The sequence below is a fragment of the Hymenobacter guriensis genome (assembly GCF_015773195.1).
GTDB lineage: Bacteria > Bacteroidota > Bacteroidia > Cytophagales > Hymenobacteraceae > Hymenobacter > Hymenobacter guriensis.
In genome coordinates this window covers 57158-157958 of record NZ_JADWYK010000012.1, presented here as the reverse complement: position 1 = coordinate 157958, position 100801 = coordinate 57158, and the positions used below count along the sequence as shown (strand labels likewise).

Sequence of the window (100801 nt, the reverse complement as noted above, 5' to 3'; positions counted from 1 at the left end):
ACGCTGGGCCTGTTCTTCACCTTGTTCCTGCTGTTTGCCAAGTTCTTCCCCGTCATCAACATGGCCGAGGTGAAGTCGGTACTCAAGTACACCGTGGACAATGGCCCCACATACACCGGCCATGACCCGCACCACGCAGTTCATCAACCTGCCACCCACGGGGTTCCGGCTTCGGCTCCTGTAAACTACGATAAGCATGACTAAGCGCTTCGCCCTCGGCATCTTCGACGACGAAGACGTGCTGCTGCACGCCGTTGAAAACGTCCGCGGAGCGGGCGTGAAAATCTACGAGGTATTTACCCCGTTCCCCATTCACGGCATCGACGATGTCCTCGGCATCGAACGTTCCCGCCTGCCTATTGCGGCCTTCTTCTATGGCCTCACGGGTTTGTGCTTTGCCCTATGGCTGCAGATCTACACGCTGGGCTTCGACTGGCCGATGATTATCGGTGGTAAACCGCACATTGCGCTACCAGCCTTTATCCCGGTTTCCTTCGAATTGACGGTATTCTTCTGCTGCCACGGCATGGTCATTACCTTCTATGCCATCAGCAAGCTGTATCCGCGCTGGAAAACTCCGGTGCTCGATGTGCGCTCTACCGATGACAAGTTTGTAGTTGCTATTGAGCTGAAGGAAGGCGTGGATCTGGGCAAAGTAACCCAACTGCTGCGCGCCAATGGTGCTTCGGAGGTGAATGAAAAAGAAATGTCCAAGTTCTAATGACGCATTCGCTGAAACTAAGTCTGCAAGCGTCGGCCGTTCTGCTGGCATCGGTGTTCACCACTGCCTGCAACCGCCCCGACGACCCCGGCATTGAGTATGCTCCGGAGATGTACGAATCCATTCCGTATGACCCGCTGCGCCAAGTGAATGCCAACGGGGTGAACCCCATGGGTATCAATGAGCGCACTCCGGTGGTGGGCACGGTACCCCGTGGCAAAGCCAACTACTACAACCATATTGGTAAGGAAGATGTAGCTACCGCCGAAAAGGTGCTGCGTAATCCGTTTGCTTATTCCAAAGAGAACCTGGAAGAAGGCAAAGCGCTGTATCTGCGCAACTGCCAGCACTGCCACGGTGAGCAGGGCGACGGCCAGGGTGAAGTAGGCAAGAAGTTCAAGGGGGTACCCAACTACTCGGCGGGTGCTTATAAAACCATGAACGATGGCCACATCTACCACGTGATTCAGTGGGGCAAAGGCCGCATGATGCCGCACGGCTCGCAGGTAAACCCCGAGGAGCGCTGGAAGATTGCCATGTATGTGCGGGCACTGCAGCTGGGCAAAGGCCCGGATGGAGTAACGGATTTGCTGGCTTCTCGCGGCGCTTCAACGGCTGGCGTAGCCGTAGCTGACTCGTCGCAAACCCGCGACCAGCAGCAGGCTCCGGTACAGGAGGCACAGGCGAACAAGGCTTCGGAAACTCCGGGCCAGGGTGGAGACAAAGCACGTAACGGCACGGCAAACTAATCTATGGCAACTCTGACGCATCACGACGCCGTGACGGCCGAATACCTGGAGGTTTCGTCGGGCACGCGCAAAACGTTTATTTGGATCATCATTGCCGGGGTGCTGGTACTGGCAGCCGGCCTGCTGATTGCCGCCTTCAACATCGGTGGGCACCATGAAGCAGCTGGCGCCGCGCACGGTGCGGCTGCGGCCCACGGTGGTGCTGCCGAACACCACGGCAGCCCCATCTGGCTGAAGCGCCTCATCATGAGCCTGTGGCACAGCAACGTGTTCTTCCTCGGCGTATCGGTGGTCGGCACTGTGTTCTTGGCAATCCAGTCGGTAGCCTATGCAGGCTGGTCGGTGCTGCTGCGCCGGATTATGGAAGCCCTGGGCGCCTTTGTATTGCCCGGCGGTATTCTGCTGTTTTTGATCTTTGGTCTGGGTCTGATCAACCACGACATCTTCCATTGGACGATGCCGGGCATCATGGACCCCAAGTCGGCTAACTTCGATGAAATCATCTACGGTAAATCAGGCTTCCTGAACATTCCGTTCTACCTGATTCGCACGGCTGTATACGTAGGTATCTGGGCCTTCTTTACCCATAAGCTGCGCCAGCTTTCGCTGGAAGAAGATCTGAACGGAGGCACGGAATACTTCCACCGCCACATCAACATTTCGGCGCTGTTCCTAGTGCTGTTTGCCGTAACCTCGTCAATGTCGGCTTGGGACTGGATTATGTCAGTCGACGTGCACTGGTTCTCCACGATGTTCGGCTGGTACGTATTCGCCTCGTGGTGGGTATCAGGCATTGCGGCCATCACGCTTTGCACTATCCTGCTGAAGCAGGCCGGCTACCTGCGCTGGGTGCAGGCCAGCCACCTCCACGACCTGGGCAAGTTCATGTTCGGCTTCAGCATTTTCTGGACCTACGTATGGTTCTCGCAGTTCATGCTGATCTGGTATGCTAACCTACCTGAAGAATCCATCTACTTCAATCAGCGTCTTGGCGGCTTCGGTGGCCAGTACACTTGGCTGTTCTTCTTCAACTTGGTTATCAACTTCGTCTTCCCCTTCCTAGTGCTGATGACGCGGGATGCCAAGCGTCAGATGATCATGATGAAAATCGTGAGCATTGCTATCCTGGTAGGCCACTGGTCGGACTTCTACCTGATGCTGATGCCCTCGACGATGCAGGAAAACAACGGGTACCTTATTGAAATCGGCGTTGCACTAGTATTCCTGGGCGCATTCCTGATTTTGATGACCAAGCGGCTGTCTCAGGCCCCGTTGGTTCCGGTGAACCACCCCTTCCTCGACGAAAGTCTTCACCACACCACCTAATCATGGCTAGTAAAGGGAAAGGCCGGAACCTATTTTCCGGGCCACCCCTTACTATCTACAAGCTTTAACTTTCATCACAATGACAGTTCTTGGTATTCTTCTGGTGTTGGTGTTGCTGCTGGTCGTATTTGGCCTGCTGTTCCGCCTCCAGATTCTCACCTCTATCTTCTCGGGGAGCTTCGTGCGCGAAATTGGCATGAGCAACCGCGTGAATGGCATTCTGATGCTGGCCTTCCTGTTGCTGGGCGGCGCGGCTTTCGCGTGGTCTTTCATCGAAAACTACAGCAAGATGAATCCGCCGATTGCCTCCGTACACGGCCACGCTACGGAACGCATGTTCTGGACCACGATGATCATCATCGGTATCGTGTTCGTGATTACGCAGGTTGCCCTGTTTGTGTACTCTTATAAGTACCAGCACCAGGATGGCCGCCGCGCCTTCTTCTTTCCCCACAACAACAAGATCGAAGTTATCTGGACGGTTATTCCGGCCATCGTAATGGCCGGTCTGGTGTTTGCGGGCTGGAAGGAGTGGAGCCGTATCACCGGTCCCGCCCCGAAAGATGCCGTAGTGCTCGAAGTAATGGGCAAGCAGTTCAACTGGCTGGTGCGCTACCCCGGCCGCGACCAGACGCTGGGCGTAGTTAACTACCGCCTGATTGACGCTACCAATGAGTTTGGCTTTGACCTGAGCGACCAGAAAGGCCTCGACGACTTCGTTGCCGGTGAAATTCACGTGCCGAAAGGCCACCCGGTGCTGCTGAAAATCCGCTCCCGTGACGTGCTGCACGCCGTGTATATGCCGCACTTCCGGGTGCAGATGTATGCCGTGCCCGGCATGCCTACCAAATTCTGGTTTACGCCTACCAAAACCACGGATGAGATGCGCGCCCAGATTGGTAACCCCAACTTCAACTACGAGCTGGCCTGCAACCAGATCTGCGGTCGGGGGCACTTCGCCATGAAGCTGGCCATCATCGTGGATGAGCCGGACGACTATCAAGCCTGGTACGCCAAGCAGCAGTCGTTCTCTTCGCAGAACCCCGATGTGCTGGCTACTTTCAAACAAAAGGCCGCACCGCTTGGTAGTGCTGAAACTACGCCGGCCGCTGCCGCTGTTGTTCCTGCTGCCAAGGCTTCGCTGTAACCCTCTTAACCGCCCGCATTTCTATGGCTGCTAATCTTCCTACTCATTCGAACGTGCAAGGGGGCATCGGGGCAACCGAGCCCGGCCTCGAGCACGACGAGCACCTGCACCATGATGAGCACCACGAGCATCATGAGCAGAACTTTCTGGAGAAATACGTTTTCAGCACCGACCACAAGGTTATTGCCAAGCAGTTCCTGATTACGGGTATCTTCTGGGCTATTCTGGGTGGTACGCTGTCGAGCTTGTTCCGCCTGCAGCTGGGCTGGCCCGAGGCTACCTTCGAGTGGCTTTCCCCCTTCCTGGGCAAGTGGATTGAGGCCGGCAAGCTGAACCCCGAGTTCTACCTAGCGCTGGTGACGATGCACGGCACCATCATGGTGTTCTTCGTGCTCACGGCTGGCTTGTCGGGTACGTTTTCCAACTTCCTGATTCCACTGCAGATTGGTGCCCGCGACATGGCTTCGGGCTTTATGAACATGCTTTCCTACTGGTTCTTCTTTCTCTCCAGTGTGATTATGTTCGTGTCGCTGTTTATCGAAACCGGCCCGGCCGCTGCCGGCTGGACAATTTACCCGCCGCTGTCGGCGCTGCCCCAGGCCATTCCTGGCTCGGGCATGGGCCAGACGCTGTGGCTGGTATCGATGGCGCTGTTCATCGTGTCGCAGTTGCTGGGTGGCGTAAATTACATCACCACGGTTATCAACCTGCGCACCCGCGGCATGAGCATGAGCAAGCTGCCGCTCACTATCTGGTCGTTTTTCCTGACGGCTATTCTGGGCTTGCTCTCGTTCCCGGTGCTGTTCTCGGCCGCGCTGCTGCTGATCTTTGACCGTTCGTTTGGTACCTCCTTCTTCCTGTCGGACATCTACATTGCCGGGCAGGCACTGCACAACGTGGGCGGTTCACCGGTTCTGTTCCAGCACTTGTTCTGGTTCCTGGGTCACCCCGAGGTATACATCGTGATTATGCCCGCTATGGGTATGGTGTCGGAAATTCTGGCGACCAACGCCCGTAAGCCCATCTTCGGCTACCGCGCTATGATTGGCTCCCTGCTTGGTATTTCGCTGCTGTCGTTTATTGTGTGGGCTCACCACATGTTCGTGACGGGCATGAACCCCTTCTTGGGCTCGGTCTTCATGTTCCTGACGCTCATCATTGCGGTGCCTTCGGCGGTGAAGACCTTCAACTGGCTGGCTACGCTGTGGCGCGGTAACATCCGCTTCACTACCGCCATGCTGTTCTCCATTGGCTTCGTGTCGCTGTTCATTTCGGGTGGTCTGACGGGTATCATTCTCGGCAACGCCGCGCTGGATATTCAGATGCACAACACGTACTTCGTGGTGGCTCACTTCCACCTGGTAATGGGTTCGTCGGCCTTCTTCGGCCTGTGGGCCGGGGTGTACCACTGGTTCCCGAAGATGTTTGGCCGTCATATGGACGAGAAGCTGGGCTACGTACACTTCTGGCTGACGTTCATCGGGGTATACCTGGTGTTCCTGCCGATGCACTACGTGGGCATTGCCGGCTTCCCCCGCCGCTACTATGCCTGGACCGGCTTCGACATGTTCTCGCAGTTTGCTGACCTGAACAAGTTTATTTCGCTGGCCGCTATTCTGGCTTTCTTCGCGCAGTTCATCTTCATTTTCAACTTCTTCTACAGCATTTTCCGCGGCCGCAAGTCTTCCCAGAACCCCTGGAACTCGACTACGCTGGAGTGGACGGCGCCCATCGAGCCCGGCCACGGCAACTGGCCCGGCGAAATTCCCGCCGTGTACCGCTGGCCCTACGATTACAGCAAGCCCGGCGCAGTGGAAGATTTCATTCCGCAGAACGTGCCCTTCTCGAAGACGCAGTCCTCGAACCTGCCCTACGAGCGGGACATGGAATAGCCGCTGGCTTCTACTAACCCGAAACGGGCCGCTGTATCTACGGCGGCCCGTTTTCTTTCCGTCATTTTGTAGCACCTGCTCAGACATGTGCAAACTCCCGGAAACAAGCCTTGTTTCTATACGATAAGGGCACCAACCGTGCATGCTCCCAGCTTCTATGCAAACTCCTGCTTTTGTGCGCCGCTTCCGGTTTTTCGGTATTCTGACAGTGGTAAGCGTGTACCTCTTGATTCTGGTAGGCGGCGTTGTGCGCAGCACCGGCTCCGGCATGGGCTGTCCCGACTGGCCCAAATGCTTTGGCTCCTGGGTGCCGCCCACTCACATAAGCCAGCTGCCCGCCAACTACAAAGAAGTGTATACAGCCCAGCGGGTGGCTAAAAACCAGAAGCTGGCCCGCACGCTGGAGCGGTTGGGCTTCGAGCAGGTAGCCGGTGACATCTTTGCGCACCCCACCCAGTACATCGAAACCGACTTCAACCCCACCAAAACCTGGATTGAGTACGTGAACCGCTTGCTGGGGGCGCTGATTGGGGTGTTCATCTTCGTGACGGTACTGCTGGCGCTGCCCTACTGGCGCCGCGACCGGGCCGTATTCTGGCTGGCTTTCGGCAGCTTCGTGCTCACGGGCTTTCAAGGCTGGCTGGGGTCGTTGGTGGTATCTACCAATCTGCTGCCTATCATGGTGACGATACACATGGGGCTGGCGCTGGTGATTGTGGCTATGCTGCTGTATGCCGTGGACCGGTCGCAGCTGCGGCGGGAGGGCATACCAGCAACCACGGTGGCGGGCCTGGGTTGGGGCTTGTGGCTGGCGGCTCTGGCCACGTTTGGGCAGATTGTGCTGGGCACGCAGGTGCGTGAGGAAGTGGACATGGTGGCGGCCGCCGCGCAGTATCTTGGCCGCGCCGAGTGGATAGAGCAGTTGGGCCTCACGTTCCGGGTTCATCGCACGTTCTCGGCCGTGCTGCTGGTGCTCAACCTGTACCTGGCGTATCGGCTGTACGTGAGCTCGACGGGCAGGCTGCGGCCGCTGGTGGTGGCAGTAGTGGCCGCAGTGGGGCTGGAAATCGTGGCAGGAATTACCCTGGCTTACTGGGCACTGCCCGCCGCCGTGCAGCCGGTGCACCTTACGCTGGCTACGGTGCTGTTTGGGCTGCAGTTCCTGGTGGTGCTGGCTTACCATCGGGCTACTAAGTTGCAACGGCAAGAAGCTAGTCCGGGCGTTGTTGCGTAACTTTGCGGCCCCGTTCGGGAAGCATTTGCCCCCGACGCGTTGTTATCCTCTCGCATGAGTAAAGCCCGGGCGTATTTTCAGCTCCTTAAGTTTCGGTTGTCGCTGACGGTAGCGTTTTCCAGCGCCGTCGGTTACCTGTTGGGCGCCAAGGAGCTGGACTGGAGCCGAGCACTGCTGGTGATGCTAGGCGGCCTGGCCGTGACGGGCGCTGCCAATACCATCAACCAGATTTTCGAGAAGGACCTCGACAAGCTGATGAAACGCACGGCCCAGCGCCCGTTGCCGCTGGGGATACTGTCCAGCGCCGAGGCGTGGGCATTTGTGCTGCTGCTGGGCGGATTGGGGCTGGGGCTGCTGGCTTACTTTTTCAACCCGCTGGCGGCGGCTCTGTCGTTGATTTCCCTGATTCTGTACGGCTTCATCTACACCCCGCTCAAGACCATTTCGCCCATTTGCGTGGCCGTGGGCGCTATTCCGGGCGGGATGCCTCCGCTTATTGGCTGGGTGGCCGCTACCGGATTTTTAGGAGTAGAGGGCTGGGTGCTGTTCGGTATCCAGTTTATGTGGCAGTTTCCGCACTTCTGGGCTATAGCCTGGGTGCTCGACGACGACTACAAAAAGGCCGGCTTCAAGATGCTGCCCACGCCCGGGGGCAAAGACATGCGCACGGCCATCCAGATCATGACTTATACGCTGGTGCTCATTCCGCTGAGCCTGCTGCCGCTGTACTTCGGCATGACAGGCACCACGTACGCTATGGTAGCCGCCGTCTGCGGGGTGCTGTTCCTGATGCAAACCTTCTACCTCATGCGCACCTGCACCAAAAAAGCGGCTATGCGCATCATGTTTGGCTCCTTCCTGTATCTGCCCATCGTGCAGATTGCCCTTGTGCTCGACAAAGTGTAATTAACTGGGTGAATAGCTGAATTGCTGAGTGGTTACTTGTTGTTATCTGAAACGACAAGCCTAGAGCAAGGCATCAAATCAACCCTCAAAAGTCAATCCTATGCATCCTGCCGAAACCCTGACCAACAAAGAGCCCGGAACCGGTCTGCACCCGGCCCGGTTGGTTCTGTGGCTGATGATTATCAGCATCTTCATGATTTTTGCCGCTTACACCAGCGCCTACATTGTGCGCCGGGAAGAAGGCAACTGGCTGGAGTTTGAGCTGCCCGCCAGCATGCTCATCAATACTGTGCTGATTCTGCTGAGCAGTGCCACGGTACAGTGGGCCTACTTTGCTGCCCGCAAGGATGAACTCAACCAGGTGAAGCTTGGCCTGGGGCTGACGCTGCTGCTGGGCGCGGCTTTCCTGGTAGGGCAGTGGCAGGTGTGGGCCGAGCTGGTGCGTAACAAGATTCACTTTGGCGGCGTTGATGCTAATCCATCGGGTTCGTTTCTGTACGTGCTGATGGGTGTGCACGCTTTTCACCTGGTTACGGGGCTGATTTTTCTGCTGAAAGTGTTGCGCAAAAGCTTTAACTATCAGGTGCATTCGCGCCAGATGCTGTCCATTGGCAACGTCACAATCTACTGGCACTTCCTCGGGGGGCTTTGGTTGTACCTGTATTTGTTCCTACTTTTGAACCACTAGTTTTTCGACCTTCTTTACCTGCACTATGGCCATTTCACAAGCGGCAACGCAGCACGCTGCCACTCTCGACACGCCCCGCAGCGGACCTTGGGACGGCGGCAATGAACCTTTCAAGGCGAGCTACGGCAAGCTGATGATGTGGTTCTTCCTGTTGTCGGACGCCTTCACCTTCGCCGCCTTCCTCACCACCTACGGCCTGATCCGTCACCGCCACGCGGCGTTTGATGCGGCCTCCGGCAAAGCGTTTGAGTTTTCCTCGGCCTACTGGCCCGTGCCCGACAAGGTGTTCAACTCCTTTCCCGGTTTGCACGGTATGGACTTACCGCTGGCTTTCGTGGCTTTGATGACGATGATTCTCATCTTCTCATCGGTGACGATGGTACTTGCCGTAGAAGCCGGCCACCGCATGGACAAGAAGGATGTGCAGAAGTGGCTGCTGTGGACGATTCTGTTCGGTGCTACCTTCCTGGCCTCGCAGGCCTGGGAGTGGACTCACTTTATCACGGGCACCGACGAAGGCACGCGTATGGCGGATGGCACTATCTTCCACGGCGCCAACCTGACCATGAACCAGTACGGCCCGGTGCTGTTCGCCGACCTGTTTTTCTTTATTACCGGTTTCCACGGTATGCACGTATTCTCGGGCGTCTGCTTCCTGGTGTGGATCTTCATTGCTACCACCAACGGCACTTTCGAGAAGCGCGGCCACTACGAGATGGTGGAAAAGATTGGCCTCTACTGGCACTTTGTAGATCTGGTGTGGGTATTCGTCTTCACCTTCTTCTACCTCGTTTAGCAGGCAATTAAGAAGTATGAATAGGAATTAAGAATTGCCGGTCTATCCGGTTGCGTCTTAGTTTCTGATCATCAATTCTTAATTCTTAATTCTTAATTCTTAATTCTCGACCAATGGCTCATCACGTAGGCCTCGACCCGCAGAATCCTGCCGAAATTGCCAAGCCAAACACCGGCTGGATCTGGAAAACGTTCTTCGTTCTGGTCGGCATCACGGCCCTGGAATTCGTGTTTGTGTTCTTCATGAACGCTGGCACGCTCCGCAATTCCATCTTTATCATCCTCACGATCTTCAAGGCGTTCTTCATCGTGGCGGAGTTCATGCACCTTAAGCATGAAACCAAAGGCCTGATCTGGACGATTCTGGTGCCCATGGCCCTGCTCGTGTGGCTGCTGGTGGCTTTGATTACGGAAGGCTCGTACATCAACGAGGCCGTTTTCAACCGCTAACCGCATGCGGCCCAAACAAACGCTCTTGTTGGGCCTGATGCTGCTGGTGCCGGTGCTGGCGTTTCTGTTTCTGAAAACGTTCGGAACCAACCGTTACGCGCTGCCAACTTACCTGCCCGACCGCGTCGACTCGACGCAGGTAGGGGGGAAGTGGCAGCGCGATACTGTTTTTCACCGGATCCAACTGCCGCCGGTGCAGTCGCAGTCGGGCCGCGCCATTTCCGGCCGGGATCTGGCCGATGGTCTGTACGTGGCCAATTTCTTTTACACCACCTGCCCCGGCGCCTGTCCGCAGGTGAGCAGCCAGCTGCAGCGCGTACAGGAGAAGTTTCGCCGCGAGCCGCGCCTGCGCCTGGTTTCCTTCACCCTCGATCCTGCCCATGATACGCCGGCTGAGCTGGAGCGCTACGCCGAGCAGTACGGCGCCATTGCGGGGAAGTGGCTTTTTCTGACCGGTGACAAAAGTGCGCTGTACCGGTTAGCTACGGATGAGTTTCGCTTGCCACCGCCTCAGGGCGTGCCGCCGGGGCTGGAGCACAGCCAGCAACTGTTGCTGGTAGACCGTGCCGGCCATCTGCGGGGCCGCTACGATGGCACCAGCGCCAAGGAAATTGAGCGGCTCATCACCGAAATTGGCGTAATGCTTTACTCGTATGACCTCGAACAACCCGGCCGTTAATCCCGGCAACTTCACCAAGTATAAAATCCTTCTGGGGGCGCTGGCGGGCATTATTCCGCTGGCCGTGGCCGTGCTCTACTTCTTTCCCGGCGCCTTTCAGGTTTCGGGACTGAACGTAAAGGCGCTTCCAGAGGTAAACGCCTGGCTTAACTCACTTACAGCGCTGTTCCTCGTGGCCGGTTACTACTTCATTCGGCGTAAGGAGGTAGCCCGTCACCGGCTGATGATGGGTTTGGCCTTTCTGCTGGGCTCGTTGTTTCTGGTGTCGTACGTGGCCTACCACTCGCAGGTACCATCCACTAAGTTTGGCGGTGAGGGGTTGATTCGTGGAGTGTATTACTTTATCCTGCTCACCCACATTGTGCTGGCGGCCGTGACGGTGGGGCTCGTGCTGTTTACCCTGTATTTCGCCCTCACGGAGCAGTTTCAGAAGCACCGCCGCATTGCCCGCTGGACGTTTCCTGTCTGGCTGTACGTATCGGTGACGGGCGTCATCGTATACCTGATGATTTCGCCCTATTACCAGTAGGAGCGTTGCCTGTTGTCAGTTGCGTGTTGATAGTTTTTCGTAGCCAGTAGCTGAAGCGTTAAACTCTTACTTATTGAAAACAGGAAACTTTCCCCGGCAGCGGGTGTTGGCTAAGAAGATGAAAAAGCTAGTTGTTTTTACCCTGTGGCTGCTATTGTTCACCACCCTGCGGAGCGTGGCCCCAACGGCCGCGCAGGCTCAGTGCACCATGTGCAAAACGCAGGTAGAAGCCTCCCGCTCCGATAAGGACGGCTACGACACCTCCGGCCTCAACAAAGGCATTCTGTACCTGATGACGATTCCGTACCTGCTGATCGGCACGGTGGGCTTCTGGTGGTACCGGAACAACAAAAAGAAGAAGCTGGCTCAGCGCTAATCTGATGCCGCACCATCCGTCGACTGCCCTGGCACTTCTGGCGCTCCGGTGCCCGCGCTGCCACACCGGGCCGTTGTTTCGGTATCCGGCCTACCAGCTGCGTAGGTTCGATGCTATGTATGAGGCCTGCCCCGTGTGCACGCAGCACTACGAGCCGGAAGTAGGTTTCTACTGGGGGGCCATGTACATCAGCTACGGCTTGTCGGTGGGCATTGTGGTGCTGGTAGGCCTTACGCTCTACTACCTGGCCGGCGACCCGCCCGTGTGGGTGTACATTACCAGCGTGGCTTTCGCGGTGATACTGCTCACACCGCTGCTGTTTCGCTACGCCCGGGCCCTGATGCTGTACTGGTTTGGCTCCATCGACTACGACCAGACAAAGGTCCCGCTGACATCCCGCAAATAGGAAATGCCGCCATTTGGCGGCATTTTTGTTGGTGCCCGCATCTGTTCAGATTGGGCTGCGTGGCTTACTGCAAGCACTCAGTGCCCAGACGGGCATGCGCTGGCCGCCACCTGAGCCTATTGCCGCGGCCGTAAGCCTGAAAGCTAACGGCCAGTAGCCTAATAGCTTTTAGCTCATAATAGCTTCCTCCGCCCTTGTCGTCCTCGCGCTTTTCTCCCTGGTTTCTGCTGTTGCTGGCCGCTCTGTGCTTTGTAGGGGCTTACCTGAGCAACCACTACAGGCTGGCCACTAGCGTGCTGATGCGGACTGAGGCCCGACAAATCCAGGCCCTGGTACGACAGGCTGAGCGCACGGCCGGAGAGGAAGCCGACGAGCTGGCCGCAGATATACAGCGCGGCGAGGTGAGCTTCGAACGGCTGCTGCAGGGTGCTACGTACCCCACCTTCGTGTTCCGCGACCTGCGCCTGCTGTATTGGTCGGACCACACCATGCGGCCGGAAATGGAAAACGCCGCGCAGCCGTTCCGGGAAAAGCTGGTGGATATGAAGTTCGGCCGTTTCCTGGCCCTGCGCCGGCAGGCTGGCCCCTACGTGATTCTGACGTATGTGCCGCTGGAAAAAAACTATGGCATCAGCAACCGCTACCTGCGCGAGGGCGCCACGCAGGCCTTGTTCCGGGGCCTGAACCTGCGCGTAGTCCCGAACGACGTGAGCGGCCGGTTGCCCCGGCTGTATTCGGCCAAAGGCGCCTACCTGTTTTCCCTGGAAAGCGTGCAGGCCAACCCTACCACGGGCAAGTACGTGCCGGCCGCCCTGCTGCTGCTGGGTATTATTCTGTACCTGGCAGGCTGGCTGCTGCTGGCCCGGCGCCTGTTTGCGGCGCGGCGGCCCCTACGCGGCGCAGCAGCCGTGCTGCTCCCGCTGGTGGCCCTGCGGGCGGTGCTGCTGTACTGGGGGCTGCCGTTTTCCTTTATCGAACTGCCCCTGTTCGACCCGCGCGTGTACGCTGCCTCTGCTATTTCTCCTTCCCTGGGCGACCTGATCCTCAACGCGCTGGTGATGGTAGTGGTGGCGGTGTACGGGCTGCGGCTGTTTCGGCGGTACGGGGTGCTGCGGCGAATTGGGCAGCTGCAGCGCGACCCTGCGCGCGTGGCCCTGGGTACCGTGGCGGTACTCTCGTTCTACGGGCTGCTTATCACGCTGTACCAGTTCTACGCCAGCACCTTCACCAACTCCCAGCTTAACCTCGATATAACCCAGAGCATCCAGGTGTCGACCTTCAAGCTGCTGCTGCTGCTGGCCATTGTGCTGCATACTGGGGGCTATCTGCTGGCCCTGTACCTGCTCACGCAGTGTTTCGTAGCTATTTTGCGGCCCGCTACCAAAAGCGTGGCCGTGCTGATGCTGGCGGGCAGTATGCTGGTGTTTCTGCCGCTGGGGCTGCTGCTAAGCCAGCCATATATCACGCTGCTGGGCCTCACGCTGGGCTTTTTCCTGATTTTGCGCTTAACCGGGCTGCGGCCGCTGGCGGCGGTGGTGCCCTACCAGCTTTACCTGCTTGTGTTTCTGATGGTGGCCTTGAGCGCGGCCATCGGCGGCCTGGCTTTGTACATGCACTTCAACCGGCAGTTGATTCAGAACAAGCAGAAGCTGGCCAGCAACCTGCTCGTCGACAATGACCTGCAGGGGGAGTTCCTGCTTACCGAGCGCACCCGCGAAATGGCCAACGACCCGTTCATTAAGGCGCGTATCACCGGCCCGTTCGGCAACCAGGACTTGGTGCGCCAGAAAATCGAGAAGTACTACCTGCGCGACTATTTCGACAAGTACGAAACCTCGGTGCGGTTTTTCGACGGAGCCGGGCTGCCCCTGGGCAGCTCCGCCTCTGAGGCGCTGCCCGCCGTGGAAAACCGCCTGTTGCGTAACGCCGTGCCCACCGACCAGCCCCGGCTGTTTCTGCTGCATGATGGAGCCACGTTCAGCACGCGCCGCTACGTCACGTTTGTACCCGTGCGGGCTCCCTCGGGTGCGCGGGCTACCATTGTGCTGGAGCTGGCTCTCAAAAAGCTCACCACCTACAGCCTGGTGCCGGAGCTGCTGGTGGATGAAAAGTTCTTTCAGCCGGGGCTTGGGCCGGAGCTCAGCTACGCGGGCTTCGAGCAGGACCGGCCCGTTTACAGTGAGGGGGACTTCGACTACGTGAACAACCTGAACCATCAGGCCCTGCACGACCCCCGGCTCTATACCACGGGCCTCTCATTGGCCGGCATGCACCACCTGGGCGTGCGCGGGCCGCAGGAGCGGGTGGTGGTGGTTACCACGCCACGCTACTCCTTCACGAGCTGGCTGGCCAATTTCTCCTTTCTGTTTTTGCTGCACACGTTTTTCTGGCTGCTGTGCGTAGTAGCCTACATGGTGCTGCGCGGCAAGTACCCGCGCATGCTGCGCACCAACTTCAGCACCAAGATTCAGCTGTTCCTGAACGTGGGCATCCTGATTCCGCTGCTGGTGGTGAGCGTGGCCACGGCCAGCCAGGTAACGGCCTCCTACAAGCGCGACCTGCTGCGTACCTACGAGCGGCGCGGCAAGGCCGTGCAGGATAACCTGCTGAAAAACACGGCGCTGCTAGCCGATTCTACCAACCGTACCCAGCTCACCGAAGCCGCCGCCAATGTAGCCAGCCTCACCGAAACCGACCTGAATCTCTACGACGGCCAGGGCCAGTTGCTGGTCAGCAGCCAGCCGCTCATTTTCGAAAGTGGCCTGCTGAGCCCTTTGATGAACCCGCAGGCGCTGAAAGCACTGGCCGAGCGCAGCCAGCCGCGCATTCTGCTTTCCGAAAGGGCGGGCACACTCTCGTTTAATGCCTTGTATTTGCCCTTGCGGGCAGTTACGGCGGCCGGCACCAGCGTGGTGGGCTACGTGGGCATTCCGTTTTTCGACTCGGAAAAGGAGCTGGACACCAAGCTTATCGAGCTGGTGGATACTATCCTGAACATCTTCACGGTGATGTTCATTTCGTTTTTGGCCCTCACGTTCCTGGCCTCGCGCTACCTGACGGCCCCGCTCAAGCTGCTCACCGAGAAGCTCAAGCACACTACCCTCACCGGTCAGAACGAAATGCTCACCTATGAGTCGTCGGATGAAATCGGGCTGCTGGTGCGCGAGTACAACACCATGCTGCGCAAGCTGGAAGAAAGCAAATAGGAGCTGGCAGCCCAGGAGAAAGAAGCGGCCTGGCGCGAAATGGCCCGGCAGGTAGCCCACGAAATCAAGAACCCGCTCACGCCCATGAAGCTGAGCCTGCAGTTTCTGCAGCGCGCCATCCACGACGGCCGCGCCGACCTTTCGGAGCTGATTGGCCGGGTGTCGCAGACGCTCATCACGCAGATTGATGTGCTCACGGACATTGCCACCTCGTTCAGCAACTTCACCAACCTGCCTGCCATGCGCCCCGAGCGGCTGGATGTAGCCGCCGTGCTGCGCCGCTGCGTGGGTTTGCACCAGGGCAACGGACAGGTACGCCTGCAGCTGCCACCCGAAGCCGAGGAAACCGGCTACACCGTGTACGCCGACGAAAGCCTGCTGGTGCGCACCTTCAACAACCTGCTCATCAACGCCCTGCAGGCCGTGCCTGAAGGTCGCCGACCGGAGGTGGAGGCCAGCATAGAGCTTGTAGGAACCAGTAAAGTGCGCATTGCCATCGAAGATAATGGCGCCGGCATTCCGGAAGAGGTGCAGGAGAAAATCTTCGTGCCCAACTTCACCACCAAGGAAAAAGGCTCCGGCATCGGGCTGGCTGTGGCCCGGCGTGGCATCGAAAGCGCGGGTGGCAGCATCTGGTTTGAAACCCGGGAAGGCACCGGCACCACGTTCTACATCGAGCTGCCGCTGGCGGGCTGATGGGTTTAACGCTAGCTTTTAGGGAAGCGGTTTACAACCAGAGCCTCCTGCGGTAAGCTTAAGCTTTACCAGTACTAGGCCTCTGCCACGGCCTACTTCACCTCATCCCCATCGGTGTCGATGGTGAAAGTGCGGCCCTGCTGCGTGACGCGGGCGCGGCCGTCGGTGAAGTCTGTGGCGGCGGTGTAGCGGCCGAAAGGCTCGGTTCCTTCGGTGGGGTCCTGCAGGTAATCGGGCGTGATGAAGGTGTAGCCGTCGGCCAGGCGCACGCGGGCCAGCCCGTTCCGGAAGGAGTACGCCTCACGGAAAATGACGGGCGGTTTGGCGGGGTCTTCTTCCTCAGGGCCGCTGATGTAGTACCAACCCCGGTGGTCGAGTACGGCGGCGTAGCCTTCGGCAAAGTCCAGCGCGTTGAAGTAGTACGTGTTGAATTCCTGCCCGTCCTTATCCAGAAACGTGTAGGCGTCGCCTATCCGCACGCGGGCGTAGCCCCCGGCGTAGGGGTTGAGGGCATCATAAGCGGGCTTCACCACTTCTTCGCCCTCCTCGTTCACCAGACCGAAGGCCCCGTCGGCTTCTACCACGGCGTGGCCTTCCTGGAACTCCGCCACTGAAGCGTAGCGGGCGGGCACCACGGGCTCATCACTGCCGTTGGTGAAGCCCCATTTGCCGTTTTCCTGGAATGGCCTCGGGGCGGAAGCGGAAACAGCCCGGCTCAGGCCCCAGCCACCAAGTCCCAGCACAGCCAGCGCCCCGGCCGCCATAGCCAGGCGTGGCAGCCGGCGCCGCCACTGCCGCAGCCGGGCAAAGCTCAAAGCTGCCGTAGCTGCCACCGATGTTGCTCGTCGCGGGGCCTCCGCCCCGGCTATGCTACCCGGGCGGGTAGCCTCAGTAGGGGTTGCCGGGCCTGGGGTAGCCAAAGAAGCTGAGGCAGCTACGGCCGCAGCCGGCTGCGTATTCAGCTGCTGAATCAGCTGGCTTAGCTGCGCGATTTTAGCGTCCAGCTCGGCATTGCGCGCCGCCGACTCGGCCCGGGAAGCCGCAATGGCTTCTTCCACCAACACTTTTTCACGACTCTCGGCAGCTAGCCGGGCCTGCAGGGCAGCAGCTTCGGCGGGGGCGTTTGGGGCCTGGGCGAGCTGGGCGCGCAGCTCGGTGATATGCTGCTCCCGCTCGGCCTCCCGGGCTTCCAGGGCGCGCATCTGCTGGTTCAAGTCGGCTTGCAGCTGGAGGCGAACCTGCTCCAGCTCCTGCTTTTCGGCGCTTCGGGCAGCTACGGAGTCGGCATCGTAGCCATAAGGGGCATCGTCGGGCACGTCGTGGGCCCCCAGCCACTGCCAGAGGCGGCGTAGCGGGCTGCCGCTGACGGACTCGGCGGCTGGGCTATGGTTGGCGGCCGAGCTGGGTTCGGCGGGCGCATCGTCCTCGGCCAGGTCGCGGGCCCACTGGGTGAGGTCGGCAGCAGTCAGGTCGATATCAGGGCGGGCCAGCTGGCGCAGGCGGCGTGGCAATTGAGCGGCGTCGGGCAGCAGGTGGAAGCCGCTGGTAGCGGGGCTGGAGGCAAGCTGCTCTTCTACCTCCGGCCCAAACGTGACCGGCCCATCGAACACGACCACTCCCGAAATAAACTGCAGGTTGGCTTGCTCAGAGCTTAGCTGGGGTGCCAGCCAGGCTGCCAGCGCCTCTTTCTGCCGCTGAAACTGCTCAAATGGGTTGTCGGTACCCCAGTCGCCCGGCAGGGGAGCATTGTCGAGCTTCCAGGTGCCGTAGCGAAGGGCCGGAATGTTGAGCTGGCCACCGCGCGGCACCAGCAGCAGCACCGTAATACTGTGCGGCCGCACCACCACTGCATCCAGAGCCGGGCCGCCCTCTTCCACGGCCAGGTTGCCCAGCAGGAGAGTAACGGGGCCGGTGTCGTCGGCACGGAGGGCTTCGCGCACGGCCGCGTAGTGGCGCTGCCGGGCGGCATCAGCGAAAGGCGTAATCAGAAACTCGTGCAACATGGAAATCAACTAAAGCAATTTCAGCGTAGGGGCGGGGCTTGCTCCCGCTAGCCGTTGATCGAAATTGGCGGTGCATAGCAGCGCGAACTGTGCCGTTCTTGCTTGGGAAGATTCAGCGTGGGGTAGCCGCTACATAGTTCGCGCTACAACCCTGGAAAGCAGAAACCGCCATTAGTCATCGTGCCGGCCTTTGTGCTTCTTGGCTTTCTTGTGTTTGCCCCAGGCGTGGCCCCGGCCGGGATGGTTGTCGCCCAGCAGCCGGGCCAGCACCGTGGTCTGGGACTGGGCGCGGGGCGTTGTACCCGGGGACGCCAGCGCCAAACCCTGGCTGGTACTGCTGACGGCCACTGCGCGGCCGCGCAGGTCGCAGCCCTGGCCTTCGCGCAGCTCGGTGCGCTGGCCGTTGGCCGCTACCACGAAGCCGTCTTTGGTAATGGTATGACCGGTAGGCAGGTGGGCATCGTGCGTCATGGGGCGGCGCTGGCCATTGCGCACCACGTACATCTGGCCGTGCAGGCGCTGAAACCCGTCGTTGCTCTGGGCCTGAGCTTGGGCAGCCAGCAACAGCAGCCCTACCACGCAGAACCGTAAAATACTTCGCATACAAGCGGCGGAAACAAGTGAGAAGGTAATGTACCGGGCAGTACGAAGCCGACCGACCGGAGTTGGCAGCAACCACCGCGCCAACTCCGACTACTGGCGGGCTTTTGAACGGTCGCAACGGCTAATCCGGCCGGCACGAATCGGGGCAGCTTTTGCGTTGTACCGGCAGTACCGCTACTGCGCCCTATTTTTACCGAATGACCCGCCGCTTTCCGCCTTCTGTTCTGCGCCTGTGTTTGCTGCTGGCGTGCGGATGGCTGGCGGCCGCCACAGCCTGGGCCCAGCAGCGCCCCGAGGCCGGTCCGCCTAGCTCCCGCCGCTGCCGGTGGGTACTGCTGGCGGCGGAGCGCGACACCACGTTTTTTGAGCTGGCCGATACGCTTACGGTGGTGCCGTCGTCGGTGGGGGCGGAAAACGGGCGGGCGGTGGCCTACGAGCCGCGCACGGGGCGCTACCGCTACGTGCGGCCCGCCACCCGCCTGCCGGCTTTTGAGCCCGGTCAGCCCGATATCCGCCTGCCCGTTCCCCTGCGGGACTCTGTGCTGATCTGCTACCGGGTGCTGCCGCTACGGCTGGCGGGGCCGGTGTTCCGGCGCCCCATCGGGCTGATGGACAGCGTGAATTTCCCGCGCAAGCCTTTCGGCCTGGAGGATTTTGCGGTGAAGGAGCAGATTCTGGCCACGCCGGGCATCAACAAAACCGGCACGCTTTCCCGGGGTATTTCCTTCGGCAACGCTCAGAACGTATTCGTGAATTCGGCCCTGAACCTGCAGCTCGAAGGTCAGCTCACCGACCAGATTCAGCTCACGGCGGCCATCAGCGACCAGAGCGTGCCGTTTCAGCCCGAGGGCAACACCCAGCAGCTGCAGGAGTTCGACCGGATTTATGTGACCCTGACGCACCCGCGCTGGAACCTGACGGCCGGCGACGTGGTGCTGCGCAACAAGCCCGACTACTTTCTGCGCTTCTACAAAAACATCCAAGGTGCAGCCGTGGAAGCCAATTTCGGCCGCCTGCCCGCGCTGCCCGGCACCGGGCCCACCAATACCGGCAACAGCACCATTCCGGCCCAGGCGGCTCCCGCTACCTCGGCCCGGGCCACCACGGTGCTGGGGCGGGGCCGCTTTGCCACCACCACGGCGGCGGCGGGTGTGGCCAAGGGCAAGTTTGCGTCCATCGAAATCACCCCCATCGAGAACGTGCAGGGGCCGTACCGCCTACGTGGGCCCAACGGTGAGCAGTTCATCATCGTGCTGGCCAACTCCGAGCGGGTGTACCTGGACGGGCGCCTGATGACGCGGGGCTTCGACAACGACTACGTTATCGACTACAACCAAGCCGAAGTAACGTTTTCGCCTCAGCACCTGATTACCCGCAACACCCGCATCCGCATTGATTTCGAGTATTCCGACTTTAACTACGCCCGCTCACTCACCCACCTGAGCCACTACCAGCAGGCCGGCCGCCTGAGCGTGCACGCCAACTACTACCGCGAGGCCGACAACCCCGACAACTCGCCCAACCTAGAGCTGACGGCCGCCCAGCGTGAGCTGCTGCGCAACACCGGCGACAACGTAAGTCAGGTAGCCACTTCGGGCATCGACTCCGTAGCCTACGACCGGCGCCAGGTGCAGTACAACCGGGATATTATTACGAACAGCAACGGGCAGCGCGTGCCGGTGTTCACGTACCCGCCCGATTCTACTCGGGGCGTATACACGGTGCGCTTCACCAGCCTCGGCGCCAACCAGGGCGACTATGTGCTGAGCCCATCGGCCGTGAGTGCCAACGGGCGCGTGTTTCAGTACGTGGCCCCCATCAATGGGGTGCCCCAGGGCAGCTACGCGCCCATTCGGCTGCTGCCCACGCCCCTGCAAAAGCAGATGCTGGCCGGCGGCGCCAGCTTCCGCGTCGATTCGTCCAGCACCGTGTTCGTGGACGTGGCAACTTCCCAGTTGGATCTGAACCGGTTTTCGCCCGAGGCCGACCAGGGCCAGGCGTTCCGGGTGGGCTACGCGGTGGTGGATAAGCCGCTACGGCTGCCGGTGCTGCAAGGCTACAAGCTGCGCAGTACCCTCGATTACGAGTACACCAGCCGCCTGTTTGCGCCCATCGACCGGTACCGTGACATTGAGTTTGACCGCAACTGGAGTACCACCAGCACTGTGCTTGGCAACGGCACCCGCCGACCTCCGCGCGAAGACAACATCTTCAACTTCTCGCTGGGCGCGGTGAAGGACGCCAACAACCTGCTGAGCTACCGCCTAAGCCGCCGCTTCCGCACGGGCGAGGTAAGCGGGGTGCAGCACTGGCTGGAAGGCGCCCGTCAGCTGGGCGCGGTGGAAGTGCGCGGGGCCCTGTTTCTGCTGAACTCCGACGCCGGCCGCCGTCATTCCTCCTGGGCGCGGGGCGAGGCCACGGCCCGCTACGCCCGCGGCCCCGTGGTGCCCGGCTACGCCTACCGCTTCGACAAAAACCGGGTGGCCCTGCCTTCCGGCGACTCTATTTCCTCGGCCAACTACTACGACGAGCACAACGTGTTTCTGCAAAGCCGCGACTCAGCCCGCACCCGCTTCCGCCTCGACTACAGCTACCGCCGCGACCAGACGCCCACGCCCGAGCTGACCACCCTGCAAACCCGGGGCCGGGCCCAAACCTGGCAGGGCACGCTGAGTAGCCGACTGGGCAAAAACCAGGAGCTGAACGTGCTGGCCACCTACCGCGACCTGGCCGCCCGCGACAGCGCCCGCCAGCAAACCGTGCTGGGCAAAATCGACTGGAACGCTACGCTGCTGCAAAACGCCCTGCGCTCCGAGCTAAGCTACAGCGTGGCCTCGGGCCGGGAGCTGAAGCGTGATTATTCGTTTCTGCCGGTGCCCAACGGCCAGGGCACGCACTACTACGCCGGCGACGCCAACCAGAACGGCCGCGAGGACAAGGAAGAGTTCTTCGAGGCTCAGACGCCCGACGCCCAGTACCGCACCCACATCAAGGTCTTTCTGCCTACCGACGACTACATCCTGGCTTTTTCGAACCGCTTCAGCTACCGCCTCACCTCATCGGCCCCGGCCCGCTGGCGCGAGCAGGCTGGCTGGCGCAAGGTGGCGGCCCGCTTCAGCGCCCTCACCACCGTGAGCCTCGACCGGCGCACCACCGACAAAAGCCTCAGCTCCCGCCTCAACCCCTTCGCTTTCCAGACGGAGGATTTGTTTCTGCTGAGCCTCAACAAGCTGCTGCGCAACACACTCTATTTCAACCGCTCCAACCCCATCTTCGGGGGCGAGCTGACGGTGCAGCAAACTCAGCAGAAGGTGCTGCTCACCCAGGGCACCGACATCCGCAACCTGGCCAGTCAGAGTCTGCTGCTGCGCCGCACGCTGGCGCAGTCGTTCACGGGGCGCTTCACCACTACGCGCTCCATCCGCCAGAACGAGTCCACCTACCTCTCGCCCCGCAACTTCCGGCTGCTGATTTACGAGGTGGCGCCGGAGCTTAGCTATCAGCCCAGCAACACCCTGCGCTTTACCGGTACCTACCTGCACACCAGCAAACAAAACACTTTGCCCAGCCCCAATGAAGGCGCCAGCGGCGTGTTCGACGAGCTGGGTGTGGAAACCAGACTAAGCCAAGTGGGCAAGCGCACCGTCACGGCCAATACCCGCCTGGTGCGCGTGGGCTTCGAGGGCGACCTGTCGTCGGTGGTGGGCCTGGAAATTCTGAACGCCCTGCGCCCCGGCAACAACCTCACCTGGAACCTGAACGCCGAGCAGCGCCTCAGCAACGGCCTCAACCTCACGCTCAGCTACGACGGCCGCAAGCCCAACGGCCTCAGCGCCGTGCATACTGGCCGCATGCAGGTAGCGGTGCTGTTTTAGGTGCAGAGTGAATGTAGCGACAATACTCTTAGTCTGCGCCTTGACAAAGGTTTTCGTTCAACGATAGTGTGCCAGTATGTTTTTGACTAGTATATTACAATCGAAATATAAATTCTCTCTAAGTGTTAAAGCATTTGCCATGAAAGGAGTAGTAGCCCTTTTGCTGCTTGTAAGTTTGTTTCAGCAGGCAGCAAGCCAATCCGTGCCTAAGCAATATGCGCCAACAGAAATACGGTTAGTAGATTTAAGTTTAAAAAAACAAAGTGAGCTTGAAAAGCGGGACAAGCTCTTAGCTAAGGAAGCCAAGAAAATTAAAGAACAAAAAGAGCTTAATGTACTGCTTCAGAAGTATGATGAGACTGTTGAGAGTATTTGGGACGTTATCGGTGGTGGATGTAGTTGGTATTGTGGTGGAGGTAACTATTTAGTCAAGGCATCTTCTTCAATTGATGGAACAAATGGAATTGATTATAGCTCTAAAAGTGCAGATGATTTCAGCTATAGAACGGCATGGGTCGTCAATAAAGGCAACGCGGGTATAGGTGAGTATATAGAGTATTATTTCAAAAACAATAGTCCGTGTGTAACTAAAATAATTATTTCTAATGGTTACATGAAATCAGATGAATTATGGAAGAATAATAACAGAGTAAAGAAAATGCGAGTAGCTATAAATGGTGTTATTAAAGGTGTTCTAAATTTGCAGGATAGTAAGTCGGATCAGGTTTTTGAGTTAGGGACATTGGGTCATAATAAAAACGGTGCAGATTTAATACTTCGATTTGAAATAGTTGAAGTATATAAAGGAAATAAATACAATGATACTGCTATTACAGAAATATACTTTGACGGTGTAGATGTACATTAAAGAATAGAGGGACAAGTAAGCAGACCAGACGCGTCAGTGTTGAAGATAGGGACGTGAGTATATACAAGCCCCCTGCGTGGTGCCCCGAGCCGTAGGTTACTTCGCCTCCACCAGCCTTCGAACGGCCGAAACCACCGCCAGCTCTGCTTGCCCGGCCGGGGCTTTGGCGGCTTCCAGCTGCTTGAGGGCTGCTGCCTGCCACTCCGGTTTCGGGGCCTCGGCGCGTTCCAGCTGCGTGAGGCGGGCCAGCGCCAGCGTCGAAACCAGAGTAAGCTGTGTGGACAGCGGGGCGTACTCCCGCAGCGTGGGGTTCAGCGCCAGGGTGGGCTGCACCTGCACGTCGTTGAGCTGCCAGCGCTGCAGCTGCGTCTGAAGCTGGCTGAGCAGGCGGCGGGCCGGGGATGTGCGCGGCAGCTGCCCACCACTGGCCTTTGCCAGGGTCAGCAGGCTATCCACTTGCACCCCAAACGTTCGAGCCACTTCCGATTCGGCCGGGGCAGCATCTACGAGGCGGTTGAGCGGCGTTTGGGGCGTGTACGTAAAACCCTGGAAATGGCGCTTGTATTCCTTCACCGGCTCCAGCACCTCGGCCAGGGTGCGTAGCGGCCATACCTGCGTAGCCCCGCCCGCCAGCTGGGTGAGCAGCTGCTCCGGGGCGCGGCGGTGCTGCAAACCCAGCACCTCCAGCTGCCGCGACACGGGCGCCAGCCGCCGGTACATATCCGCCACGTCGTTCACACTCGCCGCCGACCACAGCCGCTCGGCCACGGCGGCGCCGCGGGGCCAGATGCGCGAATCTACCACCACGCTGTCGGCAAACTCAGCCCAGAGTGTGGCCTCGCCGCCCAGCACGCGCTTTTTCTCCTCGGCCGTCAGCGGAGAGTCGGCGGGCAGCGGGTCAGTGGTGTAGTGGCTGGCCGCCGTGAAGTAGAGGTCCAGGTAGTAGCCGTTGGAAAGCAGCGCCCGGTGACCGGCCTTCACGGCGTCAGTAAGGCCCTTTTTGCCCCGCCAGCTCTGGATGATGGCCTCGGGGGGCAGCCCCGGCCCTAGAATCTCGTCCCAGCCAATCATCTGCTTGCCGTACTTCTGCACCATGCCCAGCACGCGCCGGTTGAAATAGGTTTGCAGCTGGTGCTTGTCGGGCTGCCCTTTGGCGTTGAGAAACTTCTGCTCGCGCATGAAAGACTGGATGCGCGGGTTACGCCGCCACTGCCGCCCGTCGTTCTCGTCGCCGCCAATGTGGAAATACGGGTCGGGAAACAGGGGCGCCACCTCCGCAAAAAGCGAATCCAGGAACGAGTACGTGGTTTCGCGGGTGGGGTCGAGGGCAATGTTGGAGGTTCGGAAGCTCTGGTAGGGCGTGTACGTGGTATCGAGCGAAGCCAGGCGCGGGTAGGCCACCTGCCAGCTGGTGGTATGGCTGGGCACATCAAACTCCGGCACTACCCGAATGCCCCGGCCGGCCGCGTACGCCAGCACGTCCCGGATCTGGGCGCGGCTGTACACGCCGGGCGTGGTGTTGAACTGGTGCAGACGCGGAAACCGCGTGCTTTCGATGCGGAATGCCTGGTCGTCGGTGAGGTGCCAGTGCAGAACGTTTAGCTTCACGGCCGCCATAGCATCGAGGTTGCGCTTGACCACCGAAACCGGCATAAAATGCCGGGCCGCGTCCAGCAGCAGCCCGCGCCAGGCAAAGCGCGGCTGGTCCACAATGTCTACTTCGGGCAACACTATGTGTCGGCCCTGGCGCTCCGGCAGCTGCTCCAGCGTAGCCAGGGCCCGCAGCACGCCCAGGCTGGTGGGCGCATCAATGGATACGCCCATGGGCGTTACGCGCAGGCTGTACCGCTCCTCATCAAACGCCTCGGGGTGCCCAACCCGGCCGTAGCGGATTTGCAGCGGCAGGGCCGTATTGGGCGGGGCGGCCGTGCCGTTGCGGTGCAGCCGGTTGAGCGTGCGCAGCACCGCCTGCGCTACTACCGAGTCAACCGGCCCATCCAGCTGAGGCCGCAGCGCCGCTTTCCAGGGCAGGCTGCTTTTGCCCCAGCGTACTTCCGTGGGCACTGGCAGCAGGTTGCGAGACGCGGGAGCAGTGCCCGTCTGGGCCGCAGCTGTCCGAAAAGTCAAACCTAAAACAAGCAGCAGGAAAAGGCGCGGAAACATAAGCAAGAGGGAGGAGGGCCGGCAAGTTAGCCATGTCAGGGCGGCCAGCCAGCTGATACGGTACTACGCACCCTCGTTGCAAACATCAGGCAATAAAAACGCCCCGGCACAGCCAAGGCGTCGTTCCTAAATACCTGTAAACTCATTCAAAGAGCTAAAAACCAGCCTGTTTACCCCGGAAACACCTAACATCTGCGCCGTCCACAAAATCCGTGAAATCCGAAAAATCCGCGCGAATCCGTGGTTCCGTCGTGGTCTAGATTAAGCCCCGCGCCTTGAACTCCAGGTACTTGTTGATGGTGTTGACGGTGAGGTTCTGCGGGGCCGTGAGCAAGGCGTGGATGCCGTAGCGGTTCAATTCCCGCACAATCTGGCGCTTTTCCTGGGCAAATTTTTCGGCCGTGGTCTGGTTGTACACGTCCTCGGTGGTGAGCGTGGGAGCATCCAGAAAAGCCCGTAGCTCGGTGTTTTCGAAGAATACCACCAGCAGCAAATGGTCTTTGGCCATGCGGCGCAGGTAAGGCAGCTGGCGCTGCATCCCGCTCAGCGTCTCGAAATTGGTGAACAGAATGAGCAGGCTGCGCTGGCGTACGTTGTTCTTTACGCTGATGTAGAGCCGCTCGTAGTCGGTTTCGAGGTACTTGGTTTTCTGGCGGTAAAGCACCTCCAGCAGGCGGCGCATGGTGCCCCCGCGCCGGTCGGCGGGCAGCAGGGCGCCGGGCTGGTGCGAAAACGTGATAAGCCCGGCCTTGTCGTGCTTGAGAATGGCAATGTTGCTGACCACCAGTGTGGCGTTGATGGCGTAGTCGAGCAAGCTCAGGCCTTCAAACGGCATCCGCATCACCCGGCCCTTGTCAATCAGGCAGTACACCTGCTGGGCGCGCTCATCCTGGTAGTGGTTGACAATCAGCGCATCGGTGGCTTGCGGGGCGGTGGCACGCCGGGCCGTGGCCTTCCAGTTGATGGTTCGCGGGTCGTCGCCGAGGGTGTAGGGGCGCAGCTGCTCGAACTCCATGCTCTGGCCCACCCGCCGGATGCGCTTCACGCCCACTTCCGTGAGGCGGTTATGAATGGCCAGCAGCTCGTACTGGCGCATCTGCAGAAACGAAGGGTACACCGGCACCACCCGCCCCGCCTCGAAGCGGAAGCGCCGCCGCACCAGCCCCAGCGGGGAGGCCGCCAGCACGTTCAGGGCCCCAAATTCGTACTCGCCGCGCTTGGTGGGCCGTAGCTGGTAGCGAATCACCTGCGTCTGGCCCGCCCCAATGTGGTTGCGAAACAGCACGTCGCGCCGCTGAAACTGGTGCGGAATCTCGTCGATGGTTTCGGTGCGGATGGGGAAGCGGTAGTGGTTTTCGAGGTAGAGGTGAATGTCGTTGTCGGAGCCGTTGGCCAGCTTGTCGCCCATCACCCGCCGGCCAAACACGGCGCCCGCGCCGCCCTGCTGGGCTGGAGCGTAGAGTAGAGCTACATCCAGCACCAGCAGCACGGCTACCAGCCCCAGGGCCAGCAGTACCGGGCTCAGCCAGCCCGGTAGAAAAAACGCCACCACCAGCCCTATCACCACCGCAGCCAATGCCAGAAAAAACCGCCGGGTAAGGTACAGGGACTTCACAGAGGGAAAGTTGGAAATAGGAGGGAAGAATGAGGAATACCCCAGAAAAGCCGCGTCATGCTGAGCCAAGCCAAAGCAATTCTACTGCTTGGCCCATCATGCCGAGCGCAGCCGAGGCATCTCGCGTGCTGATGTCGCAATGGTATTGTCAGGCCTAAGGCACAGCCAAAGCAACTCTAACACTTCGTTGGATTACTACACTAGCGAGATGCCTCGGCTGTGCTCGGCATGACGTCTCAAAGACGATGAGCAGCTACCGGGGTACCTCGATCTGCTGGAGGATTTGCTTCACGATATCGTCGGGGGTCTGGCCTTCCATTTCGCGCTCGGGCGTGAGCTGGATGCGGTGGCGCAGCACGTGGGGCGCCAGGTATTGCACGTCTTCGGGCGTCACGAAGTCGCGGCCGCGCAAGGCAGCCAGGGCCTTGGCGCCGTTGAGCAGAGCCAGGGAGGCGCGGGGTGAAGCACCCAGATACAGGCCCTTGTGCATGCGCGTCTGGCCCACGAGGCGGGCAATGTACTCCAGCAGGCGCGGCTCCACGTGCTGGCGGCGCACCTGCTCGCGCAGCTCGGCCAGCTCTGCTGCCGATACTACGGCTTTCACTACATCCAACGGCGTGCCCCCGAAACCGGCGTGGTGGCCCTGCAGAATAGCAATTTCCTCTTCCACCGTCGGGTAGCCCACGTTCAGCTTGAACAGGAAACGGTCGAGCTGGGCCTCAGGCAGACGGTAGGTGCCTTCCTGCTCCACGGGATTCTGGGTGGCCAGCACCACAAAGGGCGCCGGCATGGCATAGCGGGTGCCGTCCTGGGTTATCTGCCGCTCCTCCATCACCTCAAATAGGGCCGACTGGGTTTTGGCCGGGGCGCGGTTGATTTCGTCGATGAGGACCACACTGGCGAAGATAGGGCCGGGGCGGAACTCGAAATCGGCCTGGGCGGGGCGGAATACGGCGGTGCCCAGCACGTCGGAGGGCATCAGATCGGGGGTGAACTGCAAGCGGCTGAATGGCACAGCCAGGGTGCGGGCCAGCAGCTTGGCCGTAAGGGTTTTGGCCACACCCGGCACACCCTCCAGCAGCACGTGCCCGTCGGCCAGAATGGCGGTGAGCAGCAGCTCGCCCAGGGCCTGCTGGCCTACAATCACCTTGCCGAGCTCGGCCCGGATAGCATCGGCGTGGCGGCTGAGGGCCGAAAGGTCGGTGCGGGGCGCAAAGGAGCCTGCGTCGCCCGTAGCCTCGAGCGGAGCTGGTAGTGGAGCGGAGGTTGCGTCAGGAGCGGGCTGTTCGGGTTGAAGGTTTTCCATATATTCGGCAGAAATCAAGGCAGAGGAAAAGAAAAACAGGGTGGAATATTTTTAATAGAAAAAAATAGATTATAGCTCCATCTATCCTTTAAAAATGCTTTAAACGCATATAATGGAATAGTGCAAAATGAGCTAAATCATACTTTACCGGATAGTGCAGCTTAACTCATGGCTCGACGAAAATCGTTCAGGGCCCGGTTTAACGCCAGCAACTCTACGTCCGAAAGCTGCGGAGAAGTCAGCGCAAAGTTGATGCGGCGAACCAGGGCGTCCACCTCCGGGCGGGCCACCCCGGACTTCTGACTGAGCCGCTCCCGCAGGGCCTCATCCTGCAAATCCAGAGTAGGCTCGTGGAGCTGAGTGCGCAAATGCTCCAGAAACAGGCCGATTTTCTTTTCGGCAATAAGCTGATGGTTGCGGCCCTGCCGGTAAAGGCCGGCCACAGTGCGCGTAAACAGCAGCGTGGTATTGGGCAAGGGCTTGAGAATAGGAATGACGCGCTGGCGGCGCTTGGCCTCGAAGACCATGAACAGCAGAGCGCCCAGCAAGGCCAGATAAGTGGCCCAGCGCAAGGCGTCGTGGGCCATCAGCACCCGCAGCAAGGACTGTTCGCCCACCCGGCCCTGCTTCTGATACTCGTCCCACCACACCAGGCGGCCGGTGGGCAGGTAAGAGAGGGCCGCGAAAGCAAAGCCATGGGTGCGGGGCCGCAGCACGTAATAGTTGCTGAAAGCTACCGGCACCGAACACAGGTACACGTGGCCCCGGCCGTGGGTGCGGCGCACCAGCACCGGCCGGTTGCGGGCATCGGTGGCCAGCACCGTAAACTCTTCCGCGCGGCTGCTGTCGGGCACCAGATGGTAGGAGGCCGTAAGCGCGGGTAGCCTGAACGCGGAGGTACCGGCGGCCTTTTGCAGGGCAGCGTTGGTGAAGCGCAACCGCACCGAATCCAGCTGCAGCTTTTTGTCTTTCGGGTTTGGCTGGTCTACCGTCGACACGCTGCGGAAGCCGAGCGTATCAGCAAACTGCAGGTCGAAGTTTTCGGCCGCAATGAACACGTCGTTGCCACGGGCCGCGTGTCGCAGTAGGGAGCGGCAGTCGAGGCGGCTGAGGCTGAAGGAGCCGTTCACAAACAGGTAGGAGGCGCGCTTGTAACCCGATTCGGCCAGGCCGGCGGCGTAATCGGCATCGGTGGTATCAGCCGAGTCGATGAGAGCGGGCGCGGCGGCCGTTGTGTCCGAAGCTGCACCGCTGCTACCGGCGCGGGTTGTATCGGCCGCTTGGTCTACCATCTCGGCTATGTCAGCCGAGTCAAGCGCAGTGGCTGCGTCGTCGTTCGGGCGGGGCTCCTCGCGGCCTTCCAGCTGGTTGTAGATGGGCACGCGCACGGTGTACACCTCGCGGGCCGGCACGGCCAGCACATGCGGCAGCTGGTCGTGCAGCACGAAGGTGCCGTAGGGAATTTTGTCTTTGTTCTGGTAGGTAGGCGTCCAGTTGAGGGGCTTGGGCCGGTAGTACTCCACGGCCACGTAGGCTGCAAACAGCAGCGCTAGCCCCACCAGATACCACCGAAACGTCGTCATGCGCATAAGAATCAGGCGGCGTTACGGGTGGCAGAAAGGGTTTGCAGAAAGCGCAGGCGGGTGGACCGGGTTTGCTGGTACTGGCTGGCTGTGAGGTCGTCGTGCTCACCGTACCACACAAACTCAAACTGGCGCGTCAGCTCCCGGAAAGCGGGCGGCAGCGTGCCTTCGGGCAGTTCGTAGAGGTAGTCGTGGTTGGTTTTCTCGGGCTGCAGGCGAATCAGGCCCTTATCGGCCAGCTGCTTGAGGGCCAGCAGATAACCCAGGCGCACAGCTACGCGGTAGTTTTCCTGGCGCTCAGCCTCGGCAATAGCCGCGTCGAAGTTGATGGTTTCCAGGTCTTCATTGGCAACATCGTAAGCCAGCAGGCCGGTGCGGGGCGCCCGGCCAAAGGCCCGCGTAACGTCTACCTGCAGCAGCTTGAGCACCACAAACACCAGCGCCCCCACCAGTAGGGCGTAGATGCCGTATTTCCAGGTGAGCCGGCCGCCGCGCGTATTCAGCAGCTCGCCCAGCCATTCCCAGAAACGGCGCCAGAACAGGTCCCAGCCGCTCTGCTCACTGCGCACGTCCACGTACTGAAACTCCCGCTGCCCGCGCAGCTCCCGCAGGCGCTCCGTATCGGGGGGGCGGTAGGTAGCCCGCGTAGCTGCCTGCGAAGCCGGCGCGGGCGCAGCAAAGGCCGGAGCCGCAAGCAACAGAAGCAGCGCCAGCAGCCACGGCTGCCTCGGGAGCTGTAGGCGCCGCCCGGGCCGCTCTAAGTGGCTTAGCAACGTGCGCAGCCAGCTAAGCGAAGCGTAAAGAAAGCGCAGGCAATACGTCACCAGTCGGTTGTTTTCGATGAAAATGCAGGCCACGGCAATAAGCTAGTATTCGCCGTCGTCGGTGGGAGAGTAGGCGCTGTTGGCAGCGGCCGGAGCGGCCGTCTGGCCCAGGCTGGCTACCAGCTGTAAAAGGCCGTGGCCTTCCTTCTGCTCTACCAGGTGGAAAAACTGAAACGCGCTGGCAATCAGCGACACTACGTACAGAAACGATACGCCCGTCATGTACAGGCACTGCACCACCATTCCAAAGACATCGGAGCTCAGCACCGGCAGCTTGAGGATTTTGCCGAACATGCTGGCGTAGAAGGGAATGATGAATACAAACGACATGGTGCCTTGAATGAGGGAGGCCACCAGCAGCAAGGCCAGCGTAGCCCACCAGCGCCCGGCCACCAACTGGAAGCTGCGCCGCAGCGCGGCAAAGATGCCCAGGTCCTCCAGCCACATAGCCGGGAAAAACAGCGACAAGGGCACCACCACGTACAGCAGCGCGGGCATCATCACCAGAAACAGCAGCGCCACGCCCACTACTTTGGCCAGGGCAATAAGGGTCACGAGCACCACCACCAGCAGCAGGTACGCCACGCCCAGCACGCCAAATGACAGGAAGACACGTCCCAGACGGGGTTTCATTTCCAGCCATACCTGCCGGGGCTGGGGCAGGGGCGCGGGCTCGTCGGTGTACAGCAGCCGCACGTAGGCATACACGGTACTCAGCAGCAGGGCAAACGAGATGATACCGCCGATAAAGGCCACGCCGATGCCGATAAAGTAGCCTGGCCCAAACGGCATGCTGCCGTTGCTGATACGTGCCGTTTCTCCCTGCAGAACAGGCGTTACCTGGTTAAAAATCGAGTTCATCATCAGCCCCAGCCCGATGCCGGCCAGCAGCGTGCCGGGCAGCACGAAGTAGGCCAGGCACTTGAGCAGGGGCCGCCAGTGCGTGCCCAGAAACTCAAACGTAGCGCTGATTTTCTGCCCGAAGTCACGCTCCTGCTGGAAGTCGGCGGCGCGGGTAAAGGTTGTTTTCATAGTGGCTAATGCAGGGAAGGAAAGAAGAGGCAGTGCGTGGGGTTAGTACTCGCCGTCGTCGTCGGGGCGGAAGTGGTGGTTGTGGGCTACGGGCGCAGGCTGCTACCCCAGGCCGTTGATAAGGGAGTGCAGGCCGTGGCCTTCCTTGCGCTCTACCAGGTTGAAGTACTGAAACATCACGGCCACCGCCACGAGCACATACAGAAACGCACTCAGGGTATGCTGTGAGCAGGGATAACGCCAGCATAAGCACCGGCGCCTCAAGCAACTTCAGGCGCAGGGCTTTACTGGTTACCAATAGCGTGTTTGGGATACCGAAAATAGCGCTGAGAATCAAAACAATAAGGTACATAATAACGAGCAGCCCCAGCGTCGACCACCATTTGCCTTTAACCAGGTGCAGGCTGCGGCTGAACGATTCGGTGATACCACGGTCTTCCATCACCAGAATAGTCCAGGTCAGGCTGAGGCCCACGGCCAGGTAGATGCCAGGAATCACGAACAGCAGCATACCGAGACCCACAATAATCCCAATAATAAAACTGGCCGCCAGCATGGGCAACAGGTAGCTCTTTACTTGCTGCCACACCTGAGCGGGGGCTATTTCCTGGTCCGCCGGCTGTATAATCCGCAAGCGCACATAGCTGTACACGGTACACATGAGCATACTGTGGCTCAGGGCTAGTAGAAACGTGGCCAACAGTTGCTGAATGTTGAAGTAGCTATAGCGGGCTAGGCTACTGGCGTCGCCATTGGCAGCGGCGTCTACCAGCCTCAGGGCATCCTGCTGGGCCAGACCCTGCGCCACGCCACCCAGCAAAGCCACCGGCAGTACAAAATACAGCAGACACTTGCCTAGTGGCCGGGCGTGGGCCGCCAGAAACTCAAACGTGGCGCTGATTTTCTGGCCAAAGTCGCGCTCCTGGCAGAAATCGGCTTTGCTGGTAAACGGAGTTTTCATAGGCGAATAGAATAATGGCCTCGGCCTAGCTGGCAGCCAGGCGGCGCTGCAGCCGGATAGGATAGACAATAAAGTACCAGACAATAAACGCAGCCGACAGCCCGATAATCGTCACGCTCAAAGGCAGCGGCATGCCGGTGTGGCGCGTCACAAAGCCCTCCAAAAAGCCGGCCACCACAAATATCGGGGCCAGCCCCAGGGCCAGCTTCAACCCGTCGCGGGCGCCCTGGCGGAAGGAGTCGCGGCGGGAGTAGGTGCCGGGAAAAAGCAGGCTGCGGCCCATGACGAGGCCCGCACCCCCGGCCAGCACAATGGCCGAAATTTCGAGGGTGCCGTGAATCCAGATGGTGAGCATAGAAGGCAGCAGCAGGCCTTTCTGGTAAAAGAAATGCTGAAACGCTCCCAGCATCACCCCGTTCTGGAACAGCATGTACACCGTGCCCAGTCCGGCCAGCGCGCCCATGGCATAAGTCAGCAGCGACACGTAGATGTTGTTGACGGTGATGGCCAGAAACATGGGCGTTTCGTCCATGCTTTTGTACACGGCCATGGCGTCGCCGCGCTCAATGTTGGCCAGCGTGCGGTTCACGTACTCGTCGCCCAGCACCACGCGCACAAACGTGTCGTCGTAAGCCGCCGATAAGGCGCCGATAAAGGTGAAGAGCACGAACAAGGCCAGGCTAAGGGCCAGTGTGCCGTGGTGGCGGGCCACCAGCAGGGGCAGTTCTAATTGCCAGAACGCCCGGAAGCGGTTGGTTTTCTCGGGCTTGTTGCGGTAAATGGCCTGGTGCTGGCGGGCGGCCAGGTCGTTGAGGTAGCCGGTAGTGGGCGAGCCGGGATAGAACGTCTGGGCGTAGGCCAGGTCATCGGTGAGGGCTACGAAACGAGCCGCCAGGTCGTCGGGGCTGGCTGGGGGGCTGGCTTCGTACTGCTTCCAGCGCTCCTCATTCTGCCGCATAAATACCGCTTCGCGCATAAGAATAGCTGGCTATAACTGGCCGGGTTGAAGGAAAACCACCGCCGGGACGTTGGCGCCGATTTGTTTACGGGCGTGAAAATGCTGGCTTCCGGGAGAATACTTGGTAATTTGCGAACCGGGAAAACAAACGAAGATGCGCGTTTTTCCTGACCTGCAGCTACTCCGGTGCCGGAAAATTTCCAAACCGCATTAATTACCTCCTGACGAGTTCCTCTGACCAGCCATGCGGCCGGTAATAGCTATAGTTTCTACCTGTATGAGTACAATTCGCGTTCAAACTACCCAGAACGTTTCCCTGGAATATGAAACCGCCAGCGTAGGTGAGCGGATCCTGGCGGCCATCATCGACAACCTCATCCTGGGGGCCTGGATTGTCGCGCTGTTTCTGCTGTTTGCCTGGCTGAAGCCGAGGGAAAACGTTATGATTGGGCTGGTTATCGTGCTAATGGGGTTGCCTTACCTGTTTTATCACCTGGTGTGTGAGGTATTCTTCAACGGCCAGAGCATCGGCAAAAAAGCCCGCCACATCAAGGTCATCCGCCTCGACGGCACTACGCCCCGATTCGGCGACTACCTGCTGCGCTGGCTGCTGCGCCTTATCGATACCGGTCTTATGAGTGGAATTATTGCTGTTGTCACGGTAGCTGCCGGCGACAAAGGGCAGCGCCTCGGAGATATGGCGGCCGGTACGGCCGTCATCAGTACAAAGCCGCGCCAGCCCGGTGGCGCCCTGGCTCCGCAGTTTCCCGAGACCAGCTACGTGGTGGTATTCCCCCAGGCGTCTCTGCTCGCCGACCACGACGTGGCCACTATCCGCCAGCTGCTCTACAAGGGCCTGGAGCGCGAAAACTACCTGTTGCTCAACGAAGTTGCCAACAAAGTAAAAAACCTCACCGGCGTCCAAACCGAAATTCCCGACGAAGCTTTCCTGCGCACCATCATCCGCGACCACGCCCACCTGGCCGCCAATGGGTAGTGAGTGAGTAACGTGTCATTGCGAGGCAGAGCCGAAGCAATCTGTCCTGAACAGCACTAGACCCTTTCTTCTACCAGAAAGCCCTTACTCGTTGCGCACGGGTAAGGGCTTTTTACATTGCAGGGCTTGGCACGTTGGTCAGGATGGATTGCTTCGCTACGCTCGCAATGACACGTCACTCAGAACGATAAACTCACCGTTTCACTATCTCGCCAGCTCACCGCTACCACGGCACGGGCTGGTTCTGCCAGGTAACGAAGGAGCCGTTTTCTTCCATGTAGAGGCGGTCGATCAGGCGGATGATGCCGCGGGCCGAGTCGGCGGGCGGGAGGCCGGCGGTGCTGCCGCCCATACCTGTGCGCAGCCAGCCGGGGTCTACCAGCACCGAAACCAGGCCGTACTGGCTGATTTCAGCGGCCAGCGCCCGCATGTACATATTCAGGGCAGCCTTGCTGGCGGAGTAGTGATAATGCTCGCCCGAAGCTTTCCACGTAATGGAACCCAGCCCCGACGACAAGCTCACGATGCGGCCCTTGTCGCCGGCTTTCAGCAGGTCGAGAAAGGTTTGTGCTACCAGCAGGGGGCCAATGGCATTCACGCGCATTACCTGCAGGGCATTGTCGGCCGAGAGCTGGCCTAGGCGCTGGGGAGCGGGGTCCTCGGGGCCGGCGCCGGGCAGAATACCGGCGTTGTTGATGAGCACGTCCAGGCCCGCCGATACGGTGCGCACGGCCTTGCGGGCCGCTACCATCGTGGCCTCGTCTGTTACATCAAGGGCAATGACGTGCAGGCGGCCGGCGTGCTGCCCCTGCAGCGTTTGCAGATCGTGGGCGGCGGCGGGCTGGCGGCAGGTGGCAAACACGGTGTCGCCGCGCTCCAGGTACTGGCGGGTTAGCTCCAGGCCCAGGCCGCGGTTGGCTCCGGTGATAAGGACGCGTTTCATAAGTCGAAAGAGAAAGGTAAGTCAGGTTGGTAGGCGCAGTTTACAAAACCTGGCAAACATATACGGCCACCCAATAGGCAGCCGTGTACGTTTGTTGAAAATAAGTATTGATGAAGGCTGCTTAGCCAGCCGCCACGGCCTTGCGCTTGCTTACCCGAGGGGCCCGCTCTTCGCCCTGGGCCAGCAGCTCGTCGTCGCGCTCGGCTTTCTTTACCGTCCAGCTCAGGGAGTACAAATCTTTGCGCCGGTCGCGCAGGTTACGCACGGCTCCGCTGGTGTTCAGGTCCTTGAGCAAATCCAGGTCGAGGTCGGCAATGAGGGTCATTTCGGTGTTGGGCGTGGCCTCCGCCACGATGGCGTCGTGGGGGAAGGCAAAGTCGGAGGGGCTGAACACAGCGCTCTGCGAGTACTGAATGTCCATGTTTTCCACGCGGGGCAGGTTGCCCACCGAGCCCGTAATGGCCACGTAGCACTCGTTTTCGATGGCGCGGGCCTGGGCACAGATGCGCACGCGCTGGTAGGCGTTCTTGGTGTCCGTCCAGAAAGGCACGAACAGAATTTTCACGCCCTCGTCCGAGAGCATGCGGGCCAGCTCGGGGAATTCCACGTCGTAGCACACCAGAATGCCGATTTTGCCGAAGTCCGTGTCGAAGCACTTGAGCTTGTCGCCGCCGCGCATGCCCCAGTAGGAGGCCTCGTCGGGGGTTACGTGCAGCTTGTACTGCTCATCCACGGTGCCGTCGCGGCGGCAGAGGTAGGCCACGTTGTGCAGCTTGCCATCCTCGTACACCGGCATGGAGCCGGCCACGATGTTGATGTTGTAGCTCACGGCCAGCTCCATCATCTTGGTGCGGATGGGCTCAGTAAAGGCCGCCATAGCCCGGATGGCCACGGCCGGGGAGTCCTCGTTGGTGAGGGCCATGAGGGGGGCGTTGAAGAACTCCGGAAACAGCACGCAGTCGGCCTTATAGCCGCTCACCGTATCCACGAAGAACTCAATCTGCTGGAGCAGGTCTTCCAGGGAGCGGGTGGCACGCATCTGCCACTGCACGATGCCCAGACGCACGTTGCTTTTCTGGTTGCCGATCAGCTTGTCCACGTCCTCGTCGTAGTACACGTTAATCCACTCCAGCAGCGTGGCAAACGCCTTCGACTCGGAGTCGTAGGGCAGGTAGCCGCGGATGATTTTGCGAACGTGAAACTCGTTGGAAAGCTGGAAGGTGAGGATGGGGTCGGTAATTTCCTTGTTGCGCACCATCTCCACGTACTTGGCCGGCGTCATCTCATTGGCATAGGCGGCATAGCCGGGAATCCGGCCCCCAGCCACCATGGCGCGCAAGTTCAGGTTTTCGCACAGCTCCTTGCGGGCATCGTAGAGGCGGCGGCCCAGGCGCAGGCTGCGGTACTCGGGGTCTACAAACACGTCCACGCCGTAGAGCGTGTCGCCGTCGGCATTGTGGGTGTTGAACTTGCCGTTGCCGGTAATCTTGGAGTACGTATGCCGGTCGCCGAAGTCGGAGTACTGCACGATGATGGCCAGCGCGGCCGCCACCACAATGCCGTTGTCCTCGATGCAGATCTGGCCTTCGGGGAATTTGCGCAGCAGGTTGTTGTACTCATCCTGGGCCCAGGCGCCTTCCATGTTAGAATATACCTTATCCATGATGTCGCGCACGGCTTTGTAGTCGCTCTTGCGCAGGGTGCGCAGCACCAGCTTGTGAGCGGGCACCGCCGTGGGCGTCATCCGCTCGGCTACGGGGGGCACGGTTTGTTTTTTGGCGTGGCTACCGCCGGTTTTATTGTTAGAAGCAGGCATAGGTCGAAGCAAAAGTCTTAGCCCAAAGGTACGGCTTGGGCAGGCGTTACGTTGGATTTAAAGCAGCGGAACGCAAACCGCCCGATGTCCAGGTGGGCATCGGGCGGTAGCATCTTAACCTGCCAAGCAGGCAAATAGTTATACGCCCTGCATCTCGGGCACCTCGGCGGGCACTACCAGCTTGCCGGCGGTGGCGGCCTGGATCTGCTCTACCGAAACGCCGGGGGCCCGCTCGCGCAGCACAAAGCCGTCGGGCGTCACGTCGAGCACGGCCAGCTCGGTCACAATCTTTTTCACGCAGCGCAGGCCGGTGATGGGCAGGGTGCAGGCGGGCAGCAGCTTGGAGCTACCGTCGCGAGCCACGTGCTGCATGGCCACGATAATGTTCTTGGCAGAGGCCACCAAGTCCATGGCGCCGCCCATGCCCTTCACCATCTTGCCGGGAATCTTCCAGTTGGCAATGTCGCCGTTTTCCGACACCTCCATGGCCCCTAGAATGGTCAGGTCCACGTGTTCCCCGCGAATCATGGCGAAGGAGTCGGCCGAGGAAAAAAGGCTGGAGCCGGGCAGGGTGGTTACCGTCTGCTTGCCGGCATTGATGAGGTCGGGGTCTACTTCGGCTTCGGTAGGGAAGGGGCCCATGCCCAGCAGGCCGTTTTCGCTTTGCAGCTCCACGTTGATGCCCTCGGGAATGTAGTTGGCCACCAGCGTAGGAATACCAATGCCCAGGTTGACGTAGGAGTTATTCTGTACTTCCTGCGCAATGCGCCGGGCAATACCGTGTTTGTCAAGCATAGTTGTTGTCTTTTAAGTCATGCTGAGCGAAGCCGAAGCATCTCGCGTGCTGACGTATGAATACTAATCCGGCGTGAGCGGGCAAGATTCCTCGGGCCCTGGCTTGATGCGCCACATGCTCGGAATGACGTTCTAATCTTGTAGCAGCTACGCCCGCACAGTGCGTTGCTCAATGCGCTTCTCGTAGTTCTTGCCCTCGAAAATGCGCTGCACGAAAATGCCGGGCGTATGAATCTGGTTGGGGTCCAGCTCCCCGGCGGGTACCAGCTCTTCCACCTCAGCCACCGTGATTTTGCCAGCGGTAGCCATCATGGGGTTGAAGTTGCGGGCCGTGCCTTTGTAGATGAGGTTGCCAGCCGTGTCGCCCTTCCAGGCTTTTACGAACGCATAATCGGCGTGCAGGGCGGTTTCCAGCAGGTACATCTTGCCGTTAAACTCCCGGCTTTCCTTGCCTTCACCTACCTCCGTTCCGTAGCCCGCGGGAGTGTAAAAGGCCGGAATGCCCGCGCCACCGGCCCGGCACCGCTCGGCCAGGGTGCCCTGCGGAATCAATTCCACTTCCAGCTCGCCGCTCAGCAATTGGCGCTCAAACTCGGCGTTTTCGCCCACGTAGCTGGAAATCATCTTGCGCACCTGCTTGGTCTGGAGCAGGCGCCCAATGCCGAAGTCATCCACGCCGGCGTTGTTGCTGATGCAGGTCAGGTTGCGTACGCCGCGGCGCAAAATCTCCTCAATGGCATTTTCGGGAATGCCGCACAGGCCGAAGCCGCCGAGCATGAGCGTCATGCCATCGGTGAGGCCTTCCAGGGCCGCCTGGGGGCCGGCCACTACTTTGTTGATCATAGAAATTGGGTGGGGTTTGGGAGCGGGAAGGTAAACAGAACTACGAAAAAAGGCTGTTATCCTGAAGCAAACACAGAATAACAGCCCATCCTACTTCCCGATTCCACGGGCTTACCCGCCCACCAGATGCCGCCGCGCATTATCCGCGTCGAGGGCCAGCTGGGCTTTCAGGGCATCCAGGCCGCTAAACTTCTGCTCGTCGCGCAGGCGGGACACAAACTGCACCGACAGCAGCTGGTCGTACAGGTCGCCGTCAAAATCGAGCAGGTGTACTTCGGTGGTCTGACTGAGCTGACCGCCTACGGTCGGGCGCACGCCAATATTGAGCATGCCCTGGTGTACCGTGCCCGCGGCCGTCGTCACCATCACGGCATACACGCCGCGGGCCGGAATCAGCTTTAAGGGTTCGTCGCACACGATGTTGGCCGTGGGGAAGCCGATGGTGCGGCCCAGCTGCTGCCCGCGTACCACCGTACCCGTGAGCGGGTAGGGGTAGCCCAGGTAGCGGTTGGCCGTGAGAATGTCGCCGCTTTCCAGGGCGCGGCGGATGCGGGTGCTGCTCACGCCCACGGCGTCTACGTCCTCGCGCGGAATTTCCTCCACGGTCAGGCCGTAGCGGTCGGCATGCTGACTGAGGTAGTCGAAGCCGCCTTCACGGTTGTGCCCGAAGCGGTGGTCGTAGCCGATGACGAGCTTGTCGGTGCCCACCGTTTGGAGCAGAAGCTGCTGAATAAACTCCTCAGAGGTAAGGGCGGCAAACTCCTTGGTGAAGGGTACGATGAGCAGGTAGTCGACGCCAAAGTCTTCTAGCTTCCGGGCCCGTTCTTCCAGCGTGTTCAGCAGATGCAAATCCTGGGGCTGGGGGTGCGTGGGCGGCGGGGCCAGTACCAGGCGCGGGTGGGGCCAGAAGGTGATGACCACGGCCGGGCCGCCGCTTTGCCGGGCCACTTCCAGCAGGCGCTGCAGAATCTTCTGGTGCCCCAGGTGCACCCCATCAAAGGTGCCGCTGGTTACCACGGCCTGACCAAGAAAAGGAAACTGCGCGGGGTCCCGAACGACGAGCATCAGCAGGGGAAAAAGTGAGAACAGTAAAATAAAAAGTCCGCCCGGTTCTACGAAGAAGCTGCCTCGTTGGGCGCCTGTGGGGCGCTGGTAGCCTGAAAATATTCCAGCCCGGCCCGGCGCTCTGGCTGGCGCTGACGGCGGGGCCGTTGCTCGGCAGCGCCCTCGGGGCGGGGCGGCCGCAGGGCTTCCAACTGCGCCATGCTCAAGGCATCGGCTACTGAATACTCTCCAATGCGGGTGCGCACGAGCCTGGTGAGGTGGGCGCCGCAGCCCAGGGCCAGCCCAAAGTCGCGGGCCAGGCTGCGGATGTAGGTGCCCTTGGAGCAGGTCACCCGAAAGTCTACTTCGGGCAGCTCAATACGGGTAAGCTCAAACGCCCGAATGGTAACCTGCTTGCTTTTGATTTCGGCCTCGCCGCCGCGTCGGGCCACTTCGTAGGCCCGCTCCCCATTCACCTTCACCGCCGAAAACAGCGGGGGCGTCTGCTCGATCAGGCCCGTAAACTGCGCGGTAGCGGCGCGCACCTGCTCCTCGGTGAGGTGCTCGTAGGGTAGCTCGGCATCAACGGGTGTTTCCAGGTCGAAGGAGGGCGTAGTCTGACCTAGGCGGAAGGTACCGGTGTACTCTTTTTCCTGGGCCTGAATGAGGTCAATCTGCTTGGTTTTCTTGCCGGTGCAGAGAATGAGCAGACCGGTAGCCAGCGGGTCGAGGGTGCCGGCGTGGCCGATTTTCTTGATGCGCAGCGTGTTCTTGACTTTGCGCACCACGTCGAACGAAGTCCAGGTCAGAGGCTTGTCAATGAGCAGTACTTCGCCGGCTTCAAAATCAAACGCGGCAGCAGAAGGAGTTTCCATAAGCAAAGGCCCGCACCGGGGCGCGGGCCGAAAAAACGGTAGCGGCTTAAAGCACGTGCAGGTCGATGCCCAGCGCCATCATCACAAGAATAACCACGCCCACCACAATGCGGTACAGCCCAAATGCGCGGAATCCGAACCGCGACACAAAATCAACGAAGGTCTTAACGGCCAGCAGGGCCACAATAAAGGCTACCACGTTGCCGAACAGCAGCAATTTGAGGTCTTCGGCGCCGGGCGGGGCTATTTTGTAGGTTTTATAGAGCTGGTAGGCCGTGATGACGAACATGGTCGGCACCGCCAGCAGAAAGGAGAAGTCGGCGGCGGAGCGCCGGTCAAAGCCCTGGGCCAGGCCGCCCACGATGGTGGCCGCCGAGCGGCTCACGCCGGGTACCAGCGCCAGGCACTGAAACAGCCCGATTTTGAGCGCCTGCCGGAAGTTCGGCGTGGTCACTTCCTTGCGCGGGCCGCTGAATACTTTGTCGATGAACACCAGCACCACGCCGCCCACCAGTAGGGCCCAGGCCACCACGGCCACGTTTTTGAGCAAACTTTCAATCACATCCTTCAGCAGAAAGCCCAAAATGCCGAAGGGCACGAAGGCTACGGCCAGCTTCAGGTAGAAGTCGAAGCTCTGCACAAACCGCCGCCAGTAGAGCACCACCACCGACAGGATGGCACCCAGTTGAATGGAGGTGATGTAGGTATCGGTAAATGTCAGCTGCCCGATACCGAGCAGGTTGGCCACGATAATCATGTGTCCCGTGCTGGAAACGGGCAAAAACTCCGTCAGGCCCTCAATGATGGCTAGGAGCAGGGCGTGCCAGTAACTCATCTAGGGACGCTTGTAGGTAGGACGGGTCGGCTCTGCCGGAGCAGCCGGAGTTACCGGGGCAGCGGGAGCGGCCGGCGTAAACGTCGTAGCTGCGGTGATAGGGGCCGCTTCGGTTACGTTGCCTGACTTCGCCATAATGGCAAAAAACTCCACTACGAACCCGGCAAATAAAAGCAGCGGCCCCAGCGTAATGCCCAGAAACCCTTCGCCGTACTCGGTCGTGTCAAGCGTCATGGTAATGAAGCCGGCAGCCAGCAGGGCCAGGCCTATGAACATCAGCCGGTAGTTGCGCGGCCCGAAAGCGAAACGTTGATTTGCCATAAAGTCGTTGTTCGTTATTAGGTTTTCGTTTTTGGTCAGCAGCCTGCGCAAGCCAGCAACTCACATTTAATACAGCTCATCCAAGGAAAGGCGAAGGTACTTACGCACGGCACGGAAAGAGCTGATAAAGCCGATAAAGGAGCCCAGGGCCACCAGAAATACCAGCAGCACGGCCAGTAGCCGCTCGTCGCGGAGCAGGCGCAGCTCCTCCACGCGCAGGTAGGCATACTGCAGCAAGGCCAGCAGCAGCAAGGCCGCCAGCAGCCCGCTCACGAATCCCTGCCAAGTAGCCCGCCGCAGAAACGGCCGCTGAATGAACATGGACGTAGCGCCCACCAGCTGCATACTCCGAATGAGAAACCGTTGCGAGAACAAGGCCAGCTTGATGGTATTGTTGATGAGCACTACGACGACAATAGTCAGCACGGCCGCGAAGCCTAGCAGCACTAGGCTGATGTTGCGCAGGTTGTGGTTGATGGATTCAATAAGGCTTTGCACGTACTGCACCTCGAACACGCCGGTTTCGGCGCGCAGCTCTTTTTCCACCCGGGCCAGACCGGCTTTGTCCGTAAACTCAGGGTTGATTTTGAGGATATAGGCGTCGCGCAGCGGATTGTCGCCCAGAAACTGCTGAAAATCCTCCCCGGTCTGCTCCACGAACTGCCGGGCCCCTTCTTCTTTCGAAAGAAACCGTACCTGGGGTTGGTTGTCGCGGAAGGCAATGAAGGGCTTGGCGGCAAAGGTCTGCTGCAGGCGCAGCAGCTGGGCCTCGGGCAGGTCGCGCTCCAGGTATACCTGCATTTCCAGGTTTTCCTTCACCACCTCCGACAGCCGGTGCGCGTGTAGCAGCAGCAGGCCAAACAACCCAATCACCAGCAAGGCCAGCGTAATGCTGAACACCACCATCGTGTGCGGATAGGAGCCAAGCTTTTTCTTGCGGGTCGGGCGCGTTGGAGGCATAGAGGGCAAAAATAGCGGTTAGTTCTTCGTTTTTTGTTTTTGGTTGTTTGTTGATGGTTATCAGTAGGTAGCTTCCCATGTCGACCATCAACCAAAAGCGAAGAACTAAAAACTAAAAACTCAATTAACCACCGTCCGCGGGTCGTCGTCGATGTTTAGCTCACGGGCTTTGCGGGAGGCTTCGTCGCGGCGGCGCAGGCGCTTGCGGGCCAGCAGCTCGCGCAGGGAGTTGAACTGCTCGGTGTGCAGCACGCTCATGCCGGCCCGGGCCTGGTTCTGGTTGCTGGCAGCTATGGCTTGGCTGAAGTCGCGCGGGGTGGTTTCGTAGCGCAGGCGCAGGCGCAGCTTGCCGTCCTCGCGCAGAAAATACTCCAGGCTCAAATCCCCCACCAGCGAGTTTTGCGCCCCCGGAATCACGGTGCCATCGGAGGTAGTTACGGGGGCGTTGCTGAATCCGCCCTCCCGCGTCACGCGCAGGCGGCCGCCCAGCAGGTTGTAGCTCAGGCGCACCTGCAGGGCCTGCAGCTCCTCAGGCGTCACCCCGTTGATGTTGAAGGCAATTTCCAGGTTGGGGTCAATCTGGGCCGTGAGCAGCCCGAGCTGGGTGGAAATAATCTGCCCCACGCTATTGCCCACGCCTAAATCGGAGCCCGCAAACTTGCCCACGCCCGACAACGACCCCGGTGAGGTGAGCTGCCGGAATACAATCAAACTGAATACCTGCCGGTTAAGCTCCTGCTCGTCGTTGCGCAAAGAGGTAATAAACGAGGTCAGCTCGCCTTCTGCCGAAGAGGGAATGTCGTTGAATTCCAGGCTTAGCTGAATGACCGGCAGCAGCAGCGGCCCGGTCAGGTTCATCACAGCCGTCACGGGAATGGTGGCGGTGCTGTTGGCAATAATAGGCGCCAGGGAGGTGCGCTGCGTGTAGGTGGCCGTCACGTTCATCTGCCCGTCCAGCGGGTTGCCGTTCCAGCTGATGGTGCCGCCCGGCCGCACCTGAAACTCTTTGTTCACGAGACCCTGCAGGGTAAAGTTGTAGAGCCCGCGCACGATTTCCACTTGCCCGTACATGTTGAATTCGCCCCGCGTGTCGATGTTCAGGCGCAGCTGCCCGCTGGCCGTGCCCCGGATAACGTCGCCGGTGCTTTCGTTGAGCAGGACTTCGATGTAGGCGTCGGGCGTGATTTCGAGGTTGAAGTTGAGCCGGATGCCTGACAGGTCAATCCGGCCCTCGGCCTCGGTAGGTACGCGTACGGTGCGGGCCGTGTCGGGCAGGTTGCGGTTCACGAACTTGATGTAGCTGGCCTGCTCCACCTTAGCGGCGTTGTCCAGCGGCAAGGAAAACCGGGTGCCATCCTCGCTGCGGGCCGTCACAAACACCACCAGGTTATCGGAGGGCCCGGTTATGCGGGCGTCGCCGGTGGCATAGGCCGTCCCGAAATACAGGTCGTTGTCCTTGCGGGTGGTGTTGAGCACCTGCAGCTTGCGGAACGACGCCGTCAGCGCCATCGACATATTCTGGAACCCCTGGTGGAAGATGTTACCGTTCAGGGTGCCATAGTTGCCCAGCGGGTCGCGCAGCCGGATGTTGCGAAACCCGATCCGGTCTTCCTGAAAGCGAATCCGGTCGGCAAAGGTGTAGGTGGTGCCCAGGTAATCGAAAGTGAGTCGCCCATCAGTCACGTCGATGGTGCCGATGAGGTTGGGCGCGGCCAAGCGGCCGGTGAGACGTAGCGTGCCATTGGCCAGGCCGCCCATATTGCTGAACAGGGTGTTGAGCAGGGGCTCGGCCAGCTTCACGGGCGCGTCGTTCAGCACGGCCGTCACGTTCAGCTGGTCCACGGCTTCGCTGGGCTTGTAGGTACCGCTGAGGGCCACTAGGCGCTGCTGGTCACGGAGCACATTGGCCGAAAGGCGCAGCAGCTGAGCCGGGTTGTCCCAGTCGGCTACGCCCGCTACGTCACCTATCAGCACGTTGTCAAATACCAGCGAATCTACGTCGAGCCGGGCGCTGGCTACCAGCTGGCCGTAGACGCCGCGCAGGTCGCCCACCGCATTTACGCGGCCGGTAATATTCTGGTGGGTGAGTTGGTTGAGCGTGCCCAGCTCAAAGTTCTGCACCGCCAGCCGTAGCAGCTTGCTAGGGTCCTGCGAAAGCTGGCCCTGGGCGCTGATGCTCTGCGAGCCGTTGGAAAGATTCAGGTTCTGCACGTCGATTTCGCGTCCGCCCCCGCTGATGAGCACGGAGTTTTCGGCCGCAATGGCCCAGTCGCGCCCCAGCAGGTTCACCCCCGACTGCCGGAACACAATCTGTACCGCCTGGGGCAGAAACGACAGCGCCCCGTTGATCTGCGCACGGTTGGTGGTGCCCGTCTGGGCCAGGGACGTCGAGAAGTTGATACGCTCCTGGTCCCACACGCCTTCCACGTAGAAATCCTGGGTGTTGCCCAGCCCCGGCACGCGCTGCCGCTGCGAGGTCACGCTGGCCTGGGCCAGCACCTCAGGTTGGTACGGCAGCTTGGAGGTCGTGAAGTCGAAATCTGTGTTCAGCGTCCGTACGCTGTCGTACTGCAAGGCATCAAAATGTCCGCCCAGCGAGAAAATGGACGTGTTGCCGTTGCGGAAAGAGCCATCAATGCGCGAGTAATCGGAGAGCGTGAGAGCGGGCACAAACAGGTGCAGCACCGGATTTGGCCGCTTCAGGTACACATTCAGGTTAATGGCGTAGTCGGGGGTGGGCAGGCGGCGCTTGCGGCGGTAGTAGGCGGCGGTAGCGGCTTCGTCGCTTTCAAAGTTGAGCTGGTACTCCGTCAGCAGCGTCTGCACGTCGCGCATCACGCGGGAAAAGTCGAAGTTGCCCACGGCCGTGAGGTCGGCCACTTCAGAGCGCACCAGCAGGCGGCGCTGCCCGTCCGGGTCGCGGCGCGAAAACACGTCGAAGGTATCAATGGGCACCGTGCGGCCCTCGAAGCCCAGGCGGGAGTTGCGCAGCACAATGCTGCCCAAAAGCTTATCGAGCTGCAAACCCTGAAAGCGGACATCGGCGGTGGTGGCCAGCGTGAGGTTCTGCTTGGTGAGGCCGAGGGCGCGCAGGTTGGCGCGGCGCACGGTAGCCCGCAGGTCGAAGGCCTGCCGATTGGGGTTCAAATCCACACTGCCATCGGCGGTGGCGCGCAGGTTGGGGTCGTCGATGCTGAGCTTGCCCGCAAACGACTGGCGGCTGAACTGCCCGTTGGTGGTAATGTTGCGGTAGCGGTAGCCCTGCAGCCAGATGCTTTGCACGGTGGCATTGGCTCGTACCCGGGCCCCGGCGGGCGTGAAGCCCACGCCTGCCACGCGTCCGTTCATGGTCACGTCGCGCACCAGGCTTTCGTCGCCCAGTAGCTTGCCCAGCTGGAAGGCAGTGGTTTTCACGTTGCCCTCGTAGCTGGAGTTGCTTGGGTCAGTCTTGAACTTGAGGTTCACGTCGCTCACCACCGAGCCCAATGCTGTCTGGAACGAGCCATTAGCCACAAAGTCGTTGTAGAAGCCCAGGAACTGCCCTTTTAGCTTCACGGTGCCCAGCCGCTGCACGTAGGGCCAGCCCGAAGCCGGAACGTAGCGCCGGATGTCGCGCCCATCTACGATGGAGGGCTGTAGGCGCATTTCTACGAAGCTTTCCTTGAAATTGGGCAGGCCCTGGACGCTGATATTGCCCAGCACATGGGTGTTGCGGCCGTAGCGCACGTCCAGATTTTTGGTGGCGAAGTTGCGCACGTAGCCCTTAGCCTCGCCCGAGAGCAGCACGGTTTCGTGGAGCCTCTGCAGAAACTCCTGGGGCGCGAACTTGGCAATGTCGTCGGAGTACACCCGGGACGGGCTCAGGCGGGCAATGACCTTTACCGAGTCGTTGAAGTCGGTGAAGTTGAGAAAATGGTCGTATTCGAAGCGCAGGTAGTGGTGCAGTTGGCTGTTTTGTACCCGCAGGTTCAGCTTGTCGAACTCCCAGAACTTGCCGGCGTACGTCATATCGGCCGTCAGCTCGCGCAGGCGGGTGCCGGAAGGCGCATCCACGGTGCGCAGGCTTTGCACCCGGGTATAGATAGTGTCGCCGCGCAGCTGAATACCTGACAGGTCGCCGTAGATGCTGTCGAGGTACATGTGCGCATAGTCCATCGTGCGGCCGTAGTATGGCTCCCGGGGCTTGTTCCGGTCGTCGAGCACGAAGCGGCCGTTGCGCAGCCCGATGGCGTCAATCTTGAAGTCGAAAGGTTTGCTGACCTTGGTAGTGTCGGTAGGGCCAATAAGGCGCCGCACGGCGGAGAGAAATTCAGTGAGGTTGGTGCTGTCTGGCTGGCCGGGGTAGGTGATAAGCGAAAAGCGGGGCTCCTCCAGCGTGAGCTTGCCCACGTGCAGGTGGCTGGGGTCGAAAACCGAGAAGAGCGTGATGTCCGCATCGGCCCGCCCGATGTTGAACAGTTCGTTGCCGCGCCGGTCGAGCACGCGCACCTGCTCCAGCAGCACCCGCGAAAATGGGCGCACGTCTACCCGGCCCACCGTCACGCGGTGACCCAGGCGCTTGGTGAGCATGGTGGCCGCCTTGTGGGCCAGCCGCGTTTGCACTCCCGGCAGCCGCAACGCCACCAGCGTGCCAACCAGCACGAGGGCCAGCAGCAGCACCAGCCCGAGCAGGGCTTTCAGCAGAATGGAGAGGAAACGGGGCACGAAGGCAGAAAAAGAAAAACGCGGCAGCTAATCGGAACAAAGATAAAGGGTTGCCCAAGACCGTTGCCTGACGGGTATTTTTCGCTCAAAACGGCGGAAGTACGGCGCAGGTTGGCCCTGGTAAACGCCCGGCGCGGCAGTTTAGCGTTTTGCCCCGACCTTTGTCGGAGAAATTCTGAATTCTGAATGATGAATTCTGAATTTTACTTGAGAGGTTGTCTGGTGATAAGCCATGTGGCGCCAAACCGCCGGCTCAATTCATCATTCAAGATTCATAATTCAGAATTTAAAAAGATGCCGACTATTCTGGCCATTGAGAGTTCCTGCGACGATACTTCGGCAGCCGTTATGGTCGACGGGGAAATCCGCTCCAACGTGGTGGCTACCCAGCAAGTGCACGAGCAGTACGGCGGTGTTGTACCCGAGCTGGCTTCGCGTGCCCATCAGCAGCATCTCATTCCGGTAGTAGAAGCGGCCCTGCACAAGGCGGGCATCAGTAAAAAAGACCTCGACGCAGTAGCCTTCACGCAAGGACCGGGCCTGCTGGGCTCCTTGCTGGTGGGCGGTATGTTTGCCAAAACCCTGGCCCTGGCTTTGGGCAAGCCGCTTATTGCCGTGAACCACATGCGGGCCCACATCCTGGCCCACTTCATTGAGGAGCCGCGCCCCGTGTTTCCGTTTCTGTGCCTTACCGTGAGCGGGGGGCACACCCAGCTGGTCATCGTGCGCAGCGCCCTCAACATGGAAATCATCGGTCAGACCATCGACGACGCGGCCGGCGAAGCCTTCGATAAAACGGCCAAGCTGCTGGGCCTGCCCTATCCCGGCGGTCCTCACCTCGATAAGCTGGCTCGCCAGGGCAACCCCACGCGCTTCCCGTTTCCGGTAGGCGCCATGCCGGGCTACGACTTTTCCTTTAGCGGACTGAAAACGGCGGTGCTGTACTTCCTGAAGAAGGAAACCGCCCAGAACCCCGACTTCGCACAGGAAAACCTGGCCGACCTCTGCGCCAGCATCCAGCACACCATCATCCAGACGCTGCTCCGACAGTTGCGCCGCGCCGCCGCCGATAATGGCCTGACGCAGGTGGCGCTGGCCGGTGGGGTGGCCGCTAACAGCGGCCTGCGCCAAGCTTTGCAGGATGAAGCCGCCGCCCAGGGCTGGCAGGTATTTATTCCCGCTTTCCAGTTCTGCACCGACAACGCCGGTATGGTGGCCATGACGGCCCACTTTCAGTACCAGGCCGGTGATTTTGCTTCCCAACTCGTCAGCTCCGACCCACGCCTGAAACTCTCGTAGCCGAAAATTTCCGGTGGGTTTCGGCCCAAGGCATACTCCCGCTCCCGCCCTGCGTATAGCCGGCCAGCAAGCCGCTGCTGACTTCTTTCGACCTTTGTTGGCCAACTTTGGCGCTGTCGCCCCGGCCAACTTCCTTTCTTCCCATGGCCAAGCAAAAAGACGACAAGCCCAAGCACATCAACATCCAGAACCGCCGCGCCCGCCACGAGTACAGCTTCCTGGCGCAGTACGACGCGGGGTTGATGCTGCAGGGAACCGAAATCAAGAGCATCCGCGACGGCAGCGTACAGCTCCAGGACGGCTTCTGCTCCTTTCACCCCGATGGCAGCCTGTGGGTGCACAACGTGACCATTGCCAAGTACACCGAGGGTACCTACAACAACCACGAGCCCACCCGCCCGCGCAAGCTGCTGCTCAACAAGCGCGAGCTACGCCAGCTGGCCGATAAAGCCACCGAGCAGGGCCTCACCATCATTCCGGTGCGTATGTTCGTGAGTGAGCGGGGCTTTGCCAAGCTGGAAATTGCCCTGGCCAAAGGCAAAAAGCTCTACGACAAGCGCGAAGACCTCAAAGCCAAAGACCAGAAGCGCGAAATGGACCGCGCCCGGGATTATTAAGCAAAGTTGTGAAAGGTGAATTTGCGAAGCGCTGCTTGGCAAGTTCAGTTTAAAGGCAGAGTTTCGCATTATGGATGCGTAAGCCTGTCACAATAAAGGCTATTCGCATTTCACAACTTCACCTTTCACAACTTCACCATTTGGACCACGGAATTTGCGCGTTGAGCGCCGTGCCGGTGCGGGCCGAGCCTTCGGACAAGGCCGAGCTGGTAACCGAATTGATTTTTGGTGAATGCTATTCCATTCTGCTTTCCCAGGGCAATTGGCACCAAGTGCGCCTGGCCGCCGACCAGTACGTGGGCTGGATTGACTTCAAGCAGCACACGCCCGTCACGGGTGAGTATTTCTTGGCCTGGCAGCAGCAGGACCACCCGCGCTGCCTTGATGTGGTGCAGGTAGTAAGCGAAGCCAAAACCCGCATTCCCGTGACGCTGGGCTGCCGCCTGCCTTTTTTCGATGGGATGACGCTGCGCCTGGGCAGTCAGCAGCTGTTCTATAATGGCGCCGCCACTAACCCCCAGAATGGCCACGGCCCCCACGGCGCCGTAGAGCCGCGCCTGCGCCTGCTGCTGAAAGTAGCCCAGCTGTACCTGAAGGCGCCCTACGTGTGGGGCGGCAAAAGCGTGTTCGGCCTCGACTGCTCGGGCTTGGTGCAGCAGCTATACGGCCTCATTGGGGTGCAACTTCCCCGCGACGCCCGCCAGCAGATTGACTTTGGCGACCCGGTGCACTTCGTGACGCAGACCCGCGCCGGCGACCTGGCTTTCTTCGACAATGCCGATGGCCAAATCATTCATGTGGGCATAGTGCTCGACGACCAAGCCATTCTGCACGCCCACGGCGAAGTGCGCATCGACCCGCTCGACCACAACGGCATCTTCAACCGCGACCGGCAGAAGTACTCCCACAAGCTCCGCCTCATCAAGCGCCTGCTGGCGGAATAGCCAACCAGTCATTGCGAGGCGTAGCCGAAGCAATCCGTCCTGTACAGCGTTAGACACGTTCTTTTACCAGAAAGCCTCTGACGCCAGCGCGGACGTCAGGGGCTTTTCACATTTCAGAGCTTATTACGTTGCCCAGGACGGCTTGCTTCGCTTGGCTCGCAATGCACGCTTCACAACTTCCCCATTTCGCAACTTCACTCTTGCCTCTGTTGTTAATACGCTTAGAATCATCTAGCTTTCGCTGTACCCGATGATTCTGTATTCTAGCGTATGGACCACAAAGTGCTTGTTTTGAATGGCGACTATACGGCCATTACTCTGTGCAGCGTGCAAAAGGCCTTTGTACTGCTTTTTTTGGATAAGGCGGAAATGATTGCCAAGTCGGAGCAGGGCGTGCTGCGTACTATCTCGCAGGCGTTTCCCAAACCCAGCATCATCCGGCTGCAGCGCTACGTGCGCGTGCCCTACAAAGGCATTGCTCTCAGCCGCCACAACATCATGAAGCGCGACCATTTCGAGTGCCAGTACTGCGGCGCTACTAAAAATCTGACCCTGGACCACGTGCTGCCCAGGAGTAGGGGCGGGGACTCCAGCTGGAGCAACCTGCTCACGGCCTGTGCCCGCTGCAACCACGCCAAGGGCCACCGCACCCCTCAGGAAGCCGGCCTCACCATCAGGCAGCAACCCAAGAAACCCACGCTTTCCGGCTTCCTCAAGCTCAGTGCCGGTTCCATCGACGAAAACTGGCACGCGTACCTCAACTAACGGCAGCAGGCATTGGCCTCGCTGCCGTTTTTTAGTTTCCCAACTGGCAGGTAGAAGAAGCCGCCCATAAAAAGCGCCGCCAACTCCCGGAAAATCAGGAGCCGGCGGCGCAACAAACCCGAAGCGGGCGGGAATATTACCAGGCGAAGGCGTTGGAGTTCGTGACTTTGGTGCCGCCCACGAACTGAAGCAGGTCGTGGTTGAGGCGGTCCTTTTCGGTGATGAACAGGCCGTGTGGGGCCCCGCTGTACTCCACAAACTGGGCATGGGGCACAAACTGCGTCATCCGCTCCCCGCTTACTTTGGCGGGCACGGTGGCGTCGTCGCTGCCGTGAATAACCAGCGTGGGCACTTTGATGGTTTTCAGATCCTGGCGGAAGTCCGTGGCAGCAAAGGCGTACACGCACTGCTCAGTGGCGCGGGGCGAGGCGAGTTGGCACATGGCCTGCATCCAGTTCAGCGTAGCATTACTGACGGGGTGGCTGATGGTGCCTACCCCGAAGAACTGCTTGCCGAACGTAGCCAGAAAGTCGAACCGGTCTTTGCGGATGCCTTCCACCATCTTATCGAAGTTGGCTTTGGGCGCGCCATCGGGGTTGTCATCGGTTTGCAACAGGAAGGGAGTAACAGCCGAAACGAAAGCCACCCGCGAAACGCGGGCCCCGCCGTATTTAGCCATGTAGCGGGCTACTTCGCCCCCACCCATCGAGAAACCCACCAACGTTACGTTCTGCAGGTTCAGCTCGTCGAGCACGGCTTTCAGGTCGTCGGCAAAGGTGTCGTAGTCGTTGCCTTCCCAGGTTTTGGAGGAGTTGCCGAAGCCCCGGCGGGTGTAGGCTACCACGCGGTGGCCATGCTTGGGCAGCTCGGCCAGCTGGTACTCCCACATTTCATAGGTAGCGGGCCAGCCGTGTATCAGCACAATAGGGTCGCCTTCGCCCTGATCAATGTAATGCAACTTTATGTCGTGGCCGTTTACGTCGCGGCCGGCGGTGATGTAGCTCATGAAGTGTGGTGTGGAGAGTTGTGGAAATCAGTGTTGGTACATACGCGGCCAGCTAGGCCGTAGATCAGCTAAGGCCCGTATTATGTACACGGTAGAGCTTACGCGTGCTAAACGGAGGCTGCGTACGTTTGCCGGGCTATGTCAACTACCCGTTTCCTTTTCATTGGTGCCCTGAGCCTAGCGGCCCTGTCCTGCCGTTCCCGCTCCGCCGACGCCGACCAGGCCACAACCACGAGCCCTCCAGCTACTGCGCCTGCGGCTACTGCAACGCCCGACTCACCCGGGGCCACCTACGCGCAGTACCGGGGCGTGCTGCCCGGCTCCGCCGACTCCATTACGCTGCACCTGCAAACCTGGCCAAGCCGCCCCGGCGACACCGAAACCGAAGGCCTGCTGGGCACCTACGCCGGCTCCGACGGGCAGCCCTACCAGCTGGGCGGCCGGGGCAGTGCCTCTCCGGATAGCGTGGTGCTGGTTGATTTCAGCCCCGAGCACGCGCCGGAGCCGGGCGCCAATGGTCCGGCGTGGCGGCTGCGGCGCCAGGGCCGGGCGCTGGTGGGCACCTGGGATGGAAAACCAGTGCAGCTACGCCTGGCCCGGCCGGCCGGCAGTCTTGGGTTCCGTAGCGTTTTTCTGCAGGACTCCGTGGTGGCGTTTCCGGAGCTACCCAACTCGCCCCGCGCCCGCCTGAGCGTGCTGGCCCTAGAACCCCTGGCAGGCGGCGCGGCCTCCACCGCCCTCGCGGCCCACATGGTGCGCGGCCTGCGCGGCGACACCCTGCCCGATGCGCCGGTGCCCGCGCTGACGGCTTTTTGGCAGCAGCTCCGGCGCACCCACGCCCAGGACTACCGCCAGGACATGGCCGCCGTGCGGCCCGCGCCCGGCGACTCCACCGATTATCCGGAGTTCGGTATCGGCCTGAACTACGAGGAGCAGCATTTTGCCCACGTGCTCTGGAATCAGGCGCCGCTGCTGAGCCTGGGTTTCTACCACTACAGCTTCACGGGCGGTGCCCACGGCAACTACGGCACCACAGTCGCCAGCTTCGACACGCGCACCGGCCGCCGCCTTACCTACGAGGAGATTTTCCGGCCTGGCTCCGATGAAAAATTGCGGCCTCTGCTGGCCGCCGCCCTGCGGCGCGCCTATCAGCTGGCGCCAAGTGCCTCGCTTTCCGAGGTCATCTTTGAAGAGCCGCTAGCCGTTACCCACAACGTGTATTTGACCAGCGGAGGCGCGGTATTTATCTACGTGCCCTACGAAGTGGCCGCGTATGCCTTCGGCGAAATCCGGCTGTTTGTACCGCTCCGGGAGTTGCGGGGCCTGCTGAAACCCGGCCTGCCGCTACCGAGCGGGGGAGAGGTAGCCGCCCGGTAGCTGCTGCTTACATCAGACAATAAAGCAGGCGGGTAACCGCTCTGCTGCGCCCGCCGCTGCCTGCTGGCTGAACGATTCCCGGGTGGTTCCTGTCATAGGGCTACTTAGCCGGGTGCGCTTTGCTGGAAACCAGCAGCGGCAGCGGTTTACAAAATCCGGCTTTTTCAGTCCAGCGGCGTGCTGGCGCCGTAGATGACGGTACCTTTACGGCCGTTTCTTTTCCATTTCCTTCATGCAGCCACCCAAATTTTCCGCGTCCCGCTCTTTCCACCAGGAGCTGAAGCGCCGCACCAACGCGTATTTCCAGGAAGCCGGCAAATCCACCACCGGCGGTAAAAGCCTGTTTTTCAAAGCTGTTCTGCTGACGTCGGCTTTTGTAGCCGTGTATCTGCACCTCGTGTTCTGGACGCCACCGGCCCTGCTGGCTGTGGCAGAATGCATTGCACTTGGCCTCATTGGCGCGGCCATTGGCTTCAACGTTATGCACGACGGGGCTCATGGCTCTTTCAGCAAGTCGAAATTCGTGAACCAGTTTGCGGCTTTCACGCTCAACGTAATGGGAGGCAACTCCTTTATGTGGAACATGAAGCACAACCTCATCCACCACATGTACACCAACGTGGAAGGTGTGGATGACGACCTCGACGCCCAACCCTGGCTGCGCCTCAGCCCCGAGCAGCCCCGCCGCTTTCTGCACCGCTTTCAGCACCTGTACTTCTGGTTTTTCTACGCCTTGCTGTTCATTGCCTGGATTTTCTTCATGGACTACCAGAAGTATTTCAAAGGCAAAATCGGCGAAATGCCCATCAAGAAAATGTCCGCCACCGACCAGGGCGTGTTCTGGGGCTTCAAGGTGCTGCACCTGGGCCTGTTTGTAGCCCTGCCCATCTATACCGTAGGTTTCTGGAGCTGGCTGATTGGCTTCGGGGCCTTTGCCTGCGTGGCGGGCTTCACGCTCAGCATCGTGTTTCAGCTGGCCCACACCGTAGAGCATACCGACTTTGTAGTGCCCCACGAAACCACCCGCAAGATTGAGGACGAGTGGGCCATCCACCAGATCAAAACCACCGCCAACTTCGCTACCGACAGCAAGCTCATCAGCTGGCTCGTAGGTGGCCTTAACTTCCAGGTTGAGCATCACCTTTTCCCTACCATCTCCCACGTCCACTATCCGGCCCTGAATAAAATCATCCGCCAGATGTGCGAGGAGTTCAACATCGAGTACCACGAGTACCCCAAGATGCGCTACGCCGTGGCATCGCACGTAGCCCATTTGCGGGAGCTGGGGCGGCGGTAGATAATCGTAACATCACAAAAAAGCCTCACATGATTGTGAGGCTTTTTTGTGATGTTACGATTATCTTTAATGCTACCTATTTAAAGGCTCTGAAGATATATGAGAATTTCTCTGGTGTGTTTGCTGGTTTTAATAGATATGGGAAACCTATTCGCACAAACTGGTTCCTTGCAAGGAATGCTTTTCAATAGAATAACAAAGCAAGGTTTCTCCGCATCAGCTCAGATATGGTTTCCGGATCTAGATTTAGGAACGTTATCAGAACCGGATGGCAGCTTTAAGATTTATAACATTCCTATCGGCGTATATCGTCTAAACATTAAAAGCATTGGTTTTAGAGATACTACTATAATGCAGGTGAAAATTACTTCCGGACAGGCTACATCCGTAAATATCAACTTTCCTATTGGTTGCCACTTTAATAATCAAAAAGGAAATGAATGCCCTTATTGCAAAAAGCAGGACGCTACTATTCCAATTGTCTATGGTTTTCCAAGCAATAGAGTGATGCAACGCGCAAAACATAATAAGCTGAAATTAGGCGGCTGTGTAACTACAGGTTGTGACCCTCATTGGTATTGTAAAAGGGATGAGCGAGACTTCTAACGAGAACTTGCTGTAGATACAAAAACTCTGCCTTCCAATCCTTATCTTTGCGCCCCCGCCAGGGTGACGGGCCGGCGTAAGTGCGCTGTGTATCAAACAAAAACGCGTTCCGGAGGCGGGCCCTGCGCCGGACGTGTATACGAGGGCCACTGCATAATATCATGGCAGAAGTAGTAGACAACTTTGACTGGGACAACGTCGGAGCGAACAGCTTCGGAGGTAACTATACCGCCGAGCAGCGCGCCGAAATGGAGCAGATGTACGGTGAGACCCTCACGACGGTACAGGAAGAAGAAGTAGTAAAAGGCATCGTGGTAGGCATCACCGACCGCGACGTTATCCTCAACATCGGCTTCAAATCCGATGGCCTGGTGCCCCTTTCCGAATTCCGCGACCTGACCGACCTCAAAGTTGGTGATGAGGTTGAGGTGTTCATTGAAGACCAGGAAGATCAGAACGGTCAGCTGATCCTCTCGCGTAAGAAGGCGAAGATCAAGCAGGCTTGGAAAGCCATTTACGACGCCCTGGAAAACGACACCGTGCTGGAAGGCGTGGTAAAGCGTCGTACCAAAGGTGGTTTGATCATGGACCTGGACGGCGTAGAAGCCTTCCTGCCCGGCTCGCAGATTGACGTGAAGCCTATCCGTGACTTCGACATCTACGTGGGTCGTCGCATGGAAGTGAAGGTGGTGAAAATCAACGCCGCTTTCGACAACGTGGTTGTTTCGCACAAAGTCCTGATCGAGAAAGACCTCGAGAAGCAGCGCGAAGCCATCCTCAACAACCTGGAGAAAGGCCAGATCCTCGAGGGCGTTATCAAGAACATGACCAACTTCGGTGTGTTCATCGACCTCGGCGGCGTAGACGGCCTGCTGCACATCACCGACATTTCGTGGGGCCGCATTGCGCACCCCTCGGAGGTACTGCAGCTCGATCAGAAGCTCAACATCGTAGTTCTGGACTTCGACGAAGCCAAGAAGCGTATTTCTCTGGGCCTGAAGCAGCTGACTCCCCACCCATGGGATTCGTTGCCCCAGGACCTGCAGCCCGGCTCGAAAGTGCAGGGTCGCATCGTGAACGTGGCCGACTACGGTGCCTTCATGGAAATCGTGCCCGGCGTAGAAGGCCTGATCCACGTTTCGGAAATGAGCTGGAGCCAGCACCTGCGCAACCCGCAGGACTTCATCAAGCAGGGCGACGTAGTAGAGGCGCAGATTCTGACCCTCGACCGCGAAGACCGCAAGATGAGCCTGGGTATCAAGCAGCTGAGCGAAGACCCCTGGACGCGTGGTGACTTTGGCTCGAAGTACGCCGTGGGTACCAAGCACAACGGCCTCGTGCGTAACCTCACCAACTTCGGCCTGTTCGTAGAGCTGGAAGAAGGCGTTGATGGCCTCGTACACGTTTCCGACCTGTCGTGGACCAAGAAGGTGAAACACCCTTCGGAAGTGGTAAAGGTTGGCGACCGTCTGGACGTAGTAGTTCTGGAGCTGGACGTGAACAACCGCCGCCTGGCCCTGGGCCACAAGCAGCTGGAAGAAAACCCCTGGGATACGTTCCAGACGGTATTCACCCCTGGTTCGGTTCACAAGGCTACCATCACGGAGAAAACCGACCGCGGTGCCGTGCTCGAGCTGCCCTACGGCATCGAAGGCTTCGCCTATCCTAAGTCGCTGGCCAAAGAAGATGGCACGCAGGCTGAAAACGGCGAAACGCTGGACTTCCGCGTGATTGAGTTCTCGAAGGACGACCGCCGCATCGTGCTGTCGCACTCCGCTGCTTACAACCAGCAGGCCGATGAAGACAGCCGCAACGCCAAGTTCGCCAAGAAGAAGCCTGCCGGCGGTGCCGGTGCCGCTGCTTCGCAGGGTGAAGGCAAGCTGAGCGACCTGAAGAAGCCCGCTGCCGCTGAGAAATCAACCCTCGGTGACCTCGACGCCCTCAGCGCCCTGCGCGACAAAATGATGGGCAACGAGCGTGAGGCTGGTGAGCAGAAGCTGAAGACGCAGGCCGACAAAAAAGCTCCTGCCAAAGCTGACGAAGCTCCCACTGCCGAAGAAGGTGGCATCTTCGCCGCTGTAGCTGGTGCTGCTTCGGCCGCTTTCGACAAGGTGAAGGAAGTAACGGGGGATGCCGTGGAGGCTGCCTCGCACTCCAGCATTGTAGAGAGAGCTAAAGAAGTAGCCAGCGACGTAGTAGAAGCTGCTTCGCACTCCGGTATCGTGGAGAAAGCCAAGGAAGTAGCCGGCGACGTAGTAGACACGGTGAAAAACGCCCTGTCGAGCGACGAGAAAGCCGACGATAACGCTGAAGAGAAGAAGAACGCCTAAGCGGCCCTGCTTCTGGATTGCAAGAAAAGCCCCGGCATGCGCCGGGGCTTTTTTTATGACACATGGCCAGCTACTTACCCTTCATTGCCGGAAAAACCGCTGCGGGGTTTGGTGGAAGCCATATTAAGGTTGTAAGTTTGCAACCTCAAAAGCCCGGTGACGTGACCGAGTGGCTAGGTAGAGGTCTGCAAAACCTCCTACAGCGGTTCGAATCCGCTCGTCACCTCTTCTTACCTGCTATTTCCTGTTTTCTGGAAGGTATGGATGAGTGCCCCAGTCGATTAGCCCCGGCTGGGGCTTTTTTTGTGCCTGATGGCTCAGGGCTAAAGTAAAGGCGTCAATAACACGAGCTGCGCGCCCACTTGCCAGAAAAGAAGAAAAAAAGAGAAAAAAAGGTAGCCGCAGGTTTCCCGGGCGGGAATCCCTACATTTCGGTAGCCCGTACAACCGCGCACAAAACCCTGTTCTCTCCTTCTTTCGCTTATATGAAGATTGTTGACCTCCGCACTATGCGCGGGCCGAGCTATTGGTCGGTGAAGCACCACAAGATTATTGTGATGAAAGTAGACCTGGAAGATTTGGCCGATAAGTGGTCGAATGCCTTCTCGGGTCTCGACAAGCGCCTCACCAAGCTGCTGCCCGACCTGGGCCAGCCCCAGACCCACACCGCCTACGCTACGCCACAGGCCCTCAAGCACCCACCGCTCACCCAGGAGCTATTGGCCGATGGCGAGCCGCTGGGCCACGTCATCCAGCATGTGGCGCTGGAGCTGCAGCGCCTGGCCGGCATGACGGTACACTGGGGCAAATCGTACCCGGCGCACGAAGCTGGCGTAGAGTACGTAGTGTTTGCCTACCAGGAGGAGCGAGCCGGGCGCGTAGCGGGCAAGGCTGCCGTGGAGATTGTGGAGGCGCTGTGCCGCAAGCAGAAGGTCGATATCAAGCCCATTGTGGCCGAGCTGCACGACATCCGGGAAGAAGAGTTTTTCGGCCCGAGCACCTACAGCATTGTAGCCGAGGCGGCTTCGCGCAACATTCCCTACATTCAGCTGCAGGACAGCAGCATCATTCAACTGGGCTACGGCGTAAATCAAAAGCGCATCTGGGCTACCACCACCAGCTACACCTCACACGCCGGGGTAGAAGTGGCTGGCAATAAAAACCGCACCAAGGCTCTGCTCCGCAATGCGGGCGTACCGGTGCCCAACGGTACTACCGTCTACTCCGAGGCCGGCCTGCGCGACGCCATCGACGACCTGGGCTTCCCTATCGTGACCAAGCCGCTCGACGGAAACCACGGCAAGGGCGCTACCATCAACATCACCAACTGGAAAGATGCTGTAGCTGGCCTGAAAGCCGCACAGGTGTACTCGCGGGCCGTGATTGTGGAGCAGCTTATCGTGGGCGACGACTACCGCCTGCTGGTGGTAAATGGTAAGCTGGTGGCCGCCGCCAAGCGCACCCCCGCCGCCGTGAAGGGCGATGGCACCAGCACCGTGCAGCAGCTGATTGAGGAAGTAAACAAAGACCCGCGCCGGGGTGTGGGCCACGAAAAGGTGCTTACCAGCATCAAAGCCGACAAGCACACGCTGGATATCCTGAAAGGGCAGGGGCTGACCTTGAAGTCGGTGCTGCCGGCCGGGCAGATGCTTTACCTGAAAAGCACGGCCAACATCAGCACTGGCGGCACTGCCACCGACGTGACGGACATCGTGGACCCTTATAACGTGCTGCTGGCCGAGCGGGTAGCGGGCATTGTGGGCCTGGATATCTGCGGCATTGACTTGCTGACGACCGATATTGCTATTCCGCTGAATGAAACGCGCGGGGCGGTAATCGAAGTAAATGCTGCCCCAGGCTTCCGGATGCACATTGCCCCCACCGAGGGGCTGCCGCGCAACGTGGCTGCGCCGGTGGTGGATATGCTGTTTCCGCGCGGCAGCACCGCCCGTATTCCCATCATTGCCATTACGGGTACCAACGGCAAAACTACTACTACGCGCCTGATTGCGCACATGGTGGCTTCCAAGGGCTACAAAGTAGGCTTCACTACTACCGACGGCATCTACATCCAAGGCAAGCAGCTGCAGAAAGGCGACTGTACCGGCGGGCAAAGCGCGGAGTTCGTGCTCAAAGACCCTACCGTGAACTTCGCGGTGCTCGAAACGGCCCGCGGCGGTATGCTGCGCTCCGGCCTCGGCTTCCATACCTGCGACATTGCCGTGGTAACCAACGTCGCGGCCGACCATCTGGGCATGCGCGACATCCATACGGTGGAAGAAATGGCCGCTGTGAAGGGCGTGCTGCCGCGCACGGTGCGCAAAAACGGCTGGGCCGTGCTCAACGCCGACGACGACCTGGTGTACGCCATGCGCGAAAAGCTGGAGTGCCGCGTGGCGCTGTTCAGCATGGATGAAAACAACCCGCGCATCCTCGACCACGTGGAAAACGGCGGCGTGGCGGCCGTGTACGAAGAAGGCTACGTGAGCATCTACAAGAACTCCTACAAGCTGCGCATCGACCACGCGGCGGAATTCCCGGTGACGTTTGGGGGCCGTGCCCGCTTCAACATCGAAAACTCGCTGGCCACCGCTCTAACGGGCTACCTGTGCGGTTTTGAGAAAGATGAGATTAAGACTGCCCTACGCACCTTCGTGCCCTCCGGCTCCAAAACGCCGGGCCGTATGAACGTGTACAAGTTTCCGAAGTTCGAAGTCATTGTGGACTATGCTCACAACACGCACGGCATCGGAAAATTCGAGGAGTTCCTGAACCAGACGCCCGCTACGCGCAAAATCGGGATGGTGTCAGGCCTGGGTGACCGGCGCGATGAGGACACGCTGGGCTTCGCACGTATTGCGGGCCGCATGTTCGATGAAGTTATCCTGCGCCAGGACCGCGACTTACGGGGTAAAACCGCCGAGCAGCTGCGCGAAATTATGACGCGCGGCCTGCAGCTCGACAAGCCGGAGGTGCCCATCCGCTACATCGAAAACGAAATGGAGGCCATCGACTACGCGCTGCAAAATGCCCCGGAAGGTTCCGTGGTCGTCATGTTCACCGAAAACATCAGCGGCACCCTCAAAAAGCTGGATGAATTCGAGCAGCAGTTTCGTTAAATCGACGGAACCACGGATTGGCTACGCCGAACTTCGTTTCGCGCGGATTTATCGGATTCCACGGATTTCGTGGACGGCGCAATTAGTACCGGTAACATATAAGCAACAAAAAAGCCTCGCACTGCGAGGCTTTTTTGTTGCTGGAGAATCGTCCAAAAAATCCGTGGACTCCGATAAATCCGTGCGAAACGAAGTTCGGCGTAGCCAATCCGTGGTTCTTACTTCAGCGTGAACTTAGAGGTGCCGATCAGGTAGCCGTCGGCATACAGCTCGATGGTATGGGGACCGGGCTTGTAGTCGGCACCTTTGGCGTACACAAACTGGATACCCTGCTTGGTGTTGTCGAAAACCACTTCCTGCTTGGACGTGTAGAACGCCTCCGCGCCATCCACCATGAAGGTGCCGCCGCCGGTGCTCAGGTTGTACAGGGCCGAGCCGTCGGGCTCAATCAGGCGGAGCATAATCTGCTTGGTTTCCTTGGGGGCTACGTCGTTGCGAGCCAGGTTGAAGTTGATTTTCACCTTCTCCACGCGCTTGGCCTTGAACTCGTCGTTGTCGTCGTCCTTTTCCTTGCCGCGGCTGTTGATAACGTTCACACGGATGTTTTCGGCCTGCAGGCGCGAGGCAATATTGACTTTGTCCGTCAGCTCCTGGTTGGTGCGGGCAATGGTGCTGATGGTGTCGGTCAGCTTGTTCTGGCGCTCCTTCAGCGTGGTGGTTTCGGTGTAGAGGGCCTCGTTATCGGCCTTCAGCTTGGCAATTTCCTCGTCTTTCACCCGCAGCTGACGCTCGAAGTTGGCGGCCCGGTCGCGGAAGCGCTTCTGATCGGTGATGGTAAACGAACCGGCGCGGAAGGAGCGGAGCTTCAGCAGGTCGGCGTTGATGGAGGCAATGCGGTTTTTCAGCGAGTCGTTGGCCAACCCCATGCCCTGCATTTCCTGGCTCTGGCGCTCAAAATCAGCCTTCAGGGCCTCATACTGCTTGATTTGCTCCTCCAGCTTTACATCCTTGGCTTTTACATCGGCCGTGAGCTGCTCGTTCTGCTTGCCTTTCTGCTGGTTCATGTAGAAAAGGACACCGTTGATGCCCAACAGCACCAGAATCAGGGCGACAATCAGCAGCACGCGGCTGTTGTTCTTGGGCTCCGGGGTTTGATTTTGTTCCATTACAAAGAGGTTAGGTGAGAGACCGGACAATCCGGGATGGGCAGTACCTTCAGGCAAAAATAACGGAGTTCCGTACCTGGGCAAGCCCCAAGGTACAATCCTGCCCGAATATGTCGCCTGAATCTGCTCTCGATGCCGCCTACTGGCAGCAGCGCTACGCCCTCGGCCAGACTGGCTGGGACGCCGGCGCTATAACACCGCCCCTACGCGAGTATTTCGCGCAGCTGGGTCCGCCCGATGCCCGGCGCATTCTCATTCCCGGGGCCGGCCGGGCCTACGAAGCCGAGTACCTGCACCGCCAGGGCTGGCCCCAGGTATTTGTGGTCGACGTGGCTCCGCAGCCGCTCCGGGACCTACAGCAGCGCGTGCCCGATTTCCCGGCCGCGCACCTGTTGCTGCAGGATTTCTTCGCGTTGGAGCCTGCGCCGCCCTATGATCTTATCGTGGAGCAAACCTTCTTCTGCGCCCTCGACCCCGCTCTGCGCCCCGACTACGCCCGGCAGTGCGCTCATCTGCTCCGGCCGGGCGGTACGCTCACGGGCCTGCTCTTCGATACGGAGTTCAGTCAGCCTGGCCCGCCGTTTGGCGGCACGCGGGAAGAGTATCGGTCGTACTTTGCGCCGTACTTTGAGTTCAAGCATTTTGAAACTGCCACCAACTCGCTCAAGCCCCGGCAGGGGAGGGAGCTGTTCATCTGTTTGAAAAAGAAGTGACACGTAACAGGTAAAAGGTGACACGTGACAAACTCAAAACAGTTGGTGTTTCTTCTGCCTGTCACGTGTCACCTTTTACCTGTTACGTGTCACCTCATTCCTCTTCTCCCCATGATTGAAACTCTCGCCAACGCGCTACCGCACTTTCGCAATACCAATTCCGGCCAGTTTTTTCTGATGGCCGGGCCCTGCGTGATTGAGGGCGAAGACATGGCCCTCCGCATTGCCGAGCAGGTGCGCACCCTCTGCGACAAGCTGCAGATTCCGTACATCTTCAAAGGCTCCTACCGCAAGGCCAACCGCTCCCGCCTGGATTCCTACACCGGTATTGGCGACGAAAAAGCATTGAAAATTCTGCAGAAAGTAGGTCAAGAAATCGGAGTGCCCACGGTTACGGATATTCACGAATCGGATGAGGCCGCGCTGGCCGCCGGGTACGTGGACGTGCTGCAGATTCCGGCGTTCCTGTGCCGGCAGACTGACCTGCTGATTGCGGCGGCCCAGACGGGCAAGGTGGTCAACATCAAAAAAGGTCAGTTCCTGAGCGGGGAGGCCATGCAGTTTGCGGTGGATAAAGTGCGCCAGTCGGGCAATGAGCACGTAATTCTGACGGACCGCGGCAACTCCTTCGGCTACTCCGACCTGGTGGTGGACTTCCGCAACCTGCCCGCGATGCGCAGCTTCGGGGTGCCCGTAGTGATGGACGTAACGCACTCCCTCCAAAAGCCCAACCAAAGCAGCGGCGTAACGGGCGGCATGCCCCAGCTTATCGAAACCATTGCCAAAGCCGCCATTGCCGTGGGCGCCGACGGCCTGTTCATCGAAACGCACCCCACGCCCGCCACCGCCAAATCTGACGGCGCCAATATGCTCCCGCTCCAGCAGCTGGAAGACTTACTGATAAAGCTGACGCGGGTACGCGACGCCGTGCGGTAAAAACCGGTGTCATTGCGAGGACGATGGACATTCCGCGTATAAAGCGGCGTCAATCCGCCCGGAGCAATACACAACGCCCTAAAATGTGAAAAGCCCTTACTCGTTGCGCACGAGTAAGGGCTTTCTGGTAGAAGAGCGTTTCTGATTTTACTCAGGGTGGATTGCTTCCCACTGCTCGCAATGACGCGGGACTCAAGCCGACAGCCACCGTGTGCGCTCCAATAGCTTATCCACAGTGTGGTTGAAGCGAAGCACGAAATGCTGCTTCGGCTGACTTTTTCGGAAAAATACCAAGCCCACGAAAAACAGGTCGATGGTGAGCGTCACCTCGGGGTGCTGCTTGATGGCGGCCCAGGCTCGTTCCATTTCCGGTGACCAGTGAATATCGTCCAAGACGAACAGGCTCTCGTCGGTGCGGTAACGGAGGCACTGCTCGAAGTAGCGCATGGTGGGCTCGTAGCGGTGGTTGCCGTCGAAAAAGGCAAAATCCAACGACTGACTTAACTGGGCCAGGGCTGGGGCCAGGGTTTCGTCGAGGTTGCCTTCGATGAGCTGAATGTTATTCAGTTTAAGCTCCTGGAAAGTCTGCCGGGCCACAGCCGCCGTGGCGGGGCAGCCCTCAAACGTGAGTACTTGTGTCCGTGAGTTGGCGGCGGCCAGATAGGCAGTAGTGAGGCCCAGGGACGTGCCCAGCTCCACCACGGTGCGCGGCTGCCGCCAGTTCACCAGCCGGAATAACAGTTGAGCCAACGGCTGCGGCTTAGCAGCTGTGCGGGTAATGTCGCGCACGCGGCGCTGGCGGCCGGCGCCCGTGTGTGAGCCGGCCCCAAAGTCCCGCACTGTCAGGACCTCCGAGCTGGCCAATAGCTTCCGGCGACGCTTTTCGATGGCCGCAAAGGCCGCGAATTCCCCGTCGTGGTTGATGACGTGTGCGTAGAGCCCAAAAACGAACGGGGAATGCAGCCCATGCGCGTTCCCCGAGCGGAGCAAAAACCGGAAGTAGCTAAGAATCTGGTGCAGCAAGAGGATAGGGGACTTAGGGACTTAGGGACTTAGGGGCTTGGTTGATGTTCAACGAACTGTTGTTTTTCAGAACATCAACCAAGTCCCCAAGTCCCTAAGACCCCCACTATACTAGTTCAACCGGAACGGGACGATGAGCGTGAACTCGGGAATGTCCACATCGAAGTGGCTGCCATCCACGAGGCGCTCCATCTGGTACGTGCCGCGCATCTTGCCCACGCCCGTCTTCAGGTTGCAGCCCGATACGTACTGGTGCGACTCGCCGGGCTCCAGCACGGGCTGCTGGCCTACCACTCCTTCGCCTTCCACCTCACGCACCACACCGTTGGCGTCGTAGATGTACCAATGGCGGCGTAAGAGCTTCACGGTGTACTCGCTATCGTTGCGGATAGCAATTTTATACGCAAAGACGTAGTGTTCCTGGCTGGGGCTGGAATAGTCGGGCAGATAGTTGGTCGTAACACTCACGGTTACTCCCTGCGTACTGATGGTATTCATGTCGGCAAGGCAAAGCGGTGGAATGAAAGTAACACCCGGTTGCGGAATTTGGTTTATCTACGCAAGTCCGAATGCCTCGGCCCACTCCAACCGACCAGAAATGTTATTCCAATGACGGTAAAGATAGAAGAAAGCTGGCGCAAGGCCCTGCAGCCAGAGTTTGAAAAGCCTTATTTCCAGCACCTCACCACGTTTCTGCGCGGGGAGTACGCCACGGCCACCGTGTACCCGCCCGGCCCTCAGATTTTTCACGCCTTCGAATCCTGCCCTTTCGACGCTGTGAAGGTGGTTATTCTGGGCCAGGACCCCTATCACGGTCGCGGTCAGGCGCACGGCTTGTCGTTTTCGGTAGCAGAGGGGGTGCGCACGCCGCCGTCCCTGCAAAATATTTTCAAGGAGCTGCAGGAGGATATTCCGGCCACGCCGCCGCCGCCCAACGGCAATCTGGACCGCTGGGCCCGGCAGGGCGTACTGCTGCTGAATGCCACGCTCACGGTGCGTGCCGGGGAGCCGGGCTCTCACCAGAAAAAAGGCTGGGAGCAGTTCACCGACGCCGCCATTCAGCAGGTATCGGAGCAGAAGGAAAACGTGGTCTTTATTCTATGGGGCGCCTACGCCCAGAAGAAGGGCGAAATCATCGACACCAGGAAGCACCTGGTGCTCAAGGCCGCGCACCCCTCGCCCTACGCCGCCGACCGGGGCTTTTTCGGCTCCCGACCCTTCAGCCAAGCCAACGCCTACCTCGCCCAGCACGGCCAGGAGCCCATCGTGTGGTAGCCGGAACCACGGATTCGCTCGGATTCATCGGATTACGCGGATTTTGTAGTTGGTGCAGTCGGCAGCTGTTTCATGAGGAGTAGCAACAAAAAAAGCCTCGCACTGTGCGAGGCTTTTTTTGTTGCTGGACAATCGTCCACAAAATCCGTGGAATCCGAGCGAATCCGTGGTTTAATCGATGAGGTGGAACAGGCGGCTCCAGCGGATTTTGCTGAAGAAGCTGGGGGCGTTGGGGTCAACGGAAAGCCAGATGAGCACCGCTTTGCCCACAATGTGGTCGGCGGGCACAAAGCCCCAGAAGCGCGAGTCCTGGGAGTTGTGGCGGTTGTCGCCCATCATGAAGTAGTAGTCCTGCTTGAAGGTGTAGCTGGTCAGTGCCTGGCCGTTCTGGTAGATGGTGCCGTTCTGCCAGCTGATGCCGGGTACATGCTCATACTGACCGATGATCTTGAAATAGATACCCGCGTTTTCGGGCGAAATCTGCACGGTCTGGCCTTCCTTCGGAATTTGCAGCGGGCCGTAGTTGTCGGCGTTCCAGGGGCGCGTAGTGGCACTCAGGGGAGCGGCGGCCGGAAAGTCGACTGAGTTGGGGAACACAGCCGGGTCGGGTACGCCGGCCGGCAAGCGCTGCTCCACAAGGCGCTTCACGAAAGGCTGCTTACGCAGGAAATCAGCCGCTTCTGTGGTCATGTGCACCGGGCTGTAAAACACCGTGTCGCCGGCGTAGCCGGGCATAGGCACGCCGTTGGCCGCATCGTACTCCACAATGCCCTGCTCACGGAAGATTTCCGGCCGTACGGGTGCATCGGTGTAGAGTGAGTAGCTGGTTTGCAAGTGAGGCGGGTTAGTGGCCGGCTTGCCGTTGATGTATGCCTGGGCCTGGCGCACTTCTATCTGGTCGCCGGGAATGCCAATACACCGCTTGATGTAGTTGGTGCGCAAATCGGCGGGGTGCTGCTTCTCAAAAGGTACATTGAAAACCACCACATCGTTGCGCTTCACTTCCGAAAAGCCGGGCAGACGATGGGAAGTCAGCTGAATGGCATCGGAGTAGCTCGGAATGTTGGTGCCCCAGATGGTCTGGTGCGTGAGGGGTACCTGCAAGGGCGTCTGGGGCGTGCGCGGACCGTAGTGCAGCTTGCTCACAAACAGGTAGTCGCCCACCAGCAGTGAGTTTTCCATGGAGGGCGTAGGGATGGTGTACGCCTCGAAGGTGGCCCAACGGATGAGTGTGGCGGCCACTACGGCAAACAGAATGGCATCACCCCACTCGCGGGCTACGCTTTTGGGCTTTTTAGGAGCGGTTTCCGTTTCGGGACGTTTGTCCCAGAATTTTACGGCCATGAGGTGAATGGCTAAATGGTTATATGGTTACGCGGCTGCATGGTTAAGACAGGTAAGAGTTGAGGGCGGCCCGCTGCTGCGCCTGGAACAAAAGCAAAGCGGGCAGGCTGGAAAAGCAATAAGTCAACAATCAGCCATTCAACCACAAACCCATTTACAGTCCCAACAAATCTTTCATCCCAAAAATGCCGGCCTTGCCCGGCAGCCACTCCGCGGCCAGCATGGCGCCCTGGGCAAAGGCGTCTCGGCTGTGGGCTTCGTGGCGCAGCTCTATGGTGTCGAGGGCGGAGGTGTACGTTACCTCGTGCGTGCCTACCACTTCCCCTTCGCGCTCCGACAGCACCGCCAGCTCGTGCGCGGCCGTGGTGGGCTCGTTGCGCCAGGTGGTTTTAGTAGGGAAATGCTGCATGATGCCCTGAGCGGTGGTAAGAGCCGTGCCGCTGGGCTGGTCTACCTTGTGTACGTGGTGAATTTCGCGTACCCGCACGTCGTAGCCGCCAAACTGGTGCATTTTGGCCGCCAGGTACTCGTTGAAGTGAAAGAACAGGTTCACGCCCACGCTGTAGTTGGAGGCATAAAACAAGCCCGTGCCCGTTTGCTGGGCCACGGCGCGGGCCTCCTCGAAGTGATGCAGCCAGCCCGTGGAGCCACATACTACCGGAATACCCTGACGCAGCGTAGTTACCACGTTCTGGAAGGCCGCATCGGGGTGGGTAAACTCAATGGCCACGTCGGCCTGGGCCGGAGTGAAATCGGTGATGCGCACGTCTGGCCGGGCCGGGTCCACGATGCCCACAATCTGGTGGCCGCGCGTCTGGGCCTGGGCTTCCAGTGCCCGTCCCATTTTGCCGTAGCCAATCAGCAGAATCTTCATTTACTTCTTGTTGGATTTCAACGTAAGGGAAACCGCCACGCCGGGCGTATAGGGGGCCGTAGGCACACGCAGCACATCCGGCTGCCACTGCAGACTCAGGTCGTCGCTGATGTCGAAGTCGCGCAAATGTGCATCTACTAAGGCGTCCACGATGTTAAGGGTATACGCCACGGCCGAGTAGGCTATCCAGATGTCGCGGCCTCGGCGAAAACGGTCTAATTTGACGCGTACGTTGTCAGCTGAAGTTTCCTTGCTGGAATTGGGGCCGGGGTCCGGGTTGCCGCGCTTGCGCGCCTCAAGGCCGATGGAGTACTCTTTGTAATACTTTTGGTAGACCAACTCGGTGCCAATGGTAAAGCCCAGCGCCCCATATACCAGCGGCAACTTCCAATATTTACGGTTGTAGATCTGGCCCGCACCGGGCAACATAGCCGACAGTAGCGCCGCCTTTTTAGGCCGCGTTACGTGCCAGCCCAGAAACTTCTCGGTGCGGCGGCTGGAGTCCTTTACCGCTTTGGGCGCCGACAGCTGTGTCGAATCGGGGCCGGCCGTTACGGTTTGAGCTTGGCCCGCGTGGGTTAGCAGCCCGGCGGCCAGCAACACAACCAAAAAAACACGCGGGTTCGAGGCCATAAGGAAGTTATGCTGGTTGCAGAATGTGCAGAATACGCTGCATGTCTTCTACCGAGTCGAAAGCAATTTTGATTTCACCCCGTCCCTGTGGACCTGGCTTCACCATCACGCGGGAGCCAAACCGCTCCGACAAATGCCGCTCCGTGCGGCGCAGCTCAGCCACCGGAATGTGCAGGCTCTGCTCCTCCGTAGGCTGAGCCTCGGGTGTGCCCGGCTTGGCCGTGCTGCCCCCGTTGCGCACCAGTTGCTCCACCCGGCGCACCGACAGCTCCTCGGCTACAATGCGGCGAAACAAGGCCAGTTGCTGCTCAGTGTCATCAATGCTGATAAGCGCCCGGGCATGGCCCATGGATATAACCGCGTCGCGCAGGCCAATCTGGATATCAGGCGGAAGCTTGAGCAGGCGCAGGTAGTTGGTTACCGTCGAGCGGTTTTTACCTACCCGGTCGCCCAGCTCTTCCTGCTTGAGGTTGCACTCGCTCACCAGGCGCTGGTAGCTAAGCGCAATTTCGATGGCGTTAAGGTTTTCGCGCTGAATGTTCTCAATCAGGGCCATTTCCAGCATCTGCTGGTCGTCGGCCTTGCGGATGTAAGCCGGAATGGCGTCCAGACCGGCCAGCTTGGAGGCCTGCAGGCGCCGCTCCCCACTGATGAGCTGGTAGGCGTTGGTGCCCGTCTGGCGCACCGTCACGGGCTGGATGATGCCTTGCACCTTGATGCTCTCGGCCAGCTCCTGCAGGGCATCCTGGTCGAAGTGGGTGCGCGGCTGATAGGGGTTGGCCTGGATCTGGCCCACCGGAATCAGCCCCACCGAGTTGACGGGGTGCGACACCAGCCGCTCGCTCTTTTTCTCGTAGCTGCCTTCAATCAGGGCATTCAGGCCCCGGCCCAGCCCACCAATTTTACGCTTCGGTGCCGCTGCCGGCGTCGACTTCTCTTCGGGTTTCTCTGACATACCTGCAATGCGCTTTCACCCAACTTCGGGCAAAAGCAGGATTCAAAAATACATAAACGCCGGGGAAGGTCAGGAAATTTTGTTGGCCCCGGCCGGAAGCGACCTGTGTAAGGTTGCTCGAGATGCCCTGGCGTAAAAAAAGCCGGGCCGCCCTATCGGCTGATAGGGCGGCCCGGCTGGTACGTAAACCCGGCGCTGGATTGACTTTATTCAGTGGCACTGGCCCCGGTAGCCGTAGCGCTGGGCTGCCGGATCAGCAGCTGATGGCGCGTGGTGGAGGTGCCTACCGTGAGGTGCAAAGAATAGTCGCCGGGGGGCAGATCGGTAAACTCCAGCGTCTGAAGCTGGGTCCCCACGGGCCGGCGCCGGTAGTCCGACACGCGCACTACGGCGCCCTGCTGGCTGTAAAGCACCCACCCTACGGGCGTTTCCTCCTTAAGCGTATAGGTGAGCTGAGCTACTCCGTTGCTGGGATTAGGATAGATGCTCATGTTGTTGGTGCCGATACCCGGCCGGTTTACCGCCAGGCGCGAGAAGTCGGTTTTGGGCGGCGTTATTTTCTGCAGCTTCCAGTGCTGGTTTTCATTGTCGCGGTAGCGCCACTGTTGTACGCCGCTGTCGGTAGAGTCGCGGGCAGTGAGTGCCTTGTTGCTGTGCTTGGCAATGATTTTATAGTAGCCGCTGTCTACGGGCTCGATGCGCCAGATCTGGTTGTTGCCGCTGTAGTAGGGCCACAGGTTCATGGGCGTGCCGTTGGACGTAGAGCTGCCCAGTACTTCCAGCACCCGGCTGTTGCCGGGCACCATCAGACGGTAGAAGCCATTGTTCAGGCTCTCGATGCGCCACTGCGGCGTGGTGCTGGGCTCTACGGCCGTGCCCACAGGCAGTGGCTGGTAGGCGCGCATATTGGGGCGGCTGGGGTCATCAACTTCCAGCGGCCGACCCGTAGTGCGCGAGGTCAGGATATAAATAGCCGGCTCCAGCGGTGGCGGTGGGGGCGGGGTAACTTTGGCAGGCTTCTCGGCTTTAGCTACCGGTTTCTCCGCTTTGGCAACGGGCTTCTCGGCTTTGGCTACCGGCTTGGCAGGCTCCGGGGCTGGCTTGGCGGCAGCTACCACCGGGGTTTTGGGCACCGGGGGCTTGCGCTCTACTTTTTCCTTTTTCTTGGCCGGGGCAGCCGGGGCCGGAGCTGGAGCAGCGGCGGCTACCGCCGGGGCCGTGCCGGGCTCCGGGTCGGGCATCAGGGTAGAGCCGTTGGGATACAGGTTCCCGGTCGGAATAACCTGCGGCGCGCGGCCGGGCGGCATCCACTGGAGCTGAAATTTGGCGTCGCCTTCGCCCGCCGCAAATTCCAGCTTGAACGTGGTCTTTTCGTTGGCCGCCAGCTGAATGAAGCCGTCCCCGCTGTCGGCTTTGCGGCCGCCCCAGGTGTCCAGCACCTTGCGGCCGTTCACCCACAGGCGCACCTCGTCGGTGGTTACGGCTACGAAGCGGTAAGTGCCCGTGGTGGGCGCGGCCAGCAGCCCTTCCCAGCGAATCGAAAAGTAATCGGCTGGGATGTTCGGGGCCGGCGGATTCATGCCCCAGCGGAAATCCAGGGTTTTATCGATGCGGCGCATGGCGGGTGAGCCGGCCAGCGTGCCGTTGTTGAAGTAGCTGGCCGTGAGGCCCGTGCCGGCACCCTGCGCGGGCGCCGCCGAAACCACCGGCGCACCGCCGGCCGTTGCTACTGCCGCGTCGACCACACAAAGCCCGGCTACCAGTGAACAGAGTACTAAAGAACGCACAGCAAGGAAACGTTTGAAAGGATGATGGGCCGGAAAGGCTCCTGTCGGAGACCTGAATTTACTGCTTATCAGTTAGTCAGCCCAATTTTTACGGGAAGAAACTGGTGAGTATCCTACGGGTAGGAGCCGGTAAATGGCTAACAGGACCGGCAAATACATTTTTTGGTGGGCAGTTGCCGGAAAAATTCGGGCAGCAAGCTCAACCATAAAAAAGCCCCGGCCGGAGCCGGGGCGCTATATAGTTGGTTACGCCGCGCTGTCCTCGGCGGCTTCCGGCGTAGCGTCCACCGAGTTCTTTTCCACGATTTCGCGGGCCAGGTTCAGGTAGCTGATAGAGCCCTTGCTCTCGGCGTCGTGCAGGATAACGGGAATGCCAAAGCTGGGCGACTCCGAAAGCTTCACGTTGCGCGGAATGATGGTATCGAACACCAGCTGCTGGAAGTGGAGCTTTACTTCCTCTACTACCTGGTTGCTCAGGCGCAGGCGCACGTCGTACATCGTGAGCAGGATGCCCTCAATCTCCAGCTCCTCGTTCAGGCGGCTCTGAATAATTTTGACGGTATTCAGCAGCTTGCCCAGGCCTTCGAGGGCAAAGTACTCGCACTGCACCGGAATAATGACGGAGTGCGCGGCCGTGAGGGCATTCACCGTGATGAGGCCCAGGGAAGGCGAGCAGTCGATGATGATGAAGTCATACTGATCGGCCAGGGGCCGCAGCGCGTCTTTCATCTTCTCTTCCCGGTTGGGCAGGTTAATCATTTCCACCTCGGCGCCCACCAGGTCGATGTGGGAAGGCATGAGGTCGAGGTGGGGCAGCACGTTGGTTTGCAGGATGATGTCCTGGGCATTGATGCCGTCCACCATGCACTCGTAGATGCTGTTCTGGATATCCTTCGGGTCGAAGCCCACGCCGGAGGTGGCGTTGGCCTGCGGATCGGCATCCACGAGCAGGGTCCGATACTCCAGCGCTGCCAGGGAGGCCGCGAGGTTGATCGAAGAGGTGGTTTTGCCCACCCCGCCCTTCTGATTGGCTACCGCAATGATTTTTCCCATGTGGTTAAAGCTGTTAGCTACTAGCGGTTAGCCATTAGCTTATCTCAAATTCAGGCAGAAAAGAAAGAGCTGCCCCGGGTGCAGAGCGCATTGGGCAGACCGGGTACCTTTGCTACAAATATACGTGATTCCGCCTTTCCCATGCTTTCGACTTTGCGCCCGGCTACCGGTTCTGTGTTCGTGCTGCTTGCTGCCCTGGCTTCCTGCTCGGGGCCGGCGCAGCCCACCGACAGCCGCCGCGTGTTTCGCTACAACCAGCCCGAAAGCCTGACCTCGCTGGACCCGGCCTTTGCCCGCAACCAGGCCAATACCTGGGCCGTCACCCAACTCTACAACGGCCTCGTGGAGCTCGACGACTCCCTCAAGCCCGGCCCCTCGGTGGCCCGGCGCTACGCCATTTCGCCCGACGGCAAAACGTACACCTTCTGGCTGCGGCCCGATGTGTACTTCCACGATTCCGAGGTTTTTGCGGGCGGCAAGGGACGGCGCGTCACGGCTCCGGATTTCGTGTACAGCTTCAAGCGGCTGCTCGACAAAACCACGGCCAGCTCCGGAGGCTGGATTTTCCGGGGCAAGGTGATTGAAGATGCCCAGGGCGAGCCGCGCGACACGGCCTTTGTAGCCGTAAACGACTCCGTGCTGCGCATTCATCTCAAGGAGCCGTTCATTCCGTTTCTGGGCATTCTGACGATGCCTTACGCCTACGTGGTACCGCGTGAGGCCGTGCAGAAGTGGGGCAAGGACTTCCGGGAGCATCCGGTGGGCACCGGGCCGTTCCGGTTCAGGGAGTGGGACGAGGGAAACGCCATCATCTACCACCGCAACCCTACCTACTGGAAAAAGGATGCCCGGGGTCAGCGGCTGCCATACCTAGACGCGGTGCAGATCAGCTTTATCCAGGACCGTAAAACCGAGTTCCTCACCTTCATGCAGGGGAAGCTCGATTTCCTGAGCGGCATCCGCAGCGGCTCCCGCGACTTAATCATGTACCCCGACGGTACTATTCGGGAAGACTTCCGGGGCAAGTTCCGGCTGCAGAAAGTACCTTATCTGAACACCGAGTACATCGGCATTCAGCAGGACCCCGCCAACCTGCGCGGGGAGGCTGCCAACCCCGCCCTGCGCGACAAGCGGGTGCGCCAGGCGCTGAATTATGCCCTCAACAAGCCCGAGTTTCTGGCCTATTTCCTCAACAACGTGGGCAAGCCGGGCTCGTCGGGCTTTGTGCCCGCTTCGCTGCCTTCGTTCAGCCAGCAGCTGGTGCCGGGCTACACCTACCAGCCCCAGAAAGCGCGGCAGCTGCTGGCCGCCGCCGGCTACGGTCCCGGCAAACCCTTGCGCCTGCGCCTGAACACCGTGGCCGAAACCAAGGAGTTTTGCGAGTACTATCAGAAAAAGTGGGCCGAAGTAGGGGTGGAAGTCGACATTGATGTAAACCAGGGCGCGGCCCACGGCGAGCTGGTAGACAATGGCCGCGCTGCCTTCTTCACCCGCAGTTGGCTAGGCGACTACCCCGACGCCGAAAACTACCTGGCGCTATTCTACAGCAAGAACTTCGCCCCGGCCGGCCCCAACAAAACCCACTTCCGCAACGCCCGCTACGACCAGCTCTACGAACAGGCGAACCGCGAGCAGAACGTGCAGAAGCGCTACGCGCTTTACCAGCAGATGGACCGCATTATCGTGGAAGAAAGCCCCGTCATTGCCCTGTACTACGACGAAGTGGTGCGCCTCACCCAGAACAACGTGCAGGGCCTCACGCCCAACCCCATGAACCAGCTGGTACTGGAGCGCGTGCGCAAGGAGTAAAAAGCAGATAGGATAACATCAGCTGAAAAAGCCCCGTCACCATTATGGCAGCGGGGCTTTCTGCTGAAAAGTAAACCTTATTTCTTGGCTACGGCTACGCTCTTTACTTGCCGGTGGATGTACTCCAGAAGCTTCGTCAGCTCGGCGGGAGCATCCACGTCTACCCGCACTTCCTTCATCGTGCCATCAGGCTGGGGCATGGTCAGGTAGGTGGAGGGCACGTCACTGATGTTGGCCGTGTACACGGGCCGCAGCTTGGCAAACCCGATACGGTCGGCCTCGCGGCGGATGTAGGCCACGGTATCGGCGGGGAGGCGCAGCTGGTGCGTACCGGTGAGCGGCACGTTGCTCTGGCCCTCGTACTCCACGCGGCCATCAGCGTAGATGGTGGCCGTATAGGCCGGGCAGGTGCCGAAGCAGGGCGTTTTGCGGAAGATAAGCGCCGGCCCTTCTGACTGGGGCGCGGCTGTAGCCTCAGTCGCCGTACCCTGCGCCGTAAGGTTCGATTGGGCGGCGGAGGTGCTGCGCTGGGCGCAGGCGCCGCTTAGCAGGAAAGTCAGCAGGGAGAAAGCAAGGAGGCGCATAGAGAAGCGGAAGGAAGGTGCGTCGGCGCAGTTGCCAAAAACCAGACCGGAGTTGCGGGCAGGCAAAAGAACGCCGTAGAATACTAAAGAACGTGTCATGCTGAGCTTGTCGAAGCATCTCTACCGCTTCATTGAGTTTACCAAACTACCAAGATGCTTCGACTTCACTCAGCATGACGGTGTTGGCTTTCAAACCGACCAAAAGCAAAACGCCTTTCTGCGCGGGCAAAAAGGCGTTTCGGGTAAAGCGTCAGTTGGTTATTTGCGGCGGGTGGGCTTGCGGGCCTCCGACTCCTTTTCCTGCGCCGACTTCATGGCTTCGGCCAGGCGGGCCTGGAAGCCACCGGGCTTCTTGTCCTTGTTCTTGACTTTGTTGGCGTCGAGCTGGGCGCGGATTTTCTTGTCGTCCACGAAGCGGCGGGTAATGGCCTGCTGGGCCAGCGTCACCACGTTCGAGACGAGGTAGTACCACGTGAGGCCGGCCGAGAAGCTGTTCAGCACAAATAGGAACACCACCGGCATCAGGTAGCTGTAGAACTTCATGGGCCCCTGCATGGCCGTGTTCGTCTGGTTGCTCTGGTAGGTCATGGCCAGGGTCGAAACCGTCATCAGCAACGTAAACAGGCTGAGGTGGTTACCCAGGAACGGCACCGTGAAGGGCAGCTTGATCAGGTCGTCGTAGGTGCTCAGGTCCCGCGCCCACAGGAAAGGCTGCTGGCGCAGCTCAATGGCGTTGGGGAAGAACTGGAACATGGCAAACAGAATCGGAATCGTGAGCAGCATGGGCACGCACCCACTCAGCGGCGATACGCCCACCGACTGGTATACCTTCATCGTTTCCGACTGTTGCTTCATCTGGTCGTCGGGGTACTTCTCCTTGATTTCGTCGATTTCCGGCTTCAGCACTTTCATGCGGGCCTGGCTTTCGTAGGTTTTGTACGTCAGCGGCCAGGTCACGAGCTTGATGAGCACCACCAGAATGGCAATGATGACGCCGTAGGAAGAAATGAACTGCTCCAGCAGATGAAACACCGGCAGCACCACAAAGCGGTTTACCCAGCGGAACAAGCCCCAGCCCAGGTACACGTTGCGGTCGAAATCAGGGGCTACTTCCTTCAGCAGGCTAAAGGAGTTGGGGCCGAAGAAGTAGCGGAAGTGCGCCTTGCCGTTCTGCACATCGGCAATGGGCAGGGTGAGCGTGGAGGTCAGGGTTTTAAGGTAGGTCGAGTCGGCCAGGTTCACCGTGGAGGCAAACTTGCCGGTCGAGAAGGGCGTGCCGTCGGCAATGAGGCCGGCTACGAAGAAGTCGTGCTTATGGGCCGCCCACTTCACGGGCTCGTTCACTACCACTTCCTCGGGCTTTTCGGAGGCTTCGGCCAGGGCGCCGTGGTCGTCGGAGGCCAGGTAGTGGTTGATGGTGGCGTGGTTGCGGTTCTGCTTGGCGTCCTGCTCGGTCTGGCGCACATTGTCCAGGAAGGTGAACGTGAGCGGCTGCTGGGCCACGGCGTTCTGCAGGTTTACAAAGCGCAGGTCGTAGCCTACCTCGTACGAATCCTGGGGCAGGGAGTACACCTGCTCAATCTGGCCGCCGGCCACCTGGGCCGTGAAGGTGAGGCGCTGGCCCTGCTTTTTGCCCTCCGTGAAGGCCTGCGCGGCCGAGGGCTGGAAGTTCAGGTCCGAAAGCTTTACGGTTTTGCCGTCGAGGGTGCGGAAGCTGGCGTCGAGCGAGGAGCTGCGGGCATCCAGCAGATCGAGCGGCTGTCCGAAGAAGGTTTTGTACTTATTAAGGCGTACGGCCTGCACGCGCCCGCCCTTCGAGCTGAAGGTGACGGTGAGGTTGTCGTTCTGCAGCTGCGTCTGGCTGGCGGCGGTATCCGTAGCAGCGGCGGCGGCAAAGGCGCCGAGCTTGCGGGCGGCAACGGCTGAGTCGAGCGGAGCGGGGACAGGCGCAGTGGCCGCTTTGGCCGTGGCAGCAGGAGTGGCAGCGGGTTTTTCGTCGGGCGGCGTCGGCTTAAAGAAAAACAGATACACGATGAACACGGCCGCAATCAAAAAGGCGCCGGTTGCTGAATTTCTATCCATCAGGAAGAGGGTAAGGCAAAAAAGTTGCTGGGCCCGCCCGGCCAAAGCCCGGCGAATCTTCCGCAAAGGTCGTAGTTGTCGGCCGAATATTTTAGGGAATGTGAGTTAATGTGCTAATGAGGGTAATGTGCTGAGGTGCTAATGGAAAAAACGTGTCATTGCGAGGAAGCAGGACATTCCGCGTATAAAGCGGCGTCAATCCGTCCTGGACGAAACCAGCACCGTTCTTCTACCACAAAGCCCCTGACATCAGCAGACGTCAGGGGCTTTTTACATTTCAGGGCTTGGCCCGTTGCTCAGGACGGATTGTTTCGCGCCGCTCGCAATGACAGCTAAGGCATCAGCACATTACCCACATCCCACCACATCAGCACATTAACTCAGACTTTCCGGTGCTGGATGGCGGCCTTCACGAAGCGCACGAACAGCGGGTGCGGGTTCTGCACGGTGCTTTTCAGCTCGGGGTGAAACTGGCCGGCCACAAACCAGGGGTGGTTGGCAAGCTCAATCACCTCCACCAGGCCGGTTTCGGGGTTGCGGCCCGAGGCCACCATGCCGGCGGCTTCGTACTGCTCCAGGTAAGCGTTGTTGAACTCGTAGCGGTGGCGGTGCCGCTCGCTGATGTGGTTACGGGCGTAGGCTTTGGCCGCCTTCGAGCCCTTGCGCAGCTCGCAGTCGTAGGCGCCCAAGCGCATGGTGCCGCCCTTCTGGGTGATGTTTTTCTGCTCCTCCATCATGGCAATGACGGGGTTGGGCGTCTGGGCGTCCATTTCGGTGGAGTTGGCACCGGGCAGGTTCAGCACGTGACGGCCGTACTCCACCACCGCTACCTGCATGCCCAGGCAAATGCCGAAGAAGGGAATCTGGTTTTCGCGCACGTAGCGCACCGCCTCAATCTTGCCCTCGAAGCCCCGCTCGCCAAAGCCGGGCGCCACCAGCACCCCATCCACGCCGTGCAGGAGCTGGGCAATGTTGTCGGGGTTGATATGGTCGCTCTGAATGCTGCGCACCGTCACTTTGCACTCGTTGTGGGCGCCGGCGTGCACGAAGGCTTCGTTGATGCTCTTGTAGGCATCGGGCAGCTCCACGTACTTGCCCACCAGGGCAATGGTAACTTCCTCAGTAGGGTTTTTAAGACGTCCCAGGAAGTCCTTCCACGCTTCGAGGTCGGGATGCACGGCCCCGCCGGTCAGCTTTAGCTTCTTGATAACCCGCTCATCGAGCTGCTCTTTCAGCATCAGCAGCGGCACCGAGTAGATGCTGTCGGCATCCAGGCTTTCGATGACGGAGTTGATTTTGACGTTGCAGAACAGCGCAATCTTGCGGCGCATGTCGGGCGGAATGGGGTACTCGGAGCGGCACACCAGGATGTCGGGCTGGAGGCCGGCCTCGCGCAGGTCGCGCACCGAGTGCTGAGTGGGCTTGGTTTTCAGCTCCCCGGCCGCTTTCAGGTAAGGCAGCAAGGTGAGGTGAATGACCAGGGAGTCGTTGGGCGGCAGCTCCCAGCGCAGCTGGCGCACGGCCTCCACAAAAGGCAGGCTCTCAATGTCGCCGATGCAGCCCCCTATTTCGGTAATCACCACGTCAAAGCGGTTATCCTGGCCCAGCAGCAGCATCCGGCGCTTGATTTCGTCGGTGATGTGAGGCACTACCTGCACCGTTTTGCCCAGGAACGCGCCTTCCCGCTCCCGCCGAATCACGGTGTCGTAGATGCGGCCGGTGGTCACGTTGTTGGCCTGGGAGGTGGGCGTGTTCAGGAACCGCTCGTAGTGGCCCAGGTCGAGGTCGGTTTCGGCCCCGTCGTCGGTCACGTAGCACTCCCCGTGTTCGTAGGGGTTGAGCGTGCCGGGGTCGATGTTGATGTAGGGGTCGAACTTCTGGATGGTGACGCGGAAGCCGCGGGCTTGCAGCAGCTTGGCCAGGGAGGCCGAGATGATGCCTTTGCCCAGCGACGAGGTCACCCCGCCCGTTACGAAAATGAATTTGGCCGTTGCAGCCGGGAGAGTGGTATTTCGGTCTGGCATAACGGGAGCCAAAGGTACGCGAAAGAGTTGGGCGGCGGGCTATGCAGAGTTGGATTCATCTATCGAAGCGTGTTCCATTGACTGCTACTAAGCAGCTAACAGGGTACTATTACGGATGCACACTATGCACGAGGTACATTATCGGGATGCTATTGTATGTTCAATGAATATTGCCGAGTTTGCAGCCATATAGTAGTATTGATCTGGCTATTTCTTACTGCTAAGGGTGATAAAATCAAGCACGGTTTTCGAATTTCTGAGTATGCACTGCGTTAAAAGTATAGTGAGTATAACTTGTTTTTTGCTGCTATCTTCTTTTCAACAAGATAGACCCAGTTATAACTTTCGTATATCAATTCCTGAAACTGATAATAATGTGCCTGAAAAAATAATTGTTAATATTGTAAATAATAGTAAAGAAGATATTTATTTTAATAATTTACTATTCATAATATTTGTTGATAATGAGCAGTTTTATGGGTTTATGAGTAATGCTAGATTTTTTAATAAGAGATTAAATTTGAAAAATAAAGAACAATTCAATAAAGCATTTTTCATCGATTCAATGAATTTCAATAAGAGTGATGTAAACCATCCTAAATCGGTTAAGTTTATGAAAGATAAAATGAAATCTGGAAGAAATGTCAGTATAAAAGCAAGCCTACATGACTGGCAGCTTGTAAATGGTTTTTCTTCGAACTTTAATACGTATTCAAATATTGTTAATTTGAAAGTAAAATAAAAAAGAATGAAAGAAAGTTGATGAAATGATAATGTATCTTTGGTATAGAAAATCAAGTTGTATATGAAAATGACAGGCGAGTTTATAAAAGCCACAATTCTTTCAGTACTGGTTTTCTTTTCGATATCGTTCTTGAGTATCTTACCTCAGATAAATCCGATACGCCTTTACGGAGAGAATGAGCCATATAGGCTTGAAATTGGATTTCCATTCAGGTTCTATGAACAATTCTGGTTAAGTGGTAGTACTATACCAAACTCAGCTTGGATGGTCTCTAACCTGTTTTATGACTGTCTTCTTACTTGGCTAGGAGTAGTAGGAATATACTTCTTGCTGAAGAGAATAACTGCTAATTGGCGCTAGAGCGACTTGGTTGACATAGAGTCAATGTTGCTTTACTTGTGCTGTGCTAGCAGCTACTTTTCTGTATAAGATCAACGCCCCAACTTCTACGCCTCTTTGGGCTCGGGGCCGCGGAAGGCATCCACGCCTTTCACGGCGGTGAGCTTCACCGGCCGCCCTTCCCGCGCCGACTGGTAAATGGCTTCCATGATGCGGTGGTCCTGCAGGCCTTCCTCGCCAGGCGTGTGGGGCTGCTTGTCTTCCAGGATGCACTCCGAAAAGTGGTCCATTTCGGCGGCGAACTGGTTTTTGGTGGGAATAGTTATCTGGTTCTGCATTTTGGCCTTGCCCTCGGCGTGGGAGGTTTGCAGGTGCTGGCCCTGGTAGGCGTAGGCGTTGTCGAGGTGGAGCCAGCCGCGCTCGGCATTCACGCGGTAGAAGCGCGAGTCGTGGGTGTTGTAGTGGGTGACGCAGTTGACGATAACGCCGTCGGGGAAGCGCATCTGCCAGCTCATCATTTCCTCTACTTCTTTGAACAGCGGGTTGCCGGGCGTGCTGTGCATGTAGCCAAATACCTCGGTGGGCTCGGTGCCCAGCACGAAGCGGGAGGTATTCAGGCAGTAGAGGCCAATATCAGGGAGGGCGCCGCCGCCGGCCAGCGCTTTTTTGTGGCGCCAGTGGTCGGGGTTGGCCGAGCTTTGGCTGTTCTGGGCTTCGATGTACTTGGGCTTACCGAACTTCTCGTCGCGCACCATGTCGCGCACCTGCCGGTTGTAGGGCTCATACTGAATGCGGTAGGCCACCATCAGCTTCACGTTGGCCTTTTTGCAGGCGTCAATCATCAGCTCGCACTCCCGGGCCGAGTTGGCCATGGGCTTTTCGCAGAGGATGTGCTTGCCGGTTTTGGCCCCCCGAATTACGTACTCGGCGTGCAGGGAGTTGGGCAGCACAATGTAGATGGCCTGCACCTCGGGGTTGTCCTTCAGCTTTTCGTAGTCCTGGTAGCTGTAGCAGCTTTCGGGCTTGATGCCGTACTGCGCGGCTACCTTCTTCAACTTCTCGGGCGAGCCGCTCACCAGCGCCACCGGCTTCGACTTCTTGCACTCCCCAAACGCCGGCAGCAGCTCTTCCAGCGTGAGGTGCCCCAGCCCCACCAGCGCATAGCCCACCCGCTTATCCGGCGGCAGCGGCGTCGGCACCGGCCCCGACTGCGGGTCCACGTCCGATTTCCACTGCTCCAGCTCTATCGGCTTGCTTACCTCCGCTGGCACCTTGGCTGGCGGCGACACGGCCTCCGACGATGGTACTTTCTGCCCGCCCGGCGCGGTATAGGTGGTAGCTTCTACTTCCGAGGCCGGGGTGCCCGTGGTCGGCGTGGCGTCGGCCGCCTTGGCATCCGGGGTGCCCGACTGGCAGCTGGCGAGCGTGGTAGCCGCCACGCCCACCGCCAGTCCGCGCCCGGCCAGACTCAGAAACTCCTTGCGCGACACTTCCTGCCCGGCGTGGCGCAGGACGGTATTCAATAGTTCGTTGGTGAGGGCCATAGAGCAGAAAGGCGTTGGTATTGAGGTAACGTGTAGGGCCAGGGTAAGCAGGCGACGGGAAATGACAGTATTACCTGCTTCTCCAGAACGGAATCTGCTGAACGTTGCTACTTGGTTTACCCGACCCGGCGGGAAAAGGTTGACCTGCCAGTCTCGACCAATACGCCCCATAGCTGCTATAGCAGCAGGGTAGGGGAGTGGGGTTCTATGACAAATTCTGGAACCAGTGTATTGAGGTTGTAGAGACGCATACTTGCGTCTCCTTGTTGAACTGCAGCCGGTGCAGATAAGCAGGAGCAAGTGTGCGTCTCCACACTGTAGCTACCGAGAGTAGAGCAATATGACTTCATATGACGCTTCTGTGACCACAGCAACTGACCTTTCCGCATTTTGAAAATTATTTTAACCTTTAACTAATTGATATACAGATATAATAGATAGTATTGCGAAATGAATACTTGACATTGTATTAAAGTAAAGATTTAATTAGGCGTGCTGAATGCACAAACAGCCAGCGCCTAAGCTTATAAACGGGCGCACTCTGCCATGGGCCGTCTGTATCTGCTTCTCCTGTTTATACTTGCCTTCACCTGTAGCCCGGCCAGAGCTTCCGGCGACGAAAACGCGGAAGCTGAGGTAGCTTTGCGGAGCGGACCGCACTGGCTGCATAGGCTCATCAGCCGCTCCCCGGTGCTCCAGCAGCATCACGTGGGGGTGAGTTTAGTTGATGTAGCCACGGGGGAGCGGGTGTACCAGCTGAACGAGGAAGACTACTTCGTGCCGGCTAGCACCATGAAGCTGTTCAGCTTCTACGCGGGGCTGCACCTGTTGCCCGACTCCCTGCCCAGCCTGCGCTACGTGGTGCGCCACGATTCCCTGATCTTCTGGGGCACCGGCGACCCTACCCTGCTGCACGGCGACGTTCCCTCCAACCGGGCCTTCCGGTTTCTGCAAAGCCGCCCCGAAAAGCTGTTCTACATGCCCATTCCGTGCGTGGATACCTTCGGGCCAGGCTGGAGCTGGGACGACTACAACTACTACTACCAGCCGGAGCGCGGCCCTTTTCCCATCTACGGCAACACCGTGCGCTTCTACGCCCGCGCCGGCCAAAGCCAGCCGCGGGTGCTGCCAGCCGTGTTTACGGCCAGCGTGGAGCCGGCCCCGGCCCAGTACCGCAGCACCTCCGACCACGTGCGGCGGTCTGTACTGGAAAACCGTTTTTTCGTGCTGCCCAGCCAGAAAAGCTGGATTGACGAAACGCCTTTCCGGACCAGCACCGGCCTGCTGATCTCGCTGCTGCAGGATACCCTGCGCAAAAATGTGGGCCAGTTGCCTTGGCAGCCGGGTTTTGTTGGGGCCGATATGCAAACCGTAAACGGCCTGCGCGCCGATTCCTTGTACCGGCGCATGTTGCGGGTGTCCGACAACTTTCTGGCCGAGCAACTGCTCTTGATGTGCTCCACGCAGCTGGGCGCCGATTCGCTGAGCACGGAGCGCGTTATCCGGCAGGTGCAGCGCCAGCTCCTCACCGACTTGCCCGACACCCTGCGCTGGGTAGATGGCTCCGGTCTGTCGCGCCTGAACCTGACCACGCCCCGCACGCTCACGGCTTTGCTGCTGAAGCTACACCAGGAAGTGCCCGAAAAGCGCCTGTTCGACTTGCTGGCCGCCGGTGGGCGCCAGGGCACCCTGCGCCGACGCTACCGCGACCCGCGTGGGCTCTGGCTCTGGGGCAAAACCGGTACGCTCACCAACATCCATAACCTGACGGGCTACCTGCGCACTCGCAAAGGCCGCGTATTGGCCTTCAGCTTCCTGAACAACAACATTCCCGGCGACGATACGGCCGTGCGCAACGAGATGGAGCGGATCCTGACTCAGGTGCGGGAGCGTCTCTAGCAGCTCTGGTACAGCCAGCGGTAGCGGGTACCCGTCCAGTAAAGCACGCCGCCTTTTTCTCCATCCGAAAATTCAATGGCCGGGTAGCGCAAGGTAACGGGACGTTCCCGTAGCGTTTCCTGCTTGTCCAGGTACACCTCGTACGTCTTCTGCTTGGTGAAAAGCTTCCACTGGTTAGCCCAGGCTAAGTTTCCTTTAGGAAGCTCATCAGTCGGGTTGCTGGTAGTACCAATCATGAACGGCGCGGCCTGTCCCTGATGGAAGATAATAACGCCCTGGCTGCCGGTAGCGCGCCAGACTACGGGTATGGCCACATCTACTTTTCCGTCTCCGTTGAAGTCAGCTTGCAGCAAGGCAGTGCGCAGATAGTTGTTGCGGCTGAATGTTTGCTCAAGCTTTTGCTGCTGCCACTGAACCTGCGCCCAGGCGGGGAAAGCCGTGTGTGGTGGCTTGGAAACCAGTAGAGGCAGGTAAAGAAGCAAGGTAAAGGGTATCATATACATATAAAGTATACTTTGCTCGGTAAAGAGCATGCGCTTCTTCTGTAAAGAAAGCGAATCATCGGCGGTAGATAATAGTATAGCAAATATGCGCCTTAACGCTAGGGATTAGTGAAAGCATTTATGTAGGGCTAGATAAATTTTTAGAAAGGTAGTTCTTCCGTCTGTTCATGAGGAGTTTTAAACATCTCAGGTTGGCGCTTAAGCAATAGCGTATGTTGCGCAGGAGTCAGAAATATATACCCTTCGCCATCCAGGCAAGGATAGAGCTTCCCCGCCTGCTTCTGCGCATTTAAAGCGTGATTTATCAGATCAATAAATTTGCTGTCCAACCAATCAGAATGCACCGTAAGCTTGGTTCGGTAAACGTGTCCATTCAACCAAAAGCTATAGGGAATGGTCGGTTGAGTCGGAAACTTGGTGCCGAAGCCATCCTGTATAGCAGTCGGTACGAATAGGCCGCGGGAGATAGCAGCTAAAGCCTGGGTATGCGCCGCGTAAGGATAAGGCGGATTTGCTGACTCCCAATCGAAAGCATATATAACTTTCGGATAACTGAGCAAGACTTCAGCCACACTGGTCTGGAGCCCACTCAAGGCGGCTTGGCGGCCCTGGGTCTTTTCGGCCGCAGATAAATGGGAGAACAGGCCCAAGGTGGTGTACCAATCCAGCAGTTTCTCAACGCTGGCTGAATTATAGCGGTTGTCGTGTGATTCCTGGGATAGGAAATAGCTGCCGGTGCCCCATAGCTCACGTTGCTGCGCAGTCATAATCAATAGACCCAGTCGCTCATTGCCGTACACCGATTGAGCGTCGGGTGTGTGGGCTAAGTAGAGACGCAAAGGCGAGTTTTGGTCTGCCAGCCACTGGTTGATGCTAGGGTGAAAGGCTTCGCCCACCTCTGCGCCTGTGGGAGCAGCAGCCTCTGTACCATCCTTGCGCAGGTAGCTTTGCAAGAAAGTGTTTTCGTATTGCCTTCCGTGGGCCTGAAAGCGAAGGGTTGTTTCTTGCCGCAGTAGATCGGTGCCATCATTGTGCGCCTGAGTTGTCACCTGCAAGTCATTGTACTAGAAATCCGGTAGCAAGCTCTGCACATGCGCAAACAATGCTGGATACAGCTTCTGGGGCAGCCGTGGCAGATTTTGCAAGTCGAGTATGCGGCCCTGCTTGCAGTATCCCACGATTTCAAACGGGCTTTTTAACTCATAAGGGCGAGTATCCCGGTTGAGTTGCTGTCGTTGCGCCGGACTCAGCTGCCCTGTTTTCTCCAATTGGTCGAGCCAGTGCCCTTGCCGGATTTGGTCTTGGGCATATGTAGCCCGGCGCTGCATCAGTTCGGCAGCGGTTTGACATACCTGCGCTTCTGTTTGCAACTCGCCTTGCTGCAATTGTTGCCGAATCTGCTGGTGAACGACTGTTGTTATTAGCTGTAGCGCCAGCAAGTCGTCAGCTGTGCGGGTGCGGGTTTTGCCGAACACGCTGCGCTGCTCACTTATCCAATGCTGAGTGCCCGGCTCGCCACCCAGCGGCGGATAAATAGTCCAGCCTTGCAAGAGCACAGAATCTTCTGTGGGAACAGCATCTTCTATTTTCAGGCGGGCCGGAAGCTGCTCATACTGCCAACGCAGTAAGGCGGCGGTGTCGCCGTTGAAGCGGGTCAGTTCCTGTGCCTGCTGGTCTAGGGCCGCTTTTCGTTTGGCTTCAGTCGCGCTATCAGGAGGAGCAAGACCTTGGCCGGCAATGTAAATGTCACTGAGGTAATCGGTTATTCCCCTGTCATCGATTTCTGAGGGGAGAGTTCGGTAGCTGAATTCTGCCTGGAAAGCCTCGGCGCAAAAAGCCAGAATGGTAGCTTGATTGGTTACGTGATGTTCCTGCGTGGTCTGCTGAATGGGGTCGGTCTGCTCGTACTTCAGCAAACCCAAGCGAATACGGCGCAGCAGCTCATCGCGCCCGGCTGCGGTAAGAACATGGCGTTGGTAAAGCTGGTCAGCCGTAGCAGAAAAAGTCATAGGCGTAGGTTTCTGCAGCAGCCAGCCGGCAGTTGCTGCCACCAGCGCAAGACCTAGAAGTCCTATAATCGGCAAGGCTTTCATAAGATTTTGCGGCCCGCTGCAGGAGGCCTAGTACAGCACCCGGAACTTGATGGTGTGCTCTACTTTGCGCAGCTCGCCGATAACCTCCTGTTCGTACTCCTTGTCGATGTCGGTGATGACGTAGCCGATGTGCTCGTTGGTTTTCAGGTACTGGCCGAGAATGTTGACGTGGTGCTGGGCCAGCACGTTGTTGATACGGGCCAGCACGCCGGGCACGTTGTGGTGAATGTGGATGAGGCGGTGGGCCTGCTGCTCGGGCAGCTGGATGTTGGGGAAGTTGACGCTCTGCTGGGTGTTGCCAGTATTTACGTACTGCATGATGCGCTCCGGCACGAACTCGGCAATGTTGCGCTGGGCCTCGGCCGTGCTGCCGCCGATGTGGGGCGTGAGCAGCACGTTAGGCAGGCCGCGCAGCTCGCTCTCGAAGCTTTCCTGGTTGGTTTTGGGCTCGTAGGGAAACACGTCAACGGCGGCCCCGCCCAGGTGGCCCGAGCGGAGTACGGCCGCCAGTGCCGGCACGTCCACCACGTGGCCGCGGCTGTTGTTGAGCAGCAGGGCGCCGGGCTTCATGAGGGCCAGCTCGGCGGCTCCGATGAGGTTGGTGTTGGCCGGACGTCCGTCTACGTGTAGGGTAACAATGTCGGCCTGCTGGAGCAGCTCCTGTAGGGTGCGCACCTTCACGGCGTTGCCCAGCTGCAGCTTTTCGGCCACGTCGTAGTAGAGCACCTGCATGCCCACCGCCTCGGCTACCACCGAAAGCTGGGAGCCGATGTTGCCGTAGCCGATAATGCCCAGCTTCTTGCCCCGGATTTCAAACGAGCCTTTCGCCGACTTATCCCACTCGCCCTCGTGCATTTTGGGGCTTTTCTCGGGGATGCGGCGGGCCAGCATGATGATTTCGCCCAGAGCCAGCTCCACCACCGAGCGGGTGTTGGAGAACGGGGCATTGAACACGGCCACACCCTTTTTCATGCAGCCGGCCAGGTCAATCTGGTTGGTGCCAATGCAGAACGCGCCAATGCTGATGAGGCGGTTGGCCGCGTCGAGCACGCGCTGGGTCACCTGGGTTTTGGAGCGGATGCCCAGAATGCTCACGCCCTCAATCTGCTCTACCAGCTCGTCTTCATCGAGGCCGCCGGGCACGGTGTCCACCTGGTAGCCTTCCTGGCGGAACAGCTCGGCGGCGCGCGGGTCGGGGTTTTCGAGGAGCAGGACGCGGATGCGGTTTTTGGGGTACGAGAGGGTCATCGGAAGCTTGTTCTGGTAGAGAAATTCGTCGAAGGAAGGCAGCACCTCGTCGGCGCGGGCCACTACGGACGCCCGGTGCACGTTTTCGGTGAAGGCGTAGAACCGGTCAGCCAGGCCGGCCTCCCGAATCTGGTAGTCGGTGTACCCGTCGCCGAGGGCGTACACGGGGCCGTTGAGGTCGAGCTGGCGCAGCTGTAGGATCTTGCCCCCGTCGCGGCTGAGCACGTTGTCGGCGTCGAAGCCGGTGATGCGGCCGTCGGCGTCGAAGGTGAAGGTGTTGGCCAGCACGTGGTCCGCATCAATGCCGAACTCGGCCACGACCGGCTCGATAAACTCCCGGAAGCCGCTGCTCACGATGTACACCCGCCCCGGAAACTGCTCGAAGAAGCCGCGGTTGCGCCGGATGCTCTCCGAAACCTTCCCTTTCAGCCGCTCCACCAGCAGGCCAATATGCTCGCGCCGGGCCGGCAGCAGCGCCAGCCGCTGCTTCAGGGACTCCGAAAAGCTCAGCTCCCCGCTCATGCCCCGGTCGGTGAGGGCCCGGATGGCGCCCACCACTTCCTCCCGGTTGGGCTGGCCGGTGAGGGCAATGTCGGCCAGCTCGTCCAGGCCTTCTACCTGGGTAAATGTGCTGTCGAAGTCGATGATGAGGTAGGGGAGCGGTGTGCGGGGTTCGGGCATGATGGGGGCAAGGTAGAACGCAACGGGCAAATACGGGCAAGCCGGCAGCGGGCCGTTCTACGATTTCAAACTGAAACCCGCCGATTCCAGCAGCTTATGCAACGAAATGGCTGCCGCCCGAATCCTACTAAAAACCACTGTTATGAAACCACTTCTTCTCGCTACCTCCCTGCTGCTACTGCCGCTACTGGCTTCCGCCCAGCAAGTTGAATGGTCAGGACAACTGACCACGGGTGTGGCCGCTTTCCGGGGCGCTTCGGCCGAAAGCTCTTCCGCCATCAACGTAAACGACAGCAGCCCCGAAGCTTCGTACACCAACAACCCCTACGGCAGCCGTTGGGGCCTCTCGTACGGGGCGGCAGTGCAGGGCCAGTTTGTGGGCCGGCGCGGGTTGCTGCTGGGCGCCCAACTGGGCTACGATCTGCTACGGCCCGCCGTGCGCATTACCAGCGTCAACACGGTGCTGCGGCCTACCAACACTGTGGAGGGTAAAGCCCACCTCAACAACCAGTTCGTTGGGCTAAACCCTTACCTAGGCCAGCGGCTGCGCATGGGCGAGGTGGCGCTGGATGTGACGTTAGGCCTGGAAATAGCGCGCCAGCTAGCTTGCCGGGAAAAGGCAGACTACACCCTCAATGGTAACGACCTGGAAACCGACCGTGACCGTGCCACTCAGTTTTGGGATAATCGGCTGCGGGCCGGGCTGGCTCTGAGCAGGGGGCCGGTGAGTTTGACGGCCAGCTACGCCCACGGGCTCAGCAACTACAAAGAAGGCTGGGTAGGTGGCGTAAATGAGGCCTACATGCGCGTACTACGGCTGGGCCTGGCTTACCGCTTTCACTAGGTCCTGCCCGGCAGGGCTGTACTCAGGCCAGTTGATGGCTGCCCGCAACGCCCCGGCCAATAGGCTGGGGCGTTGTTTTTTGCCGGGCCGCTTACGCCTCGTAGAATTCCAGCGGTAGCCCGTCGGGGTCCTGGATGAAGGTGAAGCGCCGCCCGGTAAACTCATCCGTGCGCAGCGGCTCGGCGGTTACTCCCTGCGCCTTCAGCGCCCGCACAGTAGCTTCGATATCGGCTACGGCGAAAGCCAGGTGGCGCAGGCCGGCGGCTTCGGGCCGGGAAAGGCGCGGGGGCGTCTCGGGAAAAGAAAACAACTCGATGACGTATTGGCTGCCCAGGGCCAGATCCAGCTTCCACGACTGTCGCTCTGCCCGGTACACCTCCCGAAGGACACGCAGCCCTAACACCTCCGTATAGAATTGCCTGGAAACGGCATAGTTGGAGCAGATCAGGGCAATGTGGTGGACGTGGAGCAGCGGCAGCATAAGCGAAAATGAAAGCAGGATAGCACCGGCAAGTTAGGTTATGCGCGGGTCGTTGCAGGCCGTAATCCAGGCATCGTGGTGGCAGACGGTGCACTCCGCCAAGCTGCCTTTAGCCAGCTCCTGCACGTGGCCGCACCGGCAGCAGGCGTGGGGCCCGGCTTCCTCCACCCGGCGGCGCTCCTGGGTTAGCCGCTCCGGCCAAATGGGCAGACCCGGGCGCACGTCCTCGTCGGCAAAGAAAAAGAGGCTGATGTTGCCGGTAGCTTCGATATAAGCGCGGCGAACCTGCCCCAGGTGCTCTACCTGCAGCTGGCGCATTTCCCCGAACAGCTCTTTCTGCGTCAGGTTCTGCTTGTTGAAGTTCTGCAGGTTGATTTCTCCTTCCTCTACCAGCAGCACCGGCGCGCCTTCCAGCCAGTCGGAAAACTTCGGAAACTTCTCGGTAAGCCGGTTGAACAGCAGGTACAGCCCCGATACCAAAACAAACACCACAGCTGCGTGCAGCAGCGGGGTGTCGTGGTAGAGCATGGCATCGCCGGCTGCCGAGCCCAGGGCCAGGATGATGCTCAGCTCGAAAATAGACAGCTGCCGCACCCCGCGCCGGCCCGTCACGCGCAGAGCACCCAGAATCATCAGGTAAACAACCAAGCAGCGCAGCCCCACTTCCAGCAGGAACAGCGGCGGCATTTCATCGGAAAGCAGGATGCGTTGCCAGTCGAATGGCTGAACGGATGGAGAAGCCATGCGGGGCAGGTAGGTCAGAAGGCGAAAGAAACGGGAAGCAGACTGCAGGTGCTAACGTAGCATCCGGCGCTACAGTTGAGCTTCGGACCGGGGCAACGAAAGCAGGGCATGGTCGTACCTTTGCAGGGCCGGTTGCCCCGCAAGGAGGCCGTAGGTGTAGCTCGGGTTATTGATGGGGTACCGGGCCGGTTTTCGTATTCCTATGGATTTAATTTGCTTTCGGTGGCGCGGCCTGTGGGCGGCTTTGCTTTTGTTGATGGTCCTGCCGCATCTGGCCTCCGCCCAGTCCGTCGGGGCGCCGCGTGTGCGCACGTTCATCTTCGAGTACCAGGCCACCGTGCCCGCGGCGCCCCCAGGCACCCACCAGCTGGACATATGGCTGCCCGTAGCCCACTCCGACTCGGCGCAGAATGTGCAGATTCTCCAGCTCGACGCGCCTGGCAAGCACACGCTCACTACGGGCCAGCACGGCAACCAACTGCTGCACCTGCGCCTACGTCGCCCCAGGCAGGCGGTAACCGTGGCCGTGCGCTACCAGGTAACACGCCGGGAGCACCGCGCCCCGCAGCCCACCGCCGGCCGCATACCCATGCAGGACCCCGACTCGGCCCGCTGGCTGGCGCCCGACCGGCTCGTGCCCCTCGACGACCAGATTCGGCGCTGGGCCCGGGAAGTGGCAAGTGAGGCCCACGCCGAAACCCCGCTCGACCAGGCCCGCGCCGTCTACAACCACGTGGTGGCTACCGTGAAGTACGACAAAACTGGCCAGGGCTGGGGCCGCGGCGACATCTACTACGCCTGCGACGCCCGCCACGGCAACTGCACCGATTTTCACGCCCTGTTCATTGGCTACTGCCGCGCCCTGGGCATTCCGGCTCGGTTCAGCATCGGCTTTCCGCTGCCCCCGGAGCGTGGCTCGGGCGAGGTGAAGGGCTACCACTGCTGGGCCGAGTTCTACACCCCTCAAACCGGCTGGGTGCCCATCGATGCCTCTGAGGCTGCCAAGAACCCCGCCCGCCGGGAGTACTACTTCGGCACCCACGATGAAAACCGCGTGGAATTCACCCGGGGCCGCGACCTGACGCTCACTCCCCGGCAGCAGGGCGCCCCGCTCAACTACTTCATCTACCCCTACGCCGAAGCCGACGGCAAACCGCTGGAAAACGTGCAGCACTCCTTTCGCTACCAGGACGTGCTGGCTGAAGAGCTGTAGGTAAAGGCAACGAAAAAGCCCGTCATACCCCGCAGGTTTGGGGCATGACGGGCTTTTCGGTTAACGAGCACTTGTCCTGCTGAGCGAAGTCGAAGCAGCTCGCGTGCCGACGTTGCAGTCGTAAGCCAACGAACGAAGCGGTAGAGCTGCTTCTACTTCGCTCACTTGCTGGCCTGATTGAGCGTCTGCACGTCTTCGGCGGCTAGCGTCAGCTCGGTGGCGCGGAGCAGCTCGGTCACCTGCTCGGGGCTGGTGGCGCTGGCAATGGGCGCCGTGAGGCCGGGCTGGGCCATAATCCAGGCCAAAGCGACCTGGGCGGGCGTGGCCTGCTGGCGGGCCGCTACCCCATCCAGGGCCTTGAGAATACGCAGGCCTTTTTCATTCAGGTATTTCTGGCCTACCCCGCCTCCGCGCGGGCTTTTCTGCAGATCGGCCTCAGAACGGTACTTGCCGGTGAGGAAGCCGGCCGCCAGCCCGTAGTAGGGAATCACGCCAATGTTTTGCTCCTGCAGCAGCGGCAGCAGGTCGCGCTCAAATTCCGTGCGGTCGTAGAGGTTGTAGAGTGGCTGCAGGCTCTCGTAGCGCGGGAAGCCGTGGGTTGAGCTGGCTTCGAGGGACTCCCGCAGACGGGCCGCCGAGAAGTTGGACGCCCCAATGGCGCGCACCTTGCCTTCTTTCACCAGTTGGGCGTAGGCTTCCAGGGTTTCCTCTACCGGCGTGGTTGGGTCGTCCTTGTGCGACTGGTACAGGTCGATGTAGTCGGTTTGCAGGCGCTTAAGCGAGCCTTCCACGGCCCGCAGGATGTAGTCCTTTTTCAGGCCCTTGTTTTCGGAGTTTACCTCCCAGCCTACTTTGGTGGCCAGAATGACATCGTCGCGGCGGCCGCGCTGGTGCAGCCACTTGCCGATGATGGTTTCGGACTCGCCGCCCATGTGGCCGGGCACCCACACGGAGTAGCCGTCGGCGGTATCAATGGCGTTGCCGCCGCCCGCCATGAAGGCGTCCAGAATACGAAAGGAAGTGGCTTCGTCGGCCGTCCAGCCGAAGACGTTGCCGCCCAGCACGAGCGGGGCCAGCTGCAGGCCCGAGCGGCCCAGTTCACGATGTTGCATGTACGTTTTTAGATAGTTGATGTTCGTTGTCAGCTACTCGTTGGCCGTTGTCAGGCCGAAAGCCGCGACCTGACTGGTACTTGGTAGCGCATTGCTAAACCGCTGTTTTGGCGGTTAGGTTATCGACGGGGGGGACCTCTGCCTCCTACAGATGCTTTTCCAGCACCCACCGTGCTATCCTATAAATCCTGTTGCCGGAAATGGCTAGATAACTTATCGGGGAATGACATAAACAAGCTTCCGCTTTTTGCGGTGCCCAATGATAGTGCTGTCATTTACTTCCACATGATAAAATCGAATGGGTAGCACTTCCTGATCATCGGTATTAATTACGCCTATTTCGCAATTGTTATTACGAACTAATGCAAATCCGTTTTTAAACTCGTAGTATTTGGTTAAATCACGGATATGCGCATTTGTTTTATTTACGCAGTAAGGATAATCAAACCGAAACCCAGTAATGCATTCGTTATGCTTATTAATAAAACCTACAGAATTTTCTTTTGAAAGGCGTACTGCTGCGAATCCTTCGTGGAAAGGCCTATGGACATAGTTGTACATGGTTGGTATAATTAATGTACCAGATTCATCTATAAAACCCCATTTATCCTGAAGTTTAACGGCCATCATGTGGTCTGAAAAATCTATTATCTCATCATACTGGGGTATAACTCTTGTGAGGCCGCTTGAATCAATTAGCCCCCATCGTTTATTGATTCGGGCTTGTAGCCAGCGGCTGGAATGCTTACTGAACTCTAGTCGCTCATATTGCAATGGAATAAGTACTGTGCCGTGCTGGTCGATCATACCCCATAAACCATTACGCATAACGAGGGCAGTACCATATTTTGAGAATTCACCAGAGCCGTATTGATAAGGGCCGCCGGGCAGCATCTTTCCTTGAGAATCAAAATAATCTACCGGTAGTGCTGGCGACACTCTAAGGCCCCCACCTGGACTGAGCCGGTAAGCCAGAATTGGAAATGCGCCCGAAAAAGGAGTAGCATAATAATCAGCCCTTCTGATACGGGCCAAGGCAGAGTCGGCTTCTTGCGCAATGCTTGAAATAGCACACAAATAGAACAGTAATGTCCCTCCTATAATTAATTTCTTGGAAAAAGAGTTGGCATATCAGGGTGAATACAGCGCATAAGTACCGGCAAAATACTGAGTTTATCTAAACTCTTTCCAACACCCGCCAGCCGCGGGCGGGCACGGTCAGTTCTGCCTCAGCACGGAGTGTCAACGGCTCTTCGCTGAACACATCCAGCCAGGAGCCAGCTGCCGCAGCGGGCAGAGCCAACGTGCGCTCGGCCGGTGCGGTATTGATGACGCAAAGCATGGCTGCATCTTGCTTGAGTCGAAGAAAACCATAAAGCTCCGGGGCGCTTTCCAGGCGGAGGAAGCGGCTGGCCGGGTCGCCGTTGCGCAAGGCGGGGTGGCGGCGCTTGAGCTGCAGCAGGCGCGTGTAGAAATTCTGGAGCGGGAAATTCTGCCAGTCTACCGGGTCGCGGTCGAAGAAGGCCAGGCGCTTGCGCAGGGCGGCCTCCTGGCCGGTGTACACCAGCGGCATGCCCGGCAGCAGCACCGTCAGCACGGCAAAAGGCAGGGCCAGCGCACCCAGCCGCTCGTACTCGGTGCCGTCCCAGCTGTTCACGTCGTGGTTGTTGGTGAAGTGCATCAGGTAAACGGAGGGCGGGTACTTGGCCCGCTCGGACGCCAGGTAGATATCGATGTCGCTCAGCGCATTTTTGTCTTCGGCAATATGATCGAGCAAATAGTGCAGGCGCAGGCCAAAGGTCATGTTGAAGGCCCGTTCCAGCAGCTTGGTATCGGAGTTGAACTCCTCCCAGCTCAGGCCCCCGCTGGGGTACAGCTCGTCCCACTCAGCCAGCATAAACAGCGGCTTCACTTCGTCCAGCTCCCGGCGGGCCTCATCCCAGAAATCGGTGGGCACCAGCCCGGCCACGTCGCAGCGGTACCCGTCGATATGGGCCTCGCGCACCCAATAAAGCAGTGCATCCGTCATGTAGCGGCGCAGGGCCGGCTGGGCGTAGTCGAAGGCTACTACGTCGGTCCAGTCGGGCACGGGCGGTACCAGCTGGCCCTGGGCGCCGTGCCGGTACCAGTCGGGGTGCTGGGCTACCAGCGGGTTGTCCCAGCTGGTATGGTTGGCCACCCAATCAAGCAGGACCTTCAACCCCAGCGCGTGGGCTGTGTGTACCAGGTGCCGCAAGTCGTCGAGGGTACCAAACTCGGGGTTCACCCCAAAGTAGTCTTGCACGGCGTACTGGCTGCCCAGCGTGCCCTTGCGGTTCACTTCGCCAATGGGGTGCACCGGCATCAGCCACACAATGCTTACGCCCATAGCCGCCAGCCGGGGCAAGTGCTCAGTAAATGCCCGAAACGTGCCTTCCGGCGTGAATTGGCGCAGGTTTACTTCATAAATCGTGGCATTGGCGGCCCACTCCGGGTGACGAACCTGAAACAGGTGGCTGTGCGGGTGCAGGGGTTCTTCGGCAGGCATGACAAGGGCTTTTGCTGCGGTTGAACGACCCGCTGCCGCCGGGGTTGCCGTCCCGGTCCGCCCTACCCGCTACCACAGTCCCTGGCGGGGCGGATCGGGCAGGCGCTCATACACGCGGTAGCCGTGCGGGGGCACCAGCAGCTTCGAACCCGCGCCCATACGCAGCACCTGTCCGCTGAACAGCTCCCGATACACGCCCGGGGCCACGATGCCCAGCGCCAGTTCGTGGGGCTGACTATCAAAGTTTACGGCCGTGAGTACGGCTGCTTTGGCCTTGCGGCGCAGGAAGGCATACACTTTCGGGCTGCCATCCTCCAGCTTCGCAAACTGACTGCAGGCGTCGCCGTTGCGCAGGGCGGGGTGGCGTCTTTTCAGTTGCAGCAGCTTGGTATAGAAATCCTGCAGCGGGTAGTCGCGCCACGGAATGGTGTCCTTATCGAAGAAGCGGAGGCGCTTTTTCATAGCCGCTTCCTGGCCGCTGTACACCATCGGGATGCCCGGGAGCAGGGCCGTGAGCACGGCTTGGGGCAGGGCATCTTTGCCCAGCCGCTCATACTCGGTGCCGTCCCAGCTGTTGATGTCGTGGCTGCTGGTGAAGTACATGAGGTAGGCGCTGGCCGGGTAGCGGCTCCGTTCCACGGCGCGGTAGGCATCCAGGGCCGCCAGCGGCTGCCGGCCGCGGCTGATACTGTCGAGCAGGTAGCGCATGCGCAGGGCATAGGTGGCGTCGAAGGCCTTTTCCAGCATGCCGGTGTTGGGGTCGAACTCGCCTTTCTTGAGGAAGGGCGGGCTGTGCAACTCGTCCCACTCGGCCAGCATGAACATGGGCTTCTGCTTTTCCAGCGCCTGGCGCGTCTGCACCCAGAAATCCATGGGCACCAGGCCGGCCACGTCGCAGCGGAAGCCGTCGAAGTCAGCTTCTCGCACCCAGTAGGCCATGCTTTCCTGCATGTAGCGACGTAGCTCAGGCTTGGAGTAATCCAGGTCGATGACGTCCTGCCAATCGGAAACAGGCGGCACAAACTGGCCCTGCGGGCCTTTGGTAAACCACTCGGGGTGCTGCCGGGCCAGCTGACTGTCCCAGGAGGTGTGGTTGGCGACCCAGTCCAGAATCACGTGCATGCCACGCTTATGGGCCTCGGCTACCAAGTGCCGCAGGTCGTCCATCGTCCCGAACTCGGGGTTTACGGCACGGTAGTCGCGGATGGAGTACTGGCTGCCCAGAGTGCCTTTGCGGTTGAGCTGCCCGATGGGCTGCACCGGCATCAGCCACAGAATGCCTACCCCCATTTGCTGCAGGCGAGGCAGGTGCTGCTCAAACGCTTTGAAGGTGCCCTCCGGGGTGTATTGCCGGATATTGACCTCGTAGATGCTGGCCGAATCGGCCCATTGCGGGTGCCGGATAGTGTATTCGGCAGGCGCGGCCGGGGCGCAGTCGGTGATGTTGTCGTAGGCCGAATGGCAGGAAGCCAGTAGGCTGAGCAAACCGGCCAGGAGAAAAGGAAAAAAGCGGGGCATGGCGAAACATACCGCTTTTTTCCTAAGCCCGCTGCCGGATCAGCCGCCGGCTAGCTTCCGGAACGGGCCCGGGCTGAGTCGTAGCGCACGCCGCCAAACAGGTAGAGCATGAGCGTGCGGGAATAGCGCAGCGAGAACGGCATGAACAGCAAGGAGGCCACCGCCACGCTCAGGATGTACACCCAGGTGTCGGGGTCGTTGAGCAGGAAGTACACCGCAAAGCCTATGACCAGCATAATGCCCGTCGAAAACACGAAGCTGATGTACATGGCGCCCCAGTAGAAGCCGGGCTCGGGCTCGTAGGCCTGCCCGCACACGGGGCAATGCTCAGGCATTTCGGTGAACTTGGTGCTGATGGCCGGATGCGAGAAAAGCGGGCCCTGGTGGCAGCGCGGGCAGCGCTGCTGCAGAATAGCCAGAACCGTAGAATCAGTAGTTTCCATAAGCAAGCTGCCTGAATAGCAGTGAAACAAAATTACTCTACGCAGGCGAGGGGAGTAAGGGCTATTTGCGGGTTTGTGCAGCACAAATCAACGCGGCCCGCGGCTAGGGCTGCTGCCGAAAAGCTTCGGGCGTGTGGCCGGTGTGCTGGCGGAAGTAGCGGCTGAAGTAAGAGGCGTCCTCGAAGCCCAGGGCATCGGCCACCTGAGCCACGGTGGCCGGGGAGTGGCGCAGCAGGCGGCGCGCTTCCAGCAGCACGCGCTCCTGCACGAGGGCGCTGGCGGTTTTGCCCAGGTGGCGGCGGCACAGCGCATTCAGGTGGTTAGGCGAAACGTGGAGCAGGTCGGCGTAGTACTGCACGGCCCGGTTGGTGCGGAAATGCTGATTGATAAAGGCGCCAAAGGCGCGGAGCAGTTCCTGGGCGTGTAGCGGCTCGGCCGAGGCTGGCGCTTCCGGGAAGTGGCGGGCGGCCAGCTCCAGGCACAGGTGCAGACAGGAGCGAAATACCTCGTCCTGGGCCGGGGCGGGGTGCGTGTTTTCCCGCCATATGCGTTCCATCAGCCAGTGAATGTCGGTTTCGGCCTCGGGTAGGTACACAACCGGGGCGTGGCGGTGGTCGAAAAACGGGTAGTCGAACAGACGGCTGCCGGGGTAGCGGAACAGGTAGAAGTCGGCCTCAAACAGCACCACGTAGCCCTGAGCATCGTCGGATAACTGCCAGTGGTGCACCTGCCCCGGCGTCATGAAAAACAGCGCCCCGGGCTGCAGCGCGTAGCTTACCAGGTCGATGGTATGGGTGCCGTGGCCGTGGGTGACGTAAAGCAGCAGGTAAAAGTTGTGGGCGTGGGGCTGGCTTACCCCGGGAAAGTTGGCCACGTGTTGCGCCAGCCGCTCCAGGTACCACGGCCGCCGCGCCCGCCCCTGCGGAAACGACTTCAGGGTGAGAACGGGCAGGGAAGGAGGTTTCATGTAGTACGAAGAGAGGGCAGATGTCCCCACAAAGAAAAGCCCCGAATGCAAGCATCCGGGGCTTTTGCAGCAATGGTTTTCGCGGCAGCGGCGTGAGGGTGCCACCGTGCTCAGCCTGGGCTACTTCAGGCGCTTGCGCCGCAGCTGCCGAACGCCCAGACCTACACCGGCTGCCAGCAGCAGCGAGGCTCCGCCATCAATGGGTACGGCCGTGGGGTCGTCGGGCATGGGGCCACCTTCCGGGGGCGTATCACTCTGGGCCCAGGTAAGCTGAGCTGAGAGCAGCACCGCCAGCAACAGCATTCCTTTCAGGATATAACTTTTCATGCGTAGTAAAAACGAGAAGTGAGACATGGAGAAGCGTGGCTCTACAGCCCAGGGAGGAAACCGGACTGTAGGGCCACGCCGACAAAGCTATTCTACCACCAGGCGGCGGGTTGCCTGCTCGGTGCCGGCCTGCACCTGCAGCTGGTACACGCCCGCAGAAAGCCCTTGCAGGAGAACCGTGGCGGCACCTCCGCCGGCAGGCATGGTGGTTGTGCGCACTACGCGCCCCAGGGCATCATGCAGGGTGAGGGTAGCCGCTTTGCTGCCGGCCGGCAGCAGCACGGTCGTTTGCGTACGGGCCGGGTTGGGGTACACGGCTAGCGCGTTGGCCAGGGCTCCGCCCCGGGTAGCCAGCGGGCTGCTAGAACTCAGGTTCAGCCAGAAGCGGCCGTTCAGAGTCTGCGCTTTATCGGCCTGGAAGCTGTAGGAGGCATTGGCCGCCTGCAGGTCCATGCGCTGGTTGGTGGTGGCGTCTTCCAGGAAAATGGTCGTGCCCGCCGGCAGGTTGGCCAGTTGCGGGGCGCGCACCAGGTAAGTGCCCGCGGCCGGCACCTGGAGCAGCAGCGGAATGCGCACGTTACCCGTCAGGGCCGGCAGACCTTGAATAGCCAGCTCTTCACCTGCCTGGGTAAGCGCCGCCAGGTTCAGGCCCGAGGTGTTGCGGAGCTTGGCCGCGTCGAAGCCGGCATCCAGGCCAGCGGTAGCGCCGGCTTCCGCATACAGGTACAGGGCATCCTGACTGGTGCTCTGCTCAGTGCCCAGCGTCAGCTTCACGAGGGGGCGGGTATCGTCGGAGCCGCGACGCACGGGCGCCTGGGTGGCGTAGCTCGTTACGCGCTGGGTGTTGCGGAAGGTGAGCGAGCCGCTGGTCTGGCCCTTGGTCACGCGCACGAAGAAGCCCTGGCCCAGGCCAATCAGCGGGTTGCCGCCCACGCCATTGGCATACGTGCGGTACTCGCCACCGTAGCGGCTGGTGCTTTCAAACACGTACATGGCGGCGTCCAGGTTGGAGCGGTCGGCGGCGGCTACCTTGCTCCAGTCGAGGGGCGAAGGGTAGGGGTTGCCGACCAGGTGCCAGCCGGCATCATCGGCAGTGGGGCCGGCGTTGCGGACCAGCGTCAGGGTTTTGGTGCCTTCGTTGGGCGTACCGGTAAACTTCAGCGTCTGGGCAGCGGGTGTGTTCACCGAGAAGCCCCGGCCCACGGGCAGTGCTTCTTCCAAAGAAGCCGGCGAAACCCAGCCTTTGCTGAACGCTGCCAGGTCGTTGGTGGCCGATGCCAGCCGCGACTGGTCGTAGCCGAAAACGGTGGGGAAGGGCGTTTCTTTGCCGGGGGTTGGGGAGGTGTTGTATTCCTCATTCACCTTGGGCGTGGTGCCGCCGCTGCCAAAATCAGCCACCGTAGCGTTGCTGACGGGCGCGCTCAGGTGGCGGTAGCCCAAGCCGGCGTTCCGGCTGGGGTCGATGTAGCGCTGCACGGTAAGCTGGATTTCAAGCGTTTGGCCATTGTTTTCTATCGTGCCCCCGTTATTCACAATCAGGGCCGTGCCCGTGGCGTCGCTGAGCAGGGTCAGGCGGTTGTCGCGCAGGTCCAGGGCGCCTGAGTTCAGGCGCAGCTCCCGGCGAATAGAAACCGGCTGAGTGAGAATAACTTTTCTGCCGGAGCTGATGATGAGGCTGCGCACAGTAGATGGCAACCCGGTGCCGGTGAAGGTGCTTACGTCCGCAATGTTTTCGAACTCATAGATGGCATCCGTGGAGAAGATACGGGTAGCCGTTTGAATAACGCCTTTTGCCCCGGTCTTGTAAATGCCGTCGTAGTAAATTTCCAGAATACCGCCGGCCTGTACTTCAAAGGTGCCCGGGCCAACGATAGGCGTATTCTCGCCGATGTACAGCTCCATTCGGCCCCCATTTTCAACCGTGAACGACTGTTCTATGGTGGTGCCATTTCCCAGGATCATGCCCGTGCCGCCGTTCCGGATGGTTACCGTGCGGTAGGTACCCTCGTCTACGCCGTACGTGCCGGGGCCGCTGATAACCAGGTCCCGGATAACGGTGTAAGTCTGGCTGTTGCTGGTGCCGCCCGGCGTGGTAATGGTAACGGGCCCCGATATGGCGCCCAGTGGTACCTGCACGTTGCTGATGGTGGTGCCATCGGCAGTGGTAGTGAAGGGACCGGCTACGGTATTGTTGCTGGTGCCGCTGAAGGTAATTAGCGTAGCACCTTTGA

The 100801-nt window shown here is 59.6% G+C and carries 84 protein-coding genes, 1 tRNA gene and 1 pseudogene (1 of these 86 only partly in view); 38 read left to right on the top strand and 48 right to left on the bottom strand.

Features of this window, described 5'->3' with window-relative positions; genetic code table 11:
* From I5L79_RS17805 to I5L79_RS17725, 17 genes and pseudogenes are all read left to right on the top strand, one after another.
* A pseudogene (locus I5L79_RS17805) lies at positions 1–204 on the top strand (NrfD/PsrC family molybdoenzyme membrane anchor subunit); the annotation flags it as partial.
* A complete protein-coding gene (locus I5L79_RS17800; RefSeq protein WP_196956417.1) occupies positions 197–721 on the top strand; it encodes a DUF3341 domain-containing protein in 525 nt (174 codons plus the stop codon). The pseudogene I5L79_RS17805 and the gene I5L79_RS17800, both read left to right, overlap by 8 nt.
* On the top strand, positions 721–1470 hold the full coding sequence (locus tag I5L79_RS17795) for a c-type cytochrome (RefSeq protein ID WP_196956416.1): 750 nt from the start codon (positions 721–723) through the stop codon (positions 1468–1470). The genes I5L79_RS17800 and I5L79_RS17795 overlap by 1 nt, the downstream gene beginning before the upstream one ends.
* Positions 1471–1473: 3 nt before the next feature.
* Positions 1474–2796 (top strand): quinol:cytochrome C oxidoreductase, encoded by a 1323-nt coding sequence (locus I5L79_RS17790; RefSeq protein ID WP_231403189.1) that lies wholly within the window; start codon positions 1474–1476, stop codon positions 2794–2796.
* A 79-nt stretch (positions 2797–2875) separates the two neighbouring features.
* On the top strand, positions 2876–3943 hold the full coding sequence (locus I5L79_RS17785) for a cytochrome c oxidase subunit II (RefSeq protein WP_196956415.1): 1068 nt from the start codon (positions 2876–2878) through the stop codon (positions 3941–3943).
* Positions 3944–3966: 23 nt separating this feature from the next.
* Positions 3967–5835 (top strand): cytochrome c oxidase subunit I, encoded by a 1869-nt coding sequence (locus I5L79_RS17780; protein WP_231403188.1) that lies wholly within the window; start codon positions 3967–3969, stop codon positions 5833–5835.
* Between the two features lie 157 nt (positions 5836–5992).
* On the top strand, positions 5993–7069 hold the full coding sequence (locus I5L79_RS17775; RefSeq protein WP_196956414.1) for a COX15/CtaA family protein: 1077 nt from the start codon (positions 5993–5995) through the stop codon (positions 7067–7069).
* A gap of 54 nt (positions 7070–7123) precedes the next feature.
* Complete coding sequence (cyoE, locus tag I5L79_RS17770; protein WP_196956413.1) at positions 7124–7975, top strand: heme o synthase; 852 nt, start codon at positions 7124–7126, stop codon at positions 7973–7975.
* A 100-nt stretch (positions 7976–8075) separates the two neighbouring features.
* Positions 8076–8663 (top strand): cytochrome c oxidase subunit 3, encoded by a 588-nt coding sequence (locus tag I5L79_RS17765; protein WP_196956412.1) that lies wholly within the window; start codon positions 8076–8078, stop codon positions 8661–8663.
* A gap of 25 nt (positions 8664–8688) precedes the next feature.
* Positions 8689–9459 (top strand): cytochrome c oxidase subunit 3, encoded by a 771-nt coding sequence (locus I5L79_RS17760; protein ID WP_196956411.1) that lies wholly within the window; start codon positions 8689–8691, stop codon positions 9457–9459.
* Positions 9460–9572: 113 nt separating this feature from the next.
* Positions 9573–9908, top strand: coding sequence for a cytochrome C oxidase subunit IV family protein (locus I5L79_RS17755; protein WP_196956410.1), 336 nt, complete (start codon positions 9573–9575; stop codon positions 9906–9908).
* Between the two features lie 4 nt (positions 9909–9912).
* A complete protein-coding gene (locus I5L79_RS17750; protein ID WP_196956409.1) occupies positions 9913–10587 on the top strand; it encodes an SCO family protein in 675 nt (224 codons plus the stop codon).
* The gene (locus I5L79_RS17745; protein ID WP_196956408.1) at positions 10562–11116 is read left to right on the top strand and encodes a DUF420 domain-containing protein; all 555 of its coding nucleotides are present in this window, start codon (positions 10562–10564) and stop codon (positions 11114–11116) included. The genes I5L79_RS17750 and I5L79_RS17745 overlap by 26 nt, the downstream gene beginning before the upstream one ends.
* 118 nt (positions 11117–11234) lie before the next feature.
* A complete protein-coding gene (locus tag I5L79_RS17740) occupies positions 11235–11492 on the top strand; it encodes a hypothetical protein (protein WP_196956429.1) in 258 nt (85 codons plus the stop codon).
* Positions 11493–11496: 4 nt separating this feature from the next.
* On the top strand, positions 11497–11898 hold the full coding sequence (locus tag I5L79_RS17735; protein WP_231403187.1) for a DUF983 domain-containing protein: 402 nt from the start codon (positions 11497–11499) through the stop codon (positions 11896–11898).
* 194 nt (positions 11899–12092) lie between these two features.
* Entirely contained in the window at positions 12093–15104 is a 3012-nt protein-coding gene (locus tag I5L79_RS17730; RefSeq protein WP_196956407.1) for a methyl-accepting chemotaxis protein, read from the top strand.
* 39 nt (positions 15105–15143) lie between these two features.
* Entirely contained in the window at positions 15144–15800 is a 657-nt protein-coding gene (locus I5L79_RS17725) for a sensor histidine kinase (RefSeq protein ID WP_196956406.1), read from the top strand.
* 92 nt (positions 15801–15892) lie between these two features.
* On the opposite strand, the gene I5L79_RS17720 is transcribed toward I5L79_RS17725, so the two are convergent.
* On the bottom strand, positions 15893–17803 hold the full coding sequence (locus I5L79_RS17720; RefSeq protein ID WP_196956405.1) for a WG repeat-containing protein: 1911 nt from the start codon (positions 17801–17803) through the stop codon (positions 15893–15895).
* 171 nt (positions 17804–17974) lie between these two features.
* Complete coding sequence (locus I5L79_RS17715; protein ID WP_196956404.1) at positions 17975–18406, bottom strand: DUF6799 domain-containing protein; 432 nt, start codon at positions 18404–18406, stop codon at positions 17975–17977.
* 197 nt (positions 18407–18603) lie between these two features.
* Here I5L79_RS17715 and I5L79_RS17710 point away from each other — a divergent pair, with 197 nt between their 5' ends.
* Both I5L79_RS17710 and I5L79_RS17705 read left to right on the top strand, forming a co-directional pair.
* A complete protein-coding gene (locus I5L79_RS17710) occupies positions 18604–22281 on the top strand; it encodes a hypothetical protein (RefSeq protein WP_196956403.1) in 3678 nt (1225 codons plus the stop codon).
* Positions 22282–22420: 139 nt separating this feature from the next.
* Entirely contained in the window at positions 22421–23149 is a 729-nt protein-coding gene (locus I5L79_RS17705; protein WP_196956402.1) for an NADase-type glycan-binding domain-containing protein, read from the top strand.
* A 96-nt stretch (positions 23150–23245) separates the two neighbouring features.
* Here the strand turns inward: I5L79_RS17705 and I5L79_RS17700 are convergent, their stop codons facing one another.
* From I5L79_RS17700 to I5L79_RS17665, 8 genes are all read right to left on the bottom strand, one after another.
* Positions 23246–25312, bottom strand: a complete 2067-nt coding sequence (locus tag I5L79_RS17700) for a beta-N-acetylhexosaminidase (protein ID WP_196956401.1) — start codon at positions 25310–25312, stop codon at positions 23246–23248.
* A gap of 256 nt (positions 25313–25568) precedes the next feature.
* Positions 25569–26927: a DUF58 domain-containing protein gene (locus I5L79_RS17695; RefSeq protein ID WP_196956400.1), complete on the bottom strand. Its 1359-nt coding sequence runs from the start codon at positions 26925–26927 to the stop codon at positions 25569–25571.
* Between the two features lie 253 nt (positions 26928–27180).
* Entirely contained in the window at positions 27181–28233 is a 1053-nt protein-coding gene (locus I5L79_RS17690; RefSeq protein ID WP_231403186.1) for an AAA family ATPase, read from the bottom strand.
* Positions 28234–28394: 161 nt separating this feature from the next.
* The gene (locus tag I5L79_RS17685; RefSeq protein ID WP_196956399.1) at positions 28395–29816 is read right to left on the bottom strand and encodes a DUF4350 domain-containing protein; all 1422 of its coding nucleotides are present in this window, start codon (positions 29814–29816) and stop codon (positions 28395–28397) included.
* Positions 29817–29827: 11 nt separating this feature from the next.
* Positions 29828–30673 (bottom strand): DUF4129 domain-containing protein, encoded by an 846-nt coding sequence (locus I5L79_RS17680; RefSeq protein ID WP_196956398.1) that lies wholly within the window; start codon positions 30671–30673, stop codon positions 29828–29830.
* Between the two features lie 9 nt (positions 30674–30682).
* Positions 30683–31672: a hypothetical protein gene (locus I5L79_RS17675; RefSeq protein WP_196956397.1), complete on the bottom strand. Its 990-nt coding sequence runs from the start codon at positions 31670–31672 to the stop codon at positions 30683–30685.
* Positions 31626–32633 carry a hypothetical protein gene (locus I5L79_RS17670; protein WP_196956396.1) on the bottom strand — a complete coding sequence of 336 codons (1008 nt, stop codon included), beginning with the start codon at positions 32631–32633 and terminating at the stop codon, positions 31626–31628. The genes I5L79_RS17675 and I5L79_RS17670 overlap by 47 nt, the downstream gene beginning before the upstream one ends.
* A gap of 25 nt (positions 32634–32658) precedes the next feature.
* Positions 32659–33609 (bottom strand): stage II sporulation protein M, encoded by a 951-nt coding sequence (locus I5L79_RS17665; RefSeq protein WP_196956395.1) that lies wholly within the window; start codon positions 33607–33609, stop codon positions 32659–32661.
* A gap of 259 nt (positions 33610–33868) precedes the next feature.
* Between I5L79_RS17665 and I5L79_RS17660 the strand changes: the two genes are divergently transcribed.
* Positions 33869–34588, top strand: a complete 720-nt coding sequence (locus tag I5L79_RS17660) for an RDD family protein (protein WP_196956394.1) — start codon at positions 33869–33871, stop codon at positions 34586–34588.
* A 223-nt stretch (positions 34589–34811) separates the two neighbouring features.
* Here I5L79_RS17660 and I5L79_RS17655 read toward each other — a convergent pair whose 3' ends face one another.
* The 10 genes from I5L79_RS17655 to I5L79_RS23680 all read right to left on the bottom strand — a co-directional run bounded on the left by I5L79_RS17655 (position 34812) and on the right by I5L79_RS23680 (position 47724).
* Positions 34812–35531 (bottom strand): SDR family oxidoreductase, encoded by a 720-nt coding sequence (locus tag I5L79_RS17655; RefSeq protein ID WP_196956393.1) that lies wholly within the window; start codon positions 35529–35531, stop codon positions 34812–34814.
* 121 nt (positions 35532–35652) lie between these two features.
* Positions 35653–37275 carry a bifunctional GNAT family N-acetyltransferase/carbon-nitrogen hydrolase family protein gene (locus I5L79_RS17650; RefSeq protein WP_231403192.1) on the bottom strand — a complete coding sequence of 541 codons (1623 nt, stop codon included), beginning with the start codon at positions 37273–37275 and terminating at the stop codon, positions 35653–35655.
* Between the two features lie 210 nt (positions 37276–37485).
* Positions 37486–38142, bottom strand: a complete 657-nt coding sequence (locus tag I5L79_RS17645) for a CoA transferase subunit B (protein WP_196956391.1) — start codon at positions 38140–38142, stop codon at positions 37486–37488.
* 147 nt (positions 38143–38289) lie between these two features.
* Positions 38290–38985, bottom strand: a complete 696-nt coding sequence (locus I5L79_RS17640; RefSeq protein WP_196956390.1) for a CoA transferase subunit A — start codon at positions 38983–38985, stop codon at positions 38290–38292.
* A 111-nt stretch (positions 38986–39096) separates the two neighbouring features.
* On the bottom strand, positions 39097–40050 hold the full coding sequence (locus I5L79_RS17635; protein ID WP_196956389.1) for a bifunctional riboflavin kinase/FAD synthetase: 954 nt from the start codon (positions 40048–40050) through the stop codon (positions 39097–39099).
* A gap of 47 nt (positions 40051–40097) precedes the next feature.
* A complete protein-coding gene (gene truB / locus I5L79_RS17630) occupies positions 40098–40904 on the bottom strand; it encodes a tRNA pseudouridine(55) synthase TruB (RefSeq protein WP_196956388.1) in 807 nt (268 codons plus the stop codon).
* A gap of 46 nt (positions 40905–40950) precedes the next feature.
* Positions 40951–41739: an undecaprenyl-diphosphate phosphatase gene (locus I5L79_RS17625; protein WP_196956387.1), complete on the bottom strand. Its 789-nt coding sequence runs from the start codon at positions 41737–41739 to the stop codon at positions 40951–40953.
* Positions 41740–42060: a DUF3098 domain-containing protein gene (locus tag I5L79_RS17620; protein ID WP_196956386.1), complete on the bottom strand. Its 321-nt coding sequence runs from the start codon at positions 42058–42060 to the stop codon at positions 41740–41742.
* Between the two features lie 66 nt (positions 42061–42126).
* Positions 42127–43020 carry a cell division protein FtsX gene (locus tag I5L79_RS17615; RefSeq protein ID WP_196956385.1) on the bottom strand — a complete coding sequence of 298 codons (894 nt, stop codon included), beginning with the start codon at positions 43018–43020 and terminating at the stop codon, positions 42127–42129.
* A gap of 120 nt (positions 43021–43140) precedes the next feature.
* Positions 43141–47724: a translocation/assembly module TamB domain-containing protein gene (locus I5L79_RS23680; RefSeq protein ID WP_196956384.1), complete on the bottom strand. Its 4584-nt coding sequence runs from the start codon at positions 47722–47724 to the stop codon at positions 43141–43143.
* Between the two features lie 294 nt (positions 47725–48018).
* Here I5L79_RS23680 and tsaD point away from each other — a divergent pair, with 294 nt between their 5' ends.
* The 4 genes from tsaD (at position 48019) to I5L79_RS17590 (ending at position 51349) form a co-directional block, all read left to right on the top strand.
* Complete coding sequence (gene tsaD, locus I5L79_RS17605) at positions 48019–49023, top strand: tRNA (adenosine(37)-N6)-threonylcarbamoyltransferase complex transferase subunit TsaD (RefSeq protein WP_196956383.1); 1005 nt, start codon at positions 48019–48021, stop codon at positions 49021–49023.
* Between the two features lie 143 nt (positions 49024–49166).
* Positions 49167–49640, top strand: a complete 474-nt coding sequence (gene smpB / locus I5L79_RS17600) for an SsrA-binding protein SmpB (RefSeq protein ID WP_196956382.1) — start codon at positions 49167–49169, stop codon at positions 49638–49640.
* Positions 49641–49780: 140 nt separating this feature from the next.
* A complete protein-coding gene (locus I5L79_RS17595; RefSeq protein ID WP_231403185.1) occupies positions 49781–50584 on the top strand; it encodes a C40 family peptidase in 804 nt (267 codons plus the stop codon).
* A gap of 270 nt (positions 50585–50854) precedes the next feature.
* Positions 50855–51349: an HNH endonuclease gene (locus tag I5L79_RS17590; protein WP_196956381.1), complete on the top strand. Its 495-nt coding sequence runs from the start codon at positions 50855–50857 to the stop codon at positions 51347–51349.
* A gap of 136 nt (positions 51350–51485) precedes the next feature.
* On the opposite strand, the gene I5L79_RS17585 is transcribed toward I5L79_RS17590, so the two are convergent.
* Positions 51486–52355: an alpha/beta fold hydrolase gene (locus I5L79_RS17585; protein WP_196956380.1), complete on the bottom strand. Its 870-nt coding sequence runs from the start codon at positions 52353–52355 to the stop codon at positions 51486–51488.
* 138 nt (positions 52356–52493) lie between these two features.
* Here I5L79_RS17585 and I5L79_RS17580 point away from each other — a divergent pair, with 138 nt between their 5' ends.
* The 6 genes from I5L79_RS17580 to cphA all read left to right on the top strand — a co-directional run bounded on the left by I5L79_RS17580 (position 52494) and on the right by cphA (position 61084).
* Positions 52494–53732 carry a DUF3298 and DUF4163 domain-containing protein gene (locus I5L79_RS17580; RefSeq protein WP_196956379.1) on the top strand — a complete coding sequence of 413 codons (1239 nt, stop codon included), beginning with the start codon at positions 52494–52496 and terminating at the stop codon, positions 53730–53732.
* Positions 53733–53964: 232 nt separating this feature from the next.
* A complete protein-coding gene (locus I5L79_RS17575; protein ID WP_196956378.1) occupies positions 53965–55029 on the top strand; it encodes a fatty acid desaturase family protein in 1065 nt (354 codons plus the stop codon).
* Positions 55030–55167: 138 nt separating this feature from the next.
* A complete protein-coding gene (locus tag I5L79_RS17570; protein ID WP_231403184.1) occupies positions 55168–55635 on the top strand; it encodes a carboxypeptidase-like regulatory domain-containing protein in 468 nt (155 codons plus the stop codon).
* A 161-nt stretch (positions 55636–55796) separates the two neighbouring features.
* Positions 55797–57965: a 30S ribosomal protein S1 gene (gene rpsA, locus I5L79_RS17565; RefSeq protein ID WP_231403183.1), complete on the top strand. Its 2169-nt coding sequence runs from the start codon at positions 55797–55799 to the stop codon at positions 57963–57965.
* A 155-nt stretch (positions 57966–58120) separates the two neighbouring features.
* Positions 58121–58191, top strand: a tRNA-Cys gene (locus I5L79_RS17560).
* Between the two features lie 259 nt (positions 58192–58450).
* A complete protein-coding gene (gene cphA / locus I5L79_RS17555; protein ID WP_196956376.1) occupies positions 58451–61084 on the top strand; it encodes a cyanophycin synthetase in 2634 nt (877 codons plus the stop codon).
* A gap of 218 nt (positions 61085–61302) precedes the next feature.
* On the opposite strand, the gene I5L79_RS17550 is transcribed toward cphA, so the two are convergent.
* Positions 61303–62250, bottom strand: coding sequence for a hypothetical protein (locus tag I5L79_RS17550; RefSeq protein WP_196956375.1), 948 nt, complete (start codon positions 62248–62250; stop codon positions 61303–61305).
* Positions 62251–62360: 110 nt separating this feature from the next.
* Between I5L79_RS17550 and I5L79_RS17545 the strand changes: the two genes are divergently transcribed.
* On the top strand, positions 62361–62963 hold the full coding sequence (locus I5L79_RS17545) for a methyltransferase domain-containing protein (RefSeq protein WP_196956374.1): 603 nt from the start codon (positions 62361–62363) through the stop codon (positions 62961–62963).
* 111 nt (positions 62964–63074) lie between these two features.
* Entirely contained in the window at positions 63075–63899 is an 825-nt protein-coding gene (gene kdsA, locus I5L79_RS17540; protein WP_196956373.1) for a 3-deoxy-8-phosphooctulonate synthase, read from the top strand.
* Positions 63900–64091: 192 nt separating this feature from the next.
* Here the strand turns inward: kdsA and I5L79_RS17535 are convergent, their stop codons facing one another.
* Together I5L79_RS17535 and apaG are read right to left on the bottom strand one after the other, a co-directional pair.
* Complete coding sequence (locus I5L79_RS17535) at positions 64092–64922, bottom strand: O-methyltransferase (RefSeq protein WP_196956372.1); 831 nt, start codon at positions 64920–64922, stop codon at positions 64092–64094.
* Positions 64923–65033: 111 nt separating this feature from the next.
* Positions 65034–65420 (bottom strand): Co2+/Mg2+ efflux protein ApaG, encoded by a 387-nt coding sequence (gene apaG / locus I5L79_RS17530; protein WP_196956371.1) that lies wholly within the window; start codon positions 65418–65420, stop codon positions 65034–65036.
* Between the two features lie 111 nt (positions 65421–65531).
* Here apaG and I5L79_RS17525 point away from each other — a divergent pair, with 111 nt between their 5' ends.
* Positions 65532–66197 (top strand): uracil-DNA glycosylase, encoded by a 666-nt coding sequence (locus tag I5L79_RS17525; protein ID WP_196956370.1) that lies wholly within the window; start codon positions 65532–65534, stop codon positions 66195–66197.
* A 171-nt stretch (positions 66198–66368) separates the two neighbouring features.
* Here the strand turns inward: I5L79_RS17525 and lepB are convergent, their stop codons facing one another.
* From lepB to I5L79_RS17495, 6 genes are all read right to left on the bottom strand, one after another.
* A complete protein-coding gene (lepB, locus tag I5L79_RS17520) occupies positions 66369–67541 on the bottom strand; it encodes a signal peptidase I (protein ID WP_196956369.1) in 1173 nt (390 codons plus the stop codon).
* A 154-nt stretch (positions 67542–67695) separates the two neighbouring features.
* Complete coding sequence (gene dapB / locus I5L79_RS17515; RefSeq protein WP_196956368.1) at positions 67696–68415, bottom strand: 4-hydroxy-tetrahydrodipicolinate reductase; 720 nt, start codon at positions 68413–68415, stop codon at positions 67696–67698.
* On the bottom strand, positions 68416–69048 hold the full coding sequence (locus I5L79_RS17510) for a DUF5683 domain-containing protein (RefSeq protein ID WP_196956367.1): 633 nt from the start codon (positions 69046–69048) through the stop codon (positions 68416–68418).
* Between the two features lie 7 nt (positions 69049–69055).
* On the bottom strand, positions 69056–70003 hold the full coding sequence (locus I5L79_RS17505) for a ParB/RepB/Spo0J family partition protein (RefSeq protein ID WP_196956366.1): 948 nt from the start codon (positions 70001–70003) through the stop codon (positions 69056–69058).
* A gap of 206 nt (positions 70004–70209) precedes the next feature.
* Positions 70210–71790 (bottom strand): PA14 domain-containing protein, encoded by a 1581-nt coding sequence (locus tag I5L79_RS17500; protein WP_196956365.1) that lies wholly within the window; start codon positions 71788–71790, stop codon positions 70210–70212.
* A gap of 246 nt (positions 71791–72036) precedes the next feature.
* Positions 72037–72843, bottom strand: a complete 807-nt coding sequence (locus I5L79_RS17495) for a ParA family protein (protein ID WP_196956364.1) — start codon at positions 72841–72843, stop codon at positions 72037–72039.
* A gap of 141 nt (positions 72844–72984) precedes the next feature.
* On the opposite strand from I5L79_RS17495, the gene I5L79_RS17490 reads away from it, so the two are divergent.
* Positions 72985–74652 (top strand): ABC transporter substrate-binding protein, encoded by a 1668-nt coding sequence (locus tag I5L79_RS17490; RefSeq protein WP_196956363.1) that lies wholly within the window; start codon positions 72985–72987, stop codon positions 74650–74652.
* A 77-nt stretch (positions 74653–74729) separates the two neighbouring features.
* On the opposite strand, the gene I5L79_RS17485 is transcribed toward I5L79_RS17490, so the two are convergent.
* The 3 genes from I5L79_RS17485 to I5L79_RS17475 all read right to left on the bottom strand — a co-directional run bounded on the left by I5L79_RS17485 (position 74730) and on the right by I5L79_RS17475 (position 79342).
* Entirely contained in the window at positions 74730–75236 is a 507-nt protein-coding gene (locus I5L79_RS17485; protein WP_196956362.1) for a DUF6438 domain-containing protein, read from the bottom strand.
* A gap of 258 nt (positions 75237–75494) precedes the next feature.
* Positions 75495–77318, bottom strand: a complete 1824-nt coding sequence (gene yidC / locus I5L79_RS17480) for a membrane protein insertase YidC (RefSeq protein WP_196956361.1) — start codon at positions 77316–77318, stop codon at positions 75495–75497.
* A gap of 380 nt (positions 77319–77698) precedes the next feature.
* Positions 77699–79342, bottom strand: a complete 1644-nt coding sequence (locus tag I5L79_RS17475; RefSeq protein ID WP_196956360.1) for a CTP synthase — start codon at positions 79340–79342, stop codon at positions 77699–77701.
* 301 nt (positions 79343–79643) lie between these two features.
* Between I5L79_RS17475 and I5L79_RS17470 the strand changes: the two genes are divergently transcribed.
* Entirely contained in the window at positions 79644–80084 is a 441-nt protein-coding gene (locus I5L79_RS17470) for a hypothetical protein (RefSeq protein WP_196956359.1), read from the top strand.
* Between the two features lie 449 nt (positions 80085–80533).
* Here I5L79_RS17470 and I5L79_RS17465 read toward each other — a convergent pair whose 3' ends face one another.
* On the bottom strand, positions 80534–81970 hold the full coding sequence (locus I5L79_RS17465) for a Gfo/Idh/MocA family oxidoreductase (RefSeq protein ID WP_196956358.1): 1437 nt from the start codon (positions 81968–81970) through the stop codon (positions 80534–80536).
* Positions 81971–82516: 546 nt separating this feature from the next.
* On the opposite strand from I5L79_RS17465, the gene I5L79_RS17460 reads away from it, so the two are divergent.
* Entirely contained in the window at positions 82517–83869 is a 1353-nt protein-coding gene (locus I5L79_RS17460; protein ID WP_231403182.1) for a D-alanyl-D-alanine carboxypeptidase/D-alanyl-D-alanine-endopeptidase, read from the top strand.
* Here I5L79_RS17460 and I5L79_RS17455 read toward each other — a convergent pair.
* From I5L79_RS17455 to serA, 4 genes are all read right to left on the bottom strand, one after another.
* On the bottom strand, positions 83866–84366 hold the full coding sequence (locus tag I5L79_RS17455; protein WP_196956356.1) for an FG-GAP repeat protein: 501 nt from the start codon (positions 84364–84366) through the stop codon (positions 83866–83868). The two genes, I5L79_RS17460 and I5L79_RS17455, sit on opposite strands and share 4 nt — an antisense overlap.
* Before the next feature lie 146 nt (positions 84367–84512).
* The gene (locus I5L79_RS17450; protein ID WP_196956355.1) at positions 84513–85427 is read right to left on the bottom strand and encodes a hypothetical protein; all 915 of its coding nucleotides are present in this window, start codon (positions 85425–85427) and stop codon (positions 84513–84515) included.
* Between the two features lie 9 nt (positions 85428–85436).
* Entirely contained in the window at positions 85437–86465 is a 1029-nt protein-coding gene (locus I5L79_RS17445) for a hypothetical protein (RefSeq protein WP_196956354.1), read from the bottom strand.
* 27 nt (positions 86466–86492) lie between these two features.
* Positions 86493–88394, bottom strand: a complete 1902-nt coding sequence (gene serA, locus I5L79_RS17440) for a phosphoglycerate dehydrogenase (RefSeq protein WP_196956353.1) — start codon at positions 88392–88394, stop codon at positions 86493–86495.
* A 142-nt stretch (positions 88395–88536) separates the two neighbouring features.
* Here serA and I5L79_RS17435 point away from each other — a divergent pair, with 142 nt between their 5' ends.
* A complete protein-coding gene (locus I5L79_RS17435; protein ID WP_196956352.1) occupies positions 88537–89238 on the top strand; it encodes a hypothetical protein in 702 nt (233 codons plus the stop codon).
* Between the two features lie 91 nt (positions 89239–89329).
* Here I5L79_RS17435 and gloA2 read toward each other — a convergent pair whose 3' ends face one another.
* Both gloA2 and I5L79_RS17425 read right to left on the bottom strand, forming a co-directional pair.
* Positions 89330–89719 carry an SMU1112c/YaeR family gloxylase I-like metalloprotein gene (gene gloA2 / locus I5L79_RS17430; protein ID WP_196956351.1) on the bottom strand — a complete coding sequence of 130 codons (390 nt, stop codon included), beginning with the start codon at positions 89717–89719 and terminating at the stop codon, positions 89330–89332.
* Between the two features lie 33 nt (positions 89720–89752).
* A complete protein-coding gene (locus tag I5L79_RS17425; RefSeq protein WP_196956350.1) occupies positions 89753–90463 on the bottom strand; it encodes a DUF421 domain-containing protein in 711 nt (236 codons plus the stop codon).
* Between the two features lie 202 nt (positions 90464–90665).
* Between I5L79_RS17425 and I5L79_RS17420 the strand changes: the two genes are divergently transcribed.
* Positions 90666–91676: a transglutaminase-like domain-containing protein gene (locus tag I5L79_RS17420; protein ID WP_231403181.1), complete on the top strand. Its 1011-nt coding sequence runs from the start codon at positions 90666–90668 to the stop codon at positions 91674–91676.
* A gap of 161 nt (positions 91677–91837) precedes the next feature.
* Here the strand turns inward: I5L79_RS17420 and I5L79_RS17415 are convergent, their stop codons facing one another.
* The 8 genes from I5L79_RS17415 to I5L79_RS17380 form a co-directional block, all read right to left on the bottom strand.
* Complete coding sequence (locus I5L79_RS17415) at positions 91838–92788, bottom strand: aldo/keto reductase (protein ID WP_196956349.1); 951 nt, start codon at positions 92786–92788, stop codon at positions 91838–91840.
* 213 nt (positions 92789–93001) lie between these two features.
* Positions 93002–93865, bottom strand: a complete 864-nt coding sequence (locus I5L79_RS17410; protein WP_231403180.1) for a WG repeat-containing protein — start codon at positions 93863–93865, stop codon at positions 93002–93004.
* 100 nt (positions 93866–93965) lie between these two features.
* Positions 93966–95315 carry an alpha-amylase family glycosyl hydrolase gene (locus I5L79_RS17405; RefSeq protein ID WP_196956347.1) on the bottom strand — a complete coding sequence of 450 codons (1350 nt, stop codon included), beginning with the start codon at positions 95313–95315 and terminating at the stop codon, positions 93966–93968.
* A gap of 69 nt (positions 95316–95384) precedes the next feature.
* Positions 95385–96833, bottom strand: a complete 1449-nt coding sequence (locus tag I5L79_RS17400; RefSeq protein WP_196956346.1) for an alpha-amylase family glycosyl hydrolase — start codon at positions 96831–96833, stop codon at positions 95385–95387.
* 50 nt (positions 96834–96883) lie between these two features.
* Entirely contained in the window at positions 96884–97276 is a 393-nt protein-coding gene (locus I5L79_RS17395; RefSeq protein WP_231403179.1) for a DUF983 domain-containing protein, read from the bottom strand.
* Between the two features lie 103 nt (positions 97277–97379).
* Positions 97380–98243, bottom strand: coding sequence for an AraC family transcriptional regulator (locus I5L79_RS17390; RefSeq protein WP_196956345.1), 864 nt, complete (start codon positions 98241–98243; stop codon positions 97380–97382).
* A 120-nt stretch (positions 98244–98363) separates the two neighbouring features.
* A complete protein-coding gene (locus I5L79_RS17385; RefSeq protein ID WP_196956344.1) occupies positions 98364–98570 on the bottom strand; it encodes a PID-CTERM protein-sorting domain-containing protein in 207 nt (68 codons plus the stop codon).
* 87 nt (positions 98571–98657) lie between these two features.
* Positions 98658–100801: the 3' portion of an IPT/TIG domain-containing protein gene (locus I5L79_RS17380; protein ID WP_196956343.1), read on the bottom strand. The gene runs 1699 nt beyond the window's last position; 2144 of the gene's 3843 nt are visible here — the last part of the coding sequence; its start codon lies beyond the right edge, outside the window; it ends in the stop codon at positions 98658–98660.

What these genes read in the sequence shown, in the direction of transcription:
- I5L79_RS17635 (WP_196956389.1), bottom strand. Translation starts at nt 40,050, where the DNA reads ATGCTCGTCGTTCGGGACCCCGCGCAGTTTCCTTTTCTTGGTCAGGCC.
- I5L79_RS17760 (WP_196956411.1), top strand. Translation starts at nt 8,689, where the DNA reads ATGGCCATTTCACAAGCGGCAACGCAGCACGCTGCCACTCTCGACACG.
- I5L79_RS17510 (WP_196956367.1), bottom strand. Translation starts at nt 69,048, where the DNA reads ATGGCCTCGAACCCGCGTGTTTTTTTGGTTGTGTTGCTGGCCGCCGGG.
- apaG (WP_196956371.1), bottom strand. Translation starts at nt 65,420, where the DNA reads ATGAATACCATCAGTACGCAGGGAGTAACCGTGAGTGTTACGACCAAC.
- I5L79_RS17615 (WP_196956385.1), bottom strand. Translation starts at nt 43,020, where the DNA reads ATGCCTCCAACGCGCCCGACCCGCAAGAAAAAGCTTGGCTCCTATCCG.
- I5L79_RS17525 (WP_196956370.1), top strand. Translation starts at nt 65,532, where the DNA reads ATGACGGTAAAGATAGAAGAAAGCTGGCGCAAGGCCCTGCAGCCAGAG.
- I5L79_RS17740 (WP_196956429.1), top strand. Translation starts at nt 11,235, where the DNA reads ATGAAAAAGCTAGTTGTTTTTACCCTGTGGCTGCTATTGTTCACCACC.
- I5L79_RS17425 (WP_196956350.1), bottom strand. Translation starts at nt 90,463, where the DNA reads ATGGCTTCTCCATCCGTTCAGCCATTCGACTGGCAACGCATCCTGCTT.
- I5L79_RS17490 (WP_196956363.1), top strand. Translation starts at nt 72,985, where the DNA reads ATGCTTTCGACTTTGCGCCCGGCTACCGGTTCTGTGTTCGTGCTGCTT.
- I5L79_RS17735 (WP_231403187.1), top strand. Translation starts at nt 11,497, where the DNA reads ATGCCGCACCATCCGTCGACTGCCCTGGCACTTCTGGCGCTCCGGTGC.
- I5L79_RS17785 (WP_196956415.1), top strand. Translation starts at nt 2,876, where the DNA reads ATGACAGTTCTTGGTATTCTTCTGGTGTTGGTGTTGCTGCTGGTCGTA.
- I5L79_RS17675 (WP_196956397.1), bottom strand. Translation starts at nt 31,672, where the DNA reads ATGAAAACAACCTTTACCCGCGCCGCCGACTTCCAGCAGGAGCGTGAC.
- I5L79_RS17400 (WP_196956346.1), bottom strand. Translation starts at nt 96,833, where the DNA reads ATGCCCCGCTTTTTTCCTTTTCTCCTGGCCGGTTTGCTCAGCCTACTG.
- kdsA (WP_196956373.1), top strand. Translation starts at nt 63,075, where the DNA reads ATGATTGAAACTCTCGCCAACGCGCTACCGCACTTTCGCAATACCAAT.
- I5L79_RS17795 (WP_196956416.1), top strand. Translation starts at nt 721, where the DNA reads ATGACGCATTCGCTGAAACTAAGTCTGCAAGCGTCGGCCGTTCTGCTG.
- I5L79_RS17590 (WP_196956381.1), top strand. Translation starts at nt 50,855, where the DNA reads ATGGACCACAAAGTGCTTGTTTTGAATGGCGACTATACGGCCATTACT.
- I5L79_RS17390 (WP_196956345.1), bottom strand. Translation starts at nt 98,243, where the DNA reads ATGAAACCTCCTTCCCTGCCCGTTCTCACCCTGAAGTCGTTTCCGCAG.
- I5L79_RS17720 (WP_196956405.1), bottom strand. Translation starts at nt 17,803, where the DNA reads ATGTTGCACGAGTTTCTGATTACGCCTTTCGCTGATGCCGCCCGGCAG.
- I5L79_RS17420 (WP_231403181.1), top strand. Translation starts at nt 90,666, where the DNA reads ATGGATTTAATTTGCTTTCGGTGGCGCGGCCTGTGGGCGGCTTTGCTT.
- I5L79_RS17660 (WP_196956394.1), top strand. Translation starts at nt 33,869, where the DNA reads ATGAGTACAATTCGCGTTCAAACTACCCAGAACGTTTCCCTGGAATAT.
- I5L79_RS17650 (WP_231403192.1), bottom strand. Translation starts at nt 37,275, where the DNA reads ATGACGCCCACGGCGGTGCCCGCTCACAAGCTGGTGCTGCGCACCCTG.
- smpB (WP_196956382.1), top strand. Translation starts at nt 49,167, where the DNA reads ATGGCCAAGCAAAAAGACGACAAGCCCAAGCACATCAACATCCAGAAC.
- I5L79_RS17495 (WP_196956364.1), bottom strand. Translation starts at nt 72,843, where the DNA reads ATGGGAAAAATCATTGCGGTAGCCAATCAGAAGGGCGGGGTGGGCAAA.
- I5L79_RS17485 (WP_196956362.1), bottom strand. Translation starts at nt 75,236, where the DNA reads ATGCGCCTCCTTGCTTTCTCCCTGCTGACTTTCCTGCTAAGCGGCGCC.
- I5L79_RS17385 (WP_196956344.1), bottom strand. Translation starts at nt 98,570, where the DNA reads ATGAAAAGTTATATCCTGAAAGGAATGCTGTTGCTGGCGGTGCTGCTC.
- I5L79_RS17710 (WP_196956403.1), top strand. Translation starts at nt 18,604, where the DNA reads ATGACCCGCCGCTTTCCGCCTTCTGTTCTGCGCCTGTGTTTGCTGCTG.
- I5L79_RS17750 (WP_196956409.1), top strand. Translation starts at nt 9,913, where the DNA reads ATGCGGCCCAAACAAACGCTCTTGTTGGGCCTGATGCTGCTGGTGCCG.
- cphA (WP_196956376.1), top strand. Translation starts at nt 58,451, where the DNA reads ATGAAGATTGTTGACCTCCGCACTATGCGCGGGCCGAGCTATTGGTCG.
- I5L79_RS17665 (WP_196956395.1), bottom strand. Translation starts at nt 33,609, where the DNA reads ATGCGCGAAGCGGTATTTATGCGGCAGAATGAGGAGCGCTGGAAGCAG.
- I5L79_RS17505 (WP_196956366.1), bottom strand. Translation starts at nt 70,003, where the DNA reads ATGTCAGAGAAACCCGAAGAGAAGTCGACGCCGGCAGCGGCACCGAAG.
- I5L79_RS17455 (WP_196956356.1), bottom strand. Translation starts at nt 84,366, where the DNA reads ATGATACCCTTTACCTTGCTTCTTTACCTGCCTCTACTGGTTTCCAAG.
- I5L79_RS17475 (WP_196956360.1), bottom strand. Translation starts at nt 79,342, where the DNA reads ATGCCAGACCGAAATACCACTCTCCCGGCTGCAACGGCCAAATTCATT.
- I5L79_RS17580 (WP_196956379.1), top strand. Translation starts at nt 52,494, where the DNA reads ATGTCAACTACCCGTTTCCTTTTCATTGGTGCCCTGAGCCTAGCGGCC.
- I5L79_RS17445 (WP_196956354.1), bottom strand. Translation starts at nt 86,465, where the DNA reads ATGAAAGCCTTGCCGATTATAGGACTTCTAGGTCTTGCGCTGGTGGCA.
- I5L79_RS17780 (WP_231403188.1), top strand. Translation starts at nt 3,967, where the DNA reads ATGGCTGCTAATCTTCCTACTCATTCGAACGTGCAAGGGGGCATCGGG.
- I5L79_RS17700 (WP_196956401.1), bottom strand. Translation starts at nt 25,312, where the DNA reads ATGTTTCCGCGCCTTTTCCTGCTGCTTGTTTTAGGTTTGACTTTTCGG.
- I5L79_RS17395 (WP_231403179.1), bottom strand. Translation starts at nt 97,276, where the DNA reads ATGGAAACTACTGATTCTACGGTTCTGGCTATTCTGCAGCAGCGCTGC.
- yidC (WP_196956361.1), bottom strand. Translation starts at nt 77,318, where the DNA reads ATGGATAGAAATTCAGCAACCGGCGCCTTTTTGATTGCGGCCGTGTTC.
- tsaD (WP_196956383.1), top strand. Translation starts at nt 48,019, where the DNA reads ATGCCGACTATTCTGGCCATTGAGAGTTCCTGCGACGATACTTCGGCA.
- I5L79_RS17585 (WP_196956380.1), bottom strand. Translation starts at nt 52,355, where the DNA reads ATGAGCTACATCACCGCCGGCCGCGACGTAAACGGCCACGACATAAAG.
- I5L79_RS17725 (WP_196956406.1), top strand. Translation starts at nt 15,144, where the DNA reads ATGGCCCGGCAGGTAGCCCACGAAATCAAGAACCCGCTCACGCCCATG.
- I5L79_RS17655 (WP_196956393.1), bottom strand. Translation starts at nt 35,531, where the DNA reads ATGAAACGCGTCCTTATCACCGGAGCCAACCGCGGCCTGGGCCTGGAG.
- cyoE (WP_196956413.1), top strand. Translation starts at nt 7,124, where the DNA reads ATGAGTAAAGCCCGGGCGTATTTTCAGCTCCTTAAGTTTCGGTTGTCG.
- I5L79_RS17575 (WP_196956378.1), top strand. Translation starts at nt 53,965, where the DNA reads ATGCAGCCACCCAAATTTTCCGCGTCCCGCTCTTTCCACCAGGAGCTG.
- I5L79_RS17640 (WP_196956390.1), bottom strand. Translation starts at nt 38,985, where the DNA reads ATGATCAACAAAGTAGTGGCCGGCCCCCAGGCGGCCCTGGAAGGCCTC.
- I5L79_RS17570 (WP_231403184.1), top strand. Translation starts at nt 55,168, where the DNA reads ATGGGAAACCTATTCGCACAAACTGGTTCCTTGCAAGGAATGCTTTTC.
- I5L79_RS17460 (WP_231403182.1), top strand. Translation starts at nt 82,517, where the DNA reads ATGGGCCGTCTGTATCTGCTTCTCCTGTTTATACTTGCCTTCACCTGT.
- lepB (WP_196956369.1), bottom strand. Translation starts at nt 67,541, where the DNA reads ATGGCCGTAAAATTCTGGGACAAACGTCCCGAAACGGAAACCGCTCCT.
- rpsA (WP_231403183.1), top strand. Translation starts at nt 55,797, where the DNA reads ATGGCAGAAGTAGTAGACAACTTTGACTGGGACAACGTCGGAGCGAAC.
- I5L79_RS17620 (WP_196956386.1), bottom strand. Translation starts at nt 42,060, where the DNA reads ATGGCAAATCAACGTTTCGCTTTCGGGCCGCGCAACTACCGGCTGATG.
- I5L79_RS17800 (WP_196956417.1), top strand. Translation starts at nt 197, where the DNA reads ATGACTAAGCGCTTCGCCCTCGGCATCTTCGACGACGAAGACGTGCTG.
- I5L79_RS17405 (WP_196956347.1), bottom strand. Translation starts at nt 95,315, where the DNA reads ATGCCTGCCGAAGAACCCCTGCACCCGCACAGCCACCTGTTTCAGGTT.
- I5L79_RS17705 (WP_196956402.1), top strand. Translation starts at nt 22,421, where the DNA reads ATGAAAGGAGTAGTAGCCCTTTTGCTGCTTGTAAGTTTGTTTCAGCAG.
- I5L79_RS17545 (WP_196956374.1), top strand. Translation starts at nt 62,361, where the DNA reads ATGTCGCCTGAATCTGCTCTCGATGCCGCCTACTGGCAGCAGCGCTAC.
- gloA2 (WP_196956351.1), bottom strand. Translation starts at nt 89,719, where the DNA reads ATGCTGCCGCTGCTCCACGTCCACCACATTGCCCTGATCTGCTCCAAC.
- I5L79_RS17670 (WP_196956396.1), bottom strand. Translation starts at nt 32,633, where the DNA reads ATGAAAACTCCGTTTACCAGCAAAGCCGATTTCTGCCAGGAGCGCGAC.
- I5L79_RS17745 (WP_196956408.1), top strand. Translation starts at nt 10,562, where the DNA reads ATGACCTCGAACAACCCGGCCGTTAATCCCGGCAACTTCACCAAGTAT.
- I5L79_RS17790 (WP_231403189.1), top strand. Translation starts at nt 1,474, where the DNA reads ATGGCAACTCTGACGCATCACGACGCCGTGACGGCCGAATACCTGGAG.
- I5L79_RS17715 (WP_196956404.1), bottom strand. Translation starts at nt 18,406, where the DNA reads ATGCGAAGTATTTTACGGTTCTGCGTGGTAGGGCTGCTGTTGCTGGCT.
- I5L79_RS17645 (WP_196956391.1), bottom strand. Translation starts at nt 38,142, where the DNA reads ATGCTTGACAAACACGGTATTGCCCGGCGCATTGCGCAGGAAGTACAG.
- I5L79_RS17550 (WP_196956375.1), bottom strand. Translation starts at nt 62,250, where the DNA reads ATGGAACAAAATCAAACCCCGGAGCCCAAGAACAACAGCCGCGTGCTG.
- I5L79_RS17465 (WP_196956358.1), bottom strand. Translation starts at nt 81,970, where the DNA reads ATGGCCCTCACCAACGAACTATTGAATACCGTCCTGCGCCACGCCGGG.
- I5L79_RS17755 (WP_196956410.1), top strand. Translation starts at nt 9,573, where the DNA reads ATGGCTCATCACGTAGGCCTCGACCCGCAGAATCCTGCCGAAATTGCC.
- truB (WP_196956388.1), bottom strand. Translation starts at nt 40,904, where the DNA reads ATGGAAACTCCTTCTGCTGCCGCGTTTGATTTTGAAGCCGGCGAAGTA.
- I5L79_RS17415 (WP_196956349.1), bottom strand. Translation starts at nt 92,788, where the DNA reads ATGCAACATCGTGAACTGGGCCGCTCGGGCCTGCAGCTGGCCCCGCTC.
- I5L79_RS17690 (WP_231403186.1), bottom strand. Translation starts at nt 28,233, where the DNA reads ATGGAAAACCTTCAACCCGAACAGCCCGCTCCTGACGCAACCTCCGCT.
- I5L79_RS17685 (WP_196956399.1), bottom strand. Translation starts at nt 29,816, where the DNA reads ATGACGACGTTTCGGTGGTATCTGGTGGGGCTAGCGCTGCTGTTTGCA.
- I5L79_RS17435 (WP_196956352.1), top strand. Translation starts at nt 88,537, where the DNA reads ATGAAACCACTTCTTCTCGCTACCTCCCTGCTGCTACTGCCGCTACTG.
- I5L79_RS17775 (WP_196956414.1), top strand. Translation starts at nt 5,993, where the DNA reads ATGCAAACTCCTGCTTTTGTGCGCCGCTTCCGGTTTTTCGGTATTCTG.
- I5L79_RS17625 (WP_196956387.1), bottom strand. Translation starts at nt 41,739, where the DNA reads ATGAGTTACTGGCACGCCCTGCTCCTAGCCATCATTGAGGGCCTGACG.
- dapB (WP_196956368.1), bottom strand. Translation starts at nt 68,415, where the DNA reads ATGAAGATTCTGCTGATTGGCTACGGCAAAATGGGACGGGCACTGGAA.
- serA (WP_196956353.1), bottom strand. Translation starts at nt 88,394, where the DNA reads ATGCCCGAACCCCGCACACCGCTCCCCTACCTCATCATCGACTTCGAC.
- I5L79_RS17765 (WP_196956412.1), top strand. Translation starts at nt 8,076, where the DNA reads ATGCATCCTGCCGAAACCCTGACCAACAAAGAGCCCGGAACCGGTCTG.